Origin of the sequence: Halodurantibacterium flavum (assembly GCF_042681825.1) — a bacterium.
Classification (GTDB): domain Bacteria; phylum Pseudomonadota; class Alphaproteobacteria; order Rhodobacterales; family Rhodobacteraceae; genus Halodurantibacterium; species Halodurantibacterium flavum.
The window spans coordinates 281,690-381,920 of sequence record NZ_JBHUGH010000001.1 but is presented as its reverse complement, the minus strand read 5'-3'; the positions used below and the strand labels follow the sequence as shown (position 1 = coordinate 381,920).

83 protein-coding genes and 1 pseudogene (1 of these 84 only partly in view) are annotated in these 100,231 nt (G+C 64.5%); 47 read left to right on the top strand and 37 right to left on the bottom strand.

The window, feature by feature from the left end; translation table 11 throughout:
- Positions 1 to 136 precede the first annotated feature (136 nt).
- The 4 genes and pseudogenes from ACFSGJ_RS01685 to ACFSGJ_RS01670 all read right to left on the bottom strand — a co-directional run bounded on the left by ACFSGJ_RS01685 (position 137) and on the right by ACFSGJ_RS01670 (position 6,236).
- The gene (locus ACFSGJ_RS01685) at positions 137 to 1,936 is read right to left on the bottom strand and encodes a DUF2264 domain-containing protein (protein ID WP_390258938.1); all 1,800 of its coding nucleotides are present in this window, start codon (positions 1,934 to 1,936) and stop codon (positions 137 to 139) included.
- Between the two features lie 41 nt (positions 1,937 to 1,977).
- Positions 1,978 to 3,766, bottom strand: a pseudogene (locus ACFSGJ_RS01680) (TRAP transporter large permease).
- 216 nt (positions 3,767 to 3,982) lie between these two features.
- Positions 3,983 to 4,972: a TRAP transporter substrate-binding protein DctP gene (gene dctP, locus ACFSGJ_RS01675; RefSeq protein ID WP_390258937.1), complete on the bottom strand. Its 990-nt coding sequence runs from the start codon at positions 4,970 to 4,972 to the stop codon at positions 3,983 to 3,985.
- Between the two features lie 31 nt (positions 4,973 to 5,003).
- Positions 5,004 to 6,236 (bottom strand): hypothetical protein, encoded by a 1,233-nt coding sequence (locus tag ACFSGJ_RS01670; RefSeq protein ID WP_390258936.1) that lies wholly within the window; start codon positions 6,234 to 6,236, stop codon positions 5,004 to 5,006.
- 364 nt (positions 6,237 to 6,600) lie between these two features.
- Here ACFSGJ_RS01670 and ACFSGJ_RS01665 point away from each other — a divergent pair, with 364 nt between their 5' ends.
- Positions 6,601 to 7,635, top strand: a complete 1,035-nt coding sequence (locus ACFSGJ_RS01665; protein ID WP_390258935.1) for a LacI family DNA-binding transcriptional regulator — start codon at positions 6,601 to 6,603, stop codon at positions 7,633 to 7,635.
- A gap of 33 nt (positions 7,636 to 7,668) precedes the next feature.
- On the opposite strand, the gene ACFSGJ_RS01660 is transcribed toward ACFSGJ_RS01665, so the two are convergent.
- From ACFSGJ_RS01660 to ACFSGJ_RS01620, 9 genes are all read right to left on the bottom strand, one after another.
- On the bottom strand, positions 7,669 to 8,673 hold the full coding sequence (locus ACFSGJ_RS01660) for a Gfo/Idh/MocA family protein (protein WP_390258933.1): 1,005 nt from the start codon (positions 8,671 to 8,673) through the stop codon (positions 7,669 to 7,671).
- Between the two features lie 234 nt (positions 8,674 to 8,907).
- Positions 8,908 to 9,264, bottom strand: coding sequence for a hypothetical protein (locus tag ACFSGJ_RS01655; protein WP_390258932.1), 357 nt, complete (start codon positions 9,262 to 9,264; stop codon positions 8,908 to 8,910).
- 380 nt (positions 9,265 to 9,644) lie between these two features.
- Positions 9,645 to 10,409 (bottom strand): HpcH/HpaI aldolase family protein, encoded by a 765-nt coding sequence (locus tag ACFSGJ_RS01650; RefSeq protein ID WP_390258931.1) that lies wholly within the window; start codon positions 10,407 to 10,409, stop codon positions 9,645 to 9,647.
- 235 nt (positions 10,410 to 10,644) lie between these two features.
- Positions 10,645 to 11,322 (bottom strand): TetR/AcrR family transcriptional regulator, encoded by a 678-nt coding sequence (locus ACFSGJ_RS01645; RefSeq protein WP_390258930.1) that lies wholly within the window; start codon positions 11,320 to 11,322, stop codon positions 10,645 to 10,647.
- Between the two features lie 77 nt (positions 11,323 to 11,399).
- Complete coding sequence (locus tag ACFSGJ_RS01640) at positions 11,400 to 12,125, bottom strand: haloacid dehalogenase type II (RefSeq protein WP_390258929.1); 726 nt, start codon at positions 12,123 to 12,125, stop codon at positions 11,400 to 11,402.
- Positions 12,122 to 12,652, bottom strand: coding sequence for a GAF domain-containing protein (locus ACFSGJ_RS01635; protein WP_390258928.1), 531 nt, complete (start codon positions 12,650 to 12,652; stop codon positions 12,122 to 12,124). Before ACFSGJ_RS01635 ends, ACFSGJ_RS01640 begins: the two co-directional genes overlap by 4 nt.
- On the bottom strand, positions 12,645 to 13,955 hold the full coding sequence (locus ACFSGJ_RS01630; RefSeq protein WP_390258927.1) for a TRAP transporter large permease: 1,311 nt from the start codon (positions 13,953 to 13,955) through the stop codon (positions 12,645 to 12,647). Before ACFSGJ_RS01630 ends, ACFSGJ_RS01635 begins: the two co-directional genes overlap by 8 nt.
- An 18-nt stretch (positions 13,956 to 13,973) precedes the next feature.
- Positions 13,974 to 14,486, bottom strand: a complete 513-nt coding sequence (locus tag ACFSGJ_RS01625) for a TRAP transporter small permease subunit (RefSeq protein ID WP_390258926.1) — start codon at positions 14,484 to 14,486, stop codon at positions 13,974 to 13,976.
- Positions 14,487 to 14,534: 48 nt separating this feature from the next.
- Positions 14,535 to 15,515, bottom strand: coding sequence for a TRAP transporter substrate-binding protein (locus ACFSGJ_RS01620; protein WP_390258924.1), 981 nt, complete (start codon positions 15,513 to 15,515; stop codon positions 14,535 to 14,537).
- A 337-nt stretch (positions 15,516 to 15,852) separates the two neighbouring features.
- On the opposite strand from ACFSGJ_RS01620, the gene ACFSGJ_RS01615 reads away from it, so the two are divergent.
- From ACFSGJ_RS01615 to ACFSGJ_RS01595, 5 genes are all read left to right on the top strand, one after another.
- Complete coding sequence (locus tag ACFSGJ_RS01615) at positions 15,853 to 16,515, top strand: isochorismatase family protein (protein ID WP_390258923.1); 663 nt, start codon at positions 15,853 to 15,855, stop codon at positions 16,513 to 16,515.
- Positions 16,516 to 16,564: 49 nt separating this feature from the next.
- Entirely contained in the window at positions 16,565 to 17,803 is a 1,239-nt protein-coding gene (locus tag ACFSGJ_RS01610) for a metal-dependent hydrolase family protein (protein ID WP_390258922.1), read from the top strand.
- A gap of 217 nt (positions 17,804 to 18,020) precedes the next feature.
- A complete protein-coding gene (locus tag ACFSGJ_RS01605) occupies positions 18,021 to 19,142 on the top strand; it encodes a C4-dicarboxylate TRAP transporter substrate-binding protein (protein WP_390258921.1) in 1,122 nt (373 codons plus the stop codon).
- A 58-nt stretch (positions 19,143 to 19,200) separates the two neighbouring features.
- Positions 19,201 to 19,698 carry a TRAP transporter small permease subunit gene (locus ACFSGJ_RS01600; protein ID WP_390258919.1) on the top strand — a complete coding sequence of 166 codons (498 nt, stop codon included), beginning with the start codon at positions 19,201 to 19,203 and terminating at the stop codon, positions 19,696 to 19,698.
- A 34-nt stretch (positions 19,699 to 19,732) separates the two neighbouring features.
- Complete coding sequence (locus ACFSGJ_RS01595; RefSeq protein ID WP_390258918.1) at positions 19,733 to 21,106, top strand: TRAP transporter large permease; 1,374 nt, start codon at positions 19,733 to 19,735, stop codon at positions 21,104 to 21,106.
- 167 nt (positions 21,107 to 21,273) lie between these two features.
- Here ACFSGJ_RS01595 and ACFSGJ_RS01590 read toward each other — a convergent pair whose 3' ends face one another.
- Positions 21,274 to 22,209 (bottom strand): LysR family transcriptional regulator, encoded by a 936-nt coding sequence (locus tag ACFSGJ_RS01590; protein ID WP_390258915.1) that lies wholly within the window; start codon positions 22,207 to 22,209, stop codon positions 21,274 to 21,276.
- A gap of 143 nt (positions 22,210 to 22,352) precedes the next feature.
- Between ACFSGJ_RS01590 and ACFSGJ_RS01585 the strand changes: the two genes are divergently transcribed.
- From ACFSGJ_RS01585 to adh, 6 genes are all read left to right on the top strand, one after another.
- Entirely contained in the window at positions 22,353 to 23,645 is a 1,293-nt protein-coding gene (locus ACFSGJ_RS01585; protein WP_390258913.1) for a M24 family metallopeptidase, read from the top strand.
- A gap of 3 nt (positions 23,646 to 23,648) precedes the next feature.
- A complete protein-coding gene (locus ACFSGJ_RS01580) occupies positions 23,649 to 24,782 on the top strand; it encodes an ABC transporter ATP-binding protein (protein ID WP_390258912.1) in 1,134 nt (377 codons plus the stop codon).
- Complete coding sequence (locus tag ACFSGJ_RS01575; protein ID WP_390258910.1) at positions 24,779 to 26,458, top strand: ABC transporter permease; 1,680 nt, start codon at positions 24,779 to 24,781, stop codon at positions 26,456 to 26,458. Before ACFSGJ_RS01580 ends, ACFSGJ_RS01575 begins: the two co-directional genes overlap by 4 nt.
- Before the next feature lie 47 nt (positions 26,459 to 26,505).
- Entirely contained in the window at positions 26,506 to 27,576 is a 1,071-nt protein-coding gene (locus tag ACFSGJ_RS01570; RefSeq protein WP_390258908.1) for an ABC transporter substrate-binding protein, read from the top strand.
- Positions 27,577 to 27,987: 411 nt separating this feature from the next.
- On the top strand, positions 27,988 to 28,965 hold the full coding sequence (locus ACFSGJ_RS01565) for a GAF domain-containing protein (RefSeq protein ID WP_390258907.1): 978 nt from the start codon (positions 27,988 to 27,990) through the stop codon (positions 28,963 to 28,965).
- Between the two features lie 103 nt (positions 28,966 to 29,068).
- Positions 29,069 to 30,589: an aldehyde dehydrogenase gene (gene adh / locus ACFSGJ_RS01560; protein ID WP_390258905.1), complete on the top strand. Its 1,521-nt coding sequence runs from the start codon at positions 29,069 to 29,071 to the stop codon at positions 30,587 to 30,589.
- Positions 30,590 to 30,852: 263 nt separating this feature from the next.
- Here adh and ACFSGJ_RS01555 read toward each other — a convergent pair whose 3' ends face one another.
- Positions 30,853 to 31,158, bottom strand: coding sequence for a putative quinol monooxygenase (locus ACFSGJ_RS01555; protein ID WP_390258903.1), 306 nt, complete (start codon positions 31,156 to 31,158; stop codon positions 30,853 to 30,855).
- Positions 31,159 to 31,203: 45 nt separating this feature from the next.
- Between ACFSGJ_RS01555 and ACFSGJ_RS01550 the strand changes: the two genes are divergently transcribed.
- Entirely contained in the window at positions 31,204 to 31,494 is a 291-nt protein-coding gene (locus tag ACFSGJ_RS01550) for a serine hydrolase family protein (protein ID WP_390258901.1), read from the top strand.
- 128 nt (positions 31,495 to 31,622) lie between these two features.
- On the opposite strand, the gene ACFSGJ_RS01545 is transcribed toward ACFSGJ_RS01550, so the two are convergent.
- The 17 genes from ACFSGJ_RS01545 to ACFSGJ_RS01465 all read right to left on the bottom strand — a co-directional run bounded on the left by ACFSGJ_RS01545 (position 31,623) and on the right by ACFSGJ_RS01465 (position 50,609).
- Positions 31,623 to 32,261: a 5'-methylthioadenosine/S-adenosylhomocysteine nucleosidase gene (locus ACFSGJ_RS01545; protein ID WP_390258899.1), complete on the bottom strand. Its 639-nt coding sequence runs from the start codon at positions 32,259 to 32,261 to the stop codon at positions 31,623 to 31,625.
- Positions 32,262 to 32,329: 68 nt separating this feature from the next.
- The gene (gene phoB, locus ACFSGJ_RS01540) at positions 32,330 to 33,022 is read right to left on the bottom strand and encodes a phosphate regulon transcriptional regulator PhoB (protein WP_390258898.1); all 693 of its coding nucleotides are present in this window, start codon (positions 33,020 to 33,022) and stop codon (positions 32,330 to 32,332) included.
- On the bottom strand, positions 33,022 to 33,735 hold the full coding sequence (phoU, locus tag ACFSGJ_RS01535; RefSeq protein WP_390258896.1) for a phosphate signaling complex protein PhoU: 714 nt from the start codon (positions 33,733 to 33,735) through the stop codon (positions 33,022 to 33,024). Before phoU ends, phoB begins: the two co-directional genes overlap by 1 nt.
- 9 nt (positions 33,736 to 33,744) lie before the next feature.
- Positions 33,745 to 34,542, bottom strand: a complete 798-nt coding sequence (gene pstB / locus ACFSGJ_RS01530; RefSeq protein WP_390258893.1) for a phosphate ABC transporter ATP-binding protein PstB — start codon at positions 34,540 to 34,542, stop codon at positions 33,745 to 33,747.
- A 13-nt stretch (positions 34,543 to 34,555) separates the two neighbouring features.
- The gene (gene pstA, locus ACFSGJ_RS01525; RefSeq protein WP_390258891.1) at positions 34,556 to 35,905 is read right to left on the bottom strand and encodes a phosphate ABC transporter permease PstA; all 1,350 of its coding nucleotides are present in this window, start codon (positions 35,903 to 35,905) and stop codon (positions 34,556 to 34,558) included.
- Positions 35,902 to 37,359, bottom strand: coding sequence for a phosphate ABC transporter permease subunit PstC (gene pstC / locus ACFSGJ_RS01520; RefSeq protein WP_390258890.1), 1,458 nt, complete (start codon positions 37,357 to 37,359; stop codon positions 35,902 to 35,904). Before pstC ends, pstA begins: the two co-directional genes overlap by 4 nt.
- Positions 37,360 to 37,447: 88 nt before the next feature.
- Positions 37,448 to 38,458, bottom strand: coding sequence for a substrate-binding domain-containing protein (locus ACFSGJ_RS01515; RefSeq protein WP_390258888.1), 1,011 nt, complete (start codon positions 38,456 to 38,458; stop codon positions 37,448 to 37,450).
- Between the two features lie 331 nt (positions 38,459 to 38,789).
- On the bottom strand, positions 38,790 to 40,025 hold the full coding sequence (gene arsJ, locus ACFSGJ_RS01510) for an organoarsenical effux MFS transporter ArsJ (RefSeq protein ID WP_390258887.1): 1,236 nt from the start codon (positions 40,023 to 40,025) through the stop codon (positions 38,790 to 38,792).
- Complete coding sequence (locus tag ACFSGJ_RS01505; RefSeq protein ID WP_390258885.1) at positions 40,022 to 41,035, bottom strand: ArsJ-associated glyceraldehyde-3-phosphate dehydrogenase; 1,014 nt, start codon at positions 41,033 to 41,035, stop codon at positions 40,022 to 40,024. Before ACFSGJ_RS01505 ends, arsJ begins: the two co-directional genes overlap by 4 nt.
- Positions 41,036 to 41,085: 50 nt before the next feature.
- Positions 41,086 to 41,922 carry a metalloregulator ArsR/SmtB family transcription factor gene (locus ACFSGJ_RS01500; RefSeq protein ID WP_390258883.1) on the bottom strand — a complete coding sequence of 279 codons (837 nt, stop codon included), beginning with the start codon at positions 41,920 to 41,922 and terminating at the stop codon, positions 41,086 to 41,088.
- Positions 41,923 to 42,003: 81 nt separating this feature from the next.
- Entirely contained in the window at positions 42,004 to 42,963 is a 960-nt protein-coding gene (locus tag ACFSGJ_RS01495) for a hypothetical protein (protein WP_390258881.1), read from the bottom strand.
- Between the two features lie 50 nt (positions 42,964 to 43,013).
- Entirely contained in the window at positions 43,014 to 43,835 is an 822-nt protein-coding gene (locus tag ACFSGJ_RS01490) for an NUDIX domain-containing protein (protein ID WP_390258880.1), read from the bottom strand.
- A 56-nt stretch (positions 43,836 to 43,891) separates the two neighbouring features.
- Positions 43,892 to 44,965 carry an ABC transporter ATP-binding protein gene (locus ACFSGJ_RS01485; RefSeq protein ID WP_390258877.1) on the bottom strand — a complete coding sequence of 358 codons (1,074 nt, stop codon included), beginning with the start codon at positions 44,963 to 44,965 and terminating at the stop codon, positions 43,892 to 43,894.
- 3 nt (positions 44,966 to 44,968) lie between these two features.
- Positions 44,969 to 46,750, bottom strand: a complete 1,782-nt coding sequence (locus ACFSGJ_RS01480; protein WP_390258875.1) for an ABC transporter permease — start codon at positions 46,748 to 46,750, stop codon at positions 44,969 to 44,971.
- A gap of 119 nt (positions 46,751 to 46,869) precedes the next feature.
- The gene (locus tag ACFSGJ_RS01475) at positions 46,870 to 48,957 is read right to left on the bottom strand and encodes an extracellular solute-binding protein (RefSeq protein WP_390258874.1); all 2,088 of its coding nucleotides are present in this window, start codon (positions 48,955 to 48,957) and stop codon (positions 46,870 to 46,872) included.
- 85 nt (positions 48,958 to 49,042) lie between these two features.
- Positions 49,043 to 49,441, bottom strand: coding sequence for a DUF983 domain-containing protein (locus ACFSGJ_RS01470; protein ID WP_390258873.1), 399 nt, complete (start codon positions 49,439 to 49,441; stop codon positions 49,043 to 49,045).
- Positions 49,442 to 49,544: 103 nt separating this feature from the next.
- Positions 49,545 to 50,609, bottom strand: a complete 1,065-nt coding sequence (locus tag ACFSGJ_RS01465) for a LacI family transcriptional regulator (RefSeq protein WP_390258872.1) — start codon at positions 50,607 to 50,609, stop codon at positions 49,545 to 49,547.
- Positions 50,610 to 50,900: 291 nt separating this feature from the next.
- Here ACFSGJ_RS01465 and ACFSGJ_RS01460 point away from each other — a divergent pair, with 291 nt between their 5' ends.
- From ACFSGJ_RS01460 to ACFSGJ_RS01375, 18 genes are all read left to right on the top strand, one after another.
- A complete protein-coding gene (locus ACFSGJ_RS01460; RefSeq protein WP_390258870.1) occupies positions 50,901 to 52,142 on the top strand; it encodes an ABC transporter substrate-binding protein in 1,242 nt (413 codons plus the stop codon).
- 422 nt (positions 52,143 to 52,564) lie between these two features.
- Complete coding sequence (locus ACFSGJ_RS01455) at positions 52,565 to 53,392, top strand: carbohydrate ABC transporter permease (protein ID WP_390258958.1); 828 nt, start codon at positions 52,565 to 52,567, stop codon at positions 53,390 to 53,392.
- A 31-nt stretch (positions 53,393 to 53,423) separates the two neighbouring features.
- Positions 53,424 to 54,308 carry a carbohydrate ABC transporter permease gene (locus ACFSGJ_RS01450; protein WP_390258957.1) on the top strand — a complete coding sequence of 295 codons (885 nt, stop codon included), beginning with the start codon at positions 53,424 to 53,426 and terminating at the stop codon, positions 54,306 to 54,308.
- Positions 54,305 to 55,387, top strand: a complete 1,083-nt coding sequence (locus ACFSGJ_RS01445; RefSeq protein ID WP_390258868.1) for an ABC transporter ATP-binding protein — start codon at positions 54,305 to 54,307, stop codon at positions 55,385 to 55,387. Before ACFSGJ_RS01450 ends, ACFSGJ_RS01445 begins: the two co-directional genes overlap by 4 nt.
- A 27-nt stretch (positions 55,388 to 55,414) precedes the next feature.
- The gene (locus tag ACFSGJ_RS01440) at positions 55,415 to 56,161 is read left to right on the top strand and encodes a sugar phosphate isomerase/epimerase family protein (protein ID WP_390258867.1); all 747 of its coding nucleotides are present in this window, start codon (positions 55,415 to 55,417) and stop codon (positions 56,159 to 56,161) included.
- The gene (locus tag ACFSGJ_RS01435) at positions 56,118 to 57,311 is read left to right on the top strand and encodes a Gfo/Idh/MocA family protein (RefSeq protein ID WP_390258866.1); all 1,194 of its coding nucleotides are present in this window, start codon (positions 56,118 to 56,120) and stop codon (positions 57,309 to 57,311) included. The genes ACFSGJ_RS01440 and ACFSGJ_RS01435 overlap by 44 nt, the downstream gene beginning before the upstream one ends.
- A 1,041-nt stretch (positions 57,312 to 58,352) precedes the next feature.
- Positions 58,353 to 59,459, top strand: a complete 1,107-nt coding sequence (locus tag ACFSGJ_RS01430; protein WP_390258865.1) for an ABC transporter ATP-binding protein — start codon at positions 58,353 to 58,355, stop codon at positions 59,457 to 59,459.
- Positions 59,456 to 60,286 (top strand): ABC transporter permease, encoded by an 831-nt coding sequence (locus ACFSGJ_RS01425; RefSeq protein WP_390258863.1) that lies wholly within the window; start codon positions 59,456 to 59,458, stop codon positions 60,284 to 60,286. The genes ACFSGJ_RS01430 and ACFSGJ_RS01425 overlap by 4 nt, the downstream gene beginning before the upstream one ends.
- A complete protein-coding gene (locus ACFSGJ_RS01420) occupies positions 60,286 to 61,122 on the top strand; it encodes an ABC transporter permease (protein WP_390258861.1) in 837 nt (278 codons plus the stop codon). The genes ACFSGJ_RS01425 and ACFSGJ_RS01420 overlap by 1 nt, the downstream gene beginning before the upstream one ends.
- A complete protein-coding gene (locus ACFSGJ_RS01415; protein ID WP_390258859.1) occupies positions 61,119 to 62,555 on the top strand; it encodes an amidohydrolase family protein in 1,437 nt (478 codons plus the stop codon). Before ACFSGJ_RS01420 ends, ACFSGJ_RS01415 begins: the two co-directional genes overlap by 4 nt.
- Positions 62,555 to 63,253, top strand: a complete 699-nt coding sequence (locus ACFSGJ_RS01410; RefSeq protein ID WP_390258857.1) for a GntR family transcriptional regulator — start codon at positions 62,555 to 62,557, stop codon at positions 63,251 to 63,253. Before ACFSGJ_RS01415 ends, ACFSGJ_RS01410 begins: the two co-directional genes overlap by 1 nt.
- A 2-nt stretch (positions 63,254 to 63,255) precedes the next feature.
- Positions 63,256 to 64,692: an amidohydrolase family protein gene (locus ACFSGJ_RS01405; protein WP_390258856.1), complete on the top strand. Its 1,437-nt coding sequence runs from the start codon at positions 63,256 to 63,258 to the stop codon at positions 64,690 to 64,692.
- Positions 64,693 to 64,715: 23 nt separating this feature from the next.
- The gene (locus ACFSGJ_RS01400) at positions 64,716 to 66,263 is read left to right on the top strand and encodes an acetolactate synthase large subunit (protein WP_390258854.1); all 1,548 of its coding nucleotides are present in this window, start codon (positions 64,716 to 64,718) and stop codon (positions 66,261 to 66,263) included.
- A gap of 28 nt (positions 66,264 to 66,291) precedes the next feature.
- Positions 66,292 to 67,434, top strand: coding sequence for an MFS transporter (locus ACFSGJ_RS01395; RefSeq protein WP_390258852.1), 1,143 nt, complete (start codon positions 66,292 to 66,294; stop codon positions 67,432 to 67,434).
- A gap of 163 nt (positions 67,435 to 67,597) precedes the next feature.
- A complete protein-coding gene (locus tag ACFSGJ_RS01390; RefSeq protein ID WP_390258850.1) occupies positions 67,598 to 68,761 on the top strand; it encodes an ABC transporter substrate-binding protein in 1,164 nt (387 codons plus the stop codon).
- A gap of 67 nt (positions 68,762 to 68,828) precedes the next feature.
- The gene (locus ACFSGJ_RS01385; RefSeq protein ID WP_390258848.1) at positions 68,829 to 70,463 is read left to right on the top strand and encodes an amidohydrolase; all 1,635 of its coding nucleotides are present in this window, start codon (positions 68,829 to 68,831) and stop codon (positions 70,461 to 70,463) included.
- A 474-nt stretch (positions 70,464 to 70,937) separates the two neighbouring features.
- Complete coding sequence (locus tag ACFSGJ_RS01380; RefSeq protein WP_390258846.1) at positions 70,938 to 73,016, top strand: hydantoinase/oxoprolinase family protein; 2,079 nt, start codon at positions 70,938 to 70,940, stop codon at positions 73,014 to 73,016.
- The gene (locus ACFSGJ_RS01375) at positions 73,013 to 74,770 is read left to right on the top strand and encodes a hydantoinase B/oxoprolinase family protein (RefSeq protein ID WP_390258844.1); all 1,758 of its coding nucleotides are present in this window, start codon (positions 73,013 to 73,015) and stop codon (positions 74,768 to 74,770) included. The genes ACFSGJ_RS01380 and ACFSGJ_RS01375 overlap by 4 nt, the downstream gene beginning before the upstream one ends.
- 28 nt (positions 74,771 to 74,798) lie before the next feature.
- On the opposite strand, the gene ACFSGJ_RS01370 is transcribed toward ACFSGJ_RS01375, so the two are convergent.
- The gene (locus ACFSGJ_RS01370; protein WP_390258843.1) at positions 74,799 to 75,974 is read right to left on the bottom strand and encodes an ABC transporter substrate-binding protein; all 1,176 of its coding nucleotides are present in this window, start codon (positions 75,972 to 75,974) and stop codon (positions 74,799 to 74,801) included.
- Complete coding sequence (locus ACFSGJ_RS01365) at positions 75,974 to 76,957, bottom strand: GntR family transcriptional regulator (protein WP_390258842.1); 984 nt, start codon at positions 76,955 to 76,957, stop codon at positions 75,974 to 75,976. The genes ACFSGJ_RS01370 and ACFSGJ_RS01365 overlap by 1 nt, the downstream gene beginning before the upstream one ends.
- A 638-nt stretch (positions 76,958 to 77,595) precedes the next feature.
- Between ACFSGJ_RS01365 and ACFSGJ_RS01360 the strand changes: the two genes are divergently transcribed.
- The 16 genes from ACFSGJ_RS01360 (at position 77,596) to ACFSGJ_RS01285 (ending at position 97,465) form a co-directional block, all read left to right on the top strand.
- Complete coding sequence (locus ACFSGJ_RS01360) at positions 77,596 to 79,032, top strand: amidohydrolase family protein (protein WP_390258840.1); 1,437 nt, start codon at positions 77,596 to 77,598, stop codon at positions 79,030 to 79,032.
- A gap of 163 nt (positions 79,033 to 79,195) precedes the next feature.
- Positions 79,196 to 80,677: an ABC transporter substrate-binding protein gene (locus tag ACFSGJ_RS01355; protein ID WP_390258838.1), complete on the top strand. Its 1,482-nt coding sequence runs from the start codon at positions 79,196 to 79,198 to the stop codon at positions 80,675 to 80,677.
- 6 nt (positions 80,678 to 80,683) lie between these two features.
- Positions 80,684 to 81,625 (top strand): ABC transporter permease, encoded by a 942-nt coding sequence (locus ACFSGJ_RS01350; protein ID WP_390258837.1) that lies wholly within the window; start codon positions 80,684 to 80,686, stop codon positions 81,623 to 81,625.
- A gap of 84 nt (positions 81,626 to 81,709) precedes the next feature.
- Entirely contained in the window at positions 81,710 to 82,504 is a 795-nt protein-coding gene (locus ACFSGJ_RS01345; protein WP_390258835.1) for an ABC transporter permease, read from the top strand.
- A gap of 1 nt (position 82,505) precedes the next feature.
- Entirely contained in the window at positions 82,506 to 84,179 is a 1,674-nt protein-coding gene (locus ACFSGJ_RS01340) for a dipeptide ABC transporter ATP-binding protein (RefSeq protein WP_390258833.1), read from the top strand.
- Positions 84,180 to 84,694: 515 nt separating this feature from the next.
- Complete coding sequence (gene ugpB / locus ACFSGJ_RS01335; protein ID WP_390258831.1) at positions 84,695 to 86,002, top strand: sn-glycerol-3-phosphate ABC transporter substrate-binding protein UgpB; 1,308 nt, start codon at positions 84,695 to 84,697, stop codon at positions 86,000 to 86,002.
- 69 nt (positions 86,003 to 86,071) lie between these two features.
- Positions 86,072 to 86,953 (top strand): sn-glycerol-3-phosphate ABC transporter permease UgpA, encoded by an 882-nt coding sequence (ugpA, locus tag ACFSGJ_RS01330; protein WP_390258829.1) that lies wholly within the window; start codon positions 86,072 to 86,074, stop codon positions 86,951 to 86,953.
- An 8-nt stretch (positions 86,954 to 86,961) separates the two neighbouring features.
- Entirely contained in the window at positions 86,962 to 87,798 is an 837-nt protein-coding gene (gene ugpE, locus ACFSGJ_RS01325; RefSeq protein ID WP_390258955.1) for a sn-glycerol-3-phosphate ABC transporter permease UgpE, read from the top strand.
- Entirely contained in the window at positions 87,798 to 88,817 is a 1,020-nt protein-coding gene (ugpC, locus tag ACFSGJ_RS01320; protein ID WP_390258827.1) for a sn-glycerol-3-phosphate ABC transporter ATP-binding protein UgpC, read from the top strand. Before ugpE ends, ugpC begins: the two co-directional genes overlap by 1 nt.
- Before the next feature lie 275 nt (positions 88,818 to 89,092).
- The gene (locus ACFSGJ_RS01315) at positions 89,093 to 89,332 is read left to right on the top strand and encodes a hypothetical protein (RefSeq protein WP_390258826.1); all 240 of its coding nucleotides are present in this window, start codon (positions 89,093 to 89,095) and stop codon (positions 89,330 to 89,332) included.
- 474 nt (positions 89,333 to 89,806) lie between these two features.
- Positions 89,807 to 91,402: a peptide ABC transporter substrate-binding protein gene (locus ACFSGJ_RS01310; RefSeq protein ID WP_390258824.1), complete on the top strand. Its 1,596-nt coding sequence runs from the start codon at positions 89,807 to 89,809 to the stop codon at positions 91,400 to 91,402.
- 52 nt (positions 91,403 to 91,454) lie between these two features.
- Complete coding sequence (oppB, locus tag ACFSGJ_RS01305; protein WP_390258822.1) at positions 91,455 to 92,378, top strand: oligopeptide ABC transporter permease OppB; 924 nt, start codon at positions 91,455 to 91,457, stop codon at positions 92,376 to 92,378.
- 10 nt (positions 92,379 to 92,388) lie between these two features.
- Complete coding sequence (locus ACFSGJ_RS01300) at positions 92,389 to 93,522, top strand: ABC transporter permease (protein WP_390258821.1); 1,134 nt, start codon at positions 92,389 to 92,391, stop codon at positions 93,520 to 93,522.
- A gap of 1 nt (position 93,523) precedes the next feature.
- On the top strand, positions 93,524 to 95,143 hold the full coding sequence (locus ACFSGJ_RS01295) for an ABC transporter ATP-binding protein (RefSeq protein WP_390258819.1): 1,620 nt from the start codon (positions 93,524 to 93,526) through the stop codon (positions 95,141 to 95,143).
- A gap of 140 nt (positions 95,144 to 95,283) precedes the next feature.
- Positions 95,284 to 96,732, top strand: a complete 1,449-nt coding sequence (locus ACFSGJ_RS01290; RefSeq protein ID WP_390258817.1) for an aldehyde dehydrogenase — start codon at positions 95,284 to 95,286, stop codon at positions 96,730 to 96,732.
- Positions 96,733 to 96,856: 124 nt separating this feature from the next.
- Positions 96,857 to 97,465: a hypothetical protein gene (locus tag ACFSGJ_RS01285; RefSeq protein WP_390258815.1), complete on the top strand. Its 609-nt coding sequence runs from the start codon at positions 96,857 to 96,859 to the stop codon at positions 97,463 to 97,465.
- On the opposite strand, the gene ACFSGJ_RS01280 is transcribed toward ACFSGJ_RS01285, so the two are convergent.
- From ACFSGJ_RS01280 to ACFSGJ_RS01270, 3 genes are all read right to left on the bottom strand, one after another.
- Complete coding sequence (locus ACFSGJ_RS01280) at positions 97,453 to 98,439, bottom strand: FecCD family ABC transporter permease (protein ID WP_390258953.1); 987 nt, start codon at positions 98,437 to 98,439, stop codon at positions 97,453 to 97,455. The genes ACFSGJ_RS01285 and ACFSGJ_RS01280 overlap by 13 nt on opposite strands.
- A 105-nt stretch (positions 98,440 to 98,544) precedes the next feature.
- Positions 98,545 to 99,480 carry an ABC transporter substrate-binding protein gene (locus ACFSGJ_RS01275; RefSeq protein ID WP_390258814.1) on the bottom strand — a complete coding sequence of 312 codons (936 nt, stop codon included), beginning with the start codon at positions 99,478 to 99,480 and terminating at the stop codon, positions 98,545 to 98,547.
- Between the two features lie 15 nt (positions 99,481 to 99,495).
- A protein-coding gene (locus ACFSGJ_RS01270; protein ID WP_390258813.1) for an ABC transporter ATP-binding protein crosses the window boundary here: on the bottom strand, positions 99,496 to 100,231 show its 3' portion. The gene runs 35 nt beyond the window's last position; only the last 736 of its 771 coding nucleotides appear in the window; its start codon lies beyond the right edge, outside the window; its stop codon occupies positions 99,496 to 99,498.

Genomic DNA, 100,231 nt, shown 5'->3' with positions numbered 1-100,231 from the left:
GCCGGCGCAGCGTGGCCGTGTCCATGGCGCGGGCGTGGTCCGGGTGGATCGCGTGGCGGGTCTCAACATGCGTCATGGTCTGGTCCTTTCAGAGAAAATCGTCACGCCGCGGCGTGAAACTGTCGATGAGGCGGCGCTAGGAAGTTGCGGCGGAAGGCGTGGCAAGGAAGGCGTGGTGCAATTTGTGGGCGCCGGGGCCGAGCCGGGCCAGCAGGAACGGGACGGCCGTCTTCGGCGACGAGATGTTGGTGTGGATGCGCGTCCCGAGCACGGCGAGCTTGGGAGTCACATCGAGGCTTTCAATGCCTGAAACACCGTTCTCGCCTCGAACGGTCAGCGCAGGTGCCACCCGTGCCTGCTGCGCCCGCAATGCGCCGGCGACCTGATGCGAGCGCAGGACTGTCTTGTCAGGCCCCAGAAGCTCGGCTGGCCGATACCATTCGCTGACGGCAAAGCCTGTCTCCACGACCAGGGCAGGCGCATCCAGGACGAAATCGTGGCGGCGCTGGAAACGGCCTTCTGTTTCGGGGATTACGATCGTCTCGACCATTTGCCGTCCGCTGATCCAGGTCATGTGGATCTGGTCATCCGTGACGCGAGCCTCGGGCCGCGCATGACACATGGTCCAGTTCAGCCCCTCGTCAAAGCTGAAGGCCAGAATGTTGTCACCGAAGCTGAAGCGCTCCGAGTATTGCAGCGACGCCATGTCGGGGCCCAGAAAGGTGGAATAGGCGAACTTGTTGTACTTGTCGCGCTGCAGGGCCGACCGTACGGGCGCGGCATAGTGCAGGATCGAATGGCCGCCGCTGCGTTGGACGATGCTGGACGCCGCCGGCATCGGTGTCAGCTCGCGAGGGACCGGCAGCGGCTCCTCCTCGGCGCGCCAGAAATCGGAATCTTCACCCCAGGCCAAGGGAAAGAAGGCCTTCATCGCCCAATAGGGAGAGGTGGGCGAATTATACTCCTCGGACATGATCAGGTTGGGATAGCCGTATCCGCGCGTCAGAAGGCCGTCGCTGGTGAAGATCGGCAGGTTGCGCCAGCTGCGGATCTGACGCGCCCAGATGCCCTTGATCGCGCCGATGGAAAGCTCGTCCTGTTCTGCTGTTGCGGCGATGCCCCAGAAGGCGGCGGTGGCGAAGCGGTAGATGAGCGAGCGGCCGACCATGACGGTCTCGCCGCTTTCGGCGAACCATTGCGCGAACTGCACGGCGAAAAGACCCGCGCGCTGGCGGAAGCGCCGGCAACGGGCGGCGTCCGCAGCTTCTGCATATTGGGCATAGAGCAGCGCGTAGAAGTGCATGGCAAAGCCGTTGTAATGATCGATCGGCAGCTCAGGGCCGTCGCCATACCAGCCGTCCCCGAGATACCATTCCTCGATCCGCGTCAGGTAACGCTCGTGAAGGGCCTCGTCGACAAGGTCTGCCCTGCCGATGCGGCGCAGGCCCGCCTGAACGAGGATGGCGAAGAACAGCCAGTTGTTGTCCACCAGCTCCACACGCTGGATGGCGTCGATCCAGGCAACGAGGTTATCCCTCTCGCACTCTTCGAACGGATACCAGCCCTCTTCGGGGAGCAACATCAGCATCATGCCGATCGCAGCCATTTCGACCGCACGCTGCGAATGGTCGTGCACCGGTCCCCAATAGTTCTGGTGAGCGGGATCGACGCCTTCCGCGATCACGCGTCGCAGAAGCGGCCAATGCTCCGTGCTGCCACCGCCCATTGCCAGCGGAACCAGACCCCAGAGCGGGCGCACAACCCCCTCGACCGAGCTCGACTGCATATCGAAAGAAGCCCCGCCCTCGTCGAAGTCCATTCGGGCGCCCTGCCGCTCGAGATACGGCAGAAGCGGCTCAAAGAGAGCAAGCGTGGCCTCCTGAAAGTCGGCGCGGCTCTGCATCGGGTTGGACTGGAAGCGTGGATAAAAGGGCATTGGGCGCTTTCGGGATTATCGAAGTGTCATCTGCGGTGGCTTCAGACGCCAAAGAGGCTCGGCAAGAAGAGGCTGAGAGCGGGGATGTAGGTCACCAACAGCAAGCCCAGGATCTGCAGGCCGAAGATGGGCAGCAACGGCCGGATGACGCGGCTCAGAGGCTCGCCCGAGACGCCGCAGGCGACGAAGAGGACCGTGCCGACCGGCGGTGTGACGACGCCCATGCAGAGGTTGTAGATGAGTATCATCCCGAAATGCACCGGATCGACGCCAAGCTCGGTCACGATCGGATAGAAGATCGGGGTGAAGATCAGCAGCGCGGGCGTCATGTCCATGAAGATGCCCACGATCAGCAGGGTCACGTTGATGATCAACAGAACCACCAGCCGGTTGTCGCTGATCGCCGTCAGCATCGCGCCGACCGTTGCGGGAATTCCGGCGAAGGTCATGCTCCAGCTCATCAGGCCAGAGCAGGCGATGAGGAAGGCGATCACGCCGGTGGTAATGACGGTGTCGCGGCAGGCCTGCACAAGTTGGTTCCAGCGGATGCTCCGATAGCAGAGCGCAAGGACGAGGCTGTAGATCACGGCGATCCCCGAGCCCTCGACGGCGGTGAAGATGCCGCCCGTGATGCCCCCGATCACCGCGATGACCAGCAGCAGGCTGGGGATTGCCCGGAAAAGGAGACGTCCAGTTTCACCCAAACCTATCTTCGTCCGATCGGCCGTGTAGCCAAGCCTCCTGGCGTAGAAATAGGCCGCGATCATGACCGCTGCGGCCATGATGAGGCCCGGCAGGTATCCCGCCAGAAACAGGGCGACGATGGACGCGCTTCCGCCTGTGATCAGCGAGTAGATGATGACGGGACCCGATGGCGGGATCAGCATGCCGGCAGGGGCTGACGCGGCGTTGATCGCCGTGCCGATGGCGCGCGATGGGGGCAATGATGCCGCCGACCGCCGTGGCCGTCGCTATGCCCGACCCCGACAGGCAGCCGAAGAACACGTTCGAGATCACGTTCGTCTGCCAGAGGTTTCCCGGGATGCGACGCCCGACAAGCATGGCGAAGTCCACCAGGCGGCGCGCGATGCCGCTCTGGTTCATGATATTGCCGGCCAAGACGAAGAACGGCAGCGCCAGAAACCCGAAGTTGTCGAGACCGCTGAAAAGGCGGCCGCCGATGGTCGGTGCCATCCGGCCGAGGCTGATCTGAAGCAACAGCGTCAGGATGCCGGACAGCGCCAAGGCGACGGCAATGGGCACCCCGAGGATCAGGAATACCGCGAACGAGCCGAAGAGGACGATGACTGCCACGAGCTGTCGGGACTCCGCAAGAAATCCTTGCCAGAGGCTGCTCTGCGACAGCGCCCAGACCGCCATTGTCGTAACGACAACGATGCCACCGGCGACGGCCAGATCCGTCCAGCTCAGGCGGCGCGAACTCAGATTTGCCACGAACCAAACGATCTGTGACAGCGCGATCAGCAGGCCGCAGATCAGGAGCACGCTCTGGAGGTAGCCGACCGGAATGTCGAGGATCGGAACCCGCATCACCAGGTTCCGGCTGATGAAGAGGTAACCGGCCCAGCTCAGCCCGATGCCGAAGGCCAACGTCAGAAGGGCTATGATTGCACGGGCGCGGGCAGCCTTTCTTTCGGGAAGGCTGTCGAGGACAATTGGAAGGTTCAGGTGACGCTCGTCGATGAAGCACAGCCCTGCCCCGAGCAAGCCAACCCAAATGAAGAGATATCGCAGCAGCACCTCTGTCAGCACGCTCGGCGCGTTTAGCAGATAGCGTGATGCGACCTGGTAGCCGATCAGGACCACCATCATCATGACCGCGGCGATCAGCAGGAACTCCAGGGCATTCCTGCCCGTCAGATACGCCGAAAGCCAGGAACTGCGGCGCTCGGCGGGAGCGGTGAAATCATGCTGGCTCATTGTGGCATCCTCGCCCAAGACGCAAGCGGTGCTGTTGATGATGTGGCCCGGGGCGCTCGCAGCCCCGGACGGTATTGCGGAAGCGACTGCAGCGGCGATCCGCCGTTACTGCAGCTCGCGGTCCGTCATTGCGAAGATCTTTTCAATAACGGTGCGCTTGGCATCGTCCTGAGCTGCCGCGGCGTACATCGGCTGCACCGCTTCGATGAAAGCGGTCTTGTCGATGTCGGTGATGGTGACGCCGAATTCGCCGACAGCGCGCTGCGCGCTGGCGGCGAAGGCCTCGTCAATAACGTCGAGCGACTTCTGGCTGATGTTCCCGAACTCTTCGCGCACGATCTCGTAGTCCTCGGCGGAGATGGCGTTGCGGAAATCGACGCTGGTGACGACGAAGTCCGTAAGGCGTGTCTGCTCGGTATTGATGCCGTATTTCGCGGCCTGCCCGAAGTTGAGGTCATATAGCGTGCTCAGCGTGCCTTCCGCGCCGTCGATGACGCCCTGCTGCAGCGCGGGGTAGACGTCGCCGAAGGCCATTGGCGTCGGGGCGGCGCCGAACAGCGTGAGCATCTCGATATAGGTGTTGCTGGACATGGTGCGGATCTTCATGCCACGCAGATCCTCGATCGAGGTCACAGGCCTGGTGGTGTAGAGGCTGCGGAACCCGTTCGACAGGAAGCCGAGCGGCAGAAAGTTCTGTTGTTCGGCACCTTGGAACAGCAGCTCGGTCAGCTCCGGATCGGACATCACCTCACCGTATTCCTCTTTCGTACGGAACATGTAGGGCAGATTGATGACGCCGATGGCGGGCAGGATGTTCTCCAGGGTGGCGCTGTTGACGAGACCAAGATCGACCACGCCGGACTGCAGCTGCTGGAAATACTCGGTCTGATCCCCCAGAACGCCGTTCGCAAAGATCTCGAAGCTCACGCGGCCCTCGGTGCGCTCGGCGACCGCATCCGCAAATTCCTGCAAAAGCAGGCCGGGGCCCGCGGTGTCCGGCGCATTCGTCGCGATCCGGAACGTCTCGGCGCTGGCGCTGCCCGCGATCAGCGTGATGGCTGTGGCAAGTGCCGCCGAAGCTGTCTTGAACGTCATGTTGTTTCCTCCCTCGGAAAATGCGGCACGATTAGTGCCAGAAAAACTCGCGATGCCCGAGGGCGCGCAGGACGGCCTCGAAGTAGTAGTAGTCGCCGTAGGGCAGCATCGCATCGGTGAGATACCTCTCGCCGGACCGCTCGGCGCGGGGCACATCCGAAGCGCCGCCCGACAGCAGGCCCTGCGCAGCCAGGTCGCGCGTAAGGTCGTGGTTCTCGCGCAGCCCTTGGAGCATCCAGAGCGCGGCCTTGCGGTAACGATCCGCCCGCCCAACATCGCCAGTCCGCTGATAGATGTCGGCAATCGTGAAAAGCCCTGCCGAGGTGATCGAACCTGCGGAACTGTCCTTGAAGCGCTCGGCCCCCTCGGGCAGCCGATAATCCCACACGGGAACGGGATCGGAGCCAAGCTGATCGAGCGCATGATCGGCAAGCTTGGCCGCAAGCTGGTGGAAACGAAGTTCACCCGTGATTTCGGCAAGCTGGGCAAATCCGTGAATTGCCCAAGCCTGGCCGCGGCTCCAGCAGGATTCGTCCGCACGTCCCTGCCAGGTCTTCCCGCCGACAGGCTTGCCCGTCGCAGGGTCGAAGTCGAAGGTGTGATACGTGCTGAAGTCGGGGCGCACGATGTGCTGGGCCAGCGAATCCGCATGCCTCAGTGCCACATCGCGGTAGGATTCGATGCCGGTTTCCTCATGCGCCCAGAGCAGCAACGGCAGGTTCTGGACCGAGTCGATAATCATCTTGGCTTGCACTTTCGCCGCGTGCTCGGGCGACTGGCCATCCGCGGTCCAGGCCAGCAGATAGTTTCCGGCCCAGTTGAACCGCGCCCGCAGCGCATCCGCGGCCTGCAGCGCCAGGCGCCGAGCCTCGGAGGAGCGGGTCAGTTTGTAATCGGCGACGGCACTAAGGCTGTACAGAAAACCCAGATCATGGCTGAGCCAGAGCGGCGTGTGCAGCAGACGCTCAAGATGCGTGACGCGCATCCGGGCAAAGTTGCGGAACTCGGACTGACCCGTGATCATGTAGGCCAGCCACAACTCCCCGGTGAAGAAGGAGTCGGTCCAGAAATAGCCATTGTCCGGATAGCGCCAGATGGCGTCCTTGTGCCCGCCGACCATGGGATTGCGCGGGCCCACGATGCGGCTGTTGCGAGACAAGCTGGAGAGGATGTCCTCAAGGATTGCCGTGGCAAGTTCGGCGGTCCCGGCTGCCGGGACATGTGACACCTTTGCATCGTCACGACGGGGGAAAAGTCGGTCCAAGCTTATATTCCTCCTGACGCGCGCCGGCAGCGCCGACGGCGGCCGGAAGCACGCACCTCCGGACATTCACAGCCGGCCCTCACTGGATGAAGGACCGGACGATCTAAATTCTCGGGATGCAGGCCGCGGCTCTCCGCGGCGCCTCATCTCCTCCTGCTGCGATCTAACTCGATGGAGGTAAAGCCGTCAATGTTTTTTCGAAACTATCGAAACTTTCAGTTTGTTTCCATCCAGGGTTTCGTTCCTGTTGTGACGACCGCTGCAGATGTTAAGATCGGCCAGGCAGCGCATGCGCGGCGTCAGGCGGAGCTTGAAGACGATGGATGACAGAGGCGAAACCCGAACTGGCGTCCGGGCGGGCATGATGACCGAGGATGTGCCACAAAGGCGGCTGCAAGGGCCCACGCTGCGCGATATCGCAACGGCGGCAGGCGTCTCTGTCGCGGCTGTTTCCAAGGCTCTGAACCACCGCGAAGGTGTCAGCGCGCGAAGCCGCGAGCGCGTCATGAAGGCCGCCGAGGAGCTTGGCTATCAGGAGCGCGGAGCAAGGAGTCAGGCGGGCCAGATCAGCTGCGCCGCATTGATCACACTCGGGCGCATGGTCAGCAACGATGCCTTCTACCAGGAAATCATCGATGGGATCGTTCAGCAAGCCGAAGCGCGCGGTATAAAGATCATCGTTCAGATGGTTGACGAGGGCCCGCAGTTCACGGCGCCGGATCTGCCCCCCGAAACGGACGCTGTGATCCTGATGGGCATCGACTATCCGCAGTTACTGGCGGCGATCACGGCCTCGGGGCTGCCGGCGGTGATCGTCAACGGCATGGACCGCCGGATGCTTCTTCCGAGTGTGTCGCCCGACTACCACTTCGGCGGTTGGGCAGCGACGCGCCACCTGATCGAGCTTGGGCACCGCGATATCGTGCACGTGACGCATGTCTACCGTGAATCCATTCGCCGGCGGCTGGAGGGTTTCTGCGACGCGCTGGCCGAGGCCGGCATCGAGTATGATCCGGACACACACCTTCTGGACCTGGGCTCACCCGCTTACTTCGGGATCGAGGCGCACCGCGTGGTGACGAGCTTCCTGCGCCGTCGCCCCGTCCCGCCGTCTGCACTTGTGTGCGTATCTGACGCTGTGGCACTCGGCGCGCTTCAGGCCATTCAGGCACATGGTCTCTCGGTGCCGGGGGACATTGCGCTTGTCGGCTTCGACGGGCTTGCGGTGGGCGCCCATTCCTCGCCGCCGCTGACCAGCATGCAAATCGACCGTCGGCACCTTGGCACCACGGCTGTCGAAACGCTTGTCGATTTCGCCGCCAATGGGGGTCCGGTTCGTCGGATTGGCCTGGGGGTGGAACTGATCGTGCGAGCGTCGAGCGGCGGCCCGAGGCGCTGAACGGGAAGGACGGCAACAGGAGTTGTGTGCGCTTCAGCCCTGTAGCTCCGTGTTGCCGAAAGCCAGGATCTGGTCGATCAACTCACGCGTACGGACAACGTCGGTCAGATCAACCTGAAGGGCTGCACGTCCCTCCACCGCGTCGCAGAAGGCCGAAAGAAGTGTCGTATGGTCAGTGTGATGGAAGGCCATCGGGTCGGCATTCCCGCCGCCGCCTGCGTCTCTTACCTCATTAACACGGCCGTCATGGTAGAACGCCTGCATCTTCGCCTCGCCCAGTCGAAGCGTCGCATGCTCGAATATGAGTGTCATGGTCTCCGGGAAGCCGGGATATCCGGCAGTCGTCGCCATGATCGTGCCCGGCGCGGCGCCCGGTCCAAATTCGGCCAGGGCGCAAACTACATCCTCTCCTTCCATGCGATGAAGCGCGGTTGTCGCAACCTGCGCAGCCTTGATTCTCATGCCTCCGGAAAGAGCGCGCAGCACGTCGAGTGTGTGGATTGCCTGCGTCAGCAAGACACCGCCGCCATCGCGGGCAAAGCTGCCTCGCCCCGGCTCGTCGTAGTAGGACTGTGAACGCCACCACGGGATCAGGCAAGTTGCCCCGCAGAGCATCCCGAGCTCTCCCGACCCCACAAGTTGCGCAGCAGCCCGAACCGAGGGACGAAACCGATGCTGCAGAACAGGCGCCACCAGCAAGCCTTTATCCTTCGCCAGCGCAGCAAGAGCGCGCGTGTCATCGGTTGTTAATCCGGCTGGCTTTTCGATAATCAGGTGCTTTCCGCCCTGAAGGATGCGAGTGCCGAGCTCCCGATGACTATCAGGCGGTGTGAGCAGTATGACGGCATCAACGGCAGGATCGGATATCGCGGTATTCAGGTCATCCGACGCTGCACGGCGATATTCTGCTTCGAACGCGTCCCGCCGTTCAGCGCTTCTGGCGACGGCATGAGCCAAGGTGACGCGACCGAGAAGATCGTTGATACTGGCCATATGCGGGGCCAGAGCCATGCCAAGTCCGATGATCGATATTTTCATGACGCGTCCGTTCTTTCAGAAGAGGTCCTAGCGGGCCAACCGGCCTGCCTTGAAGCCGACATTGATCATACAGCAGATCGTCCGCAGGACTCCGCCCCTCAAGAAAGACTTCGGCGCTGCAAAGAGGACGAGGCGATCTGGAAGATGAAGCCATCGGCCCCAGTCTGTGCATTGGGGCCGGGACGCACGGAACAAGCGCCTGTACCCAATGCGACGACAAGTGGGAGCGCGCAGTCACTCGTCCTTGACGAGAACCGGGCCGGTCCGCCGCTCTGCCACGCGGCCGGACGCGGCGTGACGTTCGCGGCCGCCCTCGACGAGCGGAATACTGGCCGTCGTGCATCCCATCTCGGCGAGAAAGCTGACAAGGCCGACGATGGTCTTGAACTCTCGCAGCTTGAGGACGCTGCGGCTGGTGACGAGCATCTTGTCAGGCCGGCCGTCTTCCGCGACCGCGCGCGCGACCCATATGCCGTACCAGCTGTTGTGGCGCTTCTCGGCCCCCTCCGTGCAGACCACCTCGAGGTGGTAGCCATCTGCAAGCAGGCTCCGCAGCCCATCTTCTGTAACCACGTTCGGAGTGTGTTCCATCACGGCCTTTCCCTTGGTTCCTGTTCTACCTGTCGTGCAGCAACCGCTCCGCGGGACCGCAACAGGCGGTACAAAAAAACATCATCGTATTCAAGTCAATAATTATGTTGTGGCAAAATCGCGTTGCTCCAATAACGTTTCTGCAGGGTGAAAGCGCAACATTAAAGACGCCCGACCCAGATGGGTTCTATGACGGCCCAATGCCAGAGAAGAAGGCAACGCTGTAACCAGGGAAGAAGGCAACGCTGTAAAAGGTACCGGGCGAAGACGATCCCGTATGTCCACGACTTTGGCGAGGAGCGGGATCACATAACCATCGCGATGCGGGGCCATCAAAGCCCGCCTGCCGCATCCGCTGACGGGTTCGACGCATACAATAATTACGCAAAGCCGCGCCGCAGTGCCAATAACCCATTGCGCAGCGTCGTGACGTCTGAACCGACAGCAAGGAAGTCGATTCCGGCTTTGGCATAGGCCCGGGCCAGATCCGCGTTCCAGGTGAGAATGCCCGCCGCGACCCCTGCGGCCCGAATGCGCGCAATCGCATCGTCTATAGCAGCCTGCACCTCCGGATGATCCGGGTTGCCGCGGTGCCCCATGGTGGCAGAGAGATCGCCGGGACCTATAAAGACGCCACCGACCCCTTCGACGGCAAGGATATCATCAAGCGCCTCCAGCCCTGCCCGGCTTTCGACCTGCAGCAACAGGCAGACCTCGTCATTCGCGCTTTCGAGATAGTCACTCTCTGCCCCGAACCCCGACGCGCGCGCCAGCGCCGCGCCGATGCCCCGCACCCCGACCGGCGGGTAAAAGACGGACTGCACCGCTTGCCGCGCCTGCGCGCCGCTCTCGATCATCGGGATGAGGATGGTCTGGGCGCCCAGATCCAGCATCTGCTTGATCACCGCACGGTCGTCGTCGCGCACGCGCACCACCGGATGCGCCCCTCGCTCGCCGATGGCCCGCAGCTGGGCCAGCACCTCGCGCAGGCCGTTGGGCCCATGTTCGGCGTCGATCACCAGCCAGTCAAAGCCCGTGCGCGCGGCCAGTTCCGCGACACTGGCATCCCCCAGGCTGAGCCAGAGACCAATCTGTGTTTCGCGGGCCAGAAGCCGGCGCTTGAACGTGTTTTGTGGTGCAGGCATCAGCTTTCTCTATACTTCAGGAAGATGTCAGCGGCGCGAATTTCAGACTGCTCGACCGGCACGCGGCGGCGGCGAGGCCAGGACGGATCCGCGCCCGATCGATGCATATCCGGAACAGGCCTCGCAAGTCCGTTTGGCATGACCATGGCAACTCGTCGGACCGCGTCAGATGCATTGCGGAGATGTCGCCCGGCAGACCTTCGGGAAGCACCCGGCGCGGCGGAGCCCGGCAGGATCACGCGGACGACCTGTCGTTCTGGCGTCCCGTTCCGGGCATGTGGATAACCTTTTGTCCACGCACGATATCCTTCCAGAGCGCCAGAAGTTTCAGATCCACCGAAGGATCGGTGTCAAAGCTCTTGTGAACCGCAATCCCGCGAAGCAGGCACAGGTTGAGTTGCAGAAACAGGTGGTTCTTTTCGTCTTCCGTCGCCACGCCAAGGATGCGGGCCGCGATCTTGTCACGGATCGCGCTCCAACGCAGTTGGACCTCGCGCAGGCGCTGGCCGAGATCGCTGTCCATCCGGGCAGCCAGCATCAGTTCCATCGCGGCCATGTAATGTTCGGTGGAAAAGAGCCGCTCCCAGAGAGCATCTATAAGTTCCTCGATGCTCAGCCGCGGAAGCGACGGCTCCGCGTTGAAGGGCCAGTTCTTTTCCCACCCGTTGACCAGATACTCGAACGCCGCCACAAGAAGGTCGTTGCGCATCGGAAAGTGGTGCGTCAGTGCCCCGCGCGACACTTCGGCCCGGTCGGCGATCAGCTTGGTCGAGATCCTCTCATAGCCAACGTCTGTCAGGGCCTGGAGCGTGGCGATGCAGGCTTTCTCACGCATTTCGGCGGAGCGTTCCGCCTGCGTCCGGCGGCGCTGCTTTCCGGGCGGCGGGGTGGGTGATGGCTTCTGCAGGGTCATGTCGCTCCTTTTCGTTTGGTGCGGCCCGAGACTACGCGTTTTCGGTCGACGCAGCGACAAGCGGATAGCCGGGGGCGCTACTGGCCGCGTATCTCAGCCTGATGGGCAGCGGCCATTTCCGCCATGCTGTTGAACCGGAAGTCATAGCTTGGGCTTTCGCCGGGATGCATCGTCGCGCCAAAGCCTTCGTCCGCATGGCGGCGATAGATCCATGCCGATGCGAGCCCGTGTCGATTCGCCGGCTTGTGATCGTGAAACATGCTTTCGGCAGTGTGGAGAATATCGGGTTTGGTCAAACCGAGCGAGTTCAGGTTGCGGAGCATGTAGTCGAAATTCGCGTCGTTCGGCTTGAAGCTTCCCACATCCTCGGCCGTATAGACAGCATCGAAGTCCACGCCAAGTCGATCATTGGACGCGGCGAAACTCCGGTTGTCCACGTTTGACAGGACCACGAGCTTGTAGTGCTGCTTGAGATAGGCCAGCGCGTCGGCGCTGTCCGGAAAGGCGGGCCAGTTCCCGACGCTGTCGCCATAGCGCATGCATTCGTCCCAGGTGACGCTCAGGCCCCATTCCTCGGCGATGCGCCGATAGACAGTGGCGAGCAGCTCCGAATACCTCCGCCCCGGCGTCTGTGCCTGCTGCGCACTTTCATGCCGGGCGTGGGTCTCCAGCACCGCGTTCCGTGACACTTCTTGCGTCAGGCGGTCCGTCAACGGCTTCAGCCCCGCCACCATCCCGCTTTCCCAGTCGATCAGGGTGCCATAGACATCGAACGTAAGTGCCTTGAAGTCGCCAAGTTTCATGTTTTCTCCTTTTCGACGGGCAGCCCCTGGCCCGCTGTGTCAATTCGATGTGTGAGCAGCGCCGGGATGAGCGTCCAGGTGATCCGTCCCAACGCCTCCGCATCGGCCGGACCATAGGCGCCCTCGGCGTCAAGAACGCTTACCGCGCCGATCACCCGGTCGCGCCAGACGATCGGGGCCGAAAGGCAGGCACCACATCCGAGACTCTCGATCAGTTCGTGATCGAAAAAGGCGGCGCGGATTTCACGCCGCGTGCGGCCGCACCAGGGCTGTCGCTCGCGCAGGACGGTGTAGCCCCATTCCGTCGGTCCCATCCGCTTGGTGGCGGGGAAGGGATAACTTTCCGGCTGGTTTGACCAGATGCGGACGCAAAGGTCATCCCCTTCATCCCAGGCGAAGACCGTCAGCAGCTTCAGCCCGAAGCGTGCGGCACAAAACGTGGCAAAAGCGGAAACCGCTGCATGCGGCTGATCCGCCGCCGCATGGGCGGAAGAGAATGTCATCGAAGACAGGGAAAGATCAGCCATAAAGATATCCGGGCAGCCAAAGGGCTATTGCAGGGAAAACGGCAAGCAGCGCGATGCCGATCAGCATCAGCAAGAAGAACGGAAAGGCATAGAGGGCGATCCGGCCCACCGGCTCTCTTGTCATACCTTGCAGCACGAAGAGGTTGAAACCGACAGGCGGCGTCACCTGCCCCAGTTCGACCGTGACGATCAGAAAGATCCCGAACCAGACCGGATCAATGCCAGCGCCCGCGACCAGCGGCAGGGTGATTGGCAAGCTCATCACGATGATCGACACGCCGTCCAGAAACAGGCCCAGCAGGATGTAGAACACCGTCAGCGTCAGGATGAGCATGGCCGGCGACAGGTTCAGCGCCCCGATGGCGCGCGCCACATCCGCCGGGATATGCAGATAGCCCATCGCCGTCGACAGGAACGCCGCCGCGATCAGCAGTGAACAGATCATTGCGCTCAGTTGCACCGCCCCCAGCAGCGTCTCCATCAGCAGCCGGATCGAAAGCTGGCGGAGGACTCCGGCGATAACGAGCGCGCCGAAGACACCCACCGCCGCCGCCTCGGACGGGGTGGCCACACCGGTATAGATCGCGCCAAGGACGATCCCCATCAGCGCGAAGATCGGCATGAGGTCAACCAGCGCATGGGCATAGTCCCGCAGGCGGTAGCGCTCCCCGCCGTGGGGGGCGACCGAGGGGTCCAGAAGCGCGCGCAGGATGATATAGGCGGAAAACAGGGCCGCGATCATCAATCCTGGCATGACACCGGCTGCAAACAGGCGGCTGATCGAGACTTCCGCCAGAATGCCGTAAACGATCATGATGATCGAGGGCGGGATCAACAGCCCGAAACTGCCCGCACCGGCCAGTGACCCCAGCGACAGCGACCGGCTGTAGCCGCGGCTTGCAAGCTCTGTCGTGGTGATCTTGCCCACCGTGGCCGTGGTTGCGGCACTCGATCCGCTGACGGCGGCGAAAAGGGTGCAGCCCATCACGTTGGTATGCAGCAGCCGCCCCGGCACATGAGCCACGAAGGGCGCAAGGCCCCTGAAGATGCGGTCGGAAATATCGGTGCGGAAGATGATCTCTCCCATCCAGATGAACATCGGGATGGCGGCCAGTTCCCAAGCGGAGGAGTAGCGATAGATGATGCCCGTGGCGATCGTCGCCACCCGTGACAGGTCCATGCCCGCCAGAACGACCAGGCCCATGCCGCTGACGGCGATCAGCCCGACAAAGATCCAGACACCCAGCCCGAGCATGAGGAATATCATCGCCAGCAGGGCGCCGGCAGACAGAAGGGCTTCCATTGAATGCTCCGTCGATTGTCAGCGGGTGGCTGGGGTCACGGCGCGCATGTCCCCCAGACTGTTGCGGATCAGATGCGCGAGAAGTTGCAGCCACAGGAGACCGAGGCCGCCCATCACGACGGCTTCGGGTATCCACATTGGCACCTGGGCCACGGAGTTGGAGACCGAGCCGCGGGTCCAGGCGCGCGCCACCCGTAGCCAGAAAAAGTAGATCAGCACCGTGACTGTCACGAGCCCGATCACGGCAGACAGACTCTCCAGCCACCGTCGCGGCCCGGGCGGCACCCGCTCGATCAAAAGACCAACCCGGATGATCTGCCCCTGCCCCACCGCATGGGCCAGCGCCATGAACGTCACCGAGGCGACCCCATAGCCCACGAATTCGTCCATCACGAAGGTCGAGGTGTGAAAGACGCTGCGCAGGACGATTTCCCACAGGATAAGCCCGACCATTCCAACGAGAACTGCACTCGCCAGATAGGCACCCATCCGCGCGAGGAAATCTGCAAACGACAGAAAGAACCGCATCATGTCCCCTTCCCCTGATCAGGTGCCCGGATTACGCCGGGCACCGTCGGATCAGTCCGCGATGGCTGCGCGATAGGCGGACAGCAGCGCCTGCGCGTCGGGGCCGACCCGCTCGGCCCAGTCCGACACCACCGGTTCGGCCGCGGCCTGCAGGCTTGCGATCAGCGCCGGATCCACCTCGGTCGTGACGGTCACACCGTTCTGGGCAAGGGTCGCGTAGTTCTCGCTGACGCGGCTAGACAGCAGATCCCACCCGAAGGTTTCGGTCTGGCGGGCGGCCTCGAGCAGGGCGGCACGGTCTTCCTCGGACAGCGCCTCGAAGGCGTCGCGGTTCATGTGGGTCACCTGGAGCGGCAGGGCATAGTTCACCTCGGTGAAGTCCGACAGGTATTCCCAGAACTGCGCCGAGGCCCCGCCATCGGCCGAGGTCAGAACCGCGTCGATGCCGTTCGTGGTCAGCTGCGGGACGATATCGGCCCAGGACAGCTGAACCGGCGCTGCGCCCGCATTCACGAGCGTCGTAGTGCCGGGCGTGTCGAACGACCGGATCTTCAGACCGCGCAACGCCTCGACCGTGTCGACGGGCTTTCTCCCCCAGAACCCCGAGGCCGGCCATGGCGTCGCGTAAAGGAAGACCTGATTGTCGGCCTCCATCGCCGCCGCATAATAGGGCCGCGTGGCCTCGTAAAGAGCGCGGGTATCGTCAAGATCTGTCGCGAGGAAAGGCAGCGACGAGACGAGAAAGATCGGATTGATGCCGGACCATGCGCCCGAGAACGAGGTGGCGATCTGCACTGCCCCATCGCCTACGGCATCGTAGTGGTCGACGGATTTGTAGCCGAGCGCCCCGCCGTGATGCGGGGTGACGATCACGAGCCCACCGGATTCTTCGCCCAACACACGAATGAAGTGATCTGCCGTTTCTGCATGGATGGAGTTCGGCGGGTATTCGTTCGCCATATCCATGTTCGTCTGGGCAGATGCCGTGCCGGCGATGGCCGCCAGCAGGATCCCCGGTAGCAGTCTCTTCATATTTTCTTCCTCTCTGTTGTTCGTGGTTTTTTCTGATGCTGTTAGTTCCGGCGCTCCCTCTGCGCCGTGTTCCTGTCCCAAAGCACATCCATATTTACAAACATGTCAACCGGCTTTTTTGTTGGACGGGAAAAACGATGATGTTTGCGGATAGGTTTGCAACATGCACATGAGATCGGCATCTCCTGCCCGCCCCGCGCATACGAGTGCACAGGGCGCTTTGAAAGACGTTCCGCCACGCGCCCGCCAGCCTGCATTTTCGATCAACTAAAAAACCGTCTTGACTGTTTTTTTTAATCACGCACTCTGGATGTGATGGCTCGGGGAGAAGAAGCGCATGTCTACGGCAGACGACTACAAGCAACGCAGCTATGGTGAAATCCCGGTCGGGACGGGCTTCAAGCCGGGAATCGTGGTGGTGGATTTCCAGAAGGGCTTTACCGAAGCGCAGTATCCCCTTGGCGGGGCGCCGCTGGTCATGCGGGCGCTGGAAAATACAGCGCGGCTGCTCAAGGTCGCGCGCGCCATGGGCGTGCCGGTCGCGAACTGCAACACCGCCTACATGAACGAACGCGAAATGCCCTACTGGAAGATCACCGCCGTTCGGGAAACCTTCCGGCGCGATCATCCCAGCATCGACTTCGACCCGAGCATCTATGATCCCGACTATGACCTGACGGTGTGCAAGAAGGCACCCTCGATCTTCTTCGGCACCGATGTCGCGGATTTCTTCACCAAGGAACGGGTCGATACGGTGATCGTCACCGGCTGCAACACCAGCGGCTGCATCCGCGCGACCTCGATCGATTCGTTCAGCTATCGCTATCGCACCCTGGTTCCCGAGGATTGCGTGGGCGACATCGAGGAACAGCCGCACCGCGACAACCTGCGCGACCTTGGCCGGCGCTATGTGGACGTGGTCGATCTGCAATATGTGCTCGATTACCTCGACCGCTGGCACAAGGGCGCCGTCGCACCTGCCGCGGCCCACACCAACTGACATCAAATCCGCCGCGGCCCGTTCAAGGCCCGGAACCCAGAGAGGCCAGATGACTGCAATTCTGCTGAAAAATGCCCGGATCGTTGACGGAACCACGACCGAACCAACCGAGCCGATGACCATCGTGATCGAAAACGGCATGATCCGTGAGGTGGGCCCCGGCGTCACCGCCGAGACGGACGAGGTTCTGGACCTTGCCGGCCTCACGGTGATGCCCGGGCTGATCGACTGCCACGTCCACGTCATCGCGACCACGGCCAATCTGGGCCTCAATGCCGCGCTGCCGTCCTCGCTGATCGCGGCGCGCAGCAGCGTCTTGATGCGCGACATGCTGATGCGCGGCTTCACCACCGTGCGCGATCTTGGCGGCGCCGACCGCGGCCTCCAGCTTGCGGTCGAGGAAGGCGCCTTTGCCGGTCCTCGCCTGATCATCTGTGGCAAGGCGCTGTCGCAGACCGGAGGCCATACCGATTACCGTGGTCCCTATGACAGCCGGGATGCCAGCTGGTATGCGCAAAGCCTTGGCGCAATGGGGCGCATCTGTGACGGCATCGCGGAAGTGCAGCGCGCTGCGCGCGAGGAAATCAAGAACGGGGCTCAGTTCGTCAAGGCAATGGCCGATGGTGGCGTCTCCTCTCCCTCCGATCCGGTAGGCTACCTTGTCTTCTCGGTCGAGGAGCTCAAGGCCATGGTCGAGGTGGCGAGAAGCTTCGGCACCTATGCGACGGGGCACCTTTATACCGACGAAGCCATCGTGCGGGCGCTGGATTGCGGGTTCGAGTGCATCGAACACGGCAACCTCATTTCCGACGCCACCATCGCCCGCGTGGCGCGGGAAGGCATCCCGGTGGTGCCCACCAACATCACCTATGACATTCTTGCAAAATCAGGCGCCGAATTCGGCCTGCCGCCTGAATCGGTCGCCAAGATCGCCGATGTGCGCGAGGCGGGGCTGGAACGGCTGGAAAAGATGCACGAGGCGGGTGTGGTCATGGGCTATGGCTCGGACCTTCTCGGCGGGATGCAGACCGAACAATCGGGGGAATTCCCGCTTCGCGGCCGCTATATCCCGCCGGATGCGGTGATCCGCTCGGCCACGGTGGATGCGGCGAAAGTGCTGCGGATGGAGGGCCGGATCGGCACCATCGCCCCCGGCGCTTACGCCGATGTCATCGCGGTCGATGGCAATCCGCTGAAGGATCTCGACCTGCTGACGCGTCAGGGGGCGCATATGCCCCTTATCATGAAGGGAGGGGCGGCAGTGAAAATGGCTGCGTCGCTCCGCTAGGGCCGCCGCGGGCCGGCCCCGCAAGTTCGGGCGGGCGCAAGCCCGTTCCGTGGCACTACCCCCTTCGCACGCGTCGCAGAAGAAGACCGAGGACCCGGCAGACCCGTTCCGGCAGGCAACCGCCCCCGGGGCAGACGCGGGACACGACGACAGCCGAAGAACCACCCAACCAGAATCAAAACCAGATCCGCCTGCGGATCATGACAGGGAGAAGATTATGAAACGACTTATGGCCTTCACCGCACTTGCCGGTATCCTTGCGGGCAGCGTCTCGGCGCAGACGAACTTCATCGCCAACAGCTTTTATGAAGGCGCCGTGCCGATGTCGGGCGAAGGATATATCCGCTGGGCCGAGCTTGTGCAGGACCTTTCCGACGGCGATCTCGTGCCCGAGGTCTTTACCGGCACCGTGCTGCTTGCCCCGCGGGCGGCCTTGCAGGGCATCCAGGACAATGTGGTGCAGGTCGCGCATCATGCCGCGATCTATACGCCCTCCGATCTTCCGGTGGCGAATGCCGTTCAGGAACTCGGGTTTGCCTATTCCGACCCCCTTACGGCAATCTTCGCCGTTACCGACTTTTCGATGAACAATCCGGTGCAGCTGGAGGAATGGCAGGCAAACGGGCTGGTCTATCTGGGCGCCTACGCAACACCTGCCTATGTCCTGATGTGCTCCAACCCGGTGCGCAACCTGCAGGAAATCCGCGGCAAGCGCATCCGGACCGCCGGCTCGGCCGTATCCGTCTGGGTCGAGGAAGCCGGCGGCATCCCCGTCAACGTTCCGTCGAGCGAGATGTATACCGGTCTTGAGCGCGGCAGCCTCGATTGCGCAACGAATGCGGCCAGCGACCTCGTGGACCGCTCGCTGCTTGAGGTGGCGCAACACACCACCCTCCTGTCCACCGGAATGTATTGGTCGGGGCCTCAGTGGGGATACAATCCCGGTTTCTGGGCCGGCCTCACCACCGAACAGCGCGAAGTGCTGATGGAGGCCTCGGCCCGTTCGATGGCACGGATGGTCATCGCATATTCCGAAAAGGCCGACGCCGGTCTTCAGGCGTCGCTCGCGGCCGGCGGCAATGTCTATGAGCCCGAAGCGGATCTTGCGGAACATGTCGCAGCCTTCCGCGACCGGACCTCGGCGGATGCCGCCGAAAAGGCGCGCACCGATTTCGGCATTGCCGAGCCCGAGGCGCTGATCGGCGATTTCCAGGACACGATGCAGAAATGGCAAGAGCTTCTCGCCGATATCGACCCTGAGGACGAAGACGCACTCACCGCGCTTGCGATGCAGGAAATCTTCAGCAAGATCGACGCGGCAACCTACGGCGTGCAATGACACCCGGCGGGCCCGGAATGCAGGGGCCCGCCGTTTCACCATCCTGTTGCGAGGCCTCATGATGCGGTTCCTTGAACGGATCATCCGCTGGCTCAACATCGGCACCGCGGCCGCCGCCGGGCTGGTGATGGTCCTGATGATGCTGCACATCACGCTTGATGTCGGCGTGCGCTATTTCTTCAACGGACAGATCGTCGGCACGCTGGAATGGGTGTCGTTCTACTACATGGTGGCGCTGGTCTTCCTTGGCCTCGGTCATGTGGAGATGAAGAACGAAAACATCCGCGTCGATCTTTTCGCGCAGATGATGCCGGCGCACGTGCAGCTTGCGCTGTATATCCTCGCCTGCATGCTTGGCCTTGCCTTTTTCGGGATGCTGTTCTGGCAATCGCTCTCCGATGCGCTTCGCGCCACCCGGCGCGGCGAAGAGGCGATGAGCAACTTCCGCTTCCTGATCTGGCCGGCCCGCTGGGCGCTGCCCATCGGCTTTGCCGGCGCGCTGCTTGCCATCATTGCAAATCTGGGTCGCGCGATCCTGCGCAGGCAGGCCCTGTGATCATCCCGCCGGAACCGTGTTCGGAGACATCGATATGACCAACCTTGAAGTCGGTGTCGCCGGCATTGTCGCGGCGCTGGTCCTGATCGCGATACGGATCCCCATCGGGCTGGCGCTTGGTCTGGTGTCGATCGTTGGCATCGCGGTCATGTTCAACATGAACGTGGCCTGGGGCATGATCTCTGCCACGCCCTTCGACTATGTCGGACAGTGGGAGCTTTCGGCGGCGCCCATGTTCCTGCTGATGGGCTTCATCTGTTCCTCCACCGACATGACGCGGGGGCTGTTCCTGTCGCTGCGGCTCTATCTTGCGCGGCTGCCGGGGGGGCTTGCGATCACCTCGGTGGGCGCCTGTGCCTTCTTTGCCGCGGCNCTTGCGCGGCTGCCGGGGGGGCTTGCGATCACCTCGGTGGGCGCCTGTGCCTTCTTTGCCGCGGCCTCGGGATCCTCCGTGGCGACCGCCTCGGCCATGTCGCGCATGGCAGTGCCGGAAATGCTGGACAACGGCTATGACCGCGGGCTCGCGACCGGGACGATCGCGGCCTCGGGAACCTTGGGCTCGCTGATCCCCCCGTCCGTCCTGCTGATCCTTTACGGGGTCTATGCACAGGTATCGGTGGGGCAACTGTTCATGGCGGGGTTCATCCCGGGCATCCTGTCGGCGCTGATCTACATGGCGATGATCGTCATCCGCGTGAAGCTGAAGCCCGAGCTTGCCGGCAGCGTCCGGTTCGAGCCCACGGCCGAAGAACGCCGCGAGGCCTTCCGCGATGTCTGGCCGCTGCCCACGCTGATCCTGGTGGTGCTGGGGGGCATCTTCTCGGGCGCCTTTTCCCCGACCGAGGCGGGTGCCCTGGGCGCCTTTGCGGCGCTGGTGATCGCCGCGATCCGGCGCAAGCTGACCCGCGCGGCCCTCTTCGAGGCGGTGTCGCAGGCCGTGATATCCACCGCCTCCATCTTCATCATCCTGATCGGCTCGCTCTTCTTCACCCGCTTTCTTGCGCTCTCGGGGTTTCCGCGCGCCTTTGCCGACGCGATCCTGTCGGTCAGCACCGAAACCTGGTGGATTCTGCTGGCCGTCGCGATCATCTTCCTGATCCTGGGGATGCTGATCGACAGCATCGGGCTGCTGCTCCTGACGCTGCCGATCCTCGTGCCGCTGGTGAACGAGGCAGGTATCAACCCCATCTGGTTCGGGATCATCGTGATCAAGCTGCTGGAGATTGGCCTGATCACCCCGCCGATCGGCCTGAACGTCTACATGATCAACGGCGCGCTCAACAACAGGGTTACCCTGCCCGAGATCTTCCGCGGGATCACCTGGTTCCTTGCAATGGACCTTCTGACGCTGACCATCCTGATCGGTTTCCCGATCCTGACGCTCTGGCTGCCTTCGTTGGCCTACTGAGGCGGACAGCGCAGCCGGCCATTTTCGCAAGGGGAGCTGAAATGGTCATGATAATCGATGGCCGCTCTCGCGCGACCCCAAGCCCGACTTTCGACCGGAAGTCCCACGGTGCGCCACGAACGATCCGGGCCATTCCGCCAGCCGGGAGGCGGTTCGAGTTCCCATCGCTAATCCGCGGACCCCGATGTCAGCAGCCGCAGGCTGTTGTCGCGGATCATGTTGATGACCCACAGAAGGAACGGGTCGAAGTTGCTCCGCTGATGCCAGACCAGGGAGAGGGTGATCGGAGGCAAGGCGATCGGCGGCTTGCTGAGGGTCAGGACCTTCACGTTGCCGAGCCACTCGGCTGGCTTGCGGGGCAGAGTGGCCAACAGGTCACTCTCTGCCACCAGATGCAGGGCCGTCACGTAGTGCGGCACTGTGATCGCGATCCGCCGCTTGTGCCGGGTGTTGTCGAAGTATTCGTCCAGAGGGTCGGCCAGCAGGCCTTGATTCACGATCGATACGTGACGCGCCGAGAAATAGGCAGCGGCATCCAGGCGTCCGTGTCGTGCAGCCCAGTCGCGCCGGCTCGCCACGACCATTTCCCCGGTCGCCAGCAATGATTTGCACAGATCGGGCGGAACCTCGGCAAAGGGCGCCACCGCGATATCGATTTCCCCCCGGGTCAGCATTGCTGGTGCTTCGGCGGGACCAGCGTGGGTAAAGCGGATTCGGGCCAGCGGCGCCTGCGCCTCGAACAGCGCCAGCAGGCCCGGTGCAAGCGTGATCGTCGCGAACTGATAGGTTCCGATCCGCAGGCATCGTTCGCTTTCGCGTGGATCGAACGGCGCCGCACTGCCGACCAGCCTGCCCAGGGTCATGAGCACTTCGCGGATTGCCGGGGCGATCATTTCGGCACGTTCTGTCGGTATCATGCCGGCACTGGTGCGCAGGAACAGCGGATCGTCAAATATCTCCCGCAACCGCAAAAGCGTCTGGCTCATGGCCGATTGGGTAAGCCCGCAGCGCACGGCGGCGCGTGTCTGATTTCGTTCGGTGTAGATCTCGTGAAACGCCATCAGCAGGCGCGCATCGAGTTTGCGAAGTTGCGGCGGATACATGATGACCGACCCCTGCCATGGCAGCATAATTAGCAATGCTAATGCAGTTTAATTACAGATATCAATTGGACACATGATGTCGACATGCACACACTGGCTTTGGGGACGCGGCTGCACCTGCACCGCGAGAGGGAGGAGTTTGCATGAACGTCGCACGTCAGACGGCCAGCCGCGCATTGTCGGTGCCGGCAATCCAGATGCTGCCAGGAACGCGTCCGTCGCTGTCCCTTGCCGAGCGTGACCGACGCTGGGCGAGGACCCGGCAGATGATGGTGGATCACGAACTCGATTGCCTGGTGGTTTATGGCTACAAGAGCCACGATCACTATGATTGTTACCTGACCAACGAACAATTCGACGGTGCCGTTGTTTTCCCGCTGGACCGGGACCCGATTGCGTTTACAGCCCTGACGCAGCGGCTGGCACGGCGACTGGCCGGTAACCTCGGAACCCAGCCCTTCTGGATCAACGACGTCCGGATCGGACGTTACGGCCCGCAGACCGTGACCGTGCTCAGGGAGCTTGGGCTGACGCGCGGCCGCGTCGGTGTGTTCGGGCTTGAGTCCTGGGGGCCGGGAGAGTTCGACGGGCTGGTGCCCTACCGCATGTGGGAAACCGTTCTGGCAGGTCTGCCGGATGTCGAGTTTGTCGATGTTTCGGTACCCTTCAAGAAGATGATGCTGCACAAGAGCGCCGAGGAGATCGCGCTCTACCGCTATAGCGGACAAGTCGGCGACGTCGCTTGCCGCGCAATGCTGGAGGCGACCTCGGCCGGTGCGGCCGAGCCGGAAATCTATGCTGCGATCCAGCACGCGATCTTCGCGCATGGCGCCGATGCATGGTGGCCGCATCTGAACCTGACTGTGGGCGCCGATGATCTGGGTTGGGGTCCACCGCTCTGGATTTACCGGGGCGGTGAGCCGCGCATCGTGCAACCCGGCGATCTGGTGCAGGCCGAGATATTTCCATGCTATGGCGGTGCCGAAACGCAGCAGCAGATGGCGGTGGCCGTCGGCCCCGTTCCCGACCTTCACCACGAACTGGCCGAGATGGCAGTCCGCTCGCTGGACGAAGGGCGTGCCACCCTTAAGGCGGGCGTGACGCTGGGCGAGGTGGCGGAGGCGATGTTCGCCCCGATTAGGGAAAACCCGGACTACTGGACCCTGTCACCTTTGGTGCACACGCTGGGGCCGGGTCCCTTCGTCAGCAATCTCGGCCACAACATCGCCAGTTCACCAGTGACAAAGGTCAACCCGAATGTGCAGGAGATGGTGGGCAAGGGCCAGGATACGGTTCTGGAGGCCGGAATGATCGTCGCCTTTGAACCGAATGTTTGCAAGGGACAGACGCGGGTGAACATCGGCGGTACCGTTGTGGTCACGGCAGAGGGGTATGAGGATCTCAATAACCTCCCCAACCGAATGAACATGGTCTGAACGATGACAGATCAGGCAACACGGCAGGCGATGCTGTCGGTTCACGAACTGTCGGTGTCCTACGGCCGCCGCGCTGCGGCGACCCAAGCCATCGCCCGGCTCTCGCTGGAGGTGGGGGAAGGCGAAATGTTTGTCCTGCTCGGCCCCAGCGGCTGCGGCAAGACCACCCTGTTGCGTGCCGTGGCCGGCCTGCAGGCGCCCAATGAGGGGCGGATTTCGATCGCCGGACAGACCGTCTTTGACGGAGAGGGCCGGACAATTCCGCCCGAGGCCCGGCCCCTCGCGATGGTGTTCCAGTCCTACGCGCTGTGGCCGCACATGACGGTTTTCGACAACATCGCGTTCCCGCTGCGCGAAGGGCGCCGCGGGCTGCCCAAGGGCGAGGTCACCCGGCGCGTGGATGAGGTGGTCGAGATGCTGGGGCTGGCTACGCTGCGCGACCGCGCGGTCACCAGGCTGAGCGGCGGCCAGCAGCAGCGCGTGGCACTGGCCCGCGCGCTGGCTCTTCGCCCGCGTCTGTTGCTCATGGACGAGCCGCTCAGCAATCTCGACTATGAATTGCAGGTCCGCCTGCGCAGCCAGGTCAAGGAACTCGTTTCGCGCGTGGGTGTGACGACGCTCTACGTCACGCACAACCAGTCTGAAGCGTTGGAGATGGCCGACCGGCTGGCGGTCATGGACGGAGGGCGCATTCGCCAGATCGGCACCCCGCGCGAGCTGTATCACCGTCCGCAAAGCGAATTCGTCGCACGCTTCATGGGCGACATGAACCTGATCCCGGCGACCGTGGCGCGGACGGAAGGCGCGTATGTCCTTCTCGACACGCCCCTCGGGCCACTTTCGGCCGCGATGGATTGCCTGCCGGATCCCAGACCCGGGCAGCCATGCCTGTTTGGCATTCGATATGAGGATGTCGAACTATCGACCGACCCGCGCGCACAGTCCGCCGTGCCCGCCGTGGTGGAGCAGAGCCTGTTTTCCGGCGCCTCGATCACCTATCGGCTGACAGCATCGGGGCAGGCGTTGCAGGCGCGGCTGCACCGACGGTACGATGTGGGTGCACAGCGCGAGGTGCAATTGCTGTTGCCACCCGAAAGTTGCCTCGCCCTGCCCTTGGAAGCAGGAGGCAGCACATGACCCCGGGCCCTGCCGGTTTCGTGACTATCCTGCGCATTATCGCCGCGACGGCGGTGATCTGCGTGCTTGCGATGCTGGCCACACTGGTCATCGCCAGTTTCAGCGACAGATCCGATTTCGGCGCCTGGACGCTGGCGAATTTCACCGACATGGCCGCGATGGCCAACATCTGGCCGGCGATCTGGCGCACCTTCATGATCGGCCTTTTCACGACCGTCTTCCTGTTCGGCTTCGCCCTGCCCTTCACCTGGATCCTCAGCCGCACCGACTTTGGCCGCAAGGGTCTGCTGGTGACGCTGCTGACGGTGTCGCTGGCAATTCCGTCCTTTGTCACGGCGATGGCCTATGTCTGGCTGTTCAACCCTAACTCGGGAATCGGCAACCGGTTGATCGAGGCTGTTTTAGGCATCTCCTCGCTGTTCAATGTCTATTCCGTGGGCTGGATCTGCTTCATCCAGGCCCTGATGCTGACCCCGGCGGCCGTATTCATGATGCTGCCGGCCTTCCGCAACTTTGACGCGACGCTGGAAGAAGCGGCTGCGGTCAGCGGCATCGGCCCCTATCGCACCTTCTTTCGCGTGGTTCTGCCCACTCTTGCTCCGGCGGTCGGCGCGACGGCGATTTTCTTCTTCATCCTTGCGGTAGAGATCTTTGATGTGGTCGGCGTGATCGGCATGCCGGGCAATATCGATGTGATCACCACACTGGTCTACCAGTCGACCTACACGGTCTTCGGCCCGCCCGACTACGGCTTCGCAGCTGCCCTGGGCATGCCGCTGCTCGGGCTGTGCGCCGCGGGGGTGATGCTGTACATCTGGCTGCTGCGGCGCGCGGACCGTTTTTCAATGCTGACCGGCAAGAACCGCGCGCCCATCCTGCGCGACCTGGGCCGCTGGCGCGTCGCCGCCTGGGCGCTGATCTGTGGCTGGGTCGCGCTGGCCGTGGTGATCCCGCTGCTGACGGTGATCTGGACCTCGCTGACCCCCTATCTGCAGCCCCCCTCGGTCCAGGCCCTGACGCAGCTGAACCTGTCCAGCTATCGCGGCGTGGGCACGCTGCTAACAGCGCCGCTGCTGAACACCCTGCTGCTGGTGTTGGGGACGATCGCCTTCTCGGTGGTCTGGAGCGTCAGCGTGACATGGCTGGCCACCCGTGTGGCTGCCCCCTCGGACCGGGCGGTGGATGCGATCGTGTTCCTGTCTCTGGCAGTGCCGGGGATGCTGGCCGCTGTGGCGATGCAGTTCCTGGCGCTGACGGTCTATCATTGGGTGCCGCTTCTGGGCACGATCTGGCTGATCGTCATCACCATGGCGGTACGCTCGCTGGCCTTCACCACCCGGACACTGAACGCGTCCTCGGTGCAGATCCACAGGTCGCTGGAAGAGGCGGCCTATGTTTCGGGCGTGGGGCGGGTGCGCACCTTCGTGCGGGTGTTTCTGCCTGTGATCCGGCCGGCGATCTTGTTTGCGGTTCTGGTTACCACGCTGATATCGGCGCGCGAGCTGACCATTCCGCTGATGCTCTATTCGCCGAGAACCTCGGTGATCTCGACGACTATCTTCGATCTTCAGTCGACCGGGCGCTACGGCGAAGCCGCCGTGTTCAGCCTGCTGATGATCGCGATTCTGCTGGTGCTGGCGATGCTGTCGCGATGGAGGGCGCGGGGCGACGACTGAGAGCACTGGCGATGATCCATGGACATAACGTGAGGGAGGACAACGTGATGACCAGATTCTCGATCGCTGCCCCGGCGCTTGGCCGCCGGACACTGTTGCAGGGGGGCGTCGCCGCCGCCTTGCTGGCCGGTCTGCCCGCCGGCCGGTTGTTGGCACAGGACGCCGAGTTGCCCGAAGCCGTTCTCGCCTTGATCGAGCCAGCCATGGCCGAACCCCAAGCGGTGATGTTCGGCCTGTCGATCCCGGCCGATCGTGCCACCGCGTTCAAGGAAGCGCTGGACGGCTTCTATGGCTTTCCGCTGAACGTGGAGTTCCAGGGCGGTCTTGGCCCGCAGAAGGCGGCCGAGGTGGCGCAACTGGCCAGTCGGGGCGTGCCGGCGGGGGTGGATTGCTTCTATGCCGGCGAGGGCACCACGATCTTTCTGCGCGGCGCCGGCGCGGTTGAAACCGACGGCTGGGCTGTCGAACTTGGCATTCCGCCGGAACGGCTGGTCGATGCCTCTGCGGTCAAGATCATCGACAGTTCGCTGCCGCTGATGTCCTATAATCAGGATCTGGTGGACCCCGCCGATCTGCCGACCTCGTGGGAGGATCTGCTCGATCCGAGGTGGACCGGCCGGATCACCATGCCAAGGCTGCCGGGCGGCGCCTTCTTCTACAATACCCACTCGGTGGGCGAAGACGTGATGACCCGGGTGCTGGAAGGCATCATGACCCAGAATGTGATCTGGGTCCCGCGCACGCCCGACGCGGCCACGCGCCTCCTGAGCGGCGAAGCCGCACTTGCGATCGGCGTGGACATTGAATCGCAGGTCGTCCGCGGTGCGCCACTGGCCTATGTGCCGATCCAGCCGATGTATATGGCGCCGTGGCTGACCAATATGGTCAAGGGCACCCGAAGCCCCAATCTGGTCAAGCTGTTCGCCTATTTCGTCTCGACGGATACCGGTCAGGCGGCCTTGAACGCCGCGACGGGCTATTCGACGGTGGACCTGCCCGGGTCGACCAAGGCCGCGCTGCTGGCGCAGTACAACCCGACCTATGTCCCGCAGGAGTGGATCGCCGAAAATTACGAGCGGCTGGTAACAAAATACTCGGGTATCATGGGCTTGCGCTGACAGACGCGCCGAGGGCAGCTGTCGACCGGACGATCGCGAGACCGGGATCCTGGGCTCGGCGAGGTGGTTCTGAGCTTTCCGCTCGCGCTGTTTTCGGCGCGCGGCACGAGTCTGGCGTGGCGCGCTGACAGGCCGCCGGGCGCGGGCGCTCGTTCAAGGGGCAGGATTGGACGGGATCAGTAAATTCTCTGGGAGGCGACGCCTGCCGAAACGGCGCCCTTCTCGCTGCCCGTGATGGCAGGGGAAACAGGATACGCTGGAACATCACTGGTTACGGGTAGGGCGGCGGAGGGGAAGAACGTGCTTTTCCGACCTGCGGTATTGCCGTGCTGCCGCCACCATCGCCCCGCCAAGGCCGGGCTGGATTTCCCGTCTCGTCTGGCATAGCCTGCGATCAGGGAGATCTCGTTCATGCACCCAGCGAAGGCCCATGTCGAGCGGGTTCTGGCTGCCGTCCTGTCCCCTCGGGGACCGGCGATGTCGCCTCTGGTTGCGTCCTGGAGCAGGTCGGTCAAGTTGCACGGGCTCGATCCCGCACAGACCAAAGCGCCTGTCCGGCTGGACGATGGCGCCTTGCGGGACCGGCGGGAGGCGCAGGATCTGTTGCGGCACATCGCCGGACGACGTCTCGACGATCTCTTTGGAATGGTTGGTGGGTCGGGCTGTGCCGCGCTCCTGTGCGACGCCGACGGAATCGCGCTGGAGCGGCGCTGCCGCGCTTCGGATCGGGCGGTGTTCGAGAGCTGGGGTCTTTGCGCGGGTGCCGACTGGTCGGAAGCGCAGCAAGGGACGAACGGAATTGGCACCTGCCTGACCGAACGGCGGCGGGTGATCATTGACCGGGATGAACATTTCATGGCGCGCAACACCGCCATGAGCTGTATCGACGCACCGATCTTCGGGGCCGAGGGGCAGCTTCTGGGCGCGCTGGACGTTTCCTCCGCAAGGTCCGACCAGACCGAGGGCATCAACCGCCTGATTGCCGCCATGGTCGCCCAAACCGCCCGCAATATCGAGGCCGAGCATTTCCGGATGGTGTTCCCAGCGGCACGCATCCTGCAGCTGGGCCATGAGGGAGAGGATACCGTGTCGCTGCTGGCAGTCGATGCCGACGATCTGGTGATCGGGGCGACGCGCGGGGCACGCAGGGCGCTCGGGCTTGTTGCAGTCGGCCCCTTGACCCCGGTGCCGGCGGCCGATCTTCTTGGGCAGGAGGGCATGGGGGGCTTTCACGCGGCCCAGCGTTCGGCCCTGATCCAGGCGCTTACCCGCGCGCAGGGCAATGTCTCCAAGGCCGCGCGGGGGCTCGGCATCGGGCGTGCGACGCTCTATCGGCAGATGAAGCGCCTGGGTCTGGACAAATCCGCGGCGGAATTGTCTCGGCGTTGAGACAGTCTTGCGCGGCAAATGTCCTGCCCCGGCTGACAGGCGCATCGTCAACGCCCATCCTTTATTGACTTCGGGGGAGGCCGGAGCAACGGAGGAGATCAGAATGAACCAGATCAGCCAAGCGGATTTCCGCACCCAATCGCCTTTCAAGGCGCGCTATGACAACTTCATCGGTGGTAAATTCGTCGCGCCGGTGGCAGGGCGCTACATGGACAACATCACGCCGATCACCGGGCAGAAGGTGTGTGAGGTGCCACGCTCCGACGCAGCCGATATCGACCTGGCGCTGGACGCGGCACATGCCGCCAAAGACGCCTGGGGCAAGACCTCGGCGGCAGAACGCTCGAACATCCTGCTGAAGATCGCCGATCGCATGGAGGAAAACCTCGCCCTGATCGCCGCGGCCGAGACATGGGACAACGGCAAGCCGATCCGCGAGACGACGGCCGCCGATATACCGCTCGCGATTGACCACTTCCGCTATTTCGCAGGCACGCTGCGGGCGCAGGAAGGCACCATGTCGGAGATCGACAATGACACGGTCGCCTATCACTTCCATGAACCGCTGGGTGTCGTCGGGCAGATCATCCCCTGGAACTTCTCGATCCTGATGGCCGCGTGGAAGATCGCCCCGGCACTGGCAGCGGGCAACTGCATCGTGCTCAAGCCCGCCGAACAGACCCCGGCTGCCATTCTGGTGCTGATGGAGGTGATCTCGGACCTGCTGCCGGCCGGCACGCTGAACATCGTCAACGGCATCGGGGCCGAAGCAGGTGATGCGCTGGCGCGGTCCACCCGCATCGCCAAGATCGCCTTTACCGGTTCGACCGCGACGGGCCGCAAGATCATGGAAGCGGCGACGGTCAATCTGATCCCCGTCACGCTGGAACTGGGGGGCAAATCGCCCAACATCTTCTTCTCGGATGTCATGGCGCAGGATGATGCTTTTCTGGACAAGGCGGTAGAAGGCTTCGTGCTCTTCGCCTTCAATCAGGGAGAGGTCTGCACCTGTCCCTCGCGCGCGCTGATCCAGGAAGACATCTATGAGGAATTCATCACGCGCTGCATCGCGCGGGTGAAGGCCATCCAGCAGGGTGACCCGCGCGATCTTGCCACGATGGTGGGCGCGCAGGCATCCAAGCAGCAGCATGACAAGATCATGTCCTATTTCACCATCGGGGTGGAAGAAGGGGCAGAAGTGCTGACCGGCGGCAAGGCCAGACAACTGGATGGCGAACTTTCCGGCGGCTATTACATCGAGCCGACGATCCTGAAGGGCCATAACAAGATGCGCGTCTTTCAGGAAGAAATCTTTGGTCCCGTTGTGTCGGTGACGACCTTCCGCGATGAGGAAGAGGCACTGGCGATTGCCAATGACACCATGTATGGCCTTGGGGCGGGGGTCTGGACCCGCGACGGCACACGTGCCTATCGTTTCGGCCGCGCAATAGAGGCCGGTCGCGTCTGGGTGAACAACTACCATGCCTATCCGGCACATGCGGCCTTCGGCGGCTACAAGCAGTCAGGCATCGGACGCGAGACCCACAAGATGATGCTCGATCACTACCAGCAGACCAAGAACATGCTGGTCAGCTACAACCCCAACAAACTCGGCTTTTTCTGAGCCGGAGGATGAAAACGTCGCACCGCCCCGACGGGGCGGTGCTTGCGGTTTTGCGCGGGCGTCGTCACCGCAACACCGGTCGCCCGCGCGGATGGCCGCGTCCCGAAAACGGCGATCAGGCTGAACTGCCCTGATCCGCCACACCACCACCGCCTTTCGTGCCCCGCATCGCCAGGATGAGCGACGCCTCAGCCTGTCACCGCCGGAGAGGCAGCGAGGCCTGCCCTAAGGCCGCCGGGAAGGCGAAAGCTGCCGTCGGACACTCAATCGACCCCCACACCTTCATAGTCGCGCGGAATACCTGCCGTTGCGGTCCACCACGAGGATGCGCGCGTTCGTTGCTGGTGGAACGCGAGGGCCTCCATGTCGACGAAGCGTTCCTCCACATGCCAGATCAGAGGGTCCTCGGACTGGACCACACTGAACGAAATGCAACCCGCTTCGGCTCTGGTGAGGCGGATATGCTGCGGAAGATGGGTGCGCACGGCCTCGATGTCGCATGCCGATCTGCAGATGAGGCGTCCGGTAAGACGCACAGGCCCGGCAGTCGTCTTCACCTTGTCAGTCATTCGGCGATACCTTCCGCAGTGTCCCTGCTGCCATGGGCGGGGACAGTGACCCGACATGGGCAGCAGGACAAGACCCCCGGCGACATATGGATGGAAGCGGATCAGGTGGCGGATGAACTGCTCCGCGTCAGCCTGCCCGCGGACTGGATCATCGGCGACAAGACCGGCGCCGGCGGCCACGGCTCGCGCTCGATCATCGCCGTGATCCGCCCCCCGCATGACACACCCTGGCTGGCGGCGGCCGACCTGACCGGCGATGATGCGGACATGGCCACGCGCAACCGGACGATCGCCCGCATCGGGGCGGCAATCGTTAGCGAGATCGCGGCACGTTAGGGCCGATGACTTTTCACCGGGCTTCCAGGAGCCCTGCCTGGATCGCGGGTTCCGCCTCAGACTTCGGCGCGGGATGGCGGACCGGCTCGGCACGACCGCATCGGAGGGGGATGTCCGCAGCCGTTATGTTACTTGCGCGCCAATGCAGGCTCCCAGCCAGCCGCCAGCACCTCGGCCAGTTGGTCGCAGGCATGCGCGAGGTTCCGGTCCACAAGCGGCAGCAGCGCCGTCCAGTCGTCGATCCGGCGCAGCTCGGCGGCACCGTCGGAAACACCCCGCAGCGCGATCAGCGGCAGGCCAAAGCCCATGCAGGCCCGCAAGAGCGCATAGGTCTCCATATCCACCATATCGGCATTTATGCGGCCATAGGCGGCGCCCGAGACGATATTGCCACCGGTCGACAGCGTCGCAGACGGAACGTTCTCAAGCGGACAAGGCAGGTCAAGTTCGGCCGGAAGGCCCAGGAACGGCGTTTCGCCCACCGCGAAGCCGAGCGGCGACGCGTCCATGTCACGATACCCGACGCGCGAGACCTGATAGACCTCCCCTTGCGTCAGTCGTGCAGATCCTGCCGACCCGAGCGACACGACAAGATCCGGCAGATGCCGCATCTGCGCCAAGGCGCGGGTCAGGGCCACCGCCGCTTCGACCGGGCCGATGCCGGTGATCAGCGGGTTGATGCGTGCGCGCAGCTCCGGCCCGTATTCCGCGCGGGCCGCCATGACGAAAAGCACAGACCGTCCGCCGAAATCCATCACCTCTGTCATGCCGCCCCCGTTTCACCCCCCGAAACAGCCATGCACGGGGCGGCGGCAGGCGTCAACGCGATGCGCGATCAGCCGAGCGCGTAGCCTGCGCCGCGCACCGTCCGGATCGGGTCCTCGCCGCCATGCTGCATCAGCGCCTTGCGCAGCCGCCCGATATGGACATCGACGGTGCGGGTATCGACATAGATGTCCCGTCCCCAGACCCGGTCGAGCAGTTGCTCCCGACTCCAGACACGGCCGGGTTTCTCCATGAAGGTCGAAAGCAGGCGGAACTCGGTCGGGCCGAGCTTCAGAAGCGCGCCGCCGCGGTGGACCTTGTGCGTCTCGCCATCCAGCGTGATATCCTCGAACTGCAGCACCTGCCCGCTGGAGGCCGGGCGCGCGCGCCGCAGGTTCGCCCGCAGACGCGCCATAAGCTCGGTCATCGAATAGGGTTTGATGACATAGTCGTCGGCACCGGTTTCCAGCCCGCGGACCCGGTCCTCTTCCTCGGTCCGGGCCGAGATCATGATGACCGGAATGTTGCGCGTCGCCATGCGGGATTTCAACTGGCGGCAGACCTCGATGCCCGACAGGCGCGGCAGCATCCAGTCCAGAAGGATGATGTCGGGCCCCTGCTCGTTCACGGCCAAAAGCGCCTCCTCGCCATCGGCGGCGCTGATCGTGCGAAAGCCCTCGGCCTCCAGGTTATAGGTCAGGATGGCACGCTGGGCGGGTTCGTCATCGACGACGAGCACCATGGGGACTTCGCTTGGCGACATCACTGCACCTCGGTGGTGTAGGGCGTCTGATCGCCCTTGGGCCGCGCCTCACCGGGCATCTGCCCGGTCACGAGATAGACCACCTGTTCCGCGATCGAGGTGATGTGGTCGCCCATCCGCTCGATGTTCTTCGCGATGAAATGCAGGTGCATGCAGGCGGTGATGTTGCGCGGGTCTTCCATCATATGGGTCAGGAATTCGCGGAACAGCGCGTTGTACATCTGGTCCACTTCCTGGTCCCGCGCCCGCACATCGGTCGCAAGCTCGGCATCGCGCTGGATATAGGCGTCGAGCGCGTCCTTGAGCATCAGTTCGACCGCCTTGGCCATGCGCCGGATGCTGCCCGCAGCCCCTGCGACCTGCGGCATCTGGCCGAGCGCGGTGGTGCGCTTGCCCATGTTCTTGGCATAGTCGCCGATCCGCTCCAGGTTGCCCGCGATCTTCATCACGGTCAGAACCGTGCGCAGGTCGGTCGTGTTCGGGCCGCGCAGGGCGATGATGCGCGCGACCTCTTCGTTGACCTGCTGTTCCAGCGCGTCGATGGCCGCGTCGTTCGCCCGGACCATCGCCGCCAGCTCGTCGTCACGGGTCTCGAGCGCCTGGCTCGCATCGAGGATGGCGCGTTCGACGAGACCGCCCATCTTCATGATCATCGCCTGCACCGCTTCCAGATCGCGGTCGAAGGCCGACAGGATATGTTTGTCCGACGCCATGCTCGCTCCTTAACCGATCCGGCCCGAGATGTAGCTCTCGGTGCGCGGGTCCACGGGGTTGGTGAAGATCTGCCCGGTCTCGCCGTATTCGACGAGATTGCCGAGATGGAAGAACGCCGTCCGCTGGCTGACCCGTGCCGCCTGCTGCATCGAGTGCGTCACGATCACCACCGAAAACTGGCTGCGCAATTCGTCGATCAGTTCCTCGACCTGCGCGGTCGCGATCGGGTCGAGCGCCGAACAGGGCTCGTCCATCAGCAGCACCTCGGGCTTGGTCGCAATCGCCCGCGCGATGCAGAGCCGCTGTTGCTGGCCGCCCGAAAGGCCCGTGCCGGGCTGGGCCAGGCGGTCCTTGACCTCGTTCCAGATAGCGGCGCGGCGCAGGCTGCTCTCGACGATCTCGTCCAGTTCGGCCTTGTTGCGCGACAGGCCGTGGATGCGCGGGCCATAGGCTACGTTGTCATAGATCGACTTGGGGAAGGGGTTCGGTTTCTGGAACACCATCCCCACCCGGGCGCGCAGCTGCACCGGATCTACGCGGGCATCATAGATGTCCTGCCCGTCGAGGCGGATATCGCCCTCGATCCGCGCACCGGCGATCGTGTCGTTCATCCGGTTCAGCACGCGCAGAAAGGTGGACTTGCCGCAGCCGGAAGGGCCGATGAAGGCGGTGACCATCTTGTCGCGGATGTCGATTTCCACATCCTTGATCGCATGGGTGGCGCCGTAATAGACCTGCACGCCGCGGGCCGAGATCTTGATCTCGTGATCGTCCACTTGTCTCTCCACAATTCGCATGTCGTTCATGGCGGGCTCCATCCTACCAGCGCCGTTCAAAGCGGCGGCGCAAGACCACGGCAAGGGCGTTCAGGGCGATCAGGACCACCAGAAGCACGATGATAGCGCCCGAGGCCCGTTCGACGAAGGCCGGATCGGACCGCTGGGTCCAGTTGTAGACCTGCACCGGCAGGGCCGAGGCGGGGTCGAAAAGCCCCTCGGGCGGGGCGCCGGGATAGCTGCGCACAAAGGCCACCATCCCGATCAGCAGCAGGGGCGCGGTTTCGCCAAGCGCCTGCGCGATGCCGATGATCGTCCCGGTCAGGATGCCCGGCGCGGCAAGCGGCAGCACATGGTGAAAGACCGCCTGCATCTTGGATGCCCCGACCCCCAGCGCCGCATCGCGGATCGAGGGCGGCACCGCCCGCAGGCTGGCGCGGGTCGCGATGATGATCGTGGGCAGTGTCATCAGCGTCAGCACCAGGCCGCCGACGATGGGCGCCGATTGTGGCAGGCCGGCAAAGTTGATGAAGATCGCAAGGCCGAGGATACCGAAGACGATGGACGGCACGGCGGCGAGGTTGGAGATATTGACCTCGATGATATCGACCCAGCGGTTCTTGGGCGCGAATTCCTCCAGATAGATCGAGGCGGCGACGCCGATCGGCAGCGCCAGCGCCAGCACCACCAGCATCATGTAAAGCGAGCCGAGGATCGCGACGCCGAGCCCCGCCGCTTCGGGCCGCTGGTCCGAGGCATCGGGCAGCGTGAGAAAGCCCATGTTGAACCGCTGCACCAGAACGCCTTCGCCGATCAGGTAATCGGCAAGGCGCAGTTGCTCGGGGCTCACGTTGCTGTCGCGCTCGGCGCTCTGCATCGTGACGCGGCCCTTCATGTAGCCGTCGATGCGCCCGTTCGCGAGCACGTTGAATTCCACGGTCTGACCCAGCACATCCGGGTCGTTCAGCACATAATTGCGCAACTGCGCCGGTGCCTCGCGCGAGATGATGTTGCCCGCATCGGCTTCGGACAGACCCTCGATCGAGACGCCCATCGCCTCCATCTTGGCGGTCATCGCCTCGGCGATCAGGGGCGCATAGCCAAAGGTCGAAACCTGCTGCAGGCTTTCGCGCGACCGGTCACCCACAGGATCGAGCCGGTCGGCGGGAAGGGTGATTTCGAGCGTCACGAAGGCCTGGCGGAAGGCCGATGCGCCGTTGCCCACCACCGTGGTCAGCAGGACGACCAGCGCGGCGATACCGATGAGGATCGCGGTCAGCCCATAGGCCCGGAACCGTCTTTCGGCGGCGTTGCGGCGGCGCGTCCGGCTGTCGGGTTCAAGCAGCGACTTGGCCGGGCGATGCGCCGGGGAAGATGCGGTCGCGTCGGTCATTCGTACTGCTCCCGGTATTTGCGGACGATGTAAAGGGCAAGGATGTTGAGCGCGAGCGTGATGACGAAAAGCGTCAGGCCAAGCGCAAAGGCCACGAGCGTCTCGGGCGAGCCGAAATCGGTGTCGCCGGTCAACTGTCCCACGATCTTGACGGTGATGGTCGTCATCGCCTCGAACGGGTTCAGGTCCAGCCGCGCGGCCGCCCCTGCCCCAAGGACCACGATCATCGTCTCGCCAATGGCGCGCGAGGCTGCCAGCAGGATCGCACCGATGATACCCGGCAGCGCGGCCGGGACGATCACCTGGCGGATCGTTTCGGATTTCGTCGCGCCGAGGCCCAGCGAGCCGTCGCGCAGCGATTGCGGCACCGCGTTGATGATGTCGTCGGACAGCGAGGACACGAAGGGGATAAGCATGATGCCCATCACCAGACCCGCGGTCATCACCGAACTGCTGCTTTCGCCAAGGCCCATGGGGCGCGCGAAATAATCCCGCAGCAGGGGTCCGACCGTCACCAGCGCGAAAAGGCCGTAGACGATGGTCGGGATACCGGCAAGGATCTCGATCAGCGGCTTGGCGACGGACCGGAACCGGCGGCTTGCATATTCGGACATGTAGATCGCGGCAAAGAGCCCTACAGGCACCGCCACCAGAAGTGCGATGAAGCTGACATAGAGCGTACCCCACAGGAGCGGCAGCATCCCGAGCTGGCTGTTCCCCCGGAACTGCGGCGACCAGGTGAGGCCAAAGAGGAAATCCTGCCAGGGATACATCCGGAAGAATTCCATCGTCTCGAACACGAGCGAGGCGACAATCCCCGCCGTTGTCAGGATGGCGATGGTGGAAGCAAGGATCAGCAGCGCGAGGATACCGCGCTCCACCGCGTTGCGGGCGCGGAAGTCGCGGCCGACCCGGCGGATCGAAAATGCAAGGCCGCCCGCCGCAAGCCCCAGCACCACGACCGCCATCAGCATGTTGCCGGTTCCGGCGAGGTTGCGATAGGCGCGGGCGGTCTCGAGCACCTCGGGGCGCGCGGCGCCCGCCATGGGAACGCCCGCCTCATCGAGCGAGGTCCGGAGCGTTTCCACATCCACAGTCGAGGCAAGCCGCCCCTCGGCCAACCGGCCCGTGGCGACGGCGGCGTCGATCGCGCCGACCATGCGGCGCACATCGCTCATCACCAGGCCGCGGGTCGAATTTTCGGGGATTGCGCTGTCGGGGATGCGGCCGCCGATCGTGGACTGAATGACCATCGGCTGAAGCAGCAGCCAGCAGGCCAGCACCAGCAACGCCGGTACCGCCGTATAGATGAACACATTCGTCCCGTGATAGCCGGGCAGCGAATGCAGCACGCGGGTATCGCCGCCGGCCGAGCGCACGGCGCCCCTGCGTCCGACGACATAGCCCGCAGCCCCGAGGGCGAGGACGATCAGAACAATCCAGAAAACGGGCATTGGGGACGCTCGCGCAAGGGGAAACAGGGGCGGACCGGCCACCCTTCAGGCGGAAAGGGCGGGACGAACACCGTCCCGCCCAAGGGTCTTACATGGTCTCTTCGGCTTCGACAGCGGCCTGCGTCGCGGCAAGCTCGGGGTCGGAGACGAGGCCATACTGGGCCAGCGGGCCGTTCGGGCCGGCCATGTCGTCCGAGACGAAGAACTGCGCGAATTCCTTCAGGCCGGGGATCACACCGATATGCGCCTTTTTCACATAGATGAACAGCGGGCGCGACACCGGGTATTCGCCGGTCGAGATGGTTTCCACCGACGGCTCGATGTCGGACATGGTCGCGACCTGCAGACGGTTGGTGTTGTTCTCGTAGAAGGCCAGACCGAAGACGCCGATGGCTTCACGGTTGGAGTCGACGCGGGCCAGCGTCTCGGTGTAGTCGCCGTCGATATCGACAGCCACGCCATCGGTGCGGACCGCGGTGCAGCCGCCTTCGACACCGGCAGCGGCCAGCGCTTCTTCGGCGCCCGACGAACGGCAGCCGGCGTGCAGGACGCGCTCTTCGAACACTTCACGGGTGCCGTGACGGGTGCCCGGAATGAAGGCCAGGATGCGCTGCTCGGGCAGGTCCGCGTTCACTTCGTTCCAGGTGGTGTAGGGGTTTGCCACAACCTCGCCGTCGACGATCACCTGTGCGGCCATCGCGTTGAACCAGTCTTCGGGGGTGAAGGCAAAGGACGGACCGTTGATGTCCGACGCGAAAACGATGCCGTCATAACCGATGCGGATCTCGATGATCTCGGTCACGCCGTTCGCGGTGCATTCGGCCATCTCGTTGTCACGGATCGCGCGCGATGCGTTCGCGATATCGACCGTGTTTTCGCCGACGCCTTCGCAGAAGCGACGGAAGCCCGTGCCCGTACCGCCGGATTCGACGACGGGGGTCGCAAAGTCGAAGTTCTCGCCAAAGGCTTCGGCGACGATGGTCGCATAAGGCAGAACGGTCGAGGAACCGGCAACCTGAACCTGGTCGCGGGCAGCGGCGGCGGTCGCAGAGATCGCAGCGATCGCGACGGCCGAAGCGGTCAGTTTAAGCATCGACATATAAAGCTCCTAGCTATCAAGCCGACCGTCGGGGTGACGGCTGGGGGCTGTCTATCCGGCGATTGCGGCTCATATGTGACATGAATGTAAAACTATTATGACACGCCACGGCAGGCGCTGCCGGCGTACAGCGCTTTTAGACCATATTTTTCAGGAGCTTGTATGTGCGGCAAGGGCAAGGCCGATTTTTTTGCCAGGCTCTTTGCGAGGCTCAAGGTAACAGAAAGCACACCGGTACACGACAGATGCCGGGCCGATTCACCAAGGTCGGGAAAGGATCATCGCAGATTTGGATGTCGGTCTTGTGGCAACCGTCATCCGCCGGCCCCGCCTAGCGCAGCCGCCGGATCGAAAACCAGCTCAGCCCGGCCATCGCGCCCGCCGTCGCAAGACAGAGCGCAAGCCCCCCCGCCTGATAGCTGAGCCCGGACAGAAGCGTCCCGATCAGCCGCCCCGCCGCATTGGCCATGTAGTAGAAACCCACGTCCATCGTCACACGTTCCGCCCTTGAATAGTCGAGGATCAGGTAGGAATGGACCGAACTGTTCACGGCAAAGACAAAGCCGAAGAGCAGCAGTCCCGCGACCAGCGTGAGCGTCAGCCAGATCGCCGGCCCGCCCGAGGCAAGCGCCAGCGCCGCCAGCGCAAAGGGGATCGGCACCAGATATCCCGCCCAGCGGATCGCAGCGCCGGTATGATCGCCCGCGCCCCGCAGGATGCGGGGGGCCGCGCCCTGCACCGCGCCATAGGCGATGATCCAGGCGGCCATGAACCCACCGATCAGAAAGAACGCCGCCCGCCGGCTGTCCGGGGTCCCGTCCGACAGGACCGACTGGAAATAGACCGGGATGCCCACCACGAACCAGACATCGCGGGCGCCGAACAGGAACATCCGCGCCAGGCTCAGCCGGTTGATGCGGGCGTCGCGGGACCAGACCTGCGTGAATTTCGTGCCCTTCTTGCCGGTCGGAAGTCCCGGCGGCAGGAACAGCGCGACTGCGACAAGGATCGCCGCCAGCACCGCCGCCATCGCCCAGACGGCCGCGCCGAACCCCGCCAGCGCCAGAAGCGCCGCGCCCAGAAAGAACCCCGCGCCCTTGACCGCGTTCTTCGACCCGGTCAGCAGCGCCACCCAGCGAAAGAGCACCCCCTCGCCCGAGGGCGCCAAAAGCCGGACGGCGCTTTTCGATGACATCTTGGCAAGATCCTTGGCGACCCCGCTCGCACCCTGCACCGCCATCACAAAGACGACCGAGGCGCCCACCCCCCAGCCGGGATCAAGCTGCGCCAGCGCCGCCAGCGCCGCGATCTGCAGCATCAGCCCCGCATAAAGCGTCGAGGCCAGCCCGAACCGCGCCGCGATCCAGCCGGCCGACAGGTTGGTGACGATCCCCGCAGCCTCATAAAGCAGGAACAGCCATGCGAGTTGCAGCGGCGCAAAGCCGAGCGTGTTGAAATGCAAGAGCACCAGCATCCGCAGCGCGCCGTCGGACAGCATGAAGGCCCAATAGGCCGCCGTCACCGCCGCATAGGCGCGCAACGGGTTCGCGGGTGCCGCCACGGTCATGCCATCTGCCCCGCGACCATGCGGGCGATGTCGCCGACCCGGCAGGCATAGGCCCATTCATTGTCATACCAGGCATAGACCTTGACCTGCGTGCCGTTGACGACCAGCGTCGAGCCCGCATCAACGATGGCCGAACGCGGATCGTTCACGAAATCCGACGATACCAGCGGCCGCGTCTCATAGCCGAGAATACCCGCCAGCGGCCCCTCGGCCGCCGCCCGGAAGAGCGCATTGACCTCCTGAACCGTGGTTTCGCGCTCGACCTCGAACACGCAATCGGTGATCGAGGCATTGAGCAGCGGCACCCGCACCGCATGGCCGTTCAGCCGGCCCTTGAGTTCGGGATAGATCAGCGCGATGGCGCTGGCCGACCCGGTCGTCGTGGGGATCAGGTTCATCAGCGCCGACCGCGCGCGCCGCATGTCCTTGGCCGGGCGGTCGACGATCGTCTGGGTGTTCGTCACGTCATGGATCGTGGTGATCGAGCCGTGACGGATGCCAAGCGCGTCGTGGATCACCCGCACCACCGGCGCAAGGCAGTTCGTCGTGCAACTCGCCGCCGTCACCAGATCGTGGCGCGCGGGCTCGTAAAGGTCGTGGTTGATCCCGAAGACGAGGTTCAGCGCGTCGCCGTCCTTCACGGGGGCGGAAACCACGATCTTCTGCACGCCTTCCTGCCGGTAGGGGGCAAGTTTCGCCGCCGTCTTGTGGGCGCCGGTGCAGTCGATCACCAGATCGACGCCCATCTCGCGCAGCGGCAGCGCGGCGATGTCGCGTTCGCGCGTCAGGCGCATCCGGTGGCCGTTGATGGTCAGCCCCTCGGGGTCATGGTCGAACCGCGCCGGCCAGCGCCCGTGGACAGAGTCGAATTCCAGCAGCAGCGCGTGCTGCGCCGGATCGCCTTCGCTGTCGTTCAGCAGGACGATCTCACCCCCCGCCCCGGTCTCGATCAGGTCCCGCAGGACCAGCTTTCCCATCCGGCCAAGACCGTTGAGTGCAATGCGCGGCATCTTTCGTCCTTTCGTCTGCCAATGTCAGTCGGAACCGTCAGCCGGGCATGTCAGTCCTGACTGCGGCCGATATCGTCCAGCCGCCGCTGAAGCGACTGGCGGTCCAGCGCCTCGGCCGAAAGCGCGGTGAAGGCGCCGATCCGGCGGTTGAGCGCCTCGAAGGTCCGCGCAAAGGCAAGGCCCTTTTCCGCATCCGTTCCCGTGGCCTTGACCGGGTCGGGCAGGCCCCAATGGGCGGTCATCGGCTGGCCCGGCCAAGGGGCACATTCCTCATCGGCGGCGGCGTCGCAGACGGTAAAGACGAAATCCATCCGCGGTGCGTCCGGCCCCTCGAATTCCGAGACATGCTTGGACCTGAGCCCCGAGATGTCGAGCCCGTTGCGCCGCAGCACCTCGACCGCGAAGGGGTTGAGGCTGCTGCCCGGCCGCGTCCCTGCCGAATAGGCGCGGAACCGGCCCGCGCCGCGCTCGTTCAGGATCGCCTCGGCAAAGATCGACCGGGCGGAGTTGCCCGAGCAGATGAAAAGGACATTCCAGGTTTCTGTGCTTGTGTCGGTCATGACTGGGCCCTTGGGCTGAAGATGCGGCTGGCAGAGATCGGGCCGCCCCCGGCAACAGTCATTGGCCAGATACCCGATCAGGTCCGACGCGCGATCGAGTGCGACGGAATAGTGGATCGAGCGTCCCTCCCGCTCCGAACCGATCAGCCCCGCGGCTTCCAGATCCGAAAGATAATGCGACAGCGTGTTCGGGCGCAGCGAGAGGCTGGCCGCAATCTCGGTCGGGCGGACCGGCTGCGGCGCGTGACGCATCAACAGCCGGAAGACCGAAAGGCGGCCCGGATGACCAAGGGCAGTGAAAAGACGTGAGGCGGCTTCTGTTTCCATAATTCAGGAATACAGGAAATATAGCGCCGGGCAAGTGAACCTTTTGTGTCAGCCCGATGCGGCCCAGAGGCTACGCGTCGGCTACGCGTCGTCCGAACCCTCGTCGTCAGAGCTTTCGCCCTGGCCCGCCATGGCAAAAACCGGATCCACATTATCGGGCAATTTCGGCGGACGCCTGAAATAGGCCAGATCCTTCACCGTCAGTTCCCCCAGCGCGTTGAACCCCTTGCGCGCCGCCTCCTCCTGAAGCTCCAGCACGATGGCATGGGAATCCGGGCGGGCGAGCGCCGAAGGAAAGCGGAAGTAATGCATCAGGATCGGCGTGCGGTCGCTCGATACCGAGCTGTTGAAAAAGCGCGGAAGCCACTGAAAGCTGTGCCGCCCCTCCGCCATCACCAGCGCCAGCGCCGCCTGATCGGCATAGGGATGGCGCAGCCCCTTGGGCAGGTCCGACGAGAGGACCTGATCCGCAACATCCCGCCAGCGGGTCGCAAAATCGGTCTCGGTGTCGAACAGGACAGCGCCGGAATTGCAGACCGCGAAAAAAGTCTCGGCCCGACTGCTGAACTGCGGCTCGCGCGCGGCATATTCCGCCGGGTCGATCCCCAGACGTTCGGTCGCAAAGGCCTCGATGGCGCGCGCCCCCTTCCCCGCAAAGGCCTGCGCGCCAAAGATGGGCCGGGCCGAAAGCTGCGGCTCGCCCAGCTTCCAGGTCGCGAAATTGCGCATCATCAGCATGTCGCTGTCCAGAAACAGCGCATAGCGCGTCCGGAACGGCAGCGTCGCCGCGTCGATCTTGTTGCCGATCGGATAGGCGTGGCGCTTCATCAGGTCGGGCTCGAACACCTCGAACTGGACCCCCAGCGCGGCAAGAAGATCAAGCGTTTCGTCATCGGGGGGCGGCGTATCTTCGGGGATTGCGGCCCGCAGATGCAGGTAGGGCGACATGAAGCGCCGCAGCGACAGCGCAAGGAACCGCGCCCGAAGGCTCAGCGCGCCTTTCTGAACGACGAAGAAAACCGTGAGTTCGTGGGCGCGCATCGCTTACCTGCCGTGGGTTGTGCGGATGCTAGCCGCCGCATCGCGGCAATTCAAGCTTCGGCGCCCACACCCGGCGAACCAAAGACCCGGGGCCCAAGCGCGTCGGTATCCGGATCGTCGGGGTCGAGCCGTGCCACCAGATCCTGCAGCACCAGCCAGGAACTGAACTTGAAATGCCCCGGATCGGCCAGCATCGCGCGCAGGAAGCCAAGCGGCACCGCCTCGCTCTGCTCGATCTCGCCGTCATGGCACTGGGGCTGGAACCCCGGCGGCAGGTCGAGATGGTGGATCAGCAGCAGCTCCTGATGAAAGCCGCGGGCCGAGACATATTGCACGCTCATCCGTCCGGCCGCGCGCAGGCCCCGCATCTCTTCGGGGCGCAGCCCTGCCTCCTGCCAGCCCTCCTGCAGCGCGCAGTCGATGACGCTCTGGCCCGCCGCGCGGCCGCCCGCGACCAGCGTGTCCCAGCGCCCGGGATTTGCCGCCGCCTCATGGGACCGGAGCGAGAGCCACACCATCGGCCCCCCTTCGGCCAGGGTCAGCCCGTTGATATGCACCTTCTGCGCCCAGAACCCCATGATCCGCAGCGCGCTGCGGTCGATCCTGGCCAGTTCCGCCCCCTCGGGGCCGCGCGTCACCGGCATGACCTCTGCCCGGGGCGGCTCGATCAGCCCATGGCTGTACAGATCGTCGCGGATCTCCTCCAGCCGGGCGGTGGGGTCACCGGGGGCAAGCTCCAGCCGCAGGCCCGCCTCGCGCAGCAGACCCCGGGCACAGAGCGCGCCGGCGACCGGCACGGGCACCGCGCCAGGCGGGTCCTGCAGCCCGTCGAAATGAAGCGGGCGGAAGGCAGCAAGGGCTGGGTCGGTCATCTGGTTCATCGGTCCTCGGGGGTCTTGTGTAAAGGCGTCAGGGGCGGGGCGTTCTGTCAGGCGTTCTGCGGAAAGGCGACGGCGGCGCTGCCGTCGAAATGGATCTCGGCGGCGGAGCCCTCGGCCAGCCGTTCGGGCGCGATCAGCGCCAGTTCGGTCGCCCCGAGGCTCAGCGTGACGCGCCAGTGCCGCCCCTCGAACAGGCAGCGCCGCACCCGCCCCGAGAGCCGCGCCTGTCCCGGCAGACGGGGCGGCCCCAGCGCGACCGCACCCGGATGCAGCATCAGCGTCACCCCCTGCCCCGGTGCCCCGCGCCCGCCCGTCAGCGCGGTCTCGGGCAGATGCAGCACCTGCCCCGCCACCCCCAGCGCAAGCTCGCCCTCGGGCGCGCCGGGCAGAACCTCGGCCGGCATCCGCGTGTCGAACCCGGCCAGCGTCGCGATCCATTCCGACCGGGGCCGCGCGAACAGCGCCTCTGGCGTGCCGCTTTCCTCGATCCCGCCCGCCCGCATCACCACCAGCGTATCGGCAAAGGAACACGCCTCGAGCGGGTCATGGGTGACGTAAAGCACCGTCTTGCCGACGCGGGCGAAAAGCTCGGCAAATTCCATCCGCATATCCAGCCGCAACTGCACATCGAGGTTTGACAGCGGCTCGTCCAGCAGCAGAAGGTCCGGGTCGGTGGCCAGCGCGCGGGCAATCGCCACCCGCTGTTGCTGCCCGCCTGATATCTGCGACGGCAGCCGGTCCGCCAGCCGCGCGATCTGCATCTGGTCGAGCAGCGCTGCCACCCGCCGGTCGCGGTCGTGGCGGTTGAGGTGCCGCAGCCCATAGCCCACGATCTGCGCCACCCGCATGTGCGGCCAGAGCGCATAGTCCTGAAACACCATGTTGAGCCTGCGCTTGCGCGCCTCCAGCGCCCAGCCGGGGCCCGACAGTTCGGTCTCGTCCAGCGCGATCCGCCCGGCATCGGGCACGTCGAGCCCCGCAACCAGCCGCAACAGCGTGGACTTGCCGCAGCCCGAGGGGCCGACGATGCAGGCCACCTGCCCCTGCGGCACCTGCATCGAGACCGCGTTCAGCACCCTCTGCCCGGCGAAATTGCGTGTCAGCCCCTCGATCGTCAGCATGCTTCACCCTTTCCCGGCATCGGTCGGAATAAGCCGGCGCAGCAGCCGGCGCGAGGCCGCGCTGATCGCGGCGATGATCAGAACCGTCAGCCCGCCCGCCAGCAGGGTCGCGGCCGTCGCCGCACCGAACTGACCCTGCTCGAAGGCGCGGTTTACATAGACGGGCAGCACATCGAGGCGTGGCGGCCGCAGGATCGAGGTGATCGCAAGGTCGAACATGGCCGACCCGAAGGCCGTCAGCGTGGCCGAGACGAGCGCCGCCGCAACGAGCGGCACCACCACCGTCAGGATGCGCCGCGCAAGCCCCGCGCCCTGCAGCGCCGCCGCCTGCAGCATGGTCGCCGGCACCTGCGCCATCGCGCCCAAGAGCACCCGCACCGCGATCGGCACCGCGCCCGCGATCCCCGCCAGCACAAGGATGAACGGATGGCCGTAAAGCGACAGCCCCGCCCGGTCGACCAGCGGCGCGTTCCAGATGAAGATATAGCCGATCCCCAGCACCACGCCGGGCACGGCCAAGCTCAGCGTGCAGGTCAGGTCGATCAGCCGGTTGAGGCGAAAGCCCGAAAAGGTGACGACATAGGCCGCCGCCGCCGCGATGATCCCCGCCCCCACCGCCGCCTGCGCCGCGATCCACATGGACGATTGCAGCGCCCGCAGGAACGCCCCGCCGGTTTCCAGCACATAGGCGTAATGGCGCAGCGTCAGGTTGTCCGTGCCGATCCCCAGCGCGATGCGGTCGGTGAACGAGACGATGACGCTCGACCCGATGGGGATGACCAGCGCCAGCGTCAGCGCGGCCAGCGCCAGCACGTTCGGCAGCAGTGCGCGGTTCACCGGCCCCGTCCCGCCCATCCGCGCCTTGGCCCCCAGAAAGTCATAGCGTCGGCTGCGCAGCACGCGGAAATAGGCCACCACCGCGACCAGCATGATGGCGGTGACGTAAAAGGCCATGACCCCCGCCAGATCGAACCGGATCGGCGACTGGTTGATCGCCACATAGATCGCATAGGTCAGCGTGGGAAAGCGGTAGGTCGTCGCCAGCGCCGCGGGCAGGCCGAAATCGCCCAGCACGTCGATGAAGATCAGGACCGCCCCCGACAGCACGGCGGGCAGCACCATCGGCAGCCGCACGGACCAGAGCACCCGCAGCGGCCCCGCCCCGTTCAGCCGCGCGGCATGGATGAAGTCCTCCATCCGCCACTGCAGCGCCGCCGAGGTCGTGAGATAGGCAAAGGGAAAGGACTTGAGCGCCATCACCACCGCGAGCCCCCAGGGGTTGAACACCAGATCCGGCACAAAGCCGAGGCCGAACCACTGGTTCGCCAGCCCGCCCCGGCTTGCGAACAGGATCCAGCCCTGCGCCAGGATGAAGGATGGCAGGATGATGATCGCCCAGGCCGCGACGTCCAGCGCGGGCCCAAGGGCCAGCCGCCCGTTATGGCGCAGGATGGCCAGCCCCGCCCCCATCAGCCCGCCAAGAACCGCCGCCACCGTCGCAAGAAAAAGCGAGTTCCAGAGCGCGCGACGCCAGAGCGGCCGTTCGAGGATCTCCAGCAGTCCCCAAAGCCCAAAGCCGCGCAATTGCCCGGTAAAGGCCCCGGGCGCCACCGCCTGCACCAGCACCGCCCCCATCGGCGCCAGCACCAGAAGGCCCAGGGCCAGGATCACCGCAAGGCCCAGCCCGTCCTCGGCCGTGATCCGCAGACCTTTGCGGCGCCGTCCTGAAAAGGGCTGGCCCGAAAGCGGCGCGGGGGCGCCCTTGGCAAAACTCGCATCGGTCATGGGACACCTTTCGGGGACCGGGGAAGGACGGGCAGGCGGATCGTCGGAAACGGCGCATACCCCACCGGGAAGATGCGGCGGCGCAGGGCTACCCCCCGCGCCGCCCGTCGGCCAATCGCTCAGTTCAGCGCCTGATCGGCGAACCAGGTCTTGATCTCGGCTTCATGTTCGACCGCGAAGTCATCCGAGGCGACAAGGTAGGTCTGACCTGCGGGCGGGCCGTCGGCGCGGCGGGTGGCGCCGGTCACGGTCGGCTCGAACTTGCCGTCCGAAGGCGCGGATTCCGCCAGCCAGCTTTGCGTCGCCGGTTCCAGCAGCCATTCGACAAAGGCCTGCGCCGCCTCGGGACGGGCGGTGCGCGCCTGAATGGCCGCGCCACGCACCACGCCCGGCGCGCCCTCGGCCGGCCAGACCACATCGACCGGCACCTCGCCATCGGCCATCAGCGTATAGGCCACCTGCGAGGTGATGAGCGCGAGCGAGATATCCCCCGAGACAAGCGCCGCCCCGGTCGGGCCATTGGTGCGGAAAACCCGCATCCCGTTCTCGAAATAGCGGGTGAAAAGGTCACGTGCCCCCTCGTCGCCCATCGCCTCGAAGAACTGCGCCACGCAGGGATAGGCCGGCGCCGCCACGGCCGGATCGGCCATGCCGAACTGTCCGTTGAAGCGCGGATCGGCCAGATCCTCAAAGCGGGCGGGCGGGTTGTCGACCAGATCCGTGCGATAGAGCATCACGCAGGAGGCCGAGAGGCCGATCGGAAACCACGAGCGGTTCTCGGGCAGGAAGCGTTGTCCGGTCTCGTTCAGGTTGCCAAGGTTCGCGGGGGCGACGCCGCGCAACAGCGCCTCCTGCTGGTCCAGCATGTGGAAGGTGTAGGAACCGTTGTAGATCAGCACGTCCCACTGGGGGTTGGCGGCCTCGGCAGCGATGCGGGCCAGGATCTCGCCGCCCGACATCTGCACCACGTCGATCTCGCGGCCGGTATCGGCCTCGAACCGCTCGGTGATGACGCCTTCGAAATCGTTGGTGTAAAGCACAAGCGGCCCCTGGGCGTCCTGTGCGGCGGCGGGCAGGGCAAGGGCGGCGGTCAGGGCCGCGCTGCCGAGTGTGGTCTGAAACGGGGTCATGGGCATCTCGCTTTCCGGGCTTGGCTGCATGAGCGCGTCGTTGCGCCTGCCCGGCCTAGCCCCCCCATACGACAGATCTGTAACAAGACCCGGGCGCAATTCCGGGACCGCCCGTTCCCGATCCTGAACCCCCCCAACATCCGCAGGGGTATCGGGGGCGGCATCCCGGACAGCATCGGGGGCGGACGTCAGAACCGCCGCCTTGACCCGGGCGGCCAGCGTATCGGCACATAGCCGCAGGGTGGCGTTCATCCCCTCGCGCGGTGGGGACAGCAGCGTCACCGCGACCGACGGCCCCACCCAACCCGGCAGCACCGCCACCAGCCGCCCGGCAGCGAGCCCCGCCCGGGCGGCGAATTCGGGGATCAGCGCCGCGCCCTGCCCCGCCTCGGCCGCGGCCAGGAGCAGTGGCAGGTTGCAGCTGATCAGGCGCAGGTTTCCCCCCAGCCGCGTCTCGGCCGCCCCCTGACCCGCCCCCGTCATCGCCCACTCCCGCCGCCCGGGATCGCCGCCAAAGACCAGAAGGTCGTCCGCAAAGGCCGCCGGATGGTCCGGTACCGGCACCCCCGGCGCCGCGACCAGAACCAGCGGCGTCCGGCAGATCCGCCGCTGGATCAGCGCGCTGTCCCGCAACGCGCCGTCATGGGCGCGCAGGTAAAGCTCGGCCCCGCCTCCCGCAGGTTCGGGATCGCGTTCCGATATCTCCAGACTGAAGGAGAGGCCGGGATGCGCCGCGCCCAGCTCCGCCAGCCAGCCGGGCAGCACCGGCAGAAAGAGCGAGGATGCCGCGATCCCCACCTGCCCGCCGATCGCCCGGGCCGAGGGCAGCAACCGGTCCTCGGCCCGGCGCGCGGCCTCGACAACCTGAAGCCCCAGCGCATAGGCTTCCTGCCCCGCCGGCGTCAGCGCGAATTCCTCGCCCGCGCGGATCACCAGCCGCGCCTTCAGCTGCGCCTCGAGACCCGCCAGCCGGCGGCTGATCGTCGATTTCGGCAACCGCAGCGCGCGGCCGGCCTTCAGGATACCCTGATGTTCGACAATGGCCACGAAAAGCCGCAGGTCGTTGAGATCGAGCATGACGCCCCCAAAGGGGCCGGGTGCCCCCGCCCGGGCTGCCAGAGAATTGCGACAGAATTATGACAACTGGCGGGTCGCCCGGCGCTCAGGAGCCCGGGTCGCGGTCCCCGCTGGCCCAGAGAAACCCGATAAAGGCGCCCTTGACCAGCCGCAGCGTCACCAGCGTCAGCACCGTCACGCCGATCACCGTCACGGTCAGCAGCGCGACCGGGTTGTCGCGGAAGAACACAAAGCCAAACCCGAGGATAGGCACCAACAGCAGCCCGACGATGCTGATCGCGAAAAAGGCCGGCCCGTCGGCCGCCCGGTATTCGCCCAGGGGTTCGTGGCAGACATTGCATTCCGCGGCCACCCGCAGATAGCCCGAGAAAAGCCGCCCCTCGCCGCAATTCGGACAGGTGCCCATCGTCCCGTGCCACATCGCCGCGCGGCGTTCCCGCGCCGCCCTGTGGTCAGCCCCGTCGCCGGCCTTGTCGCCCGACATGCCGCCCCCCTTTTCGTCAATCGGTTACAAAACAGACATCAACGCCAACATAGCGCACATTCGGGCGGCAACCAACATACAGCATCTGGGCCTTGGGGTGTGTTCAGTCCTCCCCCGGCGCCGGGGCCGCCTGAAAGGACGGCAGCGCCACATGCTGCCAGCCCGCGGGATCGGCGCCGGCGATCACCGCCATGACGGCGCGGGCCAGAAAATCGCCCGCCTCGGTCACGTCCTCGCGCACCACGATCATCTCGCGCCGGAACCGGTGCAGAAAGGGGACCGCCTCTTTCGCCACGACGTCGAACCCGGCGCCCAGCCGCTGGCCGCGGCTTTCCGCCGCCGCGACCGCGCACATCGCCGCGTTGGTCGAGCCCGAGATGATGCCGTCGCACCAGGCATCGTCCGGTATCGCGCGCAGCGCGGCCTCGACCCGGCCGCTGCTGTCGTCGCTGCTGATCCCGTCGGCCAGCACCAGGTCGACCCCCGCCTCGGGCGCGGCGGCACGGGCGCCCTCGATCATGTGCTCGGCATAAGTCTGGCCGCGCGGAGGCGCGATCAGCAGGACGCGCCGCCGCCCCGCCGCCGCAAGCCGCCGCACCGCCATCGCGCCATAGGCCGCGTTGTCGAAATCCGCAAAGGGATGCGGGATGCCCATCGCGGTGCGGCCATGGGTGGCAAAGGGCACGCCCCGCGCGGACATATAGGCAACGCGCGGGTCCTCGGGGCGGGTCTGGTTGATGATGATCCCGTCGGCCGACCCGCTCTCGACCAGATAGCGGATCGGCTGCATCGGGTCCTCGCTTGCAAAGAAGGGGGCGACGATCAGGTGATAGGGCGTTTCCCGCAGCGCCCCCGCGATCGAATAGATCAGACGCGCGGTATGGTTCATCACGTCGTGTTCGGTCGACATGACCAGCGCGATCACGTTCGTCTTGCCGGTCCGCAGCCGCACCCCCGCCCGGTTCGGGCGATAGCCGAGGTCGCGGGCGACCTCACGCACGCGGCGCTTGGTCTCTTCACCGATATCGGGCGCATCCTTGAGCGCGCGCGACACCGTCGCCACGGCCAGCCCCGTCCGCTGCGCGATGGTCTTGAGCGTCGGACGCCCCTCGCCCGCGTCAAGGCGGTGGTCCGGGCCCGTCGGGGGCGAATCATCTGTCATCGTCATCGGCGCCGCAGCTTGTTTCCCGACCGTCATCTTGCAGCCCCCGACGCGAAAGTCACGGCCCCCGCCGCACAGCCCCTCGCGCCTTCGACAGGACAGGGACCCTGACCCGTCGCCCCGCAACCCTCCGCCACCGCTTTGGAAAAGGGGCTGGTCAAGGGGGCTATCTGCGGGGCTATCTGCGCGCTAAAGTTGTTAACGACTGGCATGAAATTTTCCTTGCTAGCGGCAACATCAACGTTATAGTTTTTCCTATAACGATTTAGATTAGCGTCTTTGCTCTGGGAGGAGAAGATGAAACGTTACCCCTACGGGTTGTGTGTTGCGGCCCTGTCACTGCCTTTCGCGACCTCTGCCACCGCGGCCAATCTCGAAATCACCCATTGGTGGACCTCGGGCGGCGAGGCAGCAGCGGCTTCCGAAGTCGCGCGTCTTTTCGAGGAAAGGAACACCGGCCACACCTGGGTCGACGGCGCGCTGGCCGGCGGGTCGGGGATCGCGCGGCCCATCATCATCAGCCGCATCCTGGGCGGCGACCCGATGGCCGCGACCCAGCTGAACCATGGCCGCCAGGCCGAGGAACTGGTCGAGGCGGGGCTGATGCTCGACCTCACCGAACTGGCCGAGGCCGAGGGCTGGCGCGACATCGTGCAGCCGGTCTCGCTTCTGGATGCCTGCACGGTCGAGGGCCGGGTCTATTGCGTGCCGCTCAACATCCATTCCTGGCAGTGGCTCTGGCTCTCGCATCAGGCGTTCGAGGATGCGGGGCTCGAGGTGCCGACCAACTGGAACGAATTCGTGGCCGCCGCCCCCGCCCTGCGCGAGGCAGGCAAGATCCCGCTCGCCATGGGGATGCAGCCCTGGCAGGCCAACGGCACCTTCAGCGTGATGGCCAGCGCCATCGGCGGGCTGGATGCCTGGACCCGCGTCTATGTCGACAAGGACGCGGACACCGCCCGTGGCCCCGAATTCGCCGCCGTGTTCGAGGCCGCCGACACCGCCCGCCAGATGTCCGCCGGCACCAATGTGCAGGACTGGAACCAGGCCACCAACATGGTCATAACCGGCACCGCCGGCGGTCAGGTCATGGGTGACTGGGCGCAGGGCGAATTCGCGATGGCCGGTCTTGTCGCGGGCGAGGATTACACCTGCCTTCCCGGTCTCGGCGTGAACGAGATCATCTCGACCGGGGGCGATGCGATCTACTTCCCGGTGAACCGCGACCCGGCGGTGCAGGAAGGCCAGTTCGCGCTCGCCTCGCACCTGATCTCGCCCGAGGTGCAGGTGGCCTTCAACCTGCGCAAGGGCTCGCTGCCGGTGCGCGGCGATATCGACATGGCGGCGGCGAATGACTGCATGCAGCGGGGCCTCGAAATCCTTGCGCGCGGCGACACGCTGCCGGATCTCGCCATGATCATCACCCCTGACACCCAGGCCCAGATCGAGGACCTGATGGTGGAATTCTGGAACGACAGCTCGATGACCCCCGAGGCGGCGCAGGAACGGTTCGCCGATATCATCGCCAGCGCCGACTGACCGTTCCGGATAGGCACGGGCCGCGGGCGCCTCCCGCCTGCGGCCCGGCCCCTTTGCCTCGCATCGCTCATCCCAGGTTCCGCTTGACTCATCCGGACAAGACCAGACCCGACGGGGCCGAACCCCGCAACCCCGACCCGGACCAGCCCGAAGCCCCCCGGCCCGAAGCCGCGGCCGACGGCAGGCCCGCACCCCATTCCGAAGCTCCCCGCCCCGGACCTCGGGCGCTTCCGCCCTCGCCCGAGGCCCCGCCTCGCCAGAACCGAACCCAACCGGAAGGAGGCCCGATGTCCCCGACCCCCCGCCCCGCGCTCGCGACGATGGACCCCGCGCTCGATGCGGCGGCCGGCCGTCCCGAACAGGCCACCCGGCGCCCGCCCCGGCTTTTGCGCAATCTCAGCGCCAAGATCGCGGCCCTGCCGATGATCGCCACGGCGCTCGTGATCTTCGTCGGCTGCACGATCTGGACGGTGGTGCATTCCTTCACCTCCTCGCGCCTTCTGCCGCGCACCGATTTCGTGGGGCTCGCGCAATACGAACGGCTCTGGTCCACGAACCGCTGGATCGTCTCGATCGAGAACCTCGCGATCTTCGGGTTCTTCATGATGGTGCTCAGCCTTGTGATCGGCTTTCTGCTCGCGGCCCTGCTGGACCAGAAGATCCGCTTCGAAAGCGTCTTCCGCACCGTCCTGCTTTACCCCTTCGCGCTCAGCTTCATCGTGACCGGGCTTGTCTGGCAGTGGATCCTCAACCCGGATTTCGGGGTGCAGGCGATCGTACGCAGCATGGGCTGGACGGGCTTCACCTTCGACCCGCTCTATAACGCCGATATCGTGATCTACGGCATCCTGATCGCCGGCCTCTGGCAGGGCACCGGCCTTATCATGTGCATCATGCTGGCCGGCCTGCGCGGCATCGACGAGGAGATCTGGAAGGCCGCCCGCGTCGACGGCATCCCCACCTGGAAAACCTATCTCTTCATCATCATCCCGATGATGCGGCCGGTCTTCGTCACGGCGCTGGTGCTGATCGCGACCGGCATCGTCAAGGTCTACGACCTTGTGGTCGCCCAGACCTCGGGGGGGCCCGGCATCGCGTCCGAAGTGCCGGCGAAATACGTCTATGACCACATGTTCCGGTCACAGAACCTCGGTCAGGGCTTTGCCGCCTCGACCATGATGCTTCTGTCGGTCGCGATCATCCTCATCCCCTGGGCCTATCTGCAATTCGGAGGAAAGCGCCGTGGCTGACATCCCCCTGACCGGGCCCGTCCGGGCGCCGATGCGCGCCGAGCCGCGCGGCCCCCGCCCCCGGCCCCGGTTTTCGCGCCGCAACATCCTGATTTACGGCACGCTGGCGCTCGTCTCGCTCTATTACCTCCTGCCGCTCTATGTGATGGTGGTGACCTCGCTCAAGGGAATGCCGGAAATCCGGCTCGGCAATGTCTTCGCGCCCCCGGTGGAAATCACCTTCGAGCCGTGGGTCAAGGCCTGGTCCGAGGCCTGCACAGGCCTCAACTGCGACGGGCTCAGCCGCGGGTTCATGAACTCGGTGCGCATCCTGATCCCCTCGGTGATCCTCTCGGTCGCCATCGCCTCGGTCAACGGCTATGCCCTGTCGCACTGGCGCTTCCGCGGGTCTGAGGTGTTCTTTACCATCCTCATCGTGGGCGCCTTCATCCCCTATCAGGTGATGATCTACCCGATCGTGATCCTGCTGCGGGAACTGGGGCTTTACGGCAGCATCTGGGGTCTCGTGCTCGTGCACACGATCTTCGGGATGCCGATCCTCACGCTTCTCTTCCGCAACTACTTCGCCGCCCTGCCGGAAGAACTGGTCAAGGCCGCGCGGGTCGACGGGGCGGGCTTCTGGGGGATCTTCTTCCGCATCATGCTGCCGATGAGCCTGCCGATCCTCGTGGTGGCACTGATCCTTCAGGTCACGGGGATCTGGAACGATTTCCTCTTCGGCGTGATCTACACCCGGCCCGACAGCTACCCGATGACGGTCCAGCTCAACAACATCGTCAACTCGGTGCAGGGCGTGCGGGAATACAATGTCAACATGGCCGCGACCCTTCTGACCGGGGCCGTGCCGCTCCTCATCTACTTCGTTTCCGGCAAACTCTTCGTGCGCGGCATCGCCGCGGGCGCCGTAAAGGGATGACCCAAATGCAAAGCATCTCCATCCGCGACCTGTCGCTGTCCTTCGGGGGGCTCACCGTTCTCGACACGCTCAACCTCGATATCCGGGATGGTGAGTTTCTGGTGCTCCTCGGCCCCTCGGGCTGCGGCAAGTCCACGCTCCTGAACTGCATCGCGGGGCTTCTCGATGTTACCGAAGGGCAGATCTTCATCAAGAACCGCAACGTGACCTGGGAAGAACCGGCGCGGCGCGGCATCGGCATGGTGTTCCAGTCCTACGCGCTTTACCCGCAGATGACGGTGCGCGGAAATCTCAGCTTCGGACTGAAGAACAAGCGGATGCCCAAGGCCGAGATCGACGCCCGCGTCGACCGCGCCGCCGAGATCCTGCAGATCGGCCCGCTGCTCGACCGCAAGCCCTCGGCGCTGTCGGGCGGGCAGAAACAGCGCGTCGCGATCGGCCGCGCGCTGGTGCGCGACGTGGACGTGTTCCTGTTCGACGAACCGCTCTCGAACCTCGACGCGAAACTGCGCGCAGAACTGCGGGTGGAACTCAAGCGGCTGCACACCCGGCTCGGCAACACGATGGTCTATGTGACCCATGACCAGATCGAGGCGCTGACACTCGCCGACCGGATCGCCGTCATGCGCGGCGGCGTGATCCAGCAGCTTGCCGACCCGCAGGTGATCTATAACCGCCCCGCGAACCTCTTTGTGGCGGGCTTCATCGGCTCGCCGGCGATGAACTTCGTCAACGGCTCGCTGGTGCAGGGGGGCGCGGCCTTCCGCTATGGCGACCAGCTTTTGCCCACCGCGGGCTATGAGGGCGGGCCGCTGCTGGATCTCGGCCGCGCGATCCTCGGGCTGCGTCCCGAACACCTGACGCTCCATTCCGAACCGCAGCCCGGCGCGATCCCCGCGGTGGTGGAGCTTGAAGAGCCGATGGGCGCCGACAGCCTGGTGTGGCTGCGCGCCGGGACCGATGCAGTCACCGTGCGCGCCCCTGCCGACCGCCGTTTCGGGGCGGGCGAAACGGTCTGGATCGGGCTCGACATGGGCCGCGCCTCGATCTTCGACGCGAACAGCGAAGCCCGCCTCTGACGCCCTTTCACATCCAAGGAGACCCGGATGACCGCCTTTTCCTATCAACTCTGGAGCTCGCGGAACTTTCCGCCCCTGACCGAGACGCTGAAACTCCTCGCCTCGCTCGGCTATGTGCAGGTCGAGGGGTTCGGGGGCATGTTCACCGACCCTTCCGGCGTCAATGAGCTTGAAGCCGCGCTGAAGGCAAGCGGCCTTTCGATGCCCACCGCCCACCTGCCCCTGCAGATGGTCGAGGATGACCCCGACCGCGTGATCGCCATCGCCCGGCGACTGGGGCTGCAGAAGGTCTTTATCCCCTATCTCGTGGCCGAGGATCGCCCGGCCGATGCCGCCGGCTGGCGCGATTTCGGCGCGCGGCTTCAGGCGGCGGGCGAACCCCTGCGGGCGGCGGGCCTCGGCTTTGGCTGGCACAACCACGATTTCGAATTCGCCCCCCTGCCCGACGGCACCATCCCGATGGAGGCGATCCTCGCGGGCGGCCCCGATCTGGAATGGGAGGCCGACATCGCCTGGATCGTGCGCGGCGGCGGCGACCCCTTTGACTGGATCGCCCGCCACGGCCGCCGCATCACCGCCGCCCATGTCAAGGACATCGCCCCCGCGGGCATGAACACGCATGAGGATGGCTGGGCCGATCCCGGCCACGGCACCCTCGACTGGCCGGCGCTGATCGCCGCCCTCGACAACACCAACTGCCAGTTTTTCGTCATGGAGCACGACAATCCCGATGACCACCACCGTTTTGCATCCCGCGCCATCGCCGCTTTCTGAGGCCGGCTCCGACCGGCTCCGCCTCGGCATCGTCGGCTGCGGCAACATCTCGCTCACCTATCTCACGCTCGCGCCACTGTTCCGCGGAATCGAGGTGGTGGCCTGCGCCGACCTGAACCCCGTTGTGGCCCAGGCCCGGGCTGACAGTTTCGGCATCAAGGCCCATAGCGTCGACGACCTGCTGGCCGATCCGGCCATCGACATCGTGGTGAACCTCACCATTCCCGACGCGCATTTCGCCGTGTCGCGGGCGGCGCTGATGGCCGGCAAGCATGTCTATTCCGAAAAGCCGCTGGTTCTCAGCATGGCCGAGGGGCTGGAGCTGCGCACGCTGGCCGCCGAACGCGGTCTGCGGGTCGGCTGCGCGCCCGACACCTTCCTTGGCGGGTCGCACCAGTATGCGCGCCACCTGATCGACGAAGGCAAGATCGGCGACGTCGTCGCCGGCGGCGCCGCGGTCATGTCGCACGGGATGGAACACTGGCACCCGAACCCCGACTTCTTCTTCCTGCCGGGCGGCGGGCCGATGCTCGACCTCGGGCCATATTACCTGTCGAACCTGATCAACATGATCGGGCCAGTGCGGCGGGTGGCGGCGCTGGCCAATGCGCCGAGCCCCACCCGTACCATCACATCGGAGCCCCGGAACGGCGAGGTGATCCCGGTGCGCACACCGACGAACATCCACGCGCTGCTGGATTTCGCGAATGGCGCGACCTTCACGATCTCGACCAGTTGGGATGTCTGGGCGCACAAGCGCGCACACATGGAGCTTTACGGCAGCGAAGGTTCGCTTTTCCTGCCCGATCCCAACTTCTTCGGCGGCGCGGTGGAACAGGCGGGGCGCGGCGGCGCCATCCAGCCTTCGGCCGTATGGGACCACCCGTTCGGCGTGCCGAACCAGACCCACGGCGAGGGCCGGCAATTGGCGAACTACCGCACTGCCGGCCTTGCCGACATGGCCGCGGCGATCATTGACGGGCGGCCGCATCGCTGCTCGCTCGATCTGGCGCTGCACGGGATCGAGGTTATGACGGCGATCCTCGCCTCGGGTGAAACCGGGCTCTTCGTCGCGATGGAAACAAGCTGCGAGCGTCCCGAGGCCCTTGGGCCGGCAGAGGCGCAGGCACTGCTGTTGCCCGCCGCCTGACGCGCCGGCCCAAGGGTGGCGCCCCGGCCCGAGCGCGGGGCAACCCAGAACCCGGTCTGCCCGCATGGGCAGGCCCCTCGTCCATGACCCCCGCCCGGCCCGGCGGGGGTTTTTCCATTGTGTCTGCCGGATAGAGGCGCCGAAAGTCCTGCTTTGACCGACCGCCAAGTGGTCCCATTCCTCGCATCCAATACCCACCCGCAAGGGGGGACGCGTCGTGCCAACGAAAATCGCAGGTGGCGGCCTCAAAAGGTGAGGGATCGCAATTCGGCCAAATCGCTGCGATGCGCCAATCGCGCCCACCCCCATGCGCCGCTTCCTCGGAAAGGACCACCACTTCAACTGCGGTGCTCTTCACGTCGGGCGGTGTCGAGGAGATGTTTTCGCGCCTGGCCGCGGCCTTCCCGGCCGGCGTCGAAGCCCTCGCAGCGCAATATGACACGGTTCTGGTCAGGTAGGACCTGCCTTTGGAACTTGCTGTCGGTTCAAGCCGGGAAATTGGCGGAACGACAGAACTGAACTCGCTTCAACTCCCAGTAAGGGAACTCGCCATGCAATGGAAAGTCCGGCGGATGATCGATGCTGACCCAGCCGGACCCCAAGCGCGAAAAGCCGGACGATGTCCGGGGCGAGAGGCACTCGAGAACCACCGAAGTCTCGGTACCGATCCGGAAGGCCCGGTTCGCGGGAAATCGGGGGGAGGTCCTTGCTTCAGGGGCCGTACCGTGGTGGAAAATTGGCATGACTTCATGGTGTCGGCCAAGGTCACATGAGCGTAGGGCGGCGCCGAGCGTAAGGCTGCGTTCGACATGGTCCACTGACACTCGTACCCAGACATGCCGCAGTTGGAGAGTGGATCCCCCTCATCCAGCCTGACAGGGAAACCCCCCTCCCGGCGAGCCATATTTCAGGGGTCTGTCAGGCCCGCCGCGTGTTACTTTTCCCGATCCGCAGATAATATACGAAACTCTGCATATAGCATATTGTTTCCTTGTTCAGGACGTGAATAATCGTGTTGTACAAACACGAAGGGGTACGGCCGTGGAGAGTTCCTTCAGCACCCAGCATGCAGCGGTTGGCGGCAGCCCCGTGCGCCTTACGGGGCTGTGCAAGACCTACGGGACCTTCACCGCCGTTCACCCGCTGGACATCGACGTGCAGGCGGGCGAATTCCTTTCGTTCCTTGGACCCTCCGGATCCGGCAAGACAACGACACTGATGATGCTTGCCGGGTTCGAAACCCCGAGCGGCGGCCAGATCTTTGTTGGCGACCGAGAAGTGACGCATGTGCCCCCGGCGCGGCGCAACATCGGAATGGTTTTTCAGAACTATGCCCTCTTTCCGCATATGACGGTGGAACAGAACGTCGGCTTTCCCTTGCGGATGCGCGGCATCTCTGGCCGCGCCCGGGCAAGGACCGTCGCCGGCATGCTGGAGATCGTCGGCCTGTCGTCCTTTGCCGGCCGCTATCCTGCCCAGCTTTCGGGTGGCCAGCAGCAGCGCGTGGCCCTTGCCCGTGCGATCGTCTTCCGCCCCCCCGTTCTGCTGATGGACGAACCGCTGTCGGCGCTGGACAAATATCTTCGCAGCCATCTTCAGATCGAGATCAAGCGCATCCAGCGCGAACTGGGTGTCACCGTCGTCTATGTTACCCATGACCAGGAAGAGGCGATGACCATGTCCGACCGCATCTGCGTGATGCGGGACGGCCGGATTGCCCAGATCGGCCAGCCTGAAGCCCTGTATCGCGAACCGCAGGATGAATTCGTCGCAGGCTTTCTGGGGGAGTCCAATCTGGTGAAGCGCCCGGTCCTTGCCGCCGCAGACGACACTGTCACGATCGACATGGGCGGCGGTGCCGTCACCCTGCCCACACGCAGCCGCGTCCCCGGCAAAGAGGTAAAGGTGCTGGTCCGGCCAGAACATCTGCGCTTTCATCCCGACGATCAGGGACCCGCGATGGTACACGACGTGACTTATGTCGGCGATCACCGCCGCTATGACATCACGTTGCCGGACGGCACCGCACTTTTGTCCAAGGTGCAGATCAGCGACGGATCTTCTGCCATATCCCGCGGAACCCGGCTCAGCCTGGACTGGCCCGTGGGCCAGATGCGCGTCTTTGCCGACGGACAGGCGCTGTCATGAAACGCATCTCGCCAAGTCCCGCGCTGCTTGTCGTGCCGCTTCTGGCCTTCCTGCTCGCCTTTTACGTGCTGCCCGTGATCCTGATGCTTGGGCGCAGCGCCGGCCCGGAAGGCGATTTCGCACCTTATGCCGCGGCGTTCGGCTCCGAGGTCGTGATCAAGGTTTTCAGCTACACGGTAAAGATCGCGGTCGGCACCACATTCCTGACGCTGATCCTTGCCTATCCCCTGGCCTATTTCATCGTCACGACCGGCGAGAGGACGGCCCTGATACTGATGGCCATCGTTCTGATCCCGTTCTGGACCAGCATCCTGATCCGGTCCTATGCATGGATGGTGCTGTTGGGGCAGCGTGGAGTGATCAACGGCTTCCTGATCTGGATCGGGGTGGTGGAGCAGCCGATCAGGATGCTGAACACGACATTTGCCGTTTATATCGGCATGATCCACGTGCTTTTGCCGTTCATGATCCTGCCGATCCTGTCTACGCTGAAGGGGATTGACGGCCGCCTTGTGTCGGCCGCCGAGAACCTGGGCGCGGGACCGGTGGCCGTGTTTCGCCATGTCATCCTGCCGCTGTCGATGCCCGGCGTCGTGGCCGGCTGCATTCTGGTCTTTGTGCTGGCGCTTGGCTTTTACATCACGCCCGCCCTGGTGGGCGGCCCTTCGGACATGACGCTGTCCATGCTGATCGCGCAAGAGGTCGATCTTTACCGTTGGGACACCGCCTCGGCCATCGCCGCGATCCTTCTGGTCACGACGCTGCTGGCGCTGCTGGCCGTCAGCCGGGTCCTGAGCATGGACCGAATTCTGGGGGGACCGCGATAATGCAGCACCGTTCGATCCGTGTTTCGGGACCGGTGACGCAGGCCGTTCTGGCCGTCATGGCTTTCGCTGTCGCGCTTTTCCTGATCCTGCCGATCTTCGTGATCGTGCCGACCTCGCTTTCGGCGGGGAGCTTTCTCAGCTTTCCACCTCCCGGTTTCAGCCTCCAGTGGTACGAGCGGCTGATCTCCCGGCCCGAATGGCTGCGCTCGGCCTGGCTGAGCATCTGGATCGCCCTGCTTGTGACGGTGGCCGCGACGATTCTGGGAACCCTGGGGGCACTCGGGCTTGTGCGAAGCTCCTTCCGGGGCAAGAAGCTGCTGCTCGCCCTCATCCTTTCGCCGTTGATCATTCCGGGGGTGATCGTCGCGATCGCGATCTACTTCTTCTATGCCCGGGTGAAACTGATCGGCTCTCCGGTGGCCATTGCGGTCGCGCATACGACGCTGGCGGTTCCGTTCGTCGTCGTGAACGTGTCCGCCGCGTTGCAGGGGCTGGACCGGCGGCTGGAAATGGCGGCGCAAAACCTCGGGGCCAGTTCCCTGCGCACCTTTCAGCTTGTCACCCTGCCAATCATCCGGCCCGGGATCGCGGCGGGGGCTCTGTTCGCCTTTATCACCTCCTTCGATGAACTGATCGTGGCGCTTTTCATCTCGGGACCCAGTCAGGTCACGCTGCCGCTGCGCATGTGGGAAAGCATGCGCTCGTCGCTGGACCCCACGTTGGCCGCGGTCTCCGTCATAGCGATCACGGTTTCGATCTCGTTGTTCTTCACCTCCTCCTGGCTGCAGTCGCGCGCGCGCCGGCGCAACGGGACCAACAGCGGGGACAGCACATGACGCCCAGGCGAATTCTTCTGACCTGTGGCTGGGTAATCGCCTATCGGGACGGCGCACATCGGCTGCTGCGCAACGGATCGGTCGTGATCGAAGGGTCTCGCATCGCCCACGTTACCGGCGGCAAGGTCGAGGGCACGTTCGACCAGCGCATCGACCTGCCGCAGGGTCTGCTTACGCCCGGGCTGATCGACATGCACGCGCATATGACCAGCGCGCCCTACGACCGGTCCTATGTCGAGGACGTGGGCAAGCCGGGCTTCTATTTCTCGGGCCTGCCGGAACTCCTGCCGGCGATGGGCGCGGCGATGGACGGCGACGCCGAACGCGCGGCTGTGGACTTTTCCATGGCCGAACTGACCCGTAGCGGCACCACCACCGTGTTCGAAATCGGCTGGCTGGGCGACTACACCGCCGACGCGGCAGAGCGTGCCGGTCTGCGCGCCTATATCGGCGAGGGCTATGGGTCGGCCCGCTGGCGTACGCGCGACGGACGCCGGATGCAGTATGACTGGAAGCCGGACGGCGGGATGGACGGGCTGGACGCCGCCGTCGCCTTTGCTCACCGCGTCGATGGCCGGGCCGGCGGGCGCATCAGGGCCATGCTTACGCCGATGCAGGTCGCCATGGCGACGCCCGAACTGCTGGCGCGCACCCGCGCCGTGGCCGAGGAACTGGACATCCCCATCACCCTGCACACGGCCGAGGCGGTGTTCGAGTTCCAGGAGATGATCCAGCGCGAGGGCATGACGCCGGTGGAATGGCTCGCAAGCCAGGACTTCCTTTCGCCGCGCACGATCCTTGGACACACGATCTTCACCTCGGGCAACTCGTGGATCAACTATCCGGGGCGGGATACCCAGATCCTTGCCGAACACGGCGCCTCGGTCGCCCATTGCGCCTGGGTCTTCGCCCGGCGCGGGATTGTGATGGAGTCATTCGCGCGGTATCTGGATGCCGGCGTCAACATGTGCCTTGGCAGCGATACGGCGCCGCAATCCATGCTGCGGGCGATGCGAGCCGCGTCGATCCTGTCCAAAGTTGCGGACCGGGACTGTCGCGTCGCCACCGCGCGCGAGGTGTTCGACGCCGCCACCCTTGCGCCCGCGCGGGTTCTGGGACGTGACGATCTGGGCCGGATCGGCCTGGGGGCCAAAGCTGACCTGCTGATCTGGGACATGGCCGGCTTTTCGCTTGCGCCCATGCGCGATCCGCTTCGGAATCTTGTATTCTATGCCGAGGCGGAGGACCTGCATCATGTGATGGTCGACGGCGAATGGCTGATGGCGGACCGCAGGCTTCTGCGGGTTGACGGGACGGGCGCAGCGCGTGCATTGCAAGAGGCGGCTGAACGCATCTGGTCGCGGATCGGGCCGGGCGATTGGGCCGGACGCCCGGTCGAAGAACTGTCCCCGCTGGAGCTTGAGGAGTTTTGATGATCCCGCCCACGCTGCCCGAACTTCGGGAGGAATCCGACAGCCAGGTCGATCACGCCTACGAAAGGATCGAGGATCTGATCGTGATGTTGGAGCTCGCCCCTGGGTCGCGTCTGGTCGAGGCGACGCTGGCTGCGCAGCTTGGCATCGGCCGCACCCCGATACGCGAGGCATTGCTGCGGCTGGCCGCCGACGGCTTGCTGATCTGGCTGCCCCGGCGCGGAATGGTGGTGCGCGACATCAACTTCCCGTTGCAGATGAAGGTGTTGGAAACCCGCCGCGCGCTTGAAAGCGTGCTGGTCCCGGCAGCAGCGCGACGCCGCAGCCGCGCCGAGGCCGAGGCGGTCGAGCGCGTGGTCGCCCATTTCCGGGAACTTCTGGGGACGGGACAAAGCCAGCTACTCCTGCGGTTGGACAGGCGCTTCATCCGGCTTCTGGTGGATCTGTCGCGCAACCCTTTTCTTGGCCAGATCCTGCCGCTCTATTCCCTTTCGCGTCGCTTCTGGGTGGCCCATCGCGACCTTTACCTGCGGCACTACCGCGAAGAGACCCTGACCGAATTCCACATCGCGATCGGTGAGGCCGTGGCCGAAGGCGACGAGGCCAAGGCCGCGGAACGCGTTGGTCAGTTTCTGGATCACGTCGAGGAATACACGATCTACCTCGGCGCGCAGCTTTCCGAGAGCGAAGGGAAATAAGAATGACCGCAGAAGACAAGGCCACGCTGATCCGCGATGTCGACTGGCTGCTGGCCTATGATTCCGACCTTGGCTCGCATAGCTATCGGCGCGGTGCGGATGTCGCCTTTCGGGGCGACCGCTTTGTCGATCCGACGACCCTCGCGCCCGAAGACATCGGGCAGGTGATCGACGGAAAGGGGCTGATGGTCAGCCCCGGTTTCATCGATATCCATGCCCATCCGGGCTATGAGACGATGCTCAAGGGGCTGACCGAGGAAGTGGGCAGCCGCAAGCTCTACATGAGCTCGCTTTACGAATACCTGTTCCTGTTTGACACCACCCACGAAGGTATGGTCGCCGCGACCGAGGTCGCGCTGAGCGAACTGATGCAGAGCGGCGTCACCACGATCTGTGATCTGTCCACCCCGCATGTCGGCTGGATCGACACCCTGGCGGCCAGCGGAATGCGGGCCTATGCCGCGCCCATGTTCCGCGAGGCCCGCTGGTTCACCGACAACGGCCATGAGGTCAAATACGACTGGGACGAGGCCGCGGGCGAACGGCGGATGATCGCGGCACTGGCCGAGGTCGATGCCGCGATCGCCCATCCTTGCGGGCGCCTCGGCGGCATGATCGTGCCGGCGCAGATCGACACCTGTTCGGCCCGGATGTTCAAGGACTCGCTGGTCGAAGCGCGCAGGCGCGGCATTCCCATCCAGACCCATGCCTCTCAGAGCGTCGTGGACTTTCAGGAGATCATGCGGCGTCACGGCCTGACCCCGATAGGCTGGCTGGAGGAGCTTGGCCTTCTTGGTCCCGACATGATCGTGGGCCACGGCATCTTCCTCGATCACCACGACTGGATTCGCTGGCCCGACCGGCGCGACCTGGCGCTGCTGGCTGAAACCGGTACCACAGTGGCCCATTGTCCGACTGTCTTTGCCCGGCGCGGCATCAGCCTGCAAAACATGGGCGACTATCTTCGCGCAGGCGTCAATATCGGCATCGGCACCGACACCTACCCCCATAACTTCATCGAGGAAATGCGCACCGGCATCTATACCGCCCGCGTCACCGCCCGCGATATCGAGGGCGCGACGGCACGGCAGATGATCGAGGCAGCGACGCTTGGCGGGGCAAAGGCACTGGGCCGCGACGACATCGGCCGCATCGCGCCGGGCGCCAAGGCCGATTTCTTTACCGTCGATCTGACCCACCCCTCGATGCGTCCGCTTTATGATCCGTTGCGCAGCCTGATCTTTTCGTCGGGGGAGCGCGCGATCCGCGACGTCTATGTCGATGGGCGTCAGGTCGTGCGTAACGGCGCGGCGCTTGCCTTCGACCCTGAGGATGCGACGGAGCGGCTTGAAGCGGCACAGCGCGCATCCATCGCCGAGGTCGCGCGCTACGACTGGGGAGGCCGCCCAGTCGAACAGCTGATGCCCCGCCTCTTCTGATCCTGCCCCCTGGAGAACCCGACATGAATGGTGCCGATCTTCTTTGCGACGCGCTTCTGGCAAACGAGGTGGAGGTCTGCTTTGCCAATCCCGGCACTTCGGAAATGCACTTCGTCGCAGCACTGGACCGAAAGCCGCAGCTGCGTTGTGTGCTGGGTCTGTTCGAAGGCGTGGTCACAGGCGCAGCCGACGGATATGCCCGGATGGCGGACAAACCGGCGGCGACCCTGCTGCATCTGGGGCCTGGCCTCGCGAACGGGCTTGCCAACCTGCATAACGCGCGGCGGGCGCGTACGCCGATCATCAACATCGTGGGGAACCACGCCACCTATCACCGCAGCTATGAGGCGCCGCTTGCCTCGGATGTCGAGGCGCTGGCGCGCCCCATGTCCAACTGGGTGCGCAGCACCGACGATGTGGCCCAACTTGCGCGCGACCTGAACGACGCATGGGTGGCAGCGGTGTCTGGTCCTGGTGTCGCCACACTGATCCTGCCTGCCGACACCGCCTGGAGCGAGGTCGCCGCCGAAACGCCCGTGGCCGCCCGCCGGCCTGCCCCGGCGCCCGCCGCCAAGCCTGTCATCGCGGAGATCGAGACCGCGTTGAAAGAAGGTCGGCAGGTCGCGCTGATGCTGGACGGAGTGGCGCTGCGCGAGGGCGCGTTGCGCGAGGCCGGACGCATTGCCGCCCATTGCGGCATCCGCCTCATGACCCCCACCTCGGTCGGAAGGATTCAGAGGGGCGCCGGCCGGGTCGCGGTAGAGCCTGTACCCTACCGGATCGAGGCTGCAATGACGGCGATGGAAACGGTCGACCTTCTGGTGCTGGTTGGCGCAATCGCGCCGGTCGCCTTCTTTGCCTATCCGGGTGCGCCCAGCGTGCCGACGCGGCCCGACACGCAGATCCTGGAATACGCCGGGCCCGAGGCGGATCTTGCCTCGGCGCTGGCGGATCTTGCCGCCGCCCTGGGCGCCGCGGGAACTGAACCTGTCGTGCAGCCGCCTGTCCGTGCCGAACGCCCCGCCGAAGGTCCCCTGAGCGGAGAGAGCGTCACCGCCGTCCTCGCCCGGGCGCTGCCTGAAGAGGCGATCGTGGTGGACGAGTCCATCACCACGGGCTGGCGCTTTCGCGAACAGTCCTGCGGCGCTCCACGCCACGACCTGCTGGATCTTACCGGCGGCGCTATCGGGATCGGCCTGCCGTTGGCGGCCGGGGCTGCGATTGCCTGCCCCGGTCGCAAGGTCATTTGTCTCCAGGCCGATGGCAGCGGCATGTATACCTGTCAGGCGCTCTGGACCCATGCGCGGGAACGGATGAATATTCTGACGGTCGTCTTTTCCAACCGCACCTACGCGACCCTGCACGGCGAGATGAAGCGCGTGGGCGTCGACGCCATCGGCGAAAACGCCCGGCGGATGCTCAACCTTGATGATCCGGCGATAGATTGGGTGGGGCTGGCGCAGGCGCAAGGCGTCGACGCCGCCCGGGCCACCACGGTAGCGGAACTGGAGGCTGCGGTGACGCAGGCAATGTCAACACAGGGCCCGTTCCTGATCGAAGCCATGATCTGAACCCCGCCCGGCAGCAGGTGGCATGCCAATGCAGGGACCCGCGCGACCCGCAAGCTACAGCCTGGCCTTTCTCAGTGGCGGCTCCAGCCAGCTCGCCGCTGGTTTCCTGGGGACGACGATCCCGCTTCTGATCGGCTTGGGCCCGGGCGGGAGCGATCTGCTTGGCCATGTTACTGCAAGCTATTCCGCCGGTTTCGCGCTGGGGTGCCTTACGGCACCTGCGCTGATCGGCCTTCTGGGCAGCCGGACCGCATTCGTGTTCTGCATGGTGGTCCAGGCGACATGCAGCCTTCTGCTCGCCCTGGTGCCGCAGGAAAGCTGGACGGTGCTGCGGGCGGCGATGGGATTCTGCGGCGCGGGATCGGTGGTCGTGTTCGAGAGCTGGATCAACACCACCGCCGCAAGCGGCTGGCGGACCCGCATATTCAGCCTGTTCAACTTCTGGGGCCGGCTCGCGATGATGGGCGGTCAGGCGCTCGCGGCCACGGGTTGGGCACAGTCGGCAGGGGCGACGGCCCTGCCAGCTGCTCTTTACCTCTCGGCCTGCGCCGCGCTGGTGATCCTCCTTGGCAAGGATATGCGGCCCGCCCCGCGGTCCGGCATCGCGATGTTGCGCGCGATGAAAGGCGTGCCGCTGATGTCTGCGGTCGCGATCACCTATGTCGGCGCAGTTGGCTCGACGCTCGTTTTCATGGCGCCGGGTTGGGGCATCATCGCGGGGCTGGCGCCCGCCACCGCGGCCCTGCTTGCCGTTACAGTCCAGTCGGGGTCGTTCCTTTTCCAGTGGCCGTTGGCCTGGCTCGCCGACAACCGGAGCCGTCAGGGCGTCATTCTGGCAGCGATGGCAGTCACCTTCATCGCGGCGACAATCCTGTTGCTGGGCGGCATCGCGTCGGTCGCAGCAATCTTTGCGCTCTGCGCGGTGATGGGCGGGTGCACCCTGCCCGTCTATGCCATCGCCCATTCGTCGGCGTTTGAACGCGCGGGCAGCGAGGCGCCGGTCGCCCTTTCGGGTGCGTTGCTGCTGTGCTGGGCCGCGGGAGGCTTTCTGGGGCCGATTCTTGCGGGCGTATGCATGGAAAGGTTCGGCCCCGGTGGGCTGTTCATGGGAATCGGCGCCGTGACCCTGACCTGTGCCGGCTTGATCCTTGTCCTGAATCGCGCCCGATGACCGTCTGAACTCGCCTTAAATAATATACCAAACGTTTAGGATGGCATATAAAGTGGATCGTATGAGATATGATCCTTGCGTAAAGAAGCGGCCGTGCCTTATCCTCCCACAACATGATCGCCCAGAGAGAGCGGTCAGTCACAACAGGGAAAAAGGAGCAATCATGAGCGAGCGTGAAGCAGAACTCATCCGCCGCCTGCGCGCCAGCGTTCAGGTACCCCCCACGGCACGGCGCGATTTCCTCAGGATATTCGGCGGCGCCGCCGCACTGGCAATGGCCGGTCCGCCGTGGATCTCGCGCGCCTTGGCGCAGGACCTCGGTTCGATGCCCGACTTTGAGACGATCCCCGACGCCTGGAAGGGATCGGGTGAGGTCGTCGTGGTCACCTGGGGCGGCATCGGCACCGAGATGCAGCGGGCCGCGTGGTTCGAGCCCTTCGAACGGCTTTGCGGCATTCGCGTTGTCGAGGCGATCGGGCCCGATCCGGCGAGGCTGAAGGCCATGGTCGACACCGGAACTGTGGAATGGGATATCTGCCAGATCGGGCGTGGCACAATGATCGAGCTGATGGCCCAGGGCGACTACCTGGAACCCATCGACTACAGCCTCGTCGAAGACGGCGTGACAGATGATTTCCGCTCCGAGCACGGCCTGGACATTGTGTCCTACGCCCAGATGATCGCCTATCGCACCGACGTCTTCCCCGAAGGGCCAACCGGCTGGGCGGATTTCTTCGACACCGAACGGTTCCCCGGTGCCCGCTCGCTGCCGATCGCAACCAAGGGCAATGTTCCCGAACTGGTGGGCGCGCTGCTTGCCGACGGGGTGCCGATGGATCAGGTCTACCCCATCGACATCGACCGCGCGATCGCCAAACTTGCCGAAATCAAGCCCGAGATCGTGAAATGGTGGGAGGCCGGCGCGCAGCACATGCAGATCCTGCTGGATGCCGAGGCACCGCTGGTGACCGCGTGGAACGGCCGGATCGAAGCTGCCAAGCAGGAAGGTCAGCCGGTCGAACTCGTCTGGAACGGTGGCACCGTGCTCAACAACGCCTGGCTGATCCCCAAGGGCGCCCCGAACCTGTCGAACGCGCAGAAGTTCGCGGCCTTCAGCAGTTCTGCTATCGCCCAGGCGCGTTATTCGGCGCTGCTGCCCTATGGCTTCACCAATGTCGATTCCGCCAACTACCTGCCGGAGGAGGTGCTGAGGATTCTGCCCACAGCACCGGAAAACTATCGGCAGATGGTGCCCTACCAGCATGAATGGTGGGCCCATAACCGTCCCGAGGTCATCGACAAGTTCAACAGGATGATGCTCCTGTGAGCATTCACCCGGATGGCCGGCGGATCTGTTCTGCCGGCCCATCATCCCTGCCCTGCCGGATGCGGACATGCTGCAGACAAAGCTGATCGATACCGTCGTCGTGAACGGCAGGCTCTATACGATGGAGGCGCCGGGCCGCACGATCGAGGCCCTGGCGATTGCTGGCGGGCGCATCGTCGCGACCGGCAGCACGAAAGAGATCTGCGCGCTGGCGGGCGCCGACGTTGCCATCATCGACTGCGAGGGCCGGACAGGCCTTCCGGGCCTGATCGACAGCCACTGCCACCCTGACATGACCGGCGCCCGCCTGGGCCGCTGGCATGATTTTTCCGACGGCGCCGTCACCACCCGCGAACAGGTCCTGCGCCTGATCCGTGAAAACCTGGCGGGCAAGCCGCAGGACTACTGGTTCGCCGGCTATCGCTTTGACGATATTCTTCACGGCGGCTATCCGACCCGCGCCGAGCTTGACGAGGCCGCAGCGGGGCGCCCGGTTCTGATCTACCGCCGCTGCGCCCAGATGGGAATGGCGAACACCGCCGCGCTCCACGCCGTGGGGTTCACGGCAGCGCAGGCTGACCCGCCCTTTGGGACGATCGAACGTTCCGCCACCGACGGCGAGCCGACGGGCCTCTTGCGCGCGCGGGCGGCGCATATCGTCATCGAACATATTCAGGCGGACTATACCAAGGAGGACTTTCGCGCCGGGCTTGGGCGGGTTCTGGACGAGTATCTGTCATTCGGGATCACTTCGATCCACAACAGCTTGACCCAGACCCAGGCCATCCGCGCCTATCAGGACATGCGTGATGCGGGTGAACTGCATCTGCGGGTGGGTTTTCTTGTCACCGGGCGAGATGAGGATCTTGTGCGGGCGACGCTGCGCGCCGGTTACCGCAGCGGCTTTGGTGACGAATGGCTAAAGCTGATCGGCGTCGAATGGGTGGGCGACGGCAGCACGTCGGGCAGGACCGCAGCCTATCATACACCCTATGTCGGAACACCGCTGAAGGACGAACCCCCGGGGTATTGCGGCACCCTTCTGCTTGACCCCGATCAGCATCGGGCCCGTGTACGCGAGGCGCTGGATCTTGGGATGATCGTCTGTACCGACGCCATGGGGGACCGGGCCATCGCCGAGGTCATCCGCATTTATGAGGATGTGCTTTCGGAAGGGGCCTGTACCGATCATCGTCTGCGGATCGAACACTGCTGCGCGGTGACGCCCGAGAACCTGGAGGGGCTGCGGCGGAACGGGATCATCTGCTCTTCTGCGGCGGGGTTCGCCTGGGATCTGGGGGATGCCCATCTTGCCAATCGCGGCGCCGGGGCGATGGCCGATTTCTGGCCTCACCGAGCGATGATCGACGCGGGTGTGATCGCGCCCGCGCATTCGGACGCGCCGGTCTGCACGGCCAATCCCTTCGCCGCAATGTCCGCGCTGGTGAACCGGCGGACGAGCAGTGGCGCGTCGCTGGACCGGCGACAGTCCATCGAGGTCTATGAGGCCGTCGAGGCCTATACGACATTGGGCGCCTATGCCGGGCGGGAAGAGCATCTGAAAGGACAGCTGCGGCCGGGCATGTTGGCTGATCTTTGCCTGCTTGACCGCGATCCTTTCGCAACCGACCCCGAAACCCTGCATGAGGTTCGGGTGGAAAAAGCCATCGTCGGGGGCGCGGTGAAGTTTTCGCGCGGATAGCGGGGCGAACGCGGCCGCGAGGTTCGCCACGGGGAACGGTGCCGCATCGAACTGGTTGGGACGTTGGCGGCTTGCGGGGCTCCATGTCTGCCATGAAGCCCCTGCGGCCATGGCCCCTACCGCCAGCTTGTCGAGCGACGATTGCATTGTTGTCGCGGCGCAATCTCTTGTGCGGGCAGCTCAAGATGCTGCTCAAGTGACATTATGGAACGCGGAAATTCCGAAGTGTGTTCTCGGGAGGCATTCGCACAGGATACAGAAGACACTTTTCCGAAACTACTTGCGAAGTGCCAGTTACCACTCCGCCTGACGCGTCTGCCCTTGTCTGTGTGGCCTTTACTTTGCCACCAGGGGCAGAAGAACGCCGTGTTTTTTCGCATCTCCGGGATGGGCGCAAATGACACGCACCAAATCTTGCCAATCCGGTGTGACTTATGAATTCATAAATCACATACGCAGGGGCGGAGTTTGCTCATGAAAATGATCGGCGTCGATGTCGGCGGCACGTTTACGGATCTGGTGTACAGCGACACAGAAAGTGGCGCGATCGCCATCCACAAGGTCTCGACGACACCCACCGACCCGTCGCAGGGCGTGATGCGCGGGATCGTCGAGTTGTGCGAGCGCAACGATATCGGTCTCGACCTGATCGACTATGTCTTTCATGGGACGACCACTGCCACCAATGCCGTCCTTGAAGGCAGGGGCGCCGTCTGCGGCATGATTACGAACGACGGATTCCGCGACATCCTTCACATCGGCCGCCATCAACGGCCAGCGCATTACTCGATCCGCCAGGACATCCCATGGCAGGCGCGCCCATTGATCCTGCGGCGCCATCGCAAGACGGTACCTGGCCGGCTTGTCCCGCCCTCTGGTGCCGAACTTGTGCCGCTCGACGAGGATGCCGTCCGACGCGCCGCGCGCGAACTGCGTGCCGAAGGCGTGGAGGCCGTTGCCATCTGTTTTCTCTTTTCGTTCATCAATCCGGATCATGAAAACCGGGCGCGTGACATCGTGCTTGAGGAGATGCCCGGTGCCTTTGTCACGACATCGTCCTTTGTCTCGCCGCAGTTCCGCGAGTTCGAGCGCTTTACGACGGCTGCCTTGGCGTGCTTTATCGGCCCGAAAGTCGACGGCTATATTGCGCGGCTGGACCGAGCACTGAATGAACTCGGCATGTCCGCCGAGCTGCGGGTGATGGCGTCGAACGGAGGCGTCGCGACACCGAAAATGGTCGTCGAACAGCCTGCCCTGACGCTGCAATCGGGGCTGGCGGCAGGTGTTCTTGGCGGCGCCTGGATCGGAGAACAGGATGGACGCAACCGCCTGATCACGTTCGACATCGGCGGCACGTCCGCAGATATCGGCATCGTCATTGATGGAAATGTGTCCGAGACCGACGCCCGCTCGACCTCGATCGCCGGGTTTCCGTTGCTGATGCCGATGCTGGACATCCACACCATCGGTGCCGGCGGAGGTTCGATTGCGTGGCAGGACCGCGGCGGCGCGTTCCGCGTAGGCCCGCACAGCGCGGGGGCAGAGCCGGGTCCCGCAGCCTATGGGCGTGGCGGCACCGAACCTACGGTGACAGACGCCAATGTCGTGTTGGGCCGACTTGCAGCGCAGGATTTCCTGGGCGGCGAAATGGAATTGGACGTCGAAGCGTCGCGGCGTGTGATCGCAGATCTGGCGACCCGACTGGGTCTGTCGGCCGAAGAGGCGGCCGAGGGTGTGCTGACCATCTTGAACGCGAATATGGCCAATGCGATCCGATCCCGGACAGTTCAGAAGGGCATTGATCCACGGGGCTTTGCACTGGTCGCGATGGGCGGCGCGGGGCCGCTGCACGGCGCCGAGGTGGCCCGGATGCTGTCGATACCGGAGGTTCTTGTCCCGCCGCATCCGGGCATCACCTCGGCAATGGGTTTGCTGACCACGGATTTGAAGTATGATCTGCGCCGCACTCAGTTTCAGGTGTCCGGCGCGATCGATCTGGATCGCATGAATTCCGACCTGGGCGAGATGATGCGGCAGCTGACGGACCAGTTCGCGCGGGACAATGTTGGCCCGGATCAGATCATATACGCACGAACGGCGGACCTGCGTTATCAGGGCCAGGGATACGAGCTCGGCATCGCGTTGCCAGAAGGGATCGTCACGGACGATGCCATACAGTCTGTGTGGCAGGCATTTCACTCGGCCCACAAGGCCGAATACGGGCATGACTTTCAGTCCAGCCCCATCGAGGTGGTAAATCTGCGTTGCACCGCATCGGCAAAGCTGCCCAAGCTGGAAGCGATGAAGGCGCCGCAAGGGGGCACGATTGAGGCTGCGCTGGTGCGCACTGTCGATGTCGTCTTCCGGGTTGGAGGAATACTGGCCAGTCATCAGACTTCAGTCTATCGCCGTGCGCATCTGCCGGTGGATCAGGTTGTTCCCGGGCCCGCCATTGTCACGCAGAAGGACAGCACAACCATCGTGCCCCCTGACGCCACATTCCGGGTCCTGCCCTCGGGCAGCCTGCTTATCACGATGGGAGAGCCGGCATGAACCAACGCATCGATCCCGTCACTGCCTCGGTCATCCAGGGCGCCTTGGATAACATCGCCATCGAGATGGGTCACAAGCTGATGCGCATGGCCTATTCTTCGATCATCCGCGAATCCGAGGATTTCGGGGCGGCATTGACCGATGAAACGGGTCGCCAGCTGTGCGAATGCGCCTTTTCGACGCCGCTGCAATCCGGGCCAATTCCCGGCTATATCCGGAACATCCTGGAGGTTCTGGAGTCCCGCGGCGAAACCCTGCAAGAGGGGGACGTCATCATGCACAACGACCCCTATGGCGGTGCCTCGCACGGGCCGGATGTCGCGTTCGTCGTACCAGTCTTCGTGCAGGACAGGTTGATGGGATTTTCCGCGACCACGGCGCACCATCTGGATATCGGGGCACAAACCCCCGGCAGTTGCGGCATTGTCGAGGCAGTGGACTGCTATGCCGAGGGTTTGCAGTTCAAAGCCGTCAAGGTGTATGACGCAGGTCGCCGGGTGGACCCCGTGTGGCACATCCTGAACGGCAATATCCGCGTTCCCCATCTGGTCGTTGGCGATATGGAGGCGCAGATCAAGGCGGCGCGGATCGGCGCCGAGCGTTATCGCGACCTTGTCACGCTGTATGGTGAAACGGCGTTTCGCGACGCCTGCAGCGATCTGATGGACTATTCGGAACGCTTGATGCGCGCGGCCATCGCGGCTCTGCCTGACGGGGACTACAGCGCCATCAGTCATATCGACGGATATCTGGACGATCCCGATCCTGCGCGCCGGCATCTGCCGATTGCTGCAACGGTCAAGATCCGGGGCGACAGCATGACCGTCGATCTGACGGGCACGGCACCCCAGGTTAGCGACCGCCCGATCAACATGCCCTTCGTCGGGACGACCGACTGCGCCGTCTGGTTGACGGTCCGGTCGATCCTTCTCGACAGCGTTGAATATGGAACCATCCCGCAGAACGCCGGCCTGATCCGCCCGATCACCATCGTCGCGCCAAAGGGTTGCCTGGCAAACCCAATCTTCCCGGCGCCCGTGATCGCGCGTTTTTGTCCGGGCAATCAGCTGGCGGACACCGTGATGAAGGCCCTGGCGCAAATCGTCCCCGAGAATGTTTCGGCGGGTGTCGGAAACCTTCGGATTGTTGCGCTGTCCGGGCTCGACCAGTCAGATCATTGGGTCCATATGGAGATCATGGAGGGCGCCTATGGCGGCCGTTTCGGCAAGGACGGCATGGATGCCGTGGACACGCTTTACGCCAACACGCGGAACAATCCAATCGAGGATATAGAAAGCCACATCCCGGTCCGTTGCGACCGCTACGAGCTGCTTGATGATCGCTGCGTGCCTGGTCGGTGGCGCGGCGGTGTGGGCGCGGTGCGCGAGTTCACCTTTCTGTCGGACGCCGGCTTCTCGATTGAGGGCGAGGGGCATTCAGTCAAGCCTTGGGGATTTGATGGCGGTGCCGAGGGGCGGCCTGCCAGGATGCTATTGCACCGCAGGGATGGCTCGATCTCCGATCTGCCATCGAAGGTCGCCTATTTCCAGGTCAAGGAAGGTGAGCGGCTGGTTTGCGAAGGGCCTTGTGGCGGCGGGTACGGCGATCCTTGGCAGCGCGAGCCGCAGGCCGTTCTTGCGGATGTCAGGGACGGTCTGCTGACCGTGGATATGGCGCAGCAGGATTACGGCGTCATCATTGCGGGGGGCGAACTTGACGAAGCGGCGACCGCAGCCGCGAGACGTCGGCAATAGATGGGCGAACCGCCACCACCGGGGCGGTTCACGCCTCCAGAAACTCTCGCCAGCGCCGTACGACGTGACTGTGTTCATCCATGAAGCAGTTCCAGATGCGCGCGCTGGACATCCGTTCGCGATACGAACCCCCTTCGCGGCGATGCCCTTCGGGGATGGTCGGGCTGCCATCAGGACCGGGTAGTGGACAAGGTGCCGGCTGCCCCTCGTACCAATAGGCCCATTCCTCATCGCTCAGGTAAGGGCGGGCCAGGTCCGGGAAAGCAAAATAAAAACCTTGCCGGGACAGACATGCACCAGCCCAGCCATTCTGCCACCAATTGAGATAGGCATAGGCGGCGTCAAGCGTCTCGCCTTCGGCGGCAGCAGAGATGCTCAGGTCACTCTGCCAGCCCCGGCAGCCCTCGACGGGACTGGAGATGGTCAGGTTGATTCCTGCGGCGCGCAACTCCGACACCGCAGGGGAGAACAGGCTTTGCACCTTGACCGACCCTCGACGCACCAGTCTTACCGCCTCTTCCTGACTGTTCCAGAAGCCGAGGAAATGCCCGATTTTCTTCTTGTGGGTAAGGCGATCGGCGATTTCGTCGATTTCGTCGATCGTCAGGTTCCCGATGTCGCCGAAACGTTGGCCGGACTGTGCCTCGGTGGCGAGGGCTGCCTCGATCATCCCGAGTACCGGGTCTGCGATCAAGGCAACATGTCCTGCCCAACGCGGATCCAGAAGCCATCCCCAGCTTTCGGCTTCGTTCGGACGAAGCGAGGTTTCCAACGAAGGCCGCCAGGCGAACCCGTCCACCCCGTGCAGCGTGGGAAGGACCGCAACCTGGTCGGTGGGTATTCGGCCCAGGTTGCCGTGCTTCTGGACGAACAGCCGGTCATAGATGGAATGCAGGGCGTGGTCTCCGCTGTTCCCGGCGCCTGCCGAGGCGCGGATCCGGGCACCCGTGTCGATCCGTCCCAGGTCGATGGCCTGGATGCAGCGCGCGGTCCAGATCAGGTCAGAGGTATGCCACTGATGATAGACATCAAAGCTTTCAGGCTGCTTGATCACCTGCTGGAGACCCTGGGTCGTATCCAGAATCATGAAATCGATCGGAAAGCCGAGATCTTTCTGAGCCTGCTCCCGTATCAGGCTGCCCGTGAACTCACCGCGCGAGATGACGCGAAGTCTTGGTCGTGCCTTGGAAGCGGGCTGTGCCATCAAAGCACCCGTGTCAAGTAAGGCGGGACGTCATCATCCTCGACCGAAAAGATCGATAGCACCTTCAGTCGGTCGCGCGTGCGCAGGTGATCGGCGTCAAGATGAAATGTCAGGGCGGCAGCCGCGCCGTCGGCGTCACCTGCGATCAGATGATCCAGTACCAGCCGATGCTCGGTCAGGGCGGTGCTTTCCTGATGTCGCGCGACGTGGCGGGTAAACTGCTGGTTGACGACCATTGATATTCGCAGCCTTTCCAGCGTGCTTTTTATCTGATTGCTTGGTTGTGGTGAGACGCAGTCGAAATGCAGGTCGTTTTCGATAATGTCCATCTGCTCGGGCGACGGCGTACCGCGGGACGCCAGCGCAGCATCGACCCGGTCGCGCATGGCCAGAAGTTTGTCGTTGTTCAGGCGGTGCGCCGCGCGCTTGAGGGCCAGCGGCTCGACCAGCCGCCGTATATCGTGCATTTCGTTCAGCATCTGGGCAGAGAGCGGGCCGGCGGTCCAATGCGACGAGCGGTTCTTTCCGATCAGGCCCCTCTCGTGCAGCCGCGCCAGGACCTCACGTATCACCGTGCGACTTACTGCAAATCGCGTGCAGAGTTCAGACTCGGAAATCCTCCAGCTTCCGAAGGGAATGCATCGGGTCACTTCGGTAGCAAGCGTTTGCGTGATGCGCTCCCATCCGGGTTTGACCAGCAGGGTTGATCCGCTTTGAGGCAGGGCCAGTTGCAGCAGGTGAAGGTTCATGCGCTCGCCACTTTCCTGTTGCGTGCCCACTACCCAACCTTGGCCATCCGTCCGCCGAACCAGTCCCGACTGCTCAAGTATTTCAAGTGCCCGTTTGACCGGGGATCGGCTGACTCCGAGACGGTCCGCCAGAGCCGCTACGTAAAGGCGTGTGCCGTCAGGCAGAACCCTGTTGCGGATGTTGCGCTCCAGCGTCTTCCGAACAACTTCATAATAAGCCTCTGAACCGCTCACGGCTTCATCTTCTCCTTTGTTCCCTGTGTAGCAGAGCGCCGCCAACTTGGGCAATGACCCGCGACCCGCCGCTTGCACGCGGACCCGCCGCGTCGTTTCGCTTGAGTCATGTGCACAGGGTGCAGAAACCGGGCAAGAGGGACCAACGCGCTCGCCTTCGCAGGCAAACTGCTCCGGTTGGAGCGACGACCGTTGCGCGTGGCGCAAAATGTCAAAAAAATCCAAGGACAAACTCGCGGCGACCGCACCGGCATCCCAACGGGCCTGCCGGAGTCGCCGGCATGGAGTGGGAGCTTGCCGCTGCGCCGCGCGGCTGGGCCGGCAGCGCTCCGTAAACCTGGCTCTTGGCCTGTCGATTGCAGTGAGAGAAAAGATGTGCCGCGGAGGCGCGACCCACCGCCAGTGCCTTTCGCGCCACTCGATCACCCCCGGATTCTGGATACTAAGTCAATTCGGACCAGTCCAGTTTTCGCACGGCTCTTTCTGCAATGCTTCTTGTCGCGCCCGAATTTGCATTGAAATGCCTAGCGCAATGGCAATCGACTCGAAATTTCGCCGCAGGTGCAGAAAACATTGGACGCATCGAGTTCCGCCGATAGGCTGAATTATGAATTCAGAATCATGAACTCGGGGGCGGCATGAGCAGGAAAGTGATCCAGGCTGGTCACATCATTGCCTTTCAGGATGGTGGCCATCGTCATTTGAAGAACGGCTACATTCTGGTAGAGGGCGATCGGATCGCAGAGGTGCGAGGCGGCGATTTCGCTGGTGATGCGGATGAGGTGATCGATGCCCGCGACAAGATTGTCACCCCCGGGCTCATCAACACGCACGCCCATCTAACAGAGTCTCCGCTGGATCGTTCGTTTGTCGAGGACCGCGGCCCGCGTAACTTCTATTTGTCCGGCCTGTTCGAGTTTCTCACAGCGCGTGACGGCGCAATCACCGACGCCGCCCGCCGGGCCTGTGTCGCCACGTCGATGCCCGAATTGATCCGCACCGGCACCACGACTATCGTAGAGATGGGCGGCCACGGCAGCTTTGTCGCCGAGCAGGTCGAGAAGGTGGGACTGCGGGCCTATATCGGCGAAGGCTATCGCTCCGGCCGGTGGTTCACGAGGGACGGACGAAGCGTCCAGTATGAATGGTCGGAAGACGACGGCGCCGCGCGGATGAAGCACGCTGTCGATTTCGTCAGGAAGTATGACGGCAAGGCGAATGGCCGGATCAAGGGCTTTCTGACTCCGGTCCAAGTCGACACCTGCTCCGAGGCCCTGTTGAAGAAATCACGGCAGGCGGCGACAGAACTGGGTTGTCCCATTGCACTCCACACGTCGCAATCCGTGCCTGAATTCCAGGAGATGGTGCGTCGCAATGGCTGCTCGCCCGTGGAGTGGCTTGAGAAGATCGGCTTTCTCGGGCCGGACGTTCTGCTGGGTCATGTCATCATGCCCGGCGGGTCAAGCTGGGTGAACTATCATGCCGATGACCTGGACATCCTGTCACGGACCGGGACGAACGTCGCCCATGCCGTATGGGTGTTCGCCCGTCGTGGGATCGCGATGGAAAGCTATTCTCGCTATCTTGCGAAAGGCATCACGATGACCTTGGGCACCGACACCTGCCCCCAGAGCATGATCGAGGGCATGCGGTGGACCGCGGTTATCTCCAAGATCATGGACCGCCGCACTGAGGTTGCGACCGCAGCAGACGTTTTCAATTCGGCGACATTGGCCGGCGCCAAGGCGTTGGGACGCGATGACCTGGGGCGGATTGCGTCAGGCGCCAAGGCAGACTTGTTGTTCTGGGAGGGAGCCAGCCTCTTCATGACGCCGATGCGCGACCCGATACGTAATATCGTCTATTCAGCACAGGCCGAGGATCTGAATTCCTCGATGGTCGACGGCCGCTTCATCATGCGTGATCGACAGTTGCCCGATTGCGATACGGCGGCGCTGCTGGCCGACTTGCAGGCCGGCGCTGAAACCATGTGGGCCAACATGCACCGCGAGGACTGGGGCCACCGCGATATCAACACGCTATCGCCCGAAAGCTATCCAGAGTTCCGGGCCTGACGCGACGGTTTCGCCGTGTTTCGCTGCGGCGGCTCAAAAGTAGATCAACAACGGGGAACATACGATGGACTTGATAAGACAGGGTGGGTTCGGCCTGCTTTCCATTTTTGCCGCCAGCAGCCTGATCGCACCGTCCGCGCTGGCTGACGAGCTTCGGATCGTCATGGAGCAGCGGCTTGGCAACCTTGACCCGATCATGAGCGCGGCGCATCAGACGCGCGATCACGGCTACTTGGTCTATGACACGCTTTACGCGCTGGACAGCGAGCAACAGATCCAGCCGCAGATGGTGGAGAGCCACGAGGTATCAGAGGATGGCACCACATACACCTTCACACTGCGGGACGGCCTGACATGGCACGATGGCACGCCGGTCACCTCGGCTGACGTCATTGCCTCCATCAACCGTTGGGGACAGCGGGACCGAATGGGGCTGGCACTGCGCGGGATTACCGAGACGATCGAGCCGGTGGACGAGCAAACCTTTGTCGTGACGCTGAGCGTTCCGACCAGCGTCATCCTGGATGCCTTCGCCAAACCGTCCGGCGTGCCGTTGTTCATCATGCCGGAGCGCGTCGCGCAGACGCCGTTTTCGGAGCAAATCACGGAATATGTAGGCTCGGGCCCGTTTGTTTTCGCCGCCGACCAGTATGAGCCCGGCGTCCGCGCTGTCTATACCCGCTTTGAAGATTACGTTCCGAGAGAGGAACCGGCCAGCCAGCTCGCGGGTGGCAAGGTGGCCAAGGTCGACCGTATCGAACGGATCGAGATGGCGGATGCCCTGACCGCGTTGAATGCGCTGAACAGCGGCGAGGTGGACTATGTCCAGACCGTCCTGCCCGACCTGATGCCGCTGCTGTCGCCGGACGTGACCACGCAGAACATCGACGAGTTCGGGTATCAGATCGGCTACCGGTTCAACCACCTGCAGGCTCCGTTCGACAACCGTCTGGTCCGTCAGGCGGCAATCTGGGCCATCGGGCAGCAAGAGCCGTTGCAGGCACAGTTCGGTTCCGATGAGCATTATGCCCTGTGTGGGGCGATCTTCGGCTGTGGCTTGCCCTATGAAAGCGACGCGATGGTCGAGATGGCGCTGGAAGCCGACCCGGACCGCGCGCGAGACCTCCTGGAAGAAGCCGGGTATCAGGGCGAACCGATTGTCTTGCTTCATGTCACGGATTCGCCGGCCATGTCCTCGATCGCGCCCGTGTTGGCGCAGCAGCTTCGAGAAGCGGGCTTCTCGGTTGAACTGCGGGCGATGGATTTCATGACCATGCTGTCACAGCGCGCCAATCAAGGTCCGGTGGCGGACGGAGGCTGGAGCATCTTCATCACCAGCTGGCACAACACCGAGATCCAGGATCCTCTTCGCAACTACATGATTGTGGCGGCAGGTGCCGGCGAAGAAGGCTATGCGGGTTGGGCGGACGTCCCGGAGATCGTCGATCAGACGCAAGCCTTCCTGCGTGCGCCGACCCAGGAGGATCGCGAGCGTATCGCCGCCGAGATCCAAAGCATCGTTTATGAAGAAGCGATCTACGCGCCGCTCGGGACACAAGCGCGTCTGACCGCCCTTGCTCCGGGAGTCGAAGGGGTCTTGAACGCGCCTGCGAACGTCTTCTGGAACATCTCGAAGGGCGAGTAGTCGCGGATGCTGACCTATATCGCCCGCCGCTTGATCATGACTGTCCCCATTCTGGGCATAGTCGCGGTTTTCGCCTTTCTGCTGATGCGGCTCGCCCCTGGTGATCCGGCAGTGATCATGGCGGGCGATACGGCGTCGCCGGAGCAGATCGCCGAGATCCGTCGGGGCCTGGGACTTGATCAGCCATTGCTGGCCCAGTTCTTCCGCTGGCTGACGCTGCTGCTACAGGGCGATCTTGGCGTGTCGCTGCATTCCCATAAGCCTGTGGCGGAAATGGTGGCGGGACGGATTGGCCCCACCTTGTCGCTGGCGACCACGACCATGATCTTCACCATTATGGTTGCCATCCCTATGGGCACCTATGCGGCCTGGGCGCGCGGCCGGGCATCTGATCGCCTCGTGATGGCACTGGCCGTGCTTGGCTTCTCTACCCCGGTTTTCGTCACGGGATATGTGCTCATCTATATATTCTCGCTGAAGGCGGGATGGTTCCCCGTCCAGGGCTATGCGTCGTTGGCCTCGGACCCGCTGCGCTTTGTTCAGACGATCACCTTGCCGACACTGGCCTTGTCCACGGTTTATATCGCCCTCGTTGCGCGGATCGCCCGGTCCAGCATTCTGGAAGTTCTGGGCGAGGATTATATCCGCACAGCCAGGGCGAAGGGCGTTCCCGAAAGACGGGTGTTCCTGCGCCATGCCCTGCGCAACGCATCGGTACCGATCGTCACCGTTATCGGCTCGGGCGCGGCCTTTCTGATCGGCGGCGTGGTCGTGACGGAAAGCGTGTTCAACATCCCCGGGCTTGGACGGTTGGTCGTCGAGGCCGTCCTCGCGCGGGACTACCCGCTGATACAGGCGCTGCTTCTGCTGTTGTCGGCGATCTACATCTTCATCAACCTTGCGGTCGACGTGCTGTATACCGTCTTCGACCCGCGCATCCGCTATTAGGGCCGGATCATGTTCCTTGTCGAGAATGCAAAGCCCAAGCCAGGAAAGAGCCGCTTCGGTCTGCCTATGAGGGATAATTGGCCGTTGCTGACTGCGATCTTCTTTGTGACCGCGATCATCCTCATGGGGCTGCTGGGGCCGTTGATCAGCACGGCTGATCCCATCCGGATCGACGCCGCCAACCGCCTGAAGCCGCCCTCGCTGGCGCATCCCTTCGGCACGGATATCATGGGACGGGACGTGCTTGCGCGGGTCATGTACGGCACGCGCACATCCCTGACGGTGGGGGTCATTGCCGCGGCGGCGGCGCTTGTGCTCGGGCTGGTGATCGGTCTGGTCGCCGGCTACTTCCGTTGGCTGGACGCGATCGTCATGCGGATCATGGACGCCATCATGGCAATACCGACGATCGTGCTGGCGGTCGCCCTGGTCGCCATTGCGGGGGCAAACCTTTTCACCGTTCTGGTCGCCATCGTCGTTCCGGAATTTCCCCGTGTGGTGCGGCTTGTCCGCGGCGTTATCCTGGGATTGCGGAGCGAGCCATTTGTAGAGGCGGCCGTGTCCCTCGCCACGCCGAACTGGCGCATCCTGTTGCGTCACATGCTTCCCAATACGCTGGCTCCGCTCATCGTGCAGGGAAGCTTTATCCTGGCATCGGCCATTCTGACCGAAGCGGTTCTCAGCTTTCTGGGTGTTGGGCTTCCCCCCGAGATACCGTCCTGGGGCAATGTCATCGCGGAGGGGCGCAGCTATTTTCAGCTGTTTCCGGGATTGGTGTTCTTCCCGGGTTTGTTCCTGGCCGCGACCGTGCTTGCGATCAACCTGATCGGCGACGCCTTGCGGGACGCGCTGGACCCGAAACTTGCAAGAAGGGGTTAAGATGGAAAAGGCAACCGGCCAACCCCCCGTTGACGAACGGCAAGAAATCCTGCGCATCGAGGGATTGCAGATAGGCACAAGGGGCGGCGCGGGTTTGATCGTCGACGGCGTCGGCTTCACGATCCGCGAAGGCGAGACGCTGTGCGTCGTCGGTGAATCTGGTTCCGGAAAATCCCTGACTTCGCTCGCGGTGATGGGACTGCTGGACCCGGCCCTGGAGGTTCGGGCAGGACGAATATCAATCGACGGCGTCGATGTCCTGAACGCTCCACGCGAGGCTTTGCGCCGCATGCGGGCGACACGCATGGCGATGGTATTTCAGGAGCCCATGACAGCCCTCAATCCGGTGGAGACAGTCGGTGCGCAGGTCGAAGAGGTTCTGCGGGTCCATGAGGAAGGTGGCCGTGGTGGCGGGGCCGCCGCGCGCCGCAAAAGCGTCATCGAGATGTTCGAGGCGGTACATCTCCCCGATCCTCGGCGGATCTATCGCTCTTATCCGCATGAACTGTCGGGCGGACAGCGCCAGCGGATCGTTATTTCCATGGCGCTTATACTGCGGCCCAAGCTCTTGATCGCGGATGAGCCGACAACGGCGCTGGACGTCACCACACAGCGCCAGATCCTGTCGCTGATCGACGAATTGCGTCAGCGGTTCGGCACCGCAGTTCTGTTCATCACCCACGATTTCGGCGTCGTACATGACATTGCCGACCGGATCGTTGTCATGAATCGCGGCAAAATCGTCGAGACGGGTAGCCGCGATGCCGTGCTTGCCCGCCCACGCGAGAACTATACCCGGATGCTGGTATCTTCGGTGCCCAGCCTGACGCCGATCGCACGATCTGCTGTGCCGGACGATCCTGTCATGTCGGTGTCGTCGCTTGAGAAGAAATATGTCTGGGGCGGATTGTTCCTGCGACGGCGCGAAGTGGCTGCCCTCAGGCCGACCGACCTGTCGCTGCATCGTGGAGAGATCCTGGGGATCGTTGGCGAATCCGGTTCGGGCAAGACGACGCTTGCGCGGTGTCTGACGCGCCTGATCCATCCGACGGGCGGCTGCATCATGCTGGACGGGATCGATATCTCGAACCTTCGCGCAGCCGAGCTGCGCCCCCATCGGCGCAAGCTTCAGGTGGTGTTTCAGGATCCGTTCAGGTCGCTTAACGCGCGCCTCCGGATCGGCGAGATCATTGCCGAAGGTCTGCTGAATTTCGGATACCCGCGCGCTGATGCCCTGCGCCGTGCAGGAGACCTGCTGGAGCGGGTCGGGCTGACCCGGGACATGCTGGACAGATTTCCGCACCAATTTTCCGGAGGGCAGCGACAGCGCATCTCGATCGCGAGAGCGCTTGCCCTGGAACCGGATGTACTGGTCGCCGATGAGTCCGTCTCAGCCCTCGACGTGTCGGTCCAGAAGCAGGTGCTGGATTTGCTGCGCGGTATCGCTGATGATTCCGGCGTGGCGATCTTGTTCATCACCCATGACCTGCGTGTGGCCGCACAGATCTGCGACCGCATCCTCGTCATGCGGCACGGTCAAGTTGTCGAAGCAGGTACGGCGGCCGATGTGCTTGGTGCGCCCGCCCATCCTTACACGCGAGAACTGATCGCGGCAGCGCCCGGCCGTGGCTGGAACTTTGCGGCATTCGAGGCCATCGATCAGGTATCGGCGTGACACAGGCGCAATCTCAGAGGTGTTCCTGACAAAATGGCCCAAGGCTCGGCCGACCTCCGTGCACCATCTTACGCGAATTGCGGCGCATTCGTTTCCATGACAGCGAGGTTCCGAAGCTCCGCGGCTACGAGGGCGTGATCCGGAACTGCGCAACCAGGGCGAGTGCCGTCCGAGGTCTGGCCGGACACCGGAACAGACCGCCGGCCGCACAGGAGCCTACCTGTTTGTTGTCACGTCTGTTCGCATGAAGGTCGCCGAACGGACAGGGAAGAGAGAATCTCTCCCGGCAACTGAAGTCGCATTTCATCTGGCGTATCCACTGCCCTGTCAAAAGGACGTTACAAACCCCGGGCAGGTTGCCCCGGTCGATCGGCGCGAGGCGACTCGCGCCGGAACGGTGACTGAACGATCAGGCGGCAGTGCGCGATATCCGCAAAACGCCGCTGAACCGAACAGCATCGGTGGCAAGTCGAGGGCGCGGGCGTCGCGTCAGCGCATGTTCTTTTGGGGGACCCATGAAATACAGCATCTTCGCTTCCGCGATCCTCGCAACCCTGATCCCGGCGGCGGCCTCGGCCCAGACCGAGATCCAGTGGTGGCACGCCTTCACCGGCCGTCTGGCCGAACTGCTTGACCAGCATGTGGCCGATTTCAACGCTTCGCAGTCCGATTACGTCGTTGTCGCGACGCCCAAGGGCAACTATTCCGAGGCGCTGAACGCCGGTATCGCCGCCTTCCGCGCGGGCGAGCAGCCCCATATCCTGCAGGTGTTCGAGGTCGGCACCGCCACGATGATGGGCGCGCGCGGCGCGATCAAGCCGGTCTATGAGGTGCTGGAGGAAAGCGGACTGCCCTTCGACCCCGCCTCTTACCTGCCGGCGGTGACGGGCTATTATACCACGGTCGAGGGGCAGATGCTGTCCTTCCCCTACAACTCCTCCACCCCGGTGATGTATGTGAACCGGACCCTCTTTGAGGAGGCCGGCGTCGACCCGGATACGGACCTGACCACCTGGGAACAGGTAGATGAGGTTCTCACGCAGCTTCAGGACGGCGGGCTCGACTGCCCCTTCACCACGACCTGGCAGAGCTGGGTGCATCTGGAAACGCTGTCCGCGCGCCATGACCAGCCTTTCGCGACGCAGGAAAACGGCTTTGCGGGCTTTGACGCCGAGCTCGTCTTCAACGATGCACTGCAGGTCGCGCATATCGAGAAGATGGCCGAATGGGCGCGGGACGGAAAATTCGTCTATGCCGGTCGCCGCAGCGAGCCGGGCGCGAGCTTTCGCGCGGGCGACTGCGCGATCATGACCGAAAGCTCGGCCGGTTACGCGGGTGTCAAGGCCGAGGCCGATTTCGAGTTCGACATCCACCAGCTGCCCTATTGGGGCGATGCCGAGGGCGCGCCGCTCAACTCGATCATCGGCGGGGCCTCGCTCTGGGTGATGGCGGGCCATGACGACGCGGAATATCAGGGCGTCGCGGCCTTCCTCAGCTATCTTTCGTCGCCCGAGGTGCAGGCCAAGTGGCATCAGGACACGGGCTATCTGCCGGTCACGCAGGCCGCCTATGACCTGACGCGCGAACAGGGTTTCTACGAGGCGAACCCCGGCACCAACATCGCCGTCGAACAGATGAGCGCGACCGAGCCGACGGCCAATTCCAAAGGCATCCGCCTTGGCAACTTCGACCAGATCCGCACGATCATCGACGAAGAGCTGGAGGCTGTATGGTCCGGCGACAAGTCGGCGCAGGATGCGCTCGACACCGCGGCCGCCCGCGGCAACGAGCTGCTGCGCCGCTTCGAGCAGGCCAACCGCTAACGTCAGACCCACCTGTCACAGGCGCCCCGTCCCGGGCGCCTGTGCTTTTGCGATTAGCTCGAGGCGATCATGGAAAAGCAGGTCACATTTCGCGGCACCGCCCTGCCCCTGTTGCTGCTGGCGCCGCAGATCCTTGTGACGCTCGTGTTCTTTTTCTGGCCGGCGGCCGAGGCGATCTGGCAGTCGCTCTTCATCCCCGATCCGTTCGGCCTCTCGATGCAATATGTGGGTCTGGGGAACTTCGAATACCTGCTGAACAACCGCTATTATCGCGCGGCGTTCTGGACGACGGCGGTGTTCACCGTCTCGGTCACGGTGCTGACGATGGTCGTGGCGCTGTGGCTCGCGGTGATGGCGGACCGGCTGATCAAGGGCTCCGGGGCCTATCGCACGCTGCTGATCTGGCCCTATGCGGTGGCGCCGGCGGTGGCGGGGGTGCTGTGGCTTTTCATGTTCAATCCGCGGGTGGGCGTCGTCGCCTGGTATCTGGCGCAGGGCGGCTATCGCTGGAACCATGTGCTCGATCAAGGGCAGGCCATGACGCTGGTCGTCGTCGCCTCGGCCTGGGGGCGAATCAGCTACAACTTCCTCTTCTTCCTTGCGGCGCTGCAGGCGATCCCGCGATCGGTGATCGAGGCGGCGGCAATCGACGGGGCGCGGTTCTGGACGCGGTTCCGCACCATCGTTCTGCCGCTCCTGTCGCCAGTGACGTTCTTTCTGCTGGTCGTGAACATCATCTACGCCTTCTTCGACACGTTCGGGGTGATCCACACGATCACCGGCGGCGGCCCGCAACAGGCCACGACGACGCTGGTCTACAAGGTCTATGCGGATGGGTTCGTGGGGCAGGATCTCGGTGCCTCGGCGGCGCAATCGGTGATCCTGCTGGTCCTGGTCGCAATTCTGACGGTGATCCAGTTCAAGTATATCGAACGCAGGGTGCATTACTGATGGCGGGTATGGTCGAACGCCGGGGCCTTGGCTACTGGCTCACGCATCTGGGGCTGATCCTCGGGGTCGCCATCATCTGTTTCCCGATCTGGCTGGCCTTCGTCGCCTCGACCGTGACGGCGCCCGAGATCGTGCGCCCGCCGATGCCGCTGCTGCCCGGCAGCCACATGATCGAGAATTACCGGCAGGCGATCTTTTCCGGCGTCAACGTGCCGGTCTGGCGGATGCTGTTCAACTCGGCGGTGATGGCGCTGGGGATCACCTTCGGCAAGATCGTGATCTCGCTCCTGTCGGCCTTTGCCGTCGTCTATTTCCGTTTTCCGGGGCGGCCGGTCTTTTTCTGGCTGATTTTCCTCACGCTGATGCTGCCGGTCGAGGTGCGGATCGTGCCCACCTACGAGATCGTCGCGGGCCTTGGCCTCCTGAACAGCTATACCGGGCTGATCCTGCCTTTGATCGCATCGGCCACGGCGACCTTCCTCTTTCGCCAGTTCTTCCTCACCATCCCGGACGAACTGGCCGAGGCGGCGCGGGTCGATGGCGCGGGCCCGATGCGGTTCTTCTGGGACATCCTTCTGCCGATGAGCCGTACGAACATCGCGGCGCTGTTCGTGATCCTCTTCATCTATGGCTGGAACCAGTATCTCTGGCCCCTTCTTGTGACGACGAACCCGCAGATGAACACCGTTGTGATGGGCATCCGGCAGATGCTGCCCTCGGGCGACGACATCGCGAACTGGCCGGTCATCATGGCGACCGCAATGCTGGCGATGCTGCCGCCGGTTCTGGTGGTGATCCTGATGCAGAACCTGTTCGTCCGCGGCCTGACAGAAAGCGACAAGTGATGGCAACGCTAAGCCTTGAGAACATCCGCAAGACCTATGGCAAGACCGAGGTGGTGCATGGCATCTCGCTCGATGTCGAAGAAGGAGAGTTCGTCGTCATCGTCGGGCCGTCGGGCTGCGGGAAATCCACCCTTCTGCGCATGGTCGCGGGGCTGGAGACGATCACGGCGGGCGAGTTGCGGATCGGCGGCGAGCGGGTGAACGAGCGGGAGCCGATGGACCGGGACATCGCGATGGTGTTCCAGAACTACGCGCTTTATCCGCATATGACGGTGTTCGAGAACATGGCCTATGGGCTGCGGATCGCGCGAACGCCCCGGGCCGAGATCGACCGGAGGGTGCGGCAGGCGGCCGAGATGCTGCAGCTCGAGCCCTACCTTGCCCGCCGCCCGCGCGAATTGTCCGGCGGGCAGCGGCAGCGGGTCGCGATGGGCCGGGCCATCGTGCGCAAGCCGCGCGTCTTTCTGTTCGATGAACCGCTGTCGAACCTTGACGCGAAGCTGCGCGTGCAGATGCGGCTGGAGATACGTGCGCTTCAGCGCGAACTCGGGGTTACGGCGCTTTACGTCACCCATGACCAGGTCGAGGCGATGACGCTGGCCGACCGCATGGTGGTGATGAACGGGGGCCACGCGGAGCAGATCGGCGCGCCGCTCGAGGTCTATCGCGCGCCGAACACGACCTTTGTCGCGGGCTTCATCGGCTCGCCGCCCATGAACCTTTTGCCGGGCGCGTCGCTGGGGCACCCGGCGCCCCTGGTGGGCCTTCGGCCCGAACATCTGCGCGTCGGCGCGCCCGCGCGTCTGACCGCGACCGTCCGCTATGCCGAGGCGCTTGGGGCGGAAACGCTCATTCACATGATGCTGGACGGGGGCAGCCCGGTCTGCCTGCGGATCGAGGGTCAGATGATACCGCCAGAGGTCGGCGTGCGTCTGCCGCTGGTCTTCGACGATGCCGATCTTTGTCTCTTCGGCGCGGATGGACAGCGCCTGCCGCAACCGGTCCACCTGTCCGCCTGACCCGCCTGGCATTGACCCCGTCCCCCGCGCCGGGAGGAGCGATCGCGGGAAACGGGGCTCGCGGACCTGTCAGCAGGGTCCTTCATGCATCAAGCCTGCGCCCCGCTTCCGCAGCGGTCAAGCGGCGTGACCCCGGCCGTCGCCCGCCCTGCCCCTGCTTTGCCGACTGCCCGCAAATTCGGCGAGGTTCGCGGGCCTCTGCCGTCTCGGGGCGCAGCAACCGGACCTTGCCATCGGGTGCGTGCGCTATATCCTGATATGAAAAGGGGCCCCGGATGAATGAATATCACGACCGCTTGACCGAGATGCGGCGGGGTTTGCCGCCCGCGCTGTCCGAAAGCATGGCGCGGCACGAGGAAAACCTGCTGGCGCTCGTCGCCTCGATGAACTCGGCCGGTTTCGGTGAGGCGGATATCCGCGCCTGCGTGCAGCAGCTTCTGCAGGTCTATGAGGCAGAGCTGGTCCAGGTTCTGACCATTCTTCGCGAAGAAGGCGCAGACGATCACCGCGCCTGACGAAGCGATCCGGCTGGCGGCGCTGGAGAATTTCGGCCGGCTCATCACGGTCGCAGGGGTGCCGAACCTCGGTGTGACGGCGAGCTTCGACGTCAGCCCCCGCCGCGGTGGATTCGAGAATATCGCCGCCTGAATCGCCTCCGCCGACAGCACCCTTTTACGCCGCGAAATCCGGGGGCCGGATTCGCATTGTTCTGGATGCAGGGGCCGAATGCCAAAGTCACTGATGCGCAAAAATCTGCCGACGGGCGGATGCCCATAGGGTAATAAAATTGCCCGCCGGGTCGCGTCCTGGCACGCCTCTCGAACACTTTTGCCATTAAGCGTGCAATAACCGCTCTTTGCTGTCCGGCAGCACGGGCACGGGGACGGGCCTTTTCAACCTGACCTTGCGTCACGCGCGTAAAACGGCTTGCAGCATCGCGCGCAGGGTGCATGATCGCCCGATCAAAAAAGTCCAAGTGGGAGATTACCATGATCAGTTTCCGCCCCCGCGGTCCGGTTCGGGCCGCTGTTTGTTCGTTGGCAATGCTGCTCGGGGGCACTGCGCTTGCCTCGGCCCAGGTTACGCTGGTGCGTGGCAACGACACCGACCCCGCAACGCTTGACCATCACAAGACCTCGACGGTCTCGGAATCGAACGTGCTCCGCGATCTTTACGAAGGACTCGTGGTCTATGATGCCGAGGCCGAGATCATCCCGGGTGTCGCCGAATCCTGGGAGGAATCCGAGGACGGCCTCACCTACACCTTCACGCTGCGTCAGGATGCGCAGTGGTCGAACGGCGATCCGGTGACCGCGCATGATTTCGTCTTTGCCTATCGCCGCATCATGACCCCGGAAACCGCTGCCGGCTATGCCAGCATGCTGTTCCCGATCCTGAACGCCGAGGCGATCGCGACCGGCGGCATGGACCCCGAGGAACTGGGCGTCGAGGCGCTGGACGATCACACGCTCCAGATCACGCTGAACAACCCGACCCCCTATTTCATCGAGCTTCTGACCCACCAGACCGCGCTGCCGATGCACCCGGCCTCGGTCGAGGAGCATGGCGCGAACTTTACCCGCCCCGGCAACTTCGTCACGAACGGCGCCTACATGCTGGAAAGCTTCGTGCCGAACGACCGGATCGTGATGGTCAAGAACCCGAACTTCCACGCTGCCGATGAGGTTCAGATCGACCGCATCGAATGGACCCCGTTCGAGGACCGCGCCACCTGCCTGCGCCGTTTCGAGGCCGGCGAGGTCCATATCTGTTCCGACGTCCCCGCCGAGCAGATGGCCTATATGCGCCAGAACCTGGGCGAGCAGCTGCGCATCGCGCCTTATCTCGGCACCTATTACCTGCCGATCAAGACCACCAATGAAGGCCCGCTCTCGGACCCGCGCGTGCGTCAGGCGATGTCGATGGTGATCGACCGCGACTTCCTTGCGTCCGAGGTCTGGCAGGAAACCATGCTTCCAGCCTATTCGCTCGTGCCGCCGGGCATCGCGAACTATACGGATGGGGTCGAACTTCCCTATGCCGGCGATGACCTGCTGGACCGTGAGGACGAGGCGCTCGCGCTGCTGGAAGAGGCGGGCGTCGCACCGGGCAGCCTGACGATCGAGCTGAGCTACAACACCTCGGAAAACAACCGCAACACCATGGCTGCGGTGGCCGACAACCTCAGCGCCATCGGCATCAACGCGACCCTGAACGAAATGGAAGGGTCGGGCTACTTCAACTATCTGCGCGAAGATGGTCCCTTCGACATGGTGCGCGCGGGCTGGATCGGCGACTATAACGATCCGCAGAACTTCCTCTTCCTGTTCCAGACGGGCGTGTCCTTCAACTATCCGCGCTGGTCGAACGAGGAATACGATGCCCTGATGGCACAGGCCGCCGAAGAACTGGACCTCGAGGCGCGGGCGGAAATCCTCGCTGATGCCGAGCGGCTGTTCCTGGAGAACGTTCCGGCCATTCCGATCCTTTACTACTCGTCGCGCGCGCTGGTTTCCGACCGCGTCGCCGGCTGGGAGGACAACCTGATGGACGTGCATGGCACGCGCTTCCTCTCGCTGAACTGACCATGAAAAAGGGGCGGGCCCGCTGCGGCCCGTCCCTACGGAAGGAAACAAGATGCTGCGCTACACCCTGCGCCGACTGGCCAGCGCCATTCCGACGATCTTCATCATCGTCACGCTGTCCTTCTTCATGATCCGGCTGGCGCCCGGTGGCCCGTTCGACCTCGAACGCCCCATCGACCCCCTGATCATGGCGAACCTGAACCGGGCCTTCAATCTCGATGCGCCCCTCTGGTCGCAATACCTGACCTATCTGGGCAACCTGATGCAGGGCGATCTGGGTCCGAGCTTCACGCGCCGCGACTTCACGGTGAACGATCTTTTCGCCGCCGGTCTGCCGGTGTCCATCCTGCTCGGCTCGCTCGCACTTTTGCTTGCGGTGGTGCTGGGGGTGATCTTTGGCGCGCTGGCGGCGCTGCGGCAGAACACGTCGCTTGATTACGCGATCGTCGCGCTGGCGACCTTTGGCATCACGACGCCGAATTTCGTGGTCGCGCCGCTCTTGTCGCTGTTCTTTGGCGTGGTGCTGGGGCTGGTGCCGGCCGGCGGCTGGTCATCGGCGAACCCGGCCTATTGGGTGCTGCCCATCGCGACGCTGGCACTGCCGCAGGTGGCCGTGATCGCGCGGCTGGTGCGCGGCGCCACGATCGAGGCGCTGCGGTCGAACCATGTGCGCACGGCCCGCGCCTATGGCCTGCCCGCCCGGACGGTGGTGGTGAAACATGCGCTGCGCGCGGCGATGCTGCCGGCGGTATCCTATCTCGGCCCAACAGCGGCGGGGCTGCTGACCGGGTCGGTGGTGGTCGAAACGATCTTCGGCATCCCCGGGATCGGCCGCTATTTCGTGCAGGGCGCGCTGGGGCGCGACTATACGCTGGTGATGGGCACGGTCGTCGTGATCGCAGGCTTCATCGTCGTCTTCAACCTGATCGTCGATCTGCTCTATACGCTGCTCGACCCGCGCGTGCGCTACGACTGAGGGGACCGCGATGACCATTACACCCGATCCCGCAGCGATCATCGAGGCGCCCGTCTCGGGCCGCTCGCTCTGGCAGGATGCCTGGATACGGCTGCGCAAGAACCGCGCCGCCGTCGTCAGCGCCGCCGTGCTGATCTTTCTCGCGCTCGTGGGGACGTTCGGCCCCATGTTGCATGTCCATTCCCATGACCGGGTCTATCCGCAATTCGTGCGCGTCCCGGCCAGTCTCGAGGCCTATCCGCGGGCGGAAAACGTCCTGCCCAACTTTGAACGCGAACTGGCCCGGACCCGGATCGCGCCCACCTCGGAACCCGAGATGGAGAACGGCACGGTCACCGTCTCGCTCGCCTCGGACGAGCCGATCGACCCGCGCATCCTGCGCTATTTCGAACGCTCGGATCTCTTCTTCAACCCGCGGCTCGACCTTGCGCCGGGCGGGCAGAGCGGGACGCTCTCGGCCGATGTGCAGCAACTCTATTTCCTGTTCGGCACCGATGCGCTGGGGCGTGACCTGCTGGCGCGGGTGATGATCGGGGTGCGCATCTCGCTTGCCATCGGGCTTCTGGCCTCGGTCATGGCGCTGGTGCTGGGCGTGGCGTATGGCGCGACGGCGGGCTATCTCGGCGGGCGCGTCGACAGCGTGATGATGCGGGTGGTCGACATCCTCTATTCGCTGCCCTTCATCTTTTTCGTCATCCTGCTCGTGGTGTTCTTCGGGCGAAGTATATTCATCATCTTCATCGCCATCGGCGCGACCGAATGGCTGGATATGGCGCGGATCGTGCGGGGGCAGACGCTCTCGCTCAAGCGGCAGGAATTCGTGCAGGCGGCCGAGGCGCTGGGGGCCACGAAGGGCGGCATCCTGCGCCGGCATATCGTGCCGAACACGCTCGGTCCCGTGGTGGTCTTCGTCACGCTGCTGGTGCCCAAGGCGATCCTGCTCGAAAGCCTCCTGTCCTTCCTCGGGCTCGGGGTGCAGGAACCGCTCACCTCGCTGGGCCTCTTGATCTCGGAAGGGGCGCAGAACATGCGTGGCGCGTCCTGGCTGCTGATCTGGCCGGCCCTGACGCTGACGACCATCCTTTTCGCGCTGAACTTCCTGGGCGACGGGTTGCGCGACAGCCTCGATCCGAAGGACCGCTGAGATGACCGAAACACCTCTTCTCGACATTCGCGGGCTACGCGTCACCTTCGACACGAATGACGGCCCGGTCGAGGCCGTGCGCGGCATCGACCTGAGCGTGGCCAAGGGTGAAACCGTGGCCATCGTCGGCGAAAGCGGATCGGGCAAAAGCCAGACCACGATGGCGCTGATGGGCCTTCTGGCGCGGAACGGACGCGCTACGGGCAGCGCGCGCTATCAGGGCGAGGAACTGATCGGCCTGTCCGAACGCGACCTGAACCGCATCCGCGGCAACAAGATCACGATGATCTTTCAGGAACCGATGACCTCGCTCGACCCGTTGTACCGGATCGGCGAGCAACTGGCCGAACCGCTGCGTCATCACCGGGGCCTGTCGCGCCGCGCGGCGCGCCCGCGCATCATTGAACTGCTGCGCCTTGTGGGCATCCCCGAACCCGAACGCCGGATCGACAGCTACCCGCACGAGCTTTCGGGAGGTCAGCGCCAGCGGGTGATGATCGCCATGGCGCTGGCCTGCGACCCCGACATCCTGATCGCGGATGAACCGACGACGGCGCTCGATGTGACGATCCAGGCGCAGATCCTCGAATTGCTCGCCGATCTGCAGACGCGGCTTGGCATGGCGATCCTTTTCATCACCCATGACCTCGGCATCGTGAAACGCTTTGCAGACCGGGTCTACGTCATGCAATCCGGCGAGGTCGTGGAAGAGGGCGAGACACAGGCGCTTTATGCCGACCCGCAGCATCCCTATACGCGGATGCTGCTGAACGCCGAACCCGAGGGGCGCAAGGCCCCGCCGCCTGCCGACGCGCCCGCGCTGATCGAGGCGCGTGATCTGGCCGTCACCTTCCATTCGGGCGGCGGGCTTTTCACCAGGGCCCGCGAGGTGCGCGCGGTCGACCGGATCTCGCTGCGGCTCGCCGAGGGGCAGACGGTCGGTCTGGTCGGTGAAAGCGGGTCCGGCAAATCGACTGCGGGCCGGGCCATCCTGCGACTTTTGCCAAGCGCGGGGCTGGTCAGCTATCGCGGACGCGAACTGCCGCAGGAAACCGGCAAGCTGCGCCCCCTGCGGCGGGAATTGCAGCTGGTCTTTCAGGATCCCTTCGGCAGCCTCTCGCCGCGCATGACGGTCGGGCGGATCATCACCGAGGGGCTGATGATCCACGAACCGGGCCTGTCGGGCAAGGAACGCGACCGCCGCGCCGCCGCAGCCTTGGAAGAGGTCGGCCTCTCCGCCGCCATGCGCAACCGTTACCCGCACGAATTTTCGGGCGGGCAGCGGCAGCGGATCGCGATCGCGCGCACCATGATCCTCAAGCCCAAGGTCATCGTTCTGGACGAACCGACCTCGGCACTGGACCGTTCGGTGCAAAAGCAGATCGTGGACCTTCTGCGCCGGCTGCAACAGGAACACGGCCTCACCTATCTCTTCATCAGCCATGACCTTGCGGTGGTGCGGGCGCTGGCCGACCATATCGTGGTGATGCGTCAGGGCCGGATAGTCGAGGAGGGCCCGACCGATGTCGTCTTTGACCGGCCGGCCGAGGATTATACCCGCGCCCTGATGGCCGCGGCGCTCGACACCCGGCCCTTCGGAACCCGCGCGCCGGCGGCCTGACCGCCGGGCGGGGGCCGTCTCCTCTCTCTCCCGGTTCCGTGCCGGACCTTGGGTCGCACCGGGGTTGGCATGGACCGGCGGACCCTTATGTCTGCCTGTGAACGGTCGGCCACCCGCCGGCCCACGAGAGAGGAGATCCCATGCACAAGACCGAGCTTTTCATCGACGGCACCTATCGCGCGGCCTCGGACGGCCAGCGGTTCGAGCGGGCCAACCCGGTGACCGGCAAGGCCGTGACCAGCGCCGCCGCCGCAACCACCGCCGATGCAGAGGCGGCCGTCGCCGCGGCGGCCCGGGCCTTTCCGGAATGGGCGGCGGTGGCGCCGGGCGAACGGCGCAAACTGCTGCTCAAGGCGGCGGACTCTCTGCGCGGGCGTGCAGACGACATCGTGGCCGCGATGAAGGACGAGATTGGCGCGACCGAGGCATGGGGGCGTTTCAACGTCCAGCTTGCCGCCGAGATGCTGGTCGAGGCCGCGGGCCTCGTGACCCATATCCGCGGCGAGATCATCCCGTCCAACCGGCCCGGCAGCACGGCGATGGCCGTGCGCCAGCCGGTGGGCGTCGTCCTGTCGATGGCGCCCTGGAACGCGCCGGTGATCCTCGGGGTCCGGTCCCTTGCGACGCCGCTGGCCTGCGGCAACACCATCGTGATGAAGACGTCAGAACTTTGCCCCCGCACCCATTCGCTGATCGTCGAGGCGGTGGCGGAAGGTCTGCCCAAGGGTGTGCTCAACGCGATCTCGAACGCGCCGAACGATGCGGGCAAGCTGGTGGAGACCATTATCGCGCAACGCGCGGTGCGGCGGGTCAACTTCACCGGCTCGACCCGGGTGGGGCGGATCATCGCGGAAACGGCCGCGCGCCATCTGAAGCCCGCGCTGCTGGAACTGGGCGGCAAAGCGCCGCTGATCGTGCTCGACGACGCCGATATCGACGCGGCCGTCGCCGCGGCGGCCTTTGGGGCCTACATGAACCAGGGCCAGATCTGCATGTCGACCGAGCGGATCATCGTGACGCCCGGCGCCGCCGACCGGTTTGTCGAGGCGTTCGCGGAAAAGGTCCGCACCTTGACGGCCGGTGACCCGTCCGAGGCGAAGGCACCGCTCGGCTCGCTCGTGACCGCCGAGGCGGCGGGCCGCATCCGCGAGATGATCGAGGATGCACAGACCAAGGGCGCCCGCCTCATCGCCGGAGGTGAGGGAGAGGGCACGATGCTCGACGCGGCGGCGCTGGATGGTGTCACGCCCGAGATGCGCCTTTATGGCGAAGAGAGCTTTGGCCCCGTCGCCGCGATCATCCGCGCCGAAAGCGTCGATGACGCCGTGCGGATCGCGAACGATACCGAATTCGGTCTTTCGGCGGCGGTGTTCGGGCAGGATCAGGCGCGGGCAATCGAGGTCGCCCGGCGGATCGAAAGCGGCATCTGCCATGTGAACGGGCCGACCGTCCATGATGAGGCGCAGATGCCCTTTGGCGGGGTAAAAGAGTCCGGCTATGGCCGGTTCGGTGGCACGGCCGGTATCGCCGAGTTCACCGAACTGCGCTGGATCACGACCCAGAACGGGCCGATGCACTATCCGATCTGACCGGTTCCGGGATGGGCGAGAGATCGCCCATCCTTTGCCCCCCGCGCCACCGTGATTTGTCTGCGGCCCCAATCACGCGTAGACCACGGCGGCGGGCAGCGATGCCCGTTCAGCCGGAGGGGTCATGAAAATTCGCGGCTTTGCCTTTGCCCTCGCGGCGGTCTCGGTCCTGACGCAGCCCGCGGCCGCCTATGACAGTCCGATGTTCGAGGAGAGCCATGCGCGCTCGGTCTTCGCCTTTGGCGGCGCGCTGACCCGGGGCAACATGCACCAAAGCGCAGTCGCGCCCGGCGTGGGCTATGAACGCAATGTGGTGGTTGGACTCGGGTTCCAGCAGTTTCCGTTCGAGCGCGGGCAATTCGCGCTCGGCTGGGAAATCGGCGGCGCGGGCCGGTTCGGCGGCGGCGTCACCGGTGAGCTTTGGGGCGGCGCCGTCCTGCGGCACAAGGGGTTCGCCGTCGCGCCCGACTACCGGCTCGGCACCGCGATGACCGTCGGCCTCAGCCATATCAGCAGCACCCATCGCGGGCGGGAACAAGAGCTTGAGGCGCGGTATGGCGGCAATGCGCGGACGCTGTTCTACCTCGGCCCGGAACTCAGCCTGTCGAGCACCGACGCGCCCGAGCGGGAGATCTTCTGGCGGCTTCACCACCGGTCCGGCGGAGGGCGCACGCTGGGCAACATGTATGGCGCGGCCAATGCCAATGTGATCGGCCTGCGTTACCGGTTCTGACGCCGCAGGAGCCAGATAAAGAACACGCCCCCCACAAGCCCCGTGACGATGCCGATGGGCATGTCCTCGGGGCGCATCAGGGTGCGGGCGGCGATATCGGCCCAGATCAGGAACACCGCCCCCGCCAGCATCGCGGCCGGGATCACCCGCGCCGTATCGCCGCCGACGATCAGGCGCACGATATGCGGCACCATCAGGCCTACGAAACCGATGATCCCCGAAAAGGCGACCATCACGCCGGTGACCAGCGCCGAAACCACAAAGACCGCCAGCCGGAACCGCGCCGCCGGAATTCCCAGCGTCGCCGCCGTCTCGTCCCCGATCGTCATCGCGTTCAGCGGCCCTGATACGGCCCTCAGCCAGAGGCCGGCGCCGGCCAGCACCAGCGCCGGCCAGATCAGGTGCGACCATTGCGCAAGGCCAAGGCCGCCCAGCATCCAGAAGATGACCGTATGCGCCGCGCGTGGATCGCCCAGAAAGATCAGGATATTGGCCAGTGCCATCACGATGAACGACACCGCCACCCCGGTCAGCACCAGCCGGTCGGCGCTGGCGGCGCGGGCAAAGGACGCCACCGCCAGAACCAGGCCCGCCGCAGCGAGCGCCCCCAGAAACGCAAGCAAGGGCACCGTCACCGGTCCCAGAAACATCCCCGTGTGCAAAAGCGCCAGGATCGCGCCAAAGGCCGCCCCCGAGGATATGCCCAGAAGATGCGGATCGGCGAGCGGGTTACGCGTCACCGATTGCAGCACGGTTCCGGTAAGGGCCAGCCCCGCCCCCACCAGCGCGGCGAGCAGCACGCGGGGCAGTCGCATGTCCCAGACGATCGCTGCGCGGCCCGGCGACCACCAGGGGTCGATCCATCCCGGCGCGATCTTGTCCAGAACCACACCCCACACCGTCCAGAGCGGCACCTGCACCGCCCCGATGCTGACGCCCGCCGTGACCGACAGAAGCACCGCCGCAATGCCCATGAGCCACAGGCCCGCGCGCCGTCGCTGACCGCTGCGATGGTGCAGCGCGGCGTGGACGACCGCCTCGGCGGTCCGGTCTGCCGGAGGGGCTTGCCGGTTCATCGCTCAGCCGCCGCGGAAAGCCTTGGCGAGCTTGCGCACCGCCCGGATGTTGCGCGGACCGGGCGTCGCCTCGACATATTCCAGCACCACGAAGCGGTTGTTCATGACCGCGTCGACATGGGCAAAGGCAGGGTTCGACCGCAGGAACGCGATCTTCTGATCCGCCGTCACCTCGCCATAATTGACGATCACGATCACCTCGGGGTTGCGCTCGACCACCGGTTCCCATGCGACGCGGGTCCAGCTCGTCTCCACGTCATCCATGATGTTGCGTCCGCCCGCGGCCTCGATCATCGCCGTGGGCATCGCATAGCGGCCCGAGGTGAAGGGTACGTCCTCGCCGCTGTCATAGACGAAGACGCGCAGCGGTTCCCCTTCGGGAATGGTGGCGGCGATCTCGGCCAGTTCGGCCTCCCATCCGGCGATGAGTTCCTCCGCCCGCGCCTCTTCGCCGAAGATCAGGCCGAGGTTGCGGATGTCGTTGAACATGTCCTGCATCGCGATCCGGTCGCGGGGCATGATGTGGATGCAGCTTTCGGTCAGCTCATAGACCTGGATGCCGAACGGGGCGAGCGTGTCGGGCGTGACCTCGCCGCCGACGCTCATGCCGTAGTTCCATCCGGCGAACCAGAAGTCGAGATCCGCGCCCACCAGAACCTCGCGCGGAGGGCGGCGCTCGGCAAGCTCGGGCAGTTCGGCCACGTCGGCCCGCATTTCCTCATCCAGCTTGTTCCAGCCGGAAATGCCGGTGTAGCCCACCATCCGGTCGGCGAGGCCCATGACCAGCATCATCTCGGTCAGGTTCACATCCTGCGAGGCCGCGCGGGACGGCGGTGCCTCAAAGGTGATTTCGCGGTCGCAGCTTTGCACAGTGACGGGATGCGCCAGCGCCGGGGAGGCAAGGAACAGGGCGGCGAGCCCGGTCAGAACAGGTTTCATGCGGTCTCTCAAGGATCAGTGGGACAGGGAAAAATCGAACCGCGCGCGCATGTCGCGTGGTGTGGCCGTGACGCCGAAGGCGCGGGCGATCAGGTCAGGGGTCAGCACATCCTCGACCGGGCCGAAGGCCAGCGCCTGCCCGCCCGCCAGAACCAGCAGGTCATCGGCGAAATCCGCCACGAGGTTCAGATCATGGAGCGAGGCGACAACCGTCGCCCCCAGACCCCGGACAAGGCGCAGCACCTCCAGCTGATGGCGGATATCGAGGTGGTTCGTGGGCTCGTCGAGCACGATCAGACCAGGTTCCTGCGCCAGCGCGCGCGCGATCATCACGCGCTGCCGTTCGCCCCCCGACAGCGTGCCGAAGGCTCGCGCCGCCAGATGCCCAAGCGAGAGGCGCTCCAGCGCGTGATCGACCAGATGCGCGTCATGGGCCGAGGGCCCGGCGAAACCGCGACGATGGGGGCCACGCCCCAGCGCCACGATCTCGGCCACGGTCAGGGCGAAATCGGTGGGTTGTTCCTGCAGGACCGCCGCCACCCGTCGCGCGACCTGCCGCGCGGGCAGCGCGTTGATGTCGGTGCCGTCCAGCAGGACACGCCCGGCTTCCGGGCGGTGAAAGCGATAGATCAGCCGCAGAAGGGTCGACTTCCCCGCGCCGTTGGCGCCCAGAACCCCCAGAACCCGGCCGGGGGCAAGATGCAGCGACACGGGGCTCAGGATGCCCCTGCCCCAGCTGACGGCGTCAAGC

What these genes read in the sequence shown, in the direction of transcription:
- ACFSGJ_RS01685 (WP_390258938.1), bottom strand. Translation starts at nt 1,936, where the DNA reads ATGCCCTTTTATCCACGCTTCCAGTCCAACCCGATGCAGAGCCGCGCC.
- dctP (WP_390258937.1), bottom strand. Translation starts at nt 4,972, where the DNA reads ATGACGTTCAAGACAGCTTCGGCGGCACTTGCCACAGCCATCACGCTG.
- ACFSGJ_RS01665 (WP_390258935.1), top strand. Translation starts at nt 6,601, where the DNA reads ATGACCGAGGATGTGCCACAAAGGCGGCTGCAAGGGCCCACGCTGCGC.
- ACFSGJ_RS01660 (WP_390258933.1), bottom strand. Translation starts at nt 8,673, where the DNA reads ATGAAAATATCGATCATCGGACTTGGCATGGCTCTGGCCCCGCATATG.
- ACFSGJ_RS01655 (WP_390258932.1), bottom strand. Translation starts at nt 9,264, where the DNA reads ATGGAACACACTCCGAACGTGGTTACAGAAGATGGGCTGCGGAGCCTG.
- ACFSGJ_RS01650 (WP_390258931.1), bottom strand. Translation starts at nt 10,409, where the DNA reads ATGCCTGCACCACAAAACACGTTCAAGCGCCGGCTTCTGGCCCGCGAA.
- ACFSGJ_RS01645 (WP_390258930.1), bottom strand. Translation starts at nt 11,322, where the DNA reads ATGACCCTGCAGAAGCCATCACCCACCCCGCCGCCCGGAAAGCAGCGC.
- ACFSGJ_RS01640 (WP_390258929.1), bottom strand. Translation starts at nt 12,125, where the DNA reads ATGAAACTTGGCGACTTCAAGGCACTTACGTTCGATGTCTATGGCACC.
- ACFSGJ_RS01635 (WP_390258928.1), bottom strand. Translation starts at nt 12,652, where the DNA reads ATGGCTGATCTTTCCCTGTCTTCGATGACATTCTCTTCCGCCCATGCG.
- ACFSGJ_RS01630 (WP_390258927.1), bottom strand. Translation starts at nt 13,955, where the DNA reads ATGGAAGCCCTTCTGTCTGCCGGCGCCCTGCTGGCGATGATATTCCTC.
- ACFSGJ_RS01625 (WP_390258926.1), bottom strand. Translation starts at nt 14,486, where the DNA reads ATGATGCGGTTCTTTCTGTCGTTTGCAGATTTCCTCGCGCGGATGGGT.
- ACFSGJ_RS01620 (WP_390258924.1), bottom strand. Translation starts at nt 15,515, where the DNA reads ATGAAGAGACTGCTACCGGGGATCCTGCTGGCGGCCATCGCCGGCACG.
- ACFSGJ_RS01615 (WP_390258923.1), top strand. Translation starts at nt 15,853, where the DNA reads ATGTCTACGGCAGACGACTACAAGCAACGCAGCTATGGTGAAATCCCG.
- ACFSGJ_RS01610 (WP_390258922.1), top strand. Translation starts at nt 16,565, where the DNA reads ATGACTGCAATTCTGCTGAAAAATGCCCGGATCGTTGACGGAACCACG.
- ACFSGJ_RS01605 (WP_390258921.1), top strand. Translation starts at nt 18,021, where the DNA reads ATGAAACGACTTATGGCCTTCACCGCACTTGCCGGTATCCTTGCGGGC.
- ACFSGJ_RS01600 (WP_390258919.1), top strand. Translation starts at nt 19,201, where the DNA reads ATGATGCGGTTCCTTGAACGGATCATCCGCTGGCTCAACATCGGCACC.
- ACFSGJ_RS01590 (WP_390258915.1), bottom strand. Translation starts at nt 22,209, where the DNA reads ATGTATCCGCCGCAACTTCGCAAACTCGATGCGCGCCTGCTGATGGCG.
- ACFSGJ_RS01585 (WP_390258913.1), top strand. Translation starts at nt 22,353, where the DNA reads ATGAACGTCGCACGTCAGACGGCCAGCCGCGCATTGTCGGTGCCGGCA.
- ACFSGJ_RS01580 (WP_390258912.1), top strand. Translation starts at nt 23,649, where the DNA reads ATGACAGATCAGGCAACACGGCAGGCGATGCTGTCGGTTCACGAACTG.
- ACFSGJ_RS01575 (WP_390258910.1), top strand. Translation starts at nt 24,779, where the DNA reads ATGACCCCGGGCCCTGCCGGTTTCGTGACTATCCTGCGCATTATCGCC.
- ACFSGJ_RS01570 (WP_390258908.1), top strand. Translation starts at nt 26,506, where the DNA reads ATGACCAGATTCTCGATCGCTGCCCCGGCGCTTGGCCGCCGGACACTG.
- ACFSGJ_RS01565 (WP_390258907.1), top strand. Translation starts at nt 27,988, where the DNA reads ATGCACCCAGCGAAGGCCCATGTCGAGCGGGTTCTGGCTGCCGTCCTG.
- adh (WP_390258905.1), top strand. Translation starts at nt 29,069, where the DNA reads ATGAACCAGATCAGCCAAGCGGATTTCCGCACCCAATCGCCTTTCAAG.
- ACFSGJ_RS01555 (WP_390258903.1), bottom strand. Translation starts at nt 31,158, where the DNA reads ATGACTGACAAGGTGAAGACGACTGCCGGGCCTGTGCGTCTTACCGGA.
- ACFSGJ_RS01545 (WP_390258899.1), bottom strand. Translation starts at nt 32,261, where the DNA reads ATGACAGAGGTGATGGATTTCGGCGGACGGTCTGTGCTTTTCGTCATG.
- phoB (WP_390258898.1), bottom strand. Translation starts at nt 33,022, where the DNA reads ATGTCGCCAAGCGAAGTCCCCATGGTGCTCGTCGTCGATGACGAACCC.
- phoU (WP_390258896.1), bottom strand. Translation starts at nt 33,735, where the DNA reads ATGGCGTCGGACAAACATATCCTGTCGGCCTTCGACCGCGATCTGGAA.
- pstB (WP_390258893.1), bottom strand. Translation starts at nt 34,542, where the DNA reads ATGAACGACATGCGAATTGTGGAGAGACAAGTGGACGATCACGAGATC.
- pstA (WP_390258891.1), bottom strand. Translation starts at nt 35,905, where the DNA reads ATGACCGACGCGACCGCATCTTCCCCGGCGCATCGCCCGGCCAAGTCG.
- pstC (WP_390258890.1), bottom strand. Translation starts at nt 37,359, where the DNA reads ATGCCCGTTTTCTGGATTGTTCTGATCGTCCTCGCCCTCGGGGCTGCG.
- ACFSGJ_RS01515 (WP_390258888.1), bottom strand. Translation starts at nt 38,458, where the DNA reads ATGTCGATGCTTAAACTGACCGCTTCGGCCGTCGCGATCGCTGCGATC.
- arsJ (WP_390258887.1), bottom strand. Translation starts at nt 40,025, where the DNA reads ATGACCGTGGCGGCACCCGCGAACCCGTTGCGCGCCTATGCGGCGGTG.
- ACFSGJ_RS01505 (WP_390258885.1), bottom strand. Translation starts at nt 41,035, where the DNA reads ATGCCGCGCATTGCACTCAACGGTCTTGGCCGGATGGGAAAGCTGGTC.
- ACFSGJ_RS01500 (WP_390258883.1), bottom strand. Translation starts at nt 41,922, where the DNA reads ATGGAAACAGAAGCCGCCTCACGTCTTTTCACTGCCCTTGGTCATCCG.
- ACFSGJ_RS01495 (WP_390258881.1), bottom strand. Translation starts at nt 42,963, where the DNA reads ATGCGCGCCCACGAACTCACGGTTTTCTTCGTCGTTCAGAAAGGCGCG.
- ACFSGJ_RS01490 (WP_390258880.1), bottom strand. Translation starts at nt 43,835, where the DNA reads ATGACCGACCCAGCCCTTGCTGCCTTCCGCCCGCTTCATTTCGACGGG.
- ACFSGJ_RS01485 (WP_390258877.1), bottom strand. Translation starts at nt 44,965, where the DNA reads ATGCTGACGATCGAGGGGCTGACACGCAATTTCGCCGGGCAGAGGGTG.
- ACFSGJ_RS01480 (WP_390258875.1), bottom strand. Translation starts at nt 46,750, where the DNA reads ATGACCGATGCGAGTTTTGCCAAGGGCGCCCCCGCGCCGCTTTCGGGC.
- ACFSGJ_RS01475 (WP_390258874.1), bottom strand. Translation starts at nt 48,957, where the DNA reads ATGCTCGATCTCAACGACCTGCGGCTTTTCGTGGCCATTGTCGAACAT.
- ACFSGJ_RS01470 (WP_390258873.1), bottom strand. Translation starts at nt 49,441, where the DNA reads ATGTCGGGCGACAAGGCCGGCGACGGGGCTGACCACAGGGCGGCGCGG.
- ACFSGJ_RS01465 (WP_390258872.1), bottom strand. Translation starts at nt 50,609, where the DNA reads ATGACGATGACAGATGATTCGCCCCCGACGGGCCCGGACCACCGCCTT.
- ACFSGJ_RS01460 (WP_390258870.1), top strand. Translation starts at nt 50,901, where the DNA reads ATGAAACGTTACCCCTACGGGTTGTGTGTTGCGGCCCTGTCACTGCCT.
- ACFSGJ_RS01455 (WP_390258958.1), top strand. Translation starts at nt 52,565, where the DNA reads ATGATCGCCACGGCGCTCGTGATCTTCGTCGGCTGCACGATCTGGACG.
- ACFSGJ_RS01450 (WP_390258957.1), top strand. Translation starts at nt 53,424, where the DNA reads ATGCGCGCCGAGCCGCGCGGCCCCCGCCCCCGGCCCCGGTTTTCGCGC.
- ACFSGJ_RS01445 (WP_390258868.1), top strand. Translation starts at nt 54,305, where the DNA reads ATGACCCAAATGCAAAGCATCTCCATCCGCGACCTGTCGCTGTCCTTC.
- ACFSGJ_RS01440 (WP_390258867.1), top strand. Translation starts at nt 55,415, where the DNA reads ATGACCGCCTTTTCCTATCAACTCTGGAGCTCGCGGAACTTTCCGCCC.
- ACFSGJ_RS01435 (WP_390258866.1), top strand. Translation starts at nt 56,118, where the DNA reads ATGACCACCACCGTTTTGCATCCCGCGCCATCGCCGCTTTCTGAGGCC.
- ACFSGJ_RS01425 (WP_390258863.1), top strand. Translation starts at nt 59,456, where the DNA reads ATGAAACGCATCTCGCCAAGTCCCGCGCTGCTTGTCGTGCCGCTTCTG.
- ACFSGJ_RS01420 (WP_390258861.1), top strand. Translation starts at nt 60,286, where the DNA reads ATGCAGCACCGTTCGATCCGTGTTTCGGGACCGGTGACGCAGGCCGTT.
- ACFSGJ_RS01415 (WP_390258859.1), top strand. Translation starts at nt 61,119, where the DNA reads ATGACGCCCAGGCGAATTCTTCTGACCTGTGGCTGGGTAATCGCCTAT.
- ACFSGJ_RS01410 (WP_390258857.1), top strand. Translation starts at nt 62,555, where the DNA reads ATGATCCCGCCCACGCTGCCCGAACTTCGGGAGGAATCCGACAGCCAG.
- ACFSGJ_RS01405 (WP_390258856.1), top strand. Translation starts at nt 63,256, where the DNA reads ATGACCGCAGAAGACAAGGCCACGCTGATCCGCGATGTCGACTGGCTG.
- ACFSGJ_RS01400 (WP_390258854.1), top strand. Translation starts at nt 64,716, where the DNA reads ATGAATGGTGCCGATCTTCTTTGCGACGCGCTTCTGGCAAACGAGGTG.
- ACFSGJ_RS01395 (WP_390258852.1), top strand. Translation starts at nt 66,292, where the DNA reads ATGCAGGGACCCGCGCGACCCGCAAGCTACAGCCTGGCCTTTCTCAGT.
- ACFSGJ_RS01390 (WP_390258850.1), top strand. Translation starts at nt 67,598, where the DNA reads ATGAGCGAGCGTGAAGCAGAACTCATCCGCCGCCTGCGCGCCAGCGTT.
- ACFSGJ_RS01385 (WP_390258848.1), top strand. Translation starts at nt 68,829, where the DNA reads ATGCTGCAGACAAAGCTGATCGATACCGTCGTCGTGAACGGCAGGCTC.
- ACFSGJ_RS01380 (WP_390258846.1), top strand. Translation starts at nt 70,938, where the DNA reads ATGAAAATGATCGGCGTCGATGTCGGCGGCACGTTTACGGATCTGGTG.
- ACFSGJ_RS01375 (WP_390258844.1), top strand. Translation starts at nt 73,013, where the DNA reads ATGAACCAACGCATCGATCCCGTCACTGCCTCGGTCATCCAGGGCGCC.
- ACFSGJ_RS01370 (WP_390258843.1), bottom strand. Translation starts at nt 75,974, where the DNA reads ATGGCACAGCCCGCTTCCAAGGCACGACCAAGACTTCGCGTCATCTCG.
- ACFSGJ_RS01360 (WP_390258840.1), top strand. Translation starts at nt 77,596, where the DNA reads ATGAGCAGGAAAGTGATCCAGGCTGGTCACATCATTGCCTTTCAGGAT.
- ACFSGJ_RS01355 (WP_390258838.1), top strand. Translation starts at nt 79,196, where the DNA reads ATGGAGCAGCGGCTTGGCAACCTTGACCCGATCATGAGCGCGGCGCAT.
- ACFSGJ_RS01350 (WP_390258837.1), top strand. Translation starts at nt 80,684, where the DNA reads ATGCTGACCTATATCGCCCGCCGCTTGATCATGACTGTCCCCATTCTG.
- ACFSGJ_RS01340 (WP_390258833.1), top strand. Translation starts at nt 82,506, where the DNA reads ATGGAAAAGGCAACCGGCCAACCCCCCGTTGACGAACGGCAAGAAATC.
- ugpB (WP_390258831.1), top strand. Translation starts at nt 84,695, where the DNA reads ATGAAATACAGCATCTTCGCTTCCGCGATCCTCGCAACCCTGATCCCG.
- ugpA (WP_390258829.1), top strand. Translation starts at nt 86,072, where the DNA reads ATGGAAAAGCAGGTCACATTTCGCGGCACCGCCCTGCCCCTGTTGCTG.
- ugpE (WP_390258955.1), top strand. Translation starts at nt 86,962, where the DNA reads ATGGTCGAACGCCGGGGCCTTGGCTACTGGCTCACGCATCTGGGGCTG.
- ugpC (WP_390258827.1), top strand. Translation starts at nt 87,798, where the DNA reads ATGGCAACGCTAAGCCTTGAGAACATCCGCAAGACCTATGGCAAGACC.
- ACFSGJ_RS01315 (WP_390258826.1), top strand. Translation starts at nt 89,093, where the DNA reads ATGAATGAATATCACGACCGCTTGACCGAGATGCGGCGGGGTTTGCCG.
- ACFSGJ_RS01310 (WP_390258824.1), top strand. Translation starts at nt 89,807, where the DNA reads ATGATCAGTTTCCGCCCCCGCGGTCCGGTTCGGGCCGCTGTTTGTTCG.
- oppB (WP_390258822.1), top strand. Translation starts at nt 91,455, where the DNA reads ATGCTGCGCTACACCCTGCGCCGACTGGCCAGCGCCATTCCGACGATC.
- ACFSGJ_RS01300 (WP_390258821.1), top strand. Translation starts at nt 92,389, where the DNA reads ATGACCATTACACCCGATCCCGCAGCGATCATCGAGGCGCCCGTCTCG.
- ACFSGJ_RS01295 (WP_390258819.1), top strand. Translation starts at nt 93,524, where the DNA reads ATGACCGAAACACCTCTTCTCGACATTCGCGGGCTACGCGTCACCTTC.
- ACFSGJ_RS01290 (WP_390258817.1), top strand. Translation starts at nt 95,284, where the DNA reads ATGCACAAGACCGAGCTTTTCATCGACGGCACCTATCGCGCGGCCTCG.
- ACFSGJ_RS01285 (WP_390258815.1), top strand. Translation starts at nt 96,857, where the DNA reads ATGAAAATTCGCGGCTTTGCCTTTGCCCTCGCGGCGGTCTCGGTCCTG.
- ACFSGJ_RS01280 (WP_390258953.1), bottom strand. Translation starts at nt 98,439, where the DNA reads ATGGGCATTGCGGCGGTGCTTCTGTCGGTCACGGCGGGCGTCAGCATC.
- ACFSGJ_RS01275 (WP_390258814.1), bottom strand. Translation starts at nt 99,480, where the DNA reads ATGAAACCTGTTCTGACCGGGCTCGCCGCCCTGTTCCTTGCCTCCCCG.